Source organism: Glaciecola sp. 33A (assembly GCF_002836745.1).
Lineage (GTDB): Bacteria > Pseudomonadota > Gammaproteobacteria > Enterobacterales > Alteromonadaceae > Glaciecola.
The window spans coordinates 1-115343 of the sequence record NZ_PJAR01000024.1 but is presented as its reverse complement, the minus strand read 5'-3'; the positions used below and the strand labels follow the sequence as shown (position 1 = coordinate 115343).

Below are 115343 nucleotides of genomic sequence, written 5' to 3'. Positions count from 1 at the left end.
AACTAAATACAAGGCCTTCGGCAATTAGTGCCTTTGCTCATCAACCACGACATTGTCAGCATGAATATTTTCAACGTCAATGCTATCAAAACGATATTCTTGATGACAAAATTGGCAATTCATCACCACAGCACCTTCCTCAGCTACAATCTCAAGCAGATCAGCTTTAGACACATTTTGTAATGCAATAGCACTGCGCTCTTTTGAGCAATCACAACTAAAAGTAACCGGCTGAGACTCAAACAGACGTATTTGTTCTTCGTGATATAAGCGATGCAAAATCTCTTCCGTTGGCAAGCTAAATAACTCTTCAATTTTTAGCGTGTTCATCATGTGCCCTAAATGTTCGAAATCAGGATTTTCGCGAGCTTGAGATGTTTCGCTACTTTCAGGGACCACCTGCAACAACATACCACCAGCGACAGCACGGTTGTCATCACGTTGCGTGAACAAAGTCACCTTTGTTAGTAACTGTTCAGATTGCAAAAAATAGTCTTCTAAACATTCGGCCAATGTCGGCTTGTCCAGCGCCACAATGCCTTGATAGCGTTCACCATCTTTAGGCGCTAATGTGATAGCCAAATAGCCTTTTTTAAACAAATCGGCAAAACAAGAAGGCAACTTAAATTGTTCGTTCCAGCGCGCAACACCGCGTAATTTTTGGTCATGTGTGCCGTTGATAACCGCATATTTAACCAAGCCTTCGCTTTGAATTTGCAAGGATACTTCGCCTTCAAATTTCAGTGTTGCTGTCAATAAACAGGCCGCAGCCATTAGCTCACCCAAAAGATCTTGGATAATGGGGGGATAATGGTAAGAGTCTAAAATACCCTGATAACTATCGCACAATTTGACTAATTCGCCGCGCACATTGCGATCTTCAAATAAGAATCTATCTAACTGGTCTTGCTTCACTGTCATAAATCTCTACTTAGCTCATAAACTATCTATTGATGTTTAAATTGAATAATTTGTCGACGCTGCTTTTTATCCGGTCGACCGTCCGGTCTTGGGCTATGAAAAATGCTCAATTTTCTGGCCACTGCATTCTTTTCACGAAGTGCAATACTCTCCGCTGTCTCTTCATACAGTAATTGCGCCAATTGGGCGCTTCTACGTTGCCCGATAACCTCTTTGACTATTACTGTTTTTTGATCAAAACCGGTTGGAATTTGAATTATTGCGCCCAATTCAACCAACTTGCTGGATTTAGAACGCTGTTTATTGTACTGAACCTTGCCCGATTGCACTAATTCTCTGGCAATCGCACGCGTTTTGCAGAAGCGTGCGGCCCATAACCATTTATCAATTCGCACATTTTTTGCATCTTGATCAGCCTTAGCTGTATTACTTTGGCTGGCGTTTTGTTTGTTTGTATTTGCACTATTTTGCTTTTTCATTGTGTTTGAGCTATCACCCGTTATTTTTAATTATAAAAAATTGTATCTCTTATGAGCTTAGCTATTTTTCAGATCCTCATGACTAGAGATGGTAACTGCAATTCGCTCCAGTCTCAGGATCTGCCAAAGCCCGAACCTCTGGCATTTTTCCTGACTTACATCATTGACTATTGGAGGAGACTTTGCGAACTTGGACCACTTTATGGACCAGCGATCGGGTCTTGTAGTGCCGCGCAGTCGCGAACCCTTTATCAATTCTCAAAATAACAAACGAGTTATTCTTTTTTCTATTATTCATGCCTCATATGGTAGCAGACTATTTTTAAAACTACCGCAAATCTAACTGTAATAGGCTTACTATTCCAATGGATACCGCCTATTGCATCCAAAATAGTAATTCGCCAGCAATGATAACGCCCTGAGTATAAAAGCTAAATGATTAACGACACTAGTAAGCACATTTTTTTAAGCACATTCTTTTAAGCACATTCTTTTACTTGGCTATATTCTGGTTCATAACCAACACTTGACTACGAACATTTTTTGATCTGGGCTTACATAAATTCGGAAAAAGCAGAATAATTAGTGATAGAGGATGAGCCCGACATCATTATGTTGTACAAAATGACAATTGAAGGTTGAAATTTACCTATTTTTTTAACAACAGCAACAGATGGTTTTGAGGGGTTAATACAAATAGGCGCTTAGAAACCCGATATCGTGTTTACTGATATTCAAATGCCGAACATAGATGGTATTCATCTATTAAAAAAGCTTTCTCAACTTGACTCATATAACGACAGGCTCTTAATGGTCGTCTCTGGATTATCCAAAATAGATATTGATCACAGAGGTGGTTTGCCAATGTTATTTGAAATAGCCGCGTTTCGACAGTTAACTGTCATGAGAGTAACAACCTAAATATAGGATTCTGTGATTAGGTAATTCTTATTTTACTCCTAACAAGGTAAAAATCCGAGGTTTGCATTTTTTTGTTTGTATTTGCACTATTTTGTTTTTTCATTGTCTTTTAGCTATTACCAGTTATTTTTAATTATAAAAAATTGTATCTCTTATGAGCTTAGCTATTGTTCAGGCCCTTATGACTAGATATGATGGGTACAAATTAAGTTTATAATATTAATATTACAGAGAAAATGACAGCAACCAATTTATCATTGCAACCTGCTTTAAGAATGTATGGTCAGCACCAAAACAAAATCATACTTTTGATTGTTGTGTTGCTCTCGCTATATCTTATTGCGTTCGCAGCCGAACTCACTTGGCGACTTATCCCGCAGCCTGAATCGTCACAATCGGCGTTGCTTAATAATGTTGACGCTTCACCGGCCCTATCTGCATCTCGTTTAGATATATTACCACTGACTAAATTGAATTTATTTGGCAACCCTGAAGCAAAACCGATTGCTACTATCTTAGCTGAGATAACCGATGCACCCGAAACTAAATTAAACCTCACATTGACTGGTGTAGTTTCAAGTACTGACCCAAAAGTGGGAGCGGCCGTTGTAGAAAACAATGGAAAACAAAACACTTATGGCGTTGGTGATAAGATTGATGGCACCAATGCCACGTTAGACCAACTGTATATTGACCGCGTAATTATCAAAAACGGCTTGACTCGCGAAACGCTGATGCTAGACGGTATTGATTTTAATGAAGCAAATCAAATTAGGGAACAAGGGTATCGTCAACAGGCGCAAGAATTTGAGACCCCACAAGGCCCTGTTGAATTCCAAATGCCTGACAGTGATTCAGAACAGCCCTCTGATAGCATTAGGGAAATGCGCGAACAAATGAGTCAGTCGCCAACCAGCTTCACTGACTTTATTGCCATCAAACCTCATACACCGAATGGTGTGTTAATTGGCTATCAAGTGTCACCCGGCAAACAAGCTGAATTTTTCAGTAGTGTCGGTTTACGCTCAGGCGATGTTATTACCCAAATCAATGGATTGGATTTATCTGATCCAGCACAATCATTAGAAGCAATTAACGTTCTTAGAGAAGCACAATTTCTGCAGTTAGAAGTCCTAAGGGGCGATGAGGCTTGGTCACTTGATATCGACATTCCGTCGTCTGAAGAATAATTAAAAAGGTCGTAATATGAGGCAGGACAGCCAAAAAACCACCAGCATTCGTCAATTATTGAAGATGACAACAATTGCTGCAAGCATAGCAGCAACCTTGTTCGCTGCCGGTAATGCTTATGCAACGAAATATAGTCCGAATTTTAAAAATACCGAAATTACCGAGTTTATTAATATTGTCGGTAAAAACCTGCAACGGACGATTATCGTCGACCCTAATGTGCGCGGTAAAATCACCGTTCGTAGCTACGACTTATTGACAGAAGAACAATACTATCAATTTTTCATGAACGTGCTGCAAGTGTACGACTTTGCCGTTGTTGAGATGCCAAGTGGTATACTCAAAATTGTTCGTTCCAAAGACGCCAAAACATCAAATATCCCCGTCGTCGATGGCGATCTTCTAAAGGGTGATGAAATGATCACCCGAGTGCTTCCTGTATACAATGTGCCAGTACGCGAACTTGCACCTATTCTTCGTCAATTGAATGACCAAGCCGGCGGCGGTAACGTCGTCAGCCATGACCCATCAAATGTAATGATGCTAACTGGACGCGCGGCGGTGGTGAACCGCTTAGTAAAAATTATCGAAAGCGTTGACCGCGCAGGTGATGAAGAAGTAGAGGTCATCAAACTTAAATATGCGTCTGCGACCGAAATGGTGCGCATTATTGAAAGTATTAATAAATCGCAAGGTAAGTCAGCCGGTGGAGTGGGTAAATCAGACCCTCGTGTGGTTGCTGATGACCGTACAAACAGCATCATTGTTAGCGGCGATATAAAAGCCCGTCAGCGCTTAATTAACCTTGTTAGCCGCATGGATCAGGAGTTAGAAACCAACGGCAATACGCGTGTAATTAGCCTAAATTATGCCAAAGCTGAAGACTTAGTCAACGTATTACAAGGCGTCAGCGCTGGTATTCAGGCTGATAACCAAGGTGGCACAGCAACCCAGCGTCGCGGTGGCAATAGCAATCGTGATATCAGTATCGATTCGCATGAAGACTCTAACTCATTGGTGATCACTGCTGAGCCCGACATGATGCGCTCACTTGAAGACGTTATACGCAGACTTGATGTACGCCGTGCACAAGTGCAAGTTGAAGCTATTATCGTTGAAGTATTCGAAGGCGACGGCACCACATTAGGTGTACAGTGGGTATCAGAAGAAGGCGGCGGTACACAATTTACGAATGGTGTTATCGGGGTAGGTTCATTAGGTGTGGCGTTGCGTGAAGCGGAAAGTACCGAAGTGAAAGGCTTTACGACTAATTCAAATGCTGACACAGTGGCAACAACCACCACTGTGGAGGGCAACTATGCACCACTTGCTGCCTTACTAGGCGGTGCTAATGGTTTGCTTGCTGGCGTTGTCAACAATGGGTGGGGCGCCGTTGTGCAAGCGGTCAGTACTGACACTAATTCTAATATCCTAGCAACACCGCATTTAACTACAATGGATAACGAGGAAGCCTTCTTTATTGTCGGCCAAGAAGTGCCAATCATTACTGGCTCTGCTACCGGCTCGAATAACGCCAACCCATTCCAACAAGTTACGCGCCAAGATGTTGGTATTAAACTCAAAGTGACGCCGCAAATTAACGAGGGGGACGCCATTCAATTGCAAATAGAGCAAGAGGTATCCAGTGTATCTGGTGCAACCTCGGTTGATATTTCAATTAATAAGCGTGAAATCAAAACCACGGTAATTGTGGATGATGGCGGCACAATTGTGCTGGGCGGCCTAATTGATGAGGACGTTCAAGAAAGTATTTCTAAAGTGCCTTTACTAGGCGATATACCCCTTCTTGGTCACTTATTTAAGTCAACAACAGTAAGCAAGCGCAAACGTAATCTAATGGTATTCATTCGTCCTACTATTATACGTGACGGTATTACTTCAAATAAAATCAGCTTACAAAAATATAATTATATTCGTGCAGAGCAGTTAAAACGTCAATCTGAAGGTGTACCATTAATGCCATTCACGGAGGGACCTTCGCTACCTGCATGGGATGACTCGATGACTTTACCGCCTTCTTTTGATACTTACTTGCGAGACGAAGAAAAGAAAGCCAAACAAGGTAACGATTAGCGATGTCGGACGTTATTAATGATCTTAGTTTAGTAGAAACCGAGGCACTCGTTACCGACGAGGTCACACAGGGCGCAATTGAAGAGGCTGAGCCCTTAGCTGCGCTGCAACTGCCTTTTAGCTTTGCCAAACGCTTTAAAGTGTTAGTCGAGTCGGCGCACGAACCGGTTAAGGTCTACCATACGCCGAGCACCGAATTGTCTGTATTTGCTGAAGTTCGACGCTTTCTAAAGCAAACCTTTGTGCTTGAAGAAATTGCTGAAACTCGTTTTGAAGAATTGCTAACCAGCAGCTTTCAGCGCGATTCAAGTGCCGCCAAACAGTTAATGGAAGACCTAGGTAACGAAAGCGATTTGCTATCATTAGCCGAAGACTTACCCGACACAGAAGACTTGCTCGAAAGTGAAGGCGACGCACCGATTATTCGCCTTATTAACGCCATGCTTGGGGAGGCAATTAAAGAAGGTGCTTCTGATATTCATATCGAGACCTTTGAAAATCAGCTAGTCGTGCGCTTCCGTGTTGACGGCGTATTGCGCGAAATATTACGTCCTCACCGCAAAATGTCTTCTATGTTGGTGTCGCGTATTAAAGTCATGTCAAAAATGGATATCGCTGAAAAACGTATACCTCAAGATGGGCGTATAAGTTTGCGGATCGCAGGACGTGCAGTTGATGTACGTGTATCCACTATGCCCTCGAGTCACGGCGAGCGGGTTGTATTGCGCTTACTTGATAAAAATAACGCGCGTCTTGATTTACAAGACTTGGGCATGACCCTGGATAATCGCACCCACTTTTCAAGTCTTATTCGCAAACCACATGGCATCATGCTGGTCACCGGCCCAACAGGTTCAGGTAAAAGCACCACTTTGTATGCCGGTTTAAGCGAGATAAATTCTAAAGACCGCAACATTCTTACGGTTGAAGACCCAATTGAATTCGACTTGGAAGGTATTGGTCAAACACAGGTTAACCCGCGTGTTGACATGACATTTGCAAGAGGCTTGAGAGCCATATTGCGGCAAGACCCTGATGTGGTTATGGTCGGTGAAATACGTGATTTTGAAACAGCACAAATTGCAGTACAAGCAAGTTTAACCGGCCACTTGGTATTGTCAACGTTGCATACAAATACCGCGGCTGGCGCCATTACTCGCTTAGAAGACATGGGCATTGAGCCGTTTTTGTTATCGAGTAGTTTATTGTCAGTGTTGTCACAACGCCTAGTTCGCAAATTGTGCAAGGAGTGTAAGAAGCCTCACGAACCAACCGTTACTGAGCGCGAAACATTGAATATTGCGAATGCCGAACAAGTGGTTATATATCGCCCCGTTGGTTGCACTGCATGCAACCACACTGGTTACCGAGGCCGAACCGGTATTCATGAACAGTTGATCGTTGATGAACGTATCCGCGAAATGATGCACGAAGGCAAGGGTGAGCAAGCGATTGAAAAGCACATACGCAAAACCACTCCTTCTATTCGTCAAGATGGCTGCGACAAAGTATTACTCGGAGTCACTTCTTTAGAGGAAGTATTACGAGTTACCAGAGAGGAATAATATGGCAGCCTTTGCATATAAGGCCATGGATGCCAATGGAAAATCCAAAAACGGTGTATTGGAAGGCGATAACGCCCGCCAAATCCGCCAACAAATTCGTGAGCAGGGTTTTATTCCACTTGAAGTTGAGCAGGTTGCTGAGCAAGAGAAGAAGAATCAGGCCTCCTTCTCATTATTTAAAGCTAAGATTTCGGCCAGTGAACTGGCCCTATTAACACGTCAAATGGCGACGTTGATTGAGTCAGCTTTGCCCATTGAAGAAGCCTTACTCGCCGTTGCTGAGCAGTGCGAAAAACCACGTCATAAAAACATGATGATGGCGGTGCGCAGCAAAGTGGTCGAAGGCCACGGATTTGCCGAAGCATTATCTGAATTTCCTTATGTTTTTGATAACCTATTTCGCGCCATGGTCGCCGCGGGTGAAAAGTCTGGACACTTGGACACGGTACTAAACCGACTCGCTGAATACACTGAAAACAGAGAAAAAACGCGTAATCAGATTATTCAAGCCTTGGTCTACCCCTTAATAATGATGACTGTTGCTGTTGCCGTTGTGATTATGTTGTTAGTGCAAGTCGTCCCTACTATTGTTGGCCAGTTTGACCAAATGGGACAAGAGTTACCCACCATCACCAACATTCTTATTACCATCAGTAACGGGGTGCAAAACTACGGAATTTATGCGGCTATTTTGCTTGTCCTAATTATATTTTTAGTAGCAAAACTGTTAACGATTCCTCGCATACGATTAAAATATGATAAGAAATTATTGCGTATGCCCTTCGTTGGTCGTTTGACAAGGAGCACCAACACAGCAAGGTTTGCTCGCACATTGAGCATTTTAACCGCCAGTGCTGTGCCTTTATTAGAATCAATGCGCATTGCAGGCAATGTGTTAGAAAACCTCCACCTCAAAGGCGCAGTCAAAGAAGCAGCCTCAAAGGTAAAAGAAGGATCGAGCTTAAGAAACGCGTTAGACCACGCCAAAATTTTTCCACCGATGATGATGCATATGATTGCATCCGGTGAGCGTTCTGGCGAGTTACAACAAATGTTAGCGAGAGCCGCCGACAACCAAGATAGAGAGTTTGAGTCGACCGTGAGCATCTCTCTGAAAATATTCGAGCCCGTGCTGATTGTCGTTATGGCCGGTGTTGTACTATTTATAGTAATGGCAATTCTAATGCCTATATTGGCATTAAACAGTTTAGTCTAAGAGGTAATTTTATGAGTAATCAGACACATGTAATGGCGTTAAATGGACGCAAACAGGCAACTCGCAACGGCACAAAGCATGAGTTGGGTTTTACCTTAATCGAAATTATGGTGGTACTTTTTATTATCGGTATGATGGCTGCATTTGTGGCACCACAGATTTTCGAAAACCAAGGCACAGCTCAGATCAAAAAGGCGGCTGTTGATATTCAAACGCTCGAAGGTCAACTGGAAATGTTTAAGCTACGCACCAATCGTTTTCCGACCACAGAACAAGGATTAGAAGCGTTGGTAACCATGCCTACCATTGAACCTATTCCAAGAAATTACCCAAACGAAGGCTTTATCAAACGTCTACCGCTTGACCCTTGGGGGAATCCGTATCAACTACTTAGCCCCGGCGAAATCGATATCGTTGACATCTATTCTTTTGGACCCGATATGGAAGAAGGTACCGACGATGATATTGGTACTTGGAATATCAACGATTATCTTCAGTAAAAAAATCGACTTAATAAAAGCGAGGGATAACGTGCGCAAGCAGCAAACAGGTTTTACACTCATCGAAATAATGCTCGTACTCGCACTGATGGGTCTAATGATCTCTGTTGTTTCCTACACCGCTCTTGGCACCAACAACTACGACAAGGTCAACCAACAAGCAAAACGCTTTCAAGTCGTATTTGATATGGCCAGTGACTACGCCATATTGAATCAGGTTCAACTGGGCATTCGTATCGATGAAGAAGAAAGCACCTATACCTATGTTGCCCTCGACGATGATGACGATTGGGTAGAGTTAGCCGGGCAAAAACTGTTTGAAAGCTATCAATTGCCCGAGGACATGACACTTCAGCTCTTCCTCGACGACTTACCATGGCAGCAAGAAGAGCAACTATTTGACCGTAGCCTATTTGACGAAGAATTAAGCGTCAGTGACGACGGTGTTGAAATAGGCAATGAGGAGGACATTGTGCCGCCGCCACCGCAACTATTTTTGCTTTCAAGTGGTGACCTTACTCCATTTGAATTAACAATTACGTTTGAAGACACATTCAGCAATGAGGACCCTATTACCTTTACATTACGAGCCAAAGAAGTGACCCCAATAGAACGTATCGTGCCAGAGGACATGCAGCAATGAGTAAAGCATTGACCTGTGCAAAAGGTGTTTATTTTGAGCCTCAGCAAGCTGGTTTTACGCTACTCGAAGTCATGGTCGCTATGTTTATTTTTGCCGTTGCTGGCGCCGCTATTATTAAAACCACGACTGAGCACATCAATTCTGTCGGCAAGCTCGAGGAAATGACCTTTGCTACTTGGGTAGCGAACAATCAACTGACACGCGCGACATTACAGTCTGAAAACACATGGCCACCAAAAAATAATGAACGTGGCAGCGTCGACATGCTGGACCGAACTTGGTATTGGAAACAAGAAGTGCAAGCTACTACCGACGAAAACCTCAAGGCGATTATTATCTCTGTGGGCAACGACCCTGAATATAAAGGCACTATTCTTTCAGTCACGACCTATGTAGCGAAGTCTAATGGGTAGACTCAATAAACACCCAATAAATACTAAGCAATCGGGTTTTACGCTGATTGAAATTCTTGTTGCGATGGCTATTTTTGCGTTGATTGCGGTAGGTTCCGTTGCTATGTTGACCGCAGTTTCGGCTAAAAACGACTTATCAGACCAACGCATGCAATCGCTGCAGACAATGCAACGAGCCATGCTGATTATTGAGCGCGATTTTTTACAAATGGTGCCGCGTAAAACCAGGCTAGAAGGCGAAGTATCAGACACCTTAGTATTTGCCGGTAAGTTCGCTTTTGAAAGTGAAAGCGACGGTTTAGGATTTGTACGTTCAGGTTGGCATAATCCACAATTAACGTTACGTCGGAGCACATTGCAATCTGTCGCCTACAGAACTCAGAATAAAGAGCTACAGCGTTTATATTCGACTTATGTTGATAATGCGATTGGTTTTGAACCCAAAGTACGGGTTTTGCTCGAAGGCATTGAGTCAGTAAGCTTCGAATTTTTAGAAAAATTTGATAAAAAATCATTTGAATGGGAAGAAGCGAAGTCAGTTGATGAACTCCCTATTGCAGTGGCCATTGTTATTAAATCGGAAGTGTATGGCGAAATTCGGCGCGAATTTAAGGTGCGTCGATGAAACTAAATCGAGTCAACGTTCAGCGCAAGTATGTATCAAACCTGCAAGCTAGCTCACAACGCGGTATTGCCCTTCTGGTTATTTTGCTTATTGTCGCTATTGTGAGCGTCCTAGCCACCGAAATGATGGCGCGATTGCAGCTCAACATAGCCAGAACAGTAAACATCAAGGACAACAATCAAGCCTATTGGTATGCCGTTGGCGCCGAGCAATTTGCTGAAAAATCGTTAAACCAACTCATGACCTTGTCGCCTGATAGTATGAATTTAGGTCAGCCTTGGGCGCAAGTATTTGAGTACCCAATTGACGGTGGTGGCATTCAAGCTGAATTAGTTGACCTGCAGTCTTGTTTTAATTTAAACACATTGAGCCTCCCTCAACCTCAGGAACCGCAAGACCCAAACAAAGCAGCTAACGGCTCTGCTCAAGTCTTTTTTAACCTTATGCTTTTAAGCATTGAAGATGTTGACTCATTTACCGCTGACACGGTGCGTGATTCGCTCATTGATTGGCTTGACGCCGACAGCGATATTACCGGTTATGGCGCTGAGGACGCTGAGTATGAGTCATTGCGCTTCCCCTATGTTGCAGCAAATGCATTGATGACGAATAAATCGGAATTACGTTTAATTAATGGCATAGAAATGAGTGATCTGCGTAATTTACTGCCACATGTCTGTGTTATCCCTGATTTAGAATTTAATATCATGGAAATTAATATCAATACCGTAACAGAAGAAAATGCGCATGTGCTTGGCGCCATCTTGAATATTACGGTGGATGCTGCAAAACGCATTGTAGCATCACGTCCACTGGATGGATTTGCAGATACCAACGACTTTTTTTCTGAACCAGAAATTATGGCCAAACAATTAACTGATGAGCAGAAAAAGTGGTTCGTTTTAAAAACAAATTATTTCATGCTATTGACTAAAACCCGTTACAATAATGCGACGTTCAAAATGACCAGTATTTTTAAACTTGATAGTGAAAGTGCAAGTGTTAGCGTGATAAGTAGAGAATTTGGAGGTATTAATTAATGGAAAAACTAGCGATCCGCTTGGGTTCAACACCCCACGATCCTGTTCACTGGCTGGTATGGTCTGACACTGAAAAAGAAATCATTGCATCAGGTGAACTGCCTGATATTGACGGTTTAGCACAATTAAGGGAACGCGCACCTAATGCTGAAGTGGTATGTATTGTGCCTGGTTGTGATGTGGTATTAAAAACAGTGCAATTACCCGCTAGAGCTAATCGAAAAGTGCTAAACGCGATCCCTTTCATGTTGGAAGACGAAGTTGCGTCAGACATCGCAAAGTCATTTTTTGCATTCGGCAAACGCATCGGTGATTCGCAGCAGGTAGCTGTGGTTTTGCGTGAACAACTTGAGTTTTGGCAAGACGCATTAAAGCAAGCTGACTTATATTGCGATTTACTTGTTCCAGATACACTCGCTCTGCCTTATTCGGAAAACACCATTAGCGTGTTAAGTTTAGGTCGCCATGAGCAATCTGCATTCATCGTTAGAGCCGGCGAATGGGCAGGATATCAAGGCGAAAAAAGTTGGACCTTGATGCTTTTAGAAAAACAATTAAAAACCAAGCCACAATCAGTGCTAACTTATTCAGAGCAACAACAGATTGAGTATTTAGAAGGACTTTTTGTACAAACCGATGCCGCTGATGAGGCTAAAACCGACGCTCCAACACTAACAGCAAACTACGATAAGCTGCCGATGCAGCTACTGCTGGACGGTGCTTTAGACGCTAATTTTAATTTACTACAAGGTGACTTCGCGCTTAAACGAAAAACCACAGCCCAGTGGGACAAATGGCGCCTTGCTGCCGTGCTTGCTGGCGTCGCATTGTGTGTCAACTTAGTCAGTAAAACGGTTGAATTAAACTCAATTAAAAGCCAGCGCCAAAGTATTGAAACGAGGTTACAAACCAGTATTAACCAAGGCTTTCCTGACTTACCCAAATCAAGAAATAAAGAAGTTGCGATTAGAAATCAAATGGCGAGTCTTGAACAAGGTGGTGGCGGCATCTCAATGTTAGTGATGCTCACTCAAATGAGCCCATCTTTTGCCAGTACCGGTGTTACACCACAGTCGATTCGTTACGATGCTACGCGCACAGAGTTGCGCATGCAATCGGTTGCCAGTAACTTTGAATCTCTCGAAAAATTTCGCCGTGAAGTTCAAGCCTTAGGATTTGAGGTTGACCAAGGCGCAATTAATAATAAAGGCGACCAAGTGGTCGGAACAATTATCATCAAAGGCTAAAGCTGCTGTCAATGACAACCGTAAAGCCAAACTCTTGAGAAAAGCCCTTGAAAAAAGCGCTTGAAAAAAGCTCTTGAGGAAATCGATTAAGGAATGCCACTAAGGTAAAAATATGAAAACGTATTTTGGATGGTTTTATGCGCTCTCGGAGCGTGAACAAAAAATGGTTAGCTTGGCTGTCATAGTTTCCGCCGTCGTGATTTTCTATTTCGCATTATGGACGCCACTGAACAACACGTTGGCTCAGCAAAAAAGCTTGCTTGAAAGTCAAACTGCGTTTGCTTCTTGGGTAGATGAACAGGCTGTTAGAGCTGCCAAATTAAGACAGTCAGCTTCTGGTGCAAGCTTTACAGGTTCACTTACACAACTAGTTAATCAAACCACTCGCACGAGCAACATACAGGTCGCTCGCATGCAACCGGTCGGTGACAACCTGCAAATTAGTATTGATGACGTGTTATTTTCCGACCTCGTTACCTGGCTCGATTTGATTGAGCGCCGTGGCGTTGTTGTGATTCAATCCGACATAATCGAAACAAACAATGCAGGCTACGTGCAAGTTCGTCGCCTGCAATTAGGAAGTCGTTAAATGATCGAAATGAAGTCTTGGAAGTGGATCTTATTAGCTATTTTGTCATATGTAATTTTACTCATCGCTTATATCCCAGCCATTCACATAGTTAACTACGTGCAAGCTAATAATCCCACATTACCTGTCGCATTAGGTAAGGTTGAAGGGACATTGTGGGCCGGTAAAGTAGACCAGATTATTACTCAAGGCATTGTTATGAATAACGTAACCTGGGAGTTATCGCCTTGGTTTTTATTCCTTGGTCAAGCAAACATTGACCTTAAAGGCGGCAAAATTAGAGAGAGCGATCAGGCGTATGTGAGGGGCAACATTAGTGCGTCGCTGTTTAATCCAAAAAATATAAGCGCACACGACTTAAAAGTATTTTTACCTGCACGTAGCGTAATGGCGCAGGTACAACTACCCGTTCCCGTGACAGCCGACGGCCGTTTTAGAGTTGATATAAAAGAATTTGAATTTGACAATGCATGCGTCAACTTAACTGGCAAAGGAAGTTGGTTAAAAGGCACGGTTAGTGGTCCTACGGGCGTGATTGATTTCGGGAACTTCGATGCAAATCTTGCCTGTGAAGGCGACCAATTTGCAATACAAGTGGTGCCACAGAACAAATTAAACCTTGATGCCACGGTATTATTGTCTGTTTCTGGAAAATACAAAATTAACGGGCGTTTTAAGCCCTCAGATGATATGCCAAGAGAAGTCCATCAAGCAGCTAACTTTTTCGGAGCAGCAGATAATCAAGGGTTTCGTAAAATCGACTTATAAGCGGCCTCATGACACTCAATATTAGCGCGCAGTAGTCAACGGTCCTGCTTTTTTAATGGCCCGTTTGGCATCATTAAACAAACAGTTTAGGGTAAAAGAACGCACTTAGGGTCAATAATGTCGCGCTCACATAGATACTTTCTCGCGTCTCTAGTCCATTGGTTAGTTGGCCAATGGCACCACCTTTTTGCTTAATATTGACGGTATTGAACATATTGTCCATTGCTGGGCCAAGCTCTTCGCCCATTTTAAGCTTTTGATATATTTGATTAGGCAACGGCAGTGATGCCGTTCTGCCAGTCTGCAGCTTTTTTGAATTAGCAATACAGACCACAGCAAAGGTACTAGGGATATCATCTAAAATATCCACACCACCTTCATAACTCACGTAATAATCTGCCTCATGGCTTTGTTGGCAATACTTCACTCGATTGACAGCGCCATCCCGAGTTTCTTGAGTACTCATTGGTTGATCACTGACTAAGGAAGGCGCATCGACCGCAATGACTTCAATTTCATCATTAGCATACGCCATACAAAAACTCTTTCGGGCCGCTTCAATTTTAACCGGATTTTTAGACGCAATGATAATTTTCACAATACTTTATTACTTCCTAAATTTGCAATACTCGATAAATGACTGTTGCTGTGGCTTAAATAATATCGTCCAACAAACGCAAATAGTCGTTCGTCGTAACATGCCCATGTAACTTGTTTTCTGGCATTTTGCTATCAGGATTGGTGATCCCAAGAGTGTAGGCAATACCGTACTCTTTTGCTGCATCTAGTATCACTTGGCTGTCGTCTACAAATAAGGTTTTTGCTGGATCAAAATTTAGGTGGACTTGGAGTTGCTGCCATAACAATTGGGACTCTTTAGTCACACCAAACTGATGCGTCGAAATAAGCTCATCGATATGCTCATCCAATTGTGTCTTTTCTACTTTTAACGACAAACTTCCGGGGTGCGCATTCGTGACCAACACCACTTTCTTCTTGTTTGCTCTTAATGCATCTAAAAACGGCAGTGTATCGGGACGAAGACGAATTAAATGGGCTATTTCATGCTTCGCCTCAACGATATCTAAGTCCAATTGCTCGGCCCAATAGTCGAGGCAGTACCACTGTATTTGACCTTGTACTTTGGCACAGGAATCGCGCATTTCTTGCCTGCATTGTTGTAAACTTTTACCGTGTTTAAGAGCTAACTTTTGCGGAATATGTTCAAGCCAAAACTGGTTATCAAAATGCAAATCGAGCAATGTGCCGTCCATATCTAATAAAACAGTTTGTATGTTATGCCAAGGTAAGAGTGCCAAGCGAATTTCCTTGTGATAATGTAGCATTATAGGGTATTAATGTGAGCATAGTTTATCGTGAATTCGGAGTGAGTAAAATAGACAATAAAAAAGAGTTACCTACAATTCATAAGACCGAAATAGTTGCTAAATCTAAGTTTTTCAAAGTAGAAAAGCTCGACCTTGAATTTAGTAACGGCGCAACACGCGAGTTTGAGAGAATGGTCGGCGGTGGGCGCGGGGCAGTTATGATTGTGCCATTAAAAGATGCTGATACCATGCTGCTCATTCGAGAGTATGCCTGCGGTACGCATTCCTATCAACTTGGTTTTCCTAAGGGCCTAATTGACCCAGGCGAAACCCCAGAACAAGCAGCTAATCGAGAGTTACAAGAAGAAGTCGGATACAAGGCCAGCAAATTACATGCCTTGCACACAGTGCACATGGCGCCGACATTTTTTGATGCGAAGATGCATATTCTGGTTGCTGAAAACCTAACACCGCAATCATTAGAAGGCGATGAACCTGAGCCTCTAGAGGTTATCGAATGGCCGGTATCAAAAGCTGATGAATTGCTCGCAAGAGACGACTTTGTCGAAGCCAGATGCATAGCCGCATTGCTGTTATTACAAAAGTGGATGAAGGAAAATAGTTAAGTGCACCATTCCATTGCAGAATTACTAGAAATTGCTAAAGAGGCGGCCTATATTGCGGGCCAAGAAGTGCTGAATATTTATGACAAAGGCATCTTTGAAGAATATGAAAAAGAAGACCAGTCGCCTGTAACGAGTGCCGATTACCGCGCTAACGACATCATTATGACAATGCTGAAAGAACAAACGCCAGATATTCCGGTGATGTCCGAGGAAACGCCTCAACTGCCTTTAGCCGAACGCGTAAAATGGACTCGGTATTGGCTTATTGACCCCATTGACGGTACGCAAGAGTTTATCGCTCGTTCAGGTGATTTTGCAGTAAATATTGCGCTTATCGAACATAACAAGCCGGTGATTGGGGTAATCTATTGGCCTGCCGGTGAAACTTTGTATTTTGCAAGCAGAGACCACGGTGCTTATAAACGCTGCAATATCGAAACTAAAAAGATTAACGTTAGGGAGTTTAAGGTGCCCAGCGAAGACGTGATCATGATCGCTATTAGTCGCCGACAATCGCGCGAAAAAGTGTTTGAAAGAATGTCGCAAAAACGCGTCTATCAGACTCTACCTGCTGGTAGTTGTTCTTTAAAAGCCTGCTTTATTGCCGAGGGTAAAGCAGATGTTTTCATGCGCCTAGGTGTGACTGGTGAGTGGGATACAGGCGCATCTCAATGCATTATCAACGAGGCGGGCGGAAGAATTGTCGCCGCTACATTTGATGAACTCAGTTACAACCTGCGTGACTCAGTCGAAAATCCAGACTTTGTCGTCCTTGGCGACCAGCGCGTTAACTGGAAAGGCATTATTTGTTATAAATAAATGGCTTAACAGTAATTAGCCAAGTAAGCGGGTCAACAAACAACATTAGCCATCGGTGGTAGCAACGGATCGTCGCTACCATTTAGAATTCACTAAACTGCTTCCTCAATTGCACTCGTTTATACAATAAATAGATTACGGGCAAAATTAGCAAGGTTAGCAACAATACACTGACCATTCCGCCGACCATTGGTGCTGCAATTCTACTCATCACCTCTGAGCCGGTTCCAACACCATAAAGTATCGGCATTAAGCCTATTATAATCGTTGCTGACGTCATCATCACCGGTCGCACTCGCATTGCGGCGCCATGCAATATGGCGCTAAACAAGCTGTCTTTGCTGGGTTGTATACCTCGATCACTGCACTCTTCAAGCATGCTATTGAAAGACTGATTTAAATAGACCAACATAATAACGCCTATTTCAACGGCCACGCCCGCCAAAGCAATAAAGCCGACACCAACAGCGACCGAGAAATTAAAGCCTTCCAAATATATCAACCAAATACTGCCAATCATTGCTAAAGGCAGCGTGCCCATGATCATGGCAACTTCAGCGATGTTTTTGAAATTTAAATACAATAAAATAATGATGATCATTAAGGTCAGTGGCAACACATATGATAATTTTTCTTGCGCTCTAAGCATGTACTCATATTGTCCTGACCACGCTATTGAATATCCCGCAGGTAAATCAAGTTGCTCGTTCACAGCGATTTGGGCTGCGGCTACGTAACTGCCTAAATCAATATCATCAATGTCGATAAAAACCCAACCGTTGGGTCGTGCATTTTCACTTTTAATACCCGGCGGACCGTCTTCAATAAATACATTGGCAACATCAGCAAGCGCAATGCGTTTTCCTTGCGGCGTAACAATCGGCAGCAGGCCCAGCGCTTCAGGAGAAGCACGATAAGATTGTGGATAACGGATATTTACGGGGTATCTTTCTAATCCCTCTACACTTTGAGTCACATTCATGCCGCCTACAGCGCTGGCTACGACTGATTGTACGTCGGCAATATTTAAACCATAGCGTGCGGCTTTTTCACGTTGAATGTCAACCTTGATATAACGCCCACCGGCAACGCGCTCTGAATAGACTGATGCCGTGCCTTCAACCTCACTTAGTATTTTTTCAAGTTGTTGGCCAATTTTTTGAATTTCATTCAGATCTCGTCCACCTATTTTAATACCAACAGGAGTCTTAATACCTGTCGCCAACATATCGATACGAGTTTTAATCGGCATTACCCAAGCGTTAGTTAGGCCAGGAATAGTTAGTAAATTATTAAATTCATCGATCAGCGACTCAGTGGTTAATCCTTCACGCCACTGATCTTTAGGCTTTAATTGAATAAAACTCTCAATCATCGTTAATGGTGCTGGATCGGTTGCTGTTTCTGCGCGTCCTACCTTGCCAAAGACTGTCTCCACCTCTGGAACAGTGTAAATAAGCTTATTCGTTTGTTGTAGAATTTGTCTCGCTTTACCAACAGATATGCCTGCATAAGTGGTCGGCATATACATTAAGTCGCCTTCATCGAGAGGCGGAATGAACTCGCTACCAATTTTACTAATAGGCCAAAAACCCACAAGCAGCAAAAGTAGGGCTGCGAACAACGTAGCTTTAGGGTTACTCATCACTGTTTTGAGTGCGGGTAAATAGATCCATGATAAAAACCGATTAATTGGATTTTTATGCTCAGGAAGTATCTTGCCACGAATAAAATAGCCCATTAATACCGGCACTAGAGTAATGGCGAGTACCGCAGCCGCAGCCATGGCATAAGTTTTAGTATAAGCGAGGGGAGCAAACATCCGTCCTTCCTGAGCTTCGAGCGTAAACACAGGCAAAAAGCTAACCGTGATGATTAACAAACTAGAAAACAATGCAGGCCCGACTTCAGTGGCTGAATTAATGACTATTTGCCATCTATTTTCATTTGTAAGGGGCGTCTTTTCAATGTGCTTGTGCATATTTTCTATCATTACAATAGCACCATCAATCATCGCACCTATTGCTATAGCAATACCACCTAAGGACATAATGTTGGCATTAATACCTTGAAAATACATAATGATAAAGGCAATAAAAATACCGACTGGCAAACTAATGATGGCAACCATCGATGAGCGAACATGAAATAAAAACGCCATACATACCAGCGCTACAACAATGAATTCCTCAATCAGCTTGCTACTTAAGTTATCCACCGCGCGTTCAATTAATGCGGAGCGATCATACACCGGAATTATTTCAACCCCTGCAGGTAAGCCCTTCTTCAATTCGTCGAGTTTTATCTTCACAGCATTAATGGTTTGCTGTGCGTTTTCGCCAAAGCGCATCACTACAATGCCACCAACGGCTTCACCTTCACCATTCAGTTCAGTAACGCCACGACGCATTTGTGGACCAACACCCACGTTGGCAACATCCTTAATTAACAAAGTAGCACCTTTGCCGTTGGTGCTAGCACCTAGTGGAATATTTTCAATGTCCTGTTGGTTTTGAATATAACCGGTTACTCGCACCATGTATTCCGCTTCGGCCAATTCAATTACTGAAGCGCCTATCTCTTGGTTACCGCGTTGAATTGCCACCTGCACATGCGACAGCGGAATGCCATACGCACGCAATTTTTCAGGATCAACTGTCACCTGATATTGTTTAACCATGCCACCAGCAGAGGCGACTTCAGAGACACCAGGCACGGTTTGTAACTCGTATTTTAGAAACCAGTCCTGCAAGCTTCGCAGCTCACTGATGTCGAGCTGTCCAGTGGTATCGGTCAACGCGTAAATATACACCCAACCCACGCCTGTTGCGTCTGGCCCTAATTGAGGTTTGGCGTTGTCCGGCAAACTCGGCGTGACCTGTGACAGGTATTCGAGAACACGGCTTCTTGCCCAATATAAATCGGTATCATCATCAAAAATGACATACACAAATGAATCACCAAAGAACGAAAAACCTCTCACCGTTTTCGCACCCGGCACCGACAGCATGGCCGTAGTTAGTGGGTAAGTGACTTGATCCTCTACAACTTGTGGCGCCTGACCCGGATAGCTAGTTTTAATAATGACTTGCACGTCAGACAAATCGGGAATGGCGTCAACCGGTGTGTTTTTAAGCGTAACTAAACCGCCACCGACGATAATAAAAGTGCACAATAGTACGAAGAATCGGTTATCTACCGACCATCTAATAATAGCCGCAATCATGGTTTAACACCGACTACTTGGAACATGCCAGATACCGGCTTTTTGAGTGCCACGTGCATCGTCTTACCCACTTCTAACTTAGTCATGTCGACCTGCTCAGCGACTACAAAAATCATGCTCATACCAGGCATTCCCCACGCATCGATGTCTCCATGCGTTAGTCGTACCATCCTGTCCTCTAGCATGGCATCATCAACGGTAGCCTGAACCCATACAGCGTTGCTCTTGTCGTCCACAACTTGGCTGTGCATATCACCTATATCGTGCCCATGGTCATGCGCTGCCTCACTGTCCATTTGATCAGACAGATCCGCTTCGCCACCAATACGGATAAAATCAGAGCTAATACTGCTTTCAGAATCCAATAAAAATTGAGCTGACGTTACGACTAAATCATCGTCCATTAAGCCGGACAAAATTTCAGTGTAACTGCCTGTTGGTAAAGTTTCGTGCATGATTGTGTTAGGCTCTAATGCAGGTAACCTTGCATTAACCTCAACAGTATTTCCTATTAACACCTCAACCGACTTGAATTTACCATCGCCTAAAGCTAGTACAACTCTATTTTGCGAACCGGTGCGAATGACTGCTTCTGAAGGTACGATGATGTTGGGTTGCCCAGCAGCATCGCCATTCATAGGAGGCAAACCGGTGAAAATACTTACTTGAGCGAACATATTTGGCTTTAAGAAATAGTCCTCATTGCTAAATCGCAACCTAACTCGCAGAGTGCGGGTACTCGCATCCAAAGTAGGATAGATGTAATCCACTTTTCCATGCCATGCTTTGCCGGGTAGATATTCCATTGTCATCAGCACTGGCAACCCTAGCTTCACTAAGTTCGACTGACGCTCAAAAATTTCTGCATCAACCCAAACTTCATCCAAGGCACCAATGGACATGAGCGTCATACCAGGCTTGACGTAAAAACCTTCCCGAATATTGAGGTTGTCGATAAAGCCAGTTTGTGGGGCGGTAAATACAACCGTTTGCTGTACTGTTTCAGACGCAATTAGTTTTTCAATCGCGGTCTCAGGCATTTGTAATGCTTTTAGACGGGATTTTGCAGCTGCTATTAAGTTGTTGTTAGCGCGTTTTACTGCCAGCAAAAACTCATCCTGTGCATTCACTAATTCAGGTGAATATAGCGCATATAATGGCTCACCTTTTTTTACGTATTCACCAGCAGCTTTGACATTCAGTACTTCTATCCAACCCTCAACCCGAGGGTGAACGTGCACCAGTGTGTCCTCGTTATACTGCACGTAACCCAATGTTTGTATAGTCAAATTGAGAAATTTGCGTTGTACTTTAGCGGTTCTTACGCCCAAATTATTCACCACATTTGGGTTGATTTGAATGGTCCCCGGACTGTCTTGCTCATCGCTACTAGTGTTATTCGCATATACCGGCACCAAATCCATGCCCATGGGCGATAGGCCGGGCTTGTCTCGTTGGAAATTTGGATCCATCGGCGCCACCCAATACATGGGTTCGTTGGCTGTGTTTTGAAGGCTGTCTGAAGACATGCTGTTAGGCTCCAGCACAAACGTAGAAATAGCCACGGTTAAAGCGACACCAACCGCCAAACCTATTCCAAGTAATGTAAAGGTAGATAGTGACTGACCTTGAGTGTCATGTGTTTTGTGCATGCTTATTCTCCTACCTTAACGGCTGTTGCAAAAAAATAATTCAGTTCAACTTGTGCCTTTAGTAGATCAACTTGAATATTAAGGACATCAATTCGCACGTTTAAATCATCAATGTGAGCTCTGACGACATCAGAGAAATCGCCGTCGTCATTGGTATATGCCGTCAGGGAGGCTTCTGCTTGCTCTCTTATTTGCACTAAAATACTATCGTCAAATATCAGTTGGCGTTTACGCAGTCGTTGGTACCGAGACCAGGTTGATTGTAATTGTGAAAGTAGTCCTCTGAGTGCAAGTAGTTTGTCAGTTTTAATAGCTTCAGCTTCTCTCACTGCCGCTGACACTTTTTTATCTTGTGAACTTTGTGTCAACAAAGGCAAATCAAATGACACCCCAATCGAAAATAAATCAGCCCGACTTCGACCAAAGTGGTCGTCAGCCCTATAGGCATAGCTTGCATTTACACCCCATTGCGACTTATAAGATTGTTTGGCCAATTCGACAGCGGTTTCACCGGCATCAATACGTTGTTCAATGGCGAGAACAGCTGGGTGAGCGCTTAGCAATTGCGCAAGGCTTCGCTTGTCGTTGGCCGCTAATAGAGTTTGCGCAGACGGCGCTAATCCAGCAATCATGGGCAATCGAGTGGACACGCGTTGATATTGCGTGAAGTCAGCCGAAGATAACTGCCAATCATGACCATTGCTCAACCATTCAAGCAGCTGCCCGCCCGCTTGTTCTTTTTGCGACATCAATGTATTTAACCTGTCATCAAGGCGCGTAAGTTCTAGCTGTACACGCACAATATCTTGTTGACGCACTTTACCCACTGCAGATGAGTAGCTGACCTGTATTATTTCGGCTAATTGCTGAAATAACGCTCTGTCGTTTTCTATTAAAGCCACTATTTGCTGGGCTCTATAAACCTCTAGCCAAAGTGACGACACCATCACCTTGGTTTTAGCTATTCGGTCTTGTCGTAATAACGGATGTTGTAGGGCAAGTTCTTGCAGTTGCTTGCGCTGAATCTCAAGACTGTTACCGCGCGGAAATTGCTGCATCACACCCGCTTTCAATTGCGTCATGGGTTCTTGGTCAAATACGAAACCGTCGGTAGGCAAGTTAGCTAAACCGATAGAAACGATAGGATTAGGTAATGCATCAACAGCTTCACTGGTATCCATCATGGCCTTTTGACGTAACTTACTGCGGGTCAGCCAAGGGTCATTTGCAATCGCTACGGATACCGCTTGTGTCAAACTCAGTGGAAGCTGATTGTCGTGATGTTTATTGCCGCTTTGGTTCGCGCTGACACTCAAGCTCAGCATAGCGCTATTTAATAATATTACGCTACACGAGCCTGCTAGCAGCGCACGTAAATGACCTACTTTAAAAAATTTCATGTTTGACTCTTTTTGGCCTATGGCTAACTTTTGGCTTATACCTGATGATGGTTAATGCATAGATACTGTTGATTTAGTTATATCAATGGCATACCTGACGCGTCTTTCGGCAACAACTTAGCGCATGACTTCGAGGAATTGAAAATCGACACTAAAACCTATCAAGAGTGAAATGGAACCAACGTATCCATGATTTAATACCGTATTGGATCAATACTGTATTAATGTCTAAACAGGTAGTTTCAACACCTCAATAAAAGGCGAGATAAGGTCTTTAAAATCGCCGGACAGATCTAGGCTGCGAAAGATATAGGCGATTTTGGAGGGCGTTTCTGACTTGGGATAAAGGCATGGACTAAACGACGTTCAGTATCAATTTTTTGCTCGTCGGTTAAATGCGAAATGACTTGAATATTAAGCTCAATAAGCACGGCAAGTGAAAGCATGCCCGCGGGACAATCGCAATCTTGCTGGCAACATTCATGCCCGTTCATTTCTTTTTTTGCTGATGTCTGACCGAACATGTCATCATTCATGGCCATTACGTGGTTCTTTTCAGCGTTAATGACGCCGACAACAGCATGCTCACCGCTATGCACCATATTTTCACTCATCATTTTACGATCGTGACTGAAACAAGCCATCGAAGAGACAGCAAAAGCCTCCCCTGCCTGAGCGACGAGCAAGAAAATGATCATTGTGAAACTGATGAAGCGATTAAACACGTTGTTCAAACTACCCTAATATTAGTATGAACGCATTTTACTATTTAGTGTTGGTGCGCTCATTTATGTAACTGCTATGGCAATAGACCACAAAACGTAGACACGAGTATAGTATTAATTTTAGCAATAGTAAAAACAACGGATTTCACCGAGGCAAAAATCTACAACAAATATGTATTTGCTAATGAGTGAGTATAGTTCAGCGACGTTTACCGCTCAGGTTGATCCCACTCTGAGCAAATTGCAAGCCGGAGAGTTAAAGCAAACGATCATCAGCACAACTGCATTTAATCTTGATGAAGGCGTCGCTGCCTTGCAACAAGTAGCAATGTTGAAAAGCATTTCTAAATCAGTGCCCTTGAGTTTTAACGCCACTTTTAGTCAATAAATGAGTCAGTCAGTTCTCCTAAGTAGGGCTCAAAGTGAGTCCACTGCTCAAGCCCTGATTTAAAGATGGGCTGGCGAACTTGCTGAGCACTTGGCGTTTTTACTGCCCGTTTATTTTTGTGGAAGTCGAGACAAGCTTGTTCAAATGGGAGGCCACAAAAATCGAGCAGGCGTCTTATTTGTGTTTCAGTATCGTTCACTACATCTTCATGTTGAACTTGTAAAATTTGATTAGGAAAGACGTGTTGCCAGTGGTCCATTAGTTTGACGTAATTTTTGTAATATTGCGCAAGGTCACTTAACGAATAGCTAAATTCTTGGCCTTCGCCAAACAATTGCTTAAACCCACTAAAACAGCACGCCATGGGCTCACGCCGCGCATCAATGATTTTTGCGTTCGGTAAAATAAGTTTGATTAAACCTATGTGCATATAATTATTTGGCATTTTGTCAATAAAGTACGCACCACCTTGTCTATATACTTGGGTGTCCTGAATGAATTTTTGGCCTAGTTGAGCGAAATAAGATTCAGGGATGCTGTTTATATTGTGTGGATAAACCGGTTTATTGCCTTGCTTTTTACTTAAGTTACTGGCTAAGCCCAAAATTTCGTGCAACTCCATCGTCCCATCTATTTCAGAGTGGGATGCCAGTATTTGTTCAAGGAGTGTAGAACCTGCCCTCGGCATTCCTACAATAAATAGGGGGGCCGGATCCGGATGGCCTATTTTCGCAAATTTTGTAACTAGTTCAGGCGTGAATGCACTAATTTGTGATTTTACAAATTGCGCATGATTATCACTTGAGTAAGTTAATGTTGTACTCTGTAATTTATTACCCAAGTCATAGTGTGAAAAAGAGTGCTTATATTGCTTCTCATCTTCATAAGCTTTACCTAAAGCAAAATGTAAATGCACTTTGTCTTTTAAGCTAACATCCTCACTTGTGGTTCCAGCCAGCATATGTTGTATTTCTTCAGCCTTAAACTGGTACGTTTTTGTGTTGGCTAAACTCCAATATGCGTCACCGCAGTGACGCTCGAGCTTATAAGCTTGCTGATAAGCTATTACCGACTGCTCAATGTTGCCCTGGGTTTTATATGCATGACCAAGTAACAGATACACATTCGATTCTGCTTTGTTGTCTTCAACTATCTGTAGATATATATCAATGGCTTTTTGAATATCCCCCACGCCCACTAATGCCGTCGCTTTCGCTACCTGATAGAATATATTATTGGGGTCTTGTTGAACTAGAATGTCTCCCAAAGAGAGTGCTTTAGCAAATTTGCCTAATTTGCTAAAAATTTTAAATAATTGATAGTTAGCCTCTAAATTATTTGGGGCTAACTGTGTGCAAGTTTCCAATATAAATTCGGCCTCAGATATCGCTTTTGAAGACACTGCGATTTCTGCCAACAACATCAAGCCATCGAGAGAATGTTTATTTTCTTGCAGATAGCGACGGCATAACGCATCAGCCTCGACTATGTTACCTTCATACAATAGGTCTGTTGCGGCTAGCAAGGACTTGGGTAATCCACTCAAATGGGTAATTTGGTTTGTACATAACACCAGCGCTTCTTTTTGATCCGCTTGTTGATAAATCGGCAACAGGGCCTGCCATGCAGATAATAATGCTGGGTTTAGCTTAGTCGCCTTATAAAAATGAATACTAGCTAACTTGCCTTTTTGCAAAGTACGGTAGTTATAACCTAATTCTTGGTGCGCCCTAGCGTGTTCAGTGTTGATTTGGAGTAACTGCTGAGCCGCTTCGATAGCCGACTCATGTTGACCTTGAAGTCGTCTACATACAGCCAATAAATACCAGCACTGTGTTTGTGCTTCAACATCAATCTTGCGCTTCAATAATGCAATAGCGCTTTGTTCAGCATCGGCGAATTTACTTTGTTGAAGCGATTGCTGAATGCGTTTGAGTTCATTCTTAGGAGATAGTGTTTGTGCTGACATAGTGACCTAAATAGTTGCCTAAAATTATTTCATTTGTATGCGTAATTTAACACAAAAAAGCCCCTTTAAAAGGGGCTTCAACATACTGCTTTAGAAAGTTATATCATGCTACTTAGAAAAAGTCGTATGATAATCTAAAGCCAATAGTACGTGGTCTGTTACTCACAACCTTGGGTGTAAACTGCTGGTTGTCTATATGCAGAATAGCGCGTTCATCAAACAAGTTATCAATGTATATCTCCGCTTTCCATTCGTCATTAGTGATACCAAAGGCAACGTTAGCGAGTACGTAACTATCTTGAATGTAACGTCCACCCGCGAAGAGCTCACCGTTAGTGTCGGTGTAGCCGACACCTTCAAATACGCTGGCTTCATTTTCGATGCTTAGTCCACTACCTGTGCCGTACACAAGTCTTGTTGTATCTTCAAGTACGTAAGCATCCATTGTCATACTGGCTAAACGGTCACCCGTGTAAACAAGTGAACCATTCACAAAACCGGTTAAACCGTTGTCCATTTCATAGAAATAACGTGCTCTAATATTACCAGAGAAAGAAGCTGAGTAGGGTAATTCACTGCCCACTGGCGGCGCAATACCATCTAATTCAGAATTAACGCGAGTAAGTTCCGTGTTTAGCAGACTGAAAGACGCATCTAAAATTAAGTTATCAGTAGCAAGCCACGTAATATCACCGTCAATACCTTGGATTTCAGCATCGCCGACGTTATCGGTAAATACTAAGAAGCTAATATTGGTCGGGTCAAATCGAGAGGTTTGTAAGTCAGTGATCTCAGAAAAGAAGGCCGTTGCGTTAACACGGAAAATACCGTCAAAGAAATCGGCTTTCATACCGAGTTCGTAGTTTTTAAGCGTATCTGTGGTCGAATAAACGGGAATTCTGAAACCATCAAACGCGCCTTGTTGATTGGTCGCTAAGCCACCACCAACACGGTTAGTTACCGGTGGTCTAAAACCTTCGCTATAAGTGGCAAAAAACAGCATGTCACTGCTTGCTTTCCAATCGACAGATGCCTTATAAATAACATCATCAACGGTAAGTACACCGTCGTCATCCAACAACGACACATCTAACTGTCCGCTGGCTATAGCTGCGTCAATCGCCGCTGGGTCTTCACCCACTTCAATCAGTTCAGCAGGATCTAATGTGCCAAACGCTCTGAGTCTGCGCGTAACATCTACCGTAGTCGTGGAGCCTTTATAACTGTCCTCGATTTCATACCAACGAGCACCTAAGCTTACCGTTAGCGTATCGGATAAGTCATATTCTGCTTGACCGAAAACCGCAATTTGGTCGATACCGTGGGTTACATCATTAACGAAACCAACTTCTGATTCAAACGGGCCGCCATCGCTGTTAATGCCTTCTTGGCCAACAGTCGTTCTGGCTAGATCAGGAAAAAGTTCGGTATTGGGTATTTTAAATTTACCCACTGTACTCAATTCCTGTGAATCGTAGAAAATACCTGCGGTAATGCGCCAATCTCTGCTAGCATCGGTGTTGAGCCTAAGCTCATGCGTTGTGCGTGAGGTATCTGTTTCTTCTTTATAGAACTTGCTTGGATCTAGGCATTTTACATCAGCAGGTGTGGCCGCTGTGTAATGGTTGCACACATAATATGCTGCAAATAAGCCACCATTCGTATAGCCAGTATAATCTACAGTAGACGCGATATCGCGATTCAATAAACCACCTGTGTAAACTATATCAAGTTCGTCTAAGCGTCCGCTAAGCGTCCATGTAGTTAAACCAAATACATCTGAGTTTTTGTCTGCTTGAAACCGATTAACCGACTGGGTGCCTTCAAGGTTAGGATCGTATGCAAACACGCCTTCAGTATCTAACTGCTGCTGAGTATGCTGAACTAACAAATCCCAGTCATCGTTCACTTCGTAAGCAACACCGAGTCTAAAACCGGCGTAACTTGCGTCGTTAGCATCCTCTTCAACTAGTTCATCATTATTAGGTGCAATGACTTCGATATTGTCTGGATCAGTCAGTACACCACCTGAAATTCTATTAATAACGACGGCACTTCCACCAAAACCACCTTGCTCCGGATCGTTACGAATATTATCTATCCAACCACCTTGGTTATCGTTATATACGGTAACACGAACGGCTAAATCGTCAGCTGGAGTGAAGTTTAAAAAGGCTTCAACAGAGTTGCTCATTTCACCGTCTTTTGTGAAACTTGAGCCTAAATCGACGCCACCAGCGAAGCCACTAAAATTAGGCTTGTTGGTTATCATGCGGACCGTACCAGACTGCGAACTTGCACCAAATAAAGTCCCTTGAGGACCTGGTAAAACTTCGACTCGTGCAACATCAGCAGCATAAATATCCAGGTTTCGGCCTTGCATAGACACTGGTTGCTCGTCCAAGTAGAAGGCAACCGATGGCTGCAGGGCTTGCACCGTAGATACCGCTATATTGGTTTGCGATGTCGCAGCACCACGAATATATATTTCGTTTTGACCAGGGCCTGTGCCTTGGAATACAACGTTAGGTAAAAACTCAACGTAATCTTGAAAATTATCGACCCCTAAATTTTCTAACGCTTCGCCGCTTAAGGCACTGACTGTTACTGGAATTGCCTGAATTGATTCAGTACGTTTGGTAGCAGTCACTTGAATTGTTTCAATAACACGGCCGGTTTCAGTTTCGTCAGTGGCTTGCTGCGCCATAGCGAACGATGAAGTGCCTAGGGCTGTTACAATGGCATAACTAAGCTTGTTAATTTTCAATGGTTTCACCTGTTTAAATAACGTTTAACTAGTAATATTTTATATAATAATTAGTATACTAAATATTAGGAGTGTATCTATTAGCGTTCAATATAACACACTAGTTTCAAGATTTTTAGTGCTACAAGTAATTTATTGTTGACTTTATTACTTCTATGGTGAAACTAATCTCACATTTACAATAGAATAATCGTGTTTAATTCAATGCAATGTAATATGATTGGAGTTCTAAATAATTAAGGGGTAGTAAGTGAATAAAGATGAACCAGGCAAACTAAATAGTGCGGTGTTTTACCCTGCTTCCCTTTTAGTCATCAGCTTACTTTTGTTTACACTCGTCTTTCCGCAAGTATCAGCCAGTTTTTTTGCTTCACTACAAAGTTCTATTGTTGAAAATTTTAGTTGGTTTTATGTATTTACAGTTGCCGTCATTCTCGTTTTTACTCTGTATTTAGGCTTTTCCAGATTCAGCGATGTTAAACTTGGGCCGGATCATGCAACGCCAGATTATTCATACGTAAGTTGGTTATCCATGTTATTTGCAGCGGGCATGGGTATCGGTTTAATGTTTTATGGCGTAGCAGAGCCGTTAATGCACTTCTTAGTGCCACCCACAGCAGATCCTGGCACAGTTGCAGCAGCGAAAGAAGCAATGAAAACGACGTTTTTCCATTGGGGTTTGCATGCTTGGGCAATTTACGCGATTGTTGCTTTAACGTTGGCCTATTTTAGTTTCCGGCATGACCTACCACTGACATTGCGCTCAGCTTTGTATCCGTTAATTGGTGATAAAATTTATGGTTGGCGGGGCGACTTAGTCGATATCTTTGCGGTAACTGGCACATTATTCGGCGTAGCGACATCCTTAGGCCTTGGGGTTTTGCAAATAAGCGCGGGACTGAACTATTTATTTGAGTTTCCTACTACCACCATTGCACAAGTCGGTTTAATTATCGGTATCACTTGTATTGCGATTATCTCAGTCGCGAGTGGTTTAGACAGAGGTATAAAGATACTGTCTGAATTCAACATGATACTCGCAGTTGGCTTATTAGCACTTATCTTAATCTTAGGGCCAACCGTATTTTTGTTTAAAGCACTAATGCAAAATACGGGGGCTTATTTGTCGGATCTAGTGCTTAATACTTTTAACTTATTCGCTTATCAAAAAACCGAATGGATCGGTGGTTGGACCATATTTTACTGGGGTTGGTGGTTGGCTTGGGCTCCGTTTGTGGGTATTTTTATTGCTCGTATTTCGCGTGGACGTACTATTCGAGAATTCATTCTCGGTGTGTTGATTGTTCCCACCGTATTTACCCTTATTTGGATGAATATATTTGGTAATAGTGCGATAGACCTAGTACTTAACCAGGGCAATGAGATGCTAGGAACCTTAGCAACTGATAACACGCCGGTTGCGTTATTCTTGTTCTTGGAACAATTTCCATGGTCGAGTTTATTATCGGTGATCGCAGTATTAATGATAGTGGTATTTTTCGTCACATCATGTGACTCAGGTGCAATGGTAATTGATATGCTATGCAGTCATGGTAACAATAATACGCCCTTATGGCAGCGTGTATATTGGACCGCTGGTGTGGGTATTATCGCCGCCGTATTGCTGCTGGCTGATGGCATTAGCGCATTGCAAACCATGACTATTGCCAGTGCTTTACCCTTTGCGGTGGTGCTGTTAATTGCGATGTTTGGCTTAATAAAAGCGTTAAGGGTCGAGGCTTTTAAACAAGATAGTCAGCAATACACCCCGATTATTTTGCAGGGCAACAGCAATGAAGAGAACTGGCGTGAACGTCTCAAAAGTATCGTTGATTTTCCCAGCAAGAAACGCGTAACGCAATTTATTAATGAAACCGGGTCGAGTTCTTTTTTAGCCGTGAAAAAAGAATTAAAAGAATTAGATATAGAAGCGGAAGTAGAACAAACCGAAGCTGGGATCACTATTTCCGTAAAACAAGGTGAAGACCAAGGCTTTAGTTATGCAATCCTCCCTAAATTGCATGTGCAGCCTGACTTTGCCAATGATAACGACACTTCTCAAAATGAAGTTTATTACCGTGCAGAAGTCCACCTTGGCGAGGGAGGGCAAGATTATTGTGTCATGGGATGGTCAAAAACAGCTTTAATCAATGATGTTGTTGACCAATATCACAAACACTTGTATTTTCTGCATCTGATGCGATAAGGAGAATTCAGTTCAATGTTAAAAAAAGACGAAGAATTGCTAGTAGCGTTAAGGAAAATCATTCGCGCTATTGGTATGCGGTCACGCCAATTAAGTAAAGAAGTGGGGTTAACAGGCCCACAATTAATGATATTACAAAAGGTAGGTAAACAAGCAGGTGTTATGGTGCGAGAAATCGCAGAAGACATTAACCTTAGTTCGGCTACTGTCACCAATATTCTGGATCGCATGGAAGCGAGAAATCTAGTTGAAAGGATCAGGAGCACAGAAGACAAACGAAAGGTCGGTGTATTTTTAACAAAAGACGGGGCACAATCTTTGTCAACGGCTCCATTGCCGTTACAAGAACATTTTACCAACCGCTTTAAAGCGATGGAAGAATGGGAGCAAAGTCAAATGGTAGCGACCTTGCAACGCATTGCGTTAATGATGGATGCGCAACATGTCGACGCTTCACCCATTCTCGAAGTTGGAAACATTATCGAAAAATAAAATGAAGCTCGTTAACTTCACTAAGTGGGTCGCAATGACTCATTTTAGGGCTGTCGGTTTGTGCTTACGACTATTACATAAATTTTAATCGCACCGGCCTTGGGCCGGTTTTATATGGTTTATCCTAAGTCCCTATAGATACCCGATAGTACCGTTATTTAAAGCGCTGCTGCACATACTTAATAATCTCAGAAGACTCATACAACCATGTCACCTCGTCTGCCGTTTCAATGCGTAAACAAGGGGTTTTGATTTTGCCGCCACCTTGCAGCAATTCGTCACGATATGGCGACCCTTTAGATGCATTACGTTTAACGATAGGTAGGTTCATTTTGTACATTGCTCGTCGAGTTTTAATACAAAAAGGACAAGCGAAAAATTGATAAAGTGTTAGTCCTGCTGCGTCTTTTTCAACTTGCTGCTGTGCCTCCCTTGTGCGCTTTAATTTTGCGCCGCGCGTGATAACATCTAAAAAAGCAATGATGCCACCGAGTAAGTTACGAATTAAGGAAATTATGAAGCTCATTTGCACTACTTATGGTGATAAAAAACAGAATGGTCGAGTATACCTAAAACTGTTTTAAAACTATATGCAGGAGCAATACTGAATCAATACTATTTTGCTTTTCTGTGTAAAGTATTTTGGCTTTTGTTAAGTTGTCTTGGTCACTAGGTTGACTGATAGTTGTCTATAAATAGCACCTAATTTGACCCCGTGGTCTCTGATAAGAAGGGTTCTATTGCTTTCCCCTTACGGCAGAAATAACAGTGGCTAGGATCACAAAAGAAAGCGACATCAATAAAGCTAAAGAAATCGTACTCATCAGTGCTGGGTTGCTCTCGGGGCCAAAATTAGCGTCCCCAATATAATAGTGCATCATCAAATTCACCAAACTCATACCAACTAAGTTCCCTATAGTGCGCGATAAATTCATGGATGCCGAAGCAACACCGACTTCCTGTTCTTTCACCGCGCCCATTATTGCGCTGTTATTGGGTGTTGAAAACAGGCCAAAACCTAAGCCAACTAAGCCGAGTGAACCACCGATATAAAACGCGGTTGTTTGTGTATCAATTTGAATAAGAAACATAAAACCGACGGCAACGATAGCGCAGCCTAAAGTGGCAATTATTCTGGGTTGGAAACGGTCTGCTAACTTACCCGCAATAGGAGCCATAATTGCCATACAGAGCGCCTGCATCAACAAAATTTGGCCAGCATACGCGGGACCAAAACCTTTAATATATTGTAAATATAAACTAAGTAAAAAGATAATCGCAAAGTTACTGCCATACATTAAGAACGAGGTAGATAAGGATAAACTAAATACCCGACTTTCCCGAAACATCTGTACCCGGATCAAAGGTTGCTTGTCACGACTTTGATGCACGATAAAAGCCGCTAAGCTCAGTAAAGATGAGGCAAGTAAACCAATACCTAACAGACTGGGTAATTTACTTAAGCCATAAACTAAGGTGCAGGCAAAAGTAATAAATATAGCCGACCCTATCCAGTCGAATCGTGAGTGATGTTGGTTTTTCCATTCGCCGTGCAGCTTATATTTCATAAATATTAGTAGCGCGATAACCAGTGGAATTTGAAAATAGAACACCGCACGCCAGCCTAATAATTCAGTTAGCCAACCACCCACTGCAGGCGCTAGAGTAAGACCAATATATACACAAGCAGCCAAAAATCCGAGCGCAGCACCTCTTTTCTTAGAGGGAGTCACTGAGGTAATAATCGCCACACCGGTACTAAAAATCATAGCACCGGCGGCGCCTTGAATAAAACGCCAAAACAAAATCCAGTCAATATTGGTGCCTATTGCGCACATAAACGCGCTTAAAGCATTGAGTGAAAGCCCCAGAGCATAGATACGTTTCCTGCCAAAATTGTCGGCTAATTTGCCAAAAGGCAACATAAAGGCAACGTTAGCTAAAATGTACAAGGTTGGTAGCCAAGATACTTTTGTCGCACTTGCTTGCAAATCTTCAGCTAAAACAGGAATAGCCACATTCACAGCGGCTAAGCCCATTGGTGCAATCAGATAGCCAGCGCAAACTGCAATTAGTGCGATGGTAGTAACGGGAAGTCGTGACAAAACAGGTTCCAAAAGTTATAAGGTGAAAATAAGGTGCGCTTACAGTATCTAATGCGGTTTGTAACTGATAACTATGGCGTTATGGTTTTTTAATAATATTTACACTTTCATGTTCTTCCGAATATTCGATAACAATGTCACCCAGCCTGAGTTGCTCAATAATCTGATCTACTTTTTCCTGCATAGTAATTTCTACTTCACCATAGTCTGTGCCTTCGCGCAAAACGAAGCTTTCCACCAGACTTTGCAGTGTTTCATTGTCAATGGAGTCAGCGGGAATGATCATGCGTTTATCTCAGTTTTCTTAATTGTTTCAGCGGCTAAAATTCGTTGATGCTGTTCTTCCAAAAACTCTGATATGCGTTCTTGCAGCCAAAGCTTTGGCCTAAAAGGTGTGCCATGCAAAAAACCAACATGACCTCCTTTTTCACTTAACTCATAAGCAACTGAATTGGATAACTGATTCTCACTTGGCACTACCGCTTCGGTCATAAATGGGTCATCTCTGGAATGCAATACCAAGGTGTTGGTGGTTATATTTTTAAGCATCGGCATGGCGCTACAATGATCATAATAATCGTCCGCATCCTCAAAGCCATGTAATTTTGCGGTGACATCCTGATCAAATTCTCTAAAGGTAGATAAGGCTTTTACTTTGCCCGCGTCGATGCTCAACGCACGGCGTATATCTAAACACTGCATTTTTTCCAGTAATTTATTTTTCATGCTGTTAAGTAAATAATGCTGATACAAACGTGAAAATCCACGTTGCATACGAAGTGCGCATTCAGCTAATAACAATGGCGCTGAGACTGCCACTGCAGCGCAAAGGACTTTTTGCCCAGCGGTTTCACTCAATAGCTTTAACAACATATTGCCGCCCAGTGAATAGCCAACGGCAAATACGGGCAAGTTGGGGTAACGCTGTTTAACATGGCTTATCGTTTGTATCGGGTCAACTGTTTCTCCAGAATGATAGGCCCGTGGCGTCATATTTGACTCGTGGCTGCAGCCTCTAAAGTGCATTAAGGCGACAATAAAACCGTCTTCTTTTATACGATTTATAAGGTGTCTTGCATAATGCGAGTTAACCGAGCCTTCAAGACCATGGAATACCACCACAACGCCTTTTGCACTTTGTGCAAGGACATTGTCAGGCAGACACCAAGCAATATCCAAAAAATCACCATCGGGTGTGCTGATGCGTTCATTCTGTATATTTAACTCTGGCTTTTTAATCAGGTACCGCGGCCAAATAGTTTGAACATGCGCATTGCGAGCCCAACCAGGTGCCTGAAATGTAGACGACACTACCTTACCGAATTTGCTCCTAAACATGCTTCCCCACCATATTAATCAACTGCTGTTGCCTTGCTTGGTTTTATTAACCACCATTTGCGGAAAATACTGCCAGCATATTGCACCATTCATCAGCCTACAAACTCTTCTCAAATTCTGCCGAAGCTGCTTCTAATTGTTCTTGTGCATCAAGCCATGACAGCTCAATCGCGTCTAACTCGACTTTACAGCCTGCTTGCTTACTTAGTACTTCATTGAGCCTTTTTTTGTTTTCTGCATCATACAAACTTGCATCACTTAATTGGGTTTCTAGCTTGCTTAATTGTTGATTACACGTTTCCATTCGCTTTTCTTCCTTGCTGATCACGTCGCGAAATTGCTTTGTCGTTTGGCGAAAATGGGCTTCCATTCGCTTGCGCGTTTTCTTATCGACATCACTATTCGCTTTTTGCACTGAAGTTTCTGAATGTTGAACAATGGCAGAGGTAACATTATTTGTTGATGCGGTCGTTAGTTTATCAGCGGTTTTATTGCTAGCCGCAGCACTAAACAACCATTTTTTGTAGTCATCGAGATCGCCATCAAACACGTTCACACCACCTGCATCGACAAGATAAAATTCATCACACACTGTTGATAGCAAAAATCTATCATGCGATACCAATACCATCGCGCCTTCAAAAGCTTGTAGCGCGAAGGTTAATGCATGTCGCATTTCCATATCCAAATGGTTAGTTGGTTCATCAAGTAACAACAAATTTGGCTTTTGAAACACAACAAGTGCTAATACCAGTCTGGCTTTTTCACCACCCGACATCGGTGCAACTGCTTTTAAAGCATCATTACCATGAAAACCAAAGCCACCTAGATAGTCCCTGATTTGCTGTTCAGTTTGGGTTTTGTCTAATCTGAAAACGTGCTCGTAAGCTGAACTTTCTAAGTGCAATAACTCAACCTGATGCTGAGCGAAATAGCCGATAGTTAAGCCCGCTGAGGTGGCATATTCGCCACGCAACGGTTGCAGTTCACCCGCTAATAATTTGATAAAAGTAGACTTACCCGCGCCATTTTTACCCAATAAGCCAATGCGACTGCCAGGCACTAAGTTCATTTTCACTTGCTTGAGAATAATGTTATCAGCATAACCCACCTGCACTTCTTCCATTCGCACTAGCGGATTGGGCAATTTTTCAGGTGGCTTAAATGAAAACTGAAACCCCGATGTTTGGTGTACGGGTAAAATATCCTGCATCTTCTCGAGTTGCTTCACTCTGCTTTGTGCTTGTTTGGCTTTACTTGCTTTAGCCTTGAAACGAGTAATAAAAGAGTTTAGATGCGCTTTTTTACGTTCTTGCTTTTCATACTCACTCGCTTGCAAACGCATGCGCTCCGAGCGCTGATGCTCATAACTTGAATAGTTACCAGAGTAGCTAATGAGGTTTTGTTGTTCAAAACTAACAATGTTGCTCACACAAGCATCTATAAATGATTTGTCGTGCGAAATAAGCAGTAGTGTGCCTTTATAACGCTGGATCCAGGTTTCTAGCCAAATCACCGCATCTAAGTCAAGGTGATTAGTTGGCTCATCCAATAACAGCAAGTCAGAATCACATAACAAAGCCTGAGCCAAATTTAGACGCATTCTCCAACCACCTGAAAAATGACTAACCGGCAATTGAAGCTGTTCGTTTTTAAAGCCTAGTCCAGACAGAATAGTAGATGCTCGAGCCTCAACATCATAAGCACCCGTTTGTGCAAGTAAATCATGCAGATGACCGATCTTGTCACCATTATGTGACATTTCTGCTTTCACCAAATCGGCTTGTAATTGACGTAATCTAGCATCACCATCAATCGCATAATCAATTGCGGAACGGTCGGTACCGGGTGTTTCCTGTGCAACTGACACAATATGCCAGCCTTTGGGCACTAGGCAGTCTCCCAGATCCGGTTGTATTTCGCCTCGAAGCAAACCAAACAGAGTTGATTTTCCGCAGCCATTCGGACCAATAACGGCGGCCTTGTGACCCGGATATATTTCAACATTGGCTTGTTTAATTAGTTCTTTTACACCGCGTTGTAGCGACAAATTTTGTATTTGGATCATGTCTTAGTTATAGCTTCTTAACGAATTATGCAGGGCAGCCTGTGTACATAGGATAACATTCAACAGTCTGCGTCAAAAGAACAAAAAAGAAGCAGACATTGTTTACTTCTGGCTTTGTTCTCGTTTGCGCCTAATTTGTATAACTATTGCTTGTCAGAAAGTTAAATTAGGATCTTTTTGCACTGTTACACAGACAAGGGCGTATACTACCCAAAATAGGTTATTAGTATAGAGGGTTATGAGTAATAAAAACCGTAAGCGATTCATTGCAGGTGCAACGTGCCCGTCATGCAAAAGTCAGGATTCACTGATGTTATATTTCGAGCACAATGTTGAAAAGCTGGCGTGTGTTAAGTGCGACTTCAAAGAAACTCAAACTGATCCCAAAGTTGCTGCCGCTACACGACCATCCGAGAGCGTTATCGGGATTTTCAAACCTTAGCAAATAAATTCACTCGGTTAAGTAAAAACATAATGGCAATACACTACTTGTAGGTCATTAAGAATGGGTGCATTAGTTGGTATTTATTCTGCGCCGGAAGTCAATTCACATAACCCACAAAGCTATTAAGGCGTAATATGAACCCATGGGTTCGACTAGGCAAAGCACACATTCCTAATAATGGCGGCGAGTTAACCTTTTCTCAACGAGCTGAAGAATTTTCTATTCGTCTGTCAGGTATCCGCGGTGAGTTGATGAACAGCCGGGTTTATAACTCAGAGAAAGAACTCTCACAAATGGGCTGCGCACATATAAAGTTGACAGAAACTAGCAAGGTATTGGTCGGCGGTTTAGGTATGGGATATACCCTGTCGGAAGCCCTTAGGATGGTTTCTACAAGCTCTCAGGTCACAGTGGCAGAATTAATTCCTGAGGTTGTTGAATGGAATCGAGGGCCACTGGGAAATTGCGCTAACAATCCGCTGGACGACCCGCGCACAAATCTCCATATGGGCGATGTAAGAGAGCTCCTTACAACTCATCAACCCACATTTGATGCTATTTTGTTGGATATTGACAATGGCCCAGAAGGGTTAACGCATTCTGACAACAATTGGATATATTCTTTACCAGGCCTGCAAGATATTTATACCGTGTTGCGACCTAAAGGTATGTTGGCAATATGGTCAGCAGGACCGGACTATCTGTTTACTACACGGCTTAAAAAGGCAGGATATGAAGTGAGCACTCGAATTGCCAGATCGCGCAAGGGAAAGGGCAGTAAGCACACCATATTTCTTGCAAAAAAGCGCTAGTGGCGAGATTTATGCTATGAAAATATATAGCACAAATTGTGCGCCTTGCTATTTTAACATCTGCCCTCAAATATACTGAATGAGTAAACCGTCCCTTAAAAACAGTATGCTAACAACCGCTTTTGCAGTGGGTATTGTCTGGTGTATTAAGTCCTCTGAATTTATCTTTTTTTTTGACCTCTCTTGGCTCGGTGTTTACCCACAAACCTGGCATGGTCTAGTCGGAATATTAACCGCTCCGCTAATTCATGGCTCCCTTGAACATATATTTAATAACACGCTTCCTATGCTGATATTAGGTACACTATTATTGTATGGCTATCCCAAGAGTCGTTGGCGAGTTTTAGCTACTGTATGGCTACTTTCCGGTGTTGGGGTTTGGATATTTGGCCGAGAAAGTTATCATATTGGAGCCAGCGGATTAACACACGGTGTGTTCTTTTATCTACTGGTGGTTAGTATTTTCCGGCGTGACAAACGGTCGGTCGCAATCATGATGACCGCATTCTTCTTGTATGGTGGTATGACAATGACTATTTTCCCAAGAGAAGCCAGTATATCATTCGAATATCACCTCTTTGGCGCACTTGCTGGTGCATTTTGCGCGCTACTTTGGCATTCACTCGATCCTAAGCCAATAACGAAAAAGTACGAGTGGGAAAAACAGCCTGAAGCTGACGATCCAATCATTGGCGATGCATGGCAAATAAAAGAACAATTGTTAAGCGCCGACACTAAACATAACAATCAAACCATTAAAGACGAAAAATAAAAACATAGACGTAAAAACCCTGTGTGCTCTCGAGTTGCTAGGCGGGTTGGTCACTCTGAAGATGAGACCCAAGCTATTGCAGTCAATAATGCGGTGGTAAGTCATCCCCTTGTTCGGTGTCAGAATCAGCAACTTGCATGGTTTTAATTTTATCAACGACCCCTTTTAGAAGGTGCGCTTGGCGATCAATTGTAAATTGTTGGTTTGTGATTATTTCATTCATTTGTTCAAAATTATCTTCTTGGTAAGCTATCTTAAATTCAAGCTGCTCGATGGCTACCTTCATTTGCTCAATGGTTTCGTTTGTTATGTTCGTCGCTTTTTTATCAGTCGCTTTTTTATTAGTCACTTTACGCTCTCGTTCAGTCTATTTGTTATTTATAAGCCCAGTGCTCAAGATTGCCACTACTCGAAATTGATACAACGTCATTACCAATAAAGCCAATGCCGTAAACAACCGCAGATTGGGGGGCGGGTCCACTCGACGGCGCAACACGCCATTCTTTAACCACATTCCCTGTATTAACATTCCACAATGCCAGTCTTCTTGCAGGTGAGCCTGTTAGTAAGTACTTCCCATCATCAGAAAATTTTGCGCTTGTAAAAACCCATTGCCGTTCAATAAAGTGCAATTGACTGATCGCTTTACCTGTCTGTGCATCCCAAATCTGACTGTCACTTTGGCTATCAGAAGTAAACAAGAATCGCGCTTGGTCATCAATAACCACCTTTGTGACTCGATTAGCATGATTGAAAACGTGAATAATCTGGCCACTTTCGGTACTCCACAAATACGCTTTGTAATCATTGCTGCCGCTCAGTGCATACTTTCCGTTGGGCGATATATCTACGCTATTTACCTTTTCTTCATGCCCTAGGAACTCAAGACTACGTCCGGTATCTGGCTCAAAAAACATCACGTTGCCGTTCGCTTTACCCACCAAAATGCCTCGGCCTTGATTGCTTACAGCAATATCGCGAATTGAGGACTCATCTATTCGCCAAAAACCAACGGGGTCGCCACTGGCCTTGTTCCACAATGCAAAATTTTCATTGTCTGCGGTTACAACATGGCTTTCGTCAGCTGAAATATGAATATTAGCGACAATATTGCGACCTTTTTCCTGATGTCGCCAACTAAATAAGGTCTTATTTTGTGTCAGTGACCATACCGAAATATCCGCATTAACTCTCGAAATAACAGCAAAGTCGCCTGAATTACTAACATCAGCCGAATACACCCCGCTTTCTGAAACAGATGATATCGCATCAGGTTGAGTTTCAGGAATGGAGCAACCTGTACAAAAAAGTACAAAAAGGCAACAAAAAAGTAAAAAGACTGTCTTATTCATCTAAAAATGGGTTTCGCTTTTAGTTTCACACGTTTACTATTAGCGCAGTATATCGTGAATAGCAACTAACAGCATACCGCTGATTATGGAGAAAATAGAATGAAAAAGGCTACATTGGCCCTAGCAGTATTGGCAGCACTGGCTTTGACTGCCTGTCAAAAACAAGAAGCAACTGACAAAACAGCTACTGAGGCTGCTTCAACAGAAGTTAACGAAGCAGTCACGGGCGAAAAGGAAGACGTTTATAGCACTGAAAAAGAAAAATATTCATATGCGTTAGGCGCAAGCATGGGTTTATTCGCTCAAAATAGATTAGAGCAACAAACCGATCTTGGTATTGAACATGACGAAGCCGCATTAATGGCTGGCTTTAAAGACGGTTTAGCTAACGCAACCAAGTATACTGTGGCTGAATTGCAAGCTTTTACACGTGCTTCTGATGAGTTACTGCAAACTAAGCAAGATGAAAAAGAGACCAACGCATCGGCTATTAATATCTCTGAAGGTGTCGCTTATTTAGCTGAAAACGCGAAAAAAGAGGGTGTTATAACGACAGAGTCTGGTCTTCAGTATGAAGTACTGACCCAGGGTGATGGCACAAGTCCAGCGTCTCCAACATCAACCGTAAAAGTACATTATAAGGGTGCTTTATTAGACGGCACTGAATTTGACTCATCTTACGCTCGCGGAGAACCTGCTACCTTCCCACTAAATCGGGTAATTGTAGGTTGGACTGAGGGTGTTCAGTTAATGCAAGTAGGCTCGAAGTATCGTTTTACTATCCCATCAGATATGGCATATGGAGAACGCGCAACAGGTAAAATTACACCAAACTCGACACTGATTTTTGAAGTGGAACTACTCGACGTTCTTGAGCCTGAAGCAGCAGAAGCGACTGAGCAATAAGAATATCTTGTCCAATGCAGAGATAGTCATTGTAGCGGGCAACAAAATTGTAGGTAAGTGACACTGAATAGGTGTCATTTTGTGCACAGTAACCCTTTAATTCAGCAGTAGAATTATGTGTTAGAGGGTTATTTCTTGTCTGCCTCGTCTCAATGCTTTCCTACCTAAATAAGCAGCTATTAAACCAATACAGGCAATGAGTAAAATACGGCTAGAAAAAGGCAATAGAAACCACGCTAGAAACGCATAACCAAAGCAAATCAAACCTGTAATAAAGGTTACAAATCCAAGAAACAAAATCAATTGTTGCCCCACTGGTATTTGCTGTAGATGCTCTCTGTTTTGATGCTGTATATGCATTCCTACTCTACCTCATTAATGCTGCTACTTTTCAGTAAGCACCATGTGCTAGTTATTTTAGGCTCCTTCCCGGCAATGACACTTTACGGACTTTTTAAATCATCATTACATTGTAATAATGGTCATTTGTACAAACCGTAAATAGCCCTGACCGTATCTAGTTCGCATTCGCCAATACGTAACGATATATATACGAATAATTATACACTTTAGTTTACAGTTTTTACTTTTAGTTCAATTTACTTGTTTAAACTTTGAGCAGTTATGTTGTCAATATGCGCTTTTTTTTAAAGAACTGAGTGGTTAAATAGGTAGAAAATGTCAACAAGTACCTGTTGTATTTTATTTATTCTACGATTTTAAAATACGGCATAAAGAGCCCGATTAGGTGAATTACAAATCAACTATTACTTACAACTCAATATTCTTCTCAAATAAAACGCATTGTAACGATAAAGGATAACTTTTTGATCAGTATTGATTTTAGGCACAGTGTCATTTAACTCGGCAACAAAGACCGAGACATAAAGTAATAGTCAGTTTCCTTAACAACAAACCAAAGCAAAAAGTAATTCGTCCAAGTATTCAGCTAGAAGTGCAACCGCTAATGGATTAGAAAATTTTGTTCAAGTCACTCAACAAGAAGCAAAAGAAGAGCGTTATATCGTTACTTTCGAAGACACTAAAAGCAATAAAAAAAAGGCATTCTTGACTCTAGCGCAAAAATGACGAAAATGGTCAGTCATTTACCGCACAAATAAGCTTTCTTCCATGCTCAATGAAATTCGCTACCAGTTCTCCTCGGCATCTGTCGCCAATCGTTTTTTAAATGAACTCAAGCACTGGTCGAAAGCAGAAGTGAAAGCCAAACTATTTAAAGCATCTAATTCAGTCTCCGTGTCATATGAATATGAAGTAGGCAAATTTGATTATACCTGTTCTGATCTTGATGACTTAGCTAGTCAACACGATGGTACTGAAATTTAGCAACGTCAGTTTTATGCGGCTTCGCTACACACAAAGCAATTTCAATTATTGATACCTAAACACAAAAAAGCAGACCCGATACAATCGAATCTGCTTTTTTGAAACAGTACTGTTTTTGCTATCGTGTATTAAGGTTTGCTAAAGCTCAAATATATCGTCAATGCGCTGCTTCATTGCAGGCGTAAAACTGCCTTTTTGAAGTAACAATGTCACTTCCCTATGCTGCTCAGTCTGCGCCTTGCGGATCATAAAGCTCGCTACTACTGCGTCAACAATCACTTGCGGCGCCAATGTATTTTTACTATCCCTCAATAACTCAGTTACCAAAGATTGATTAGCACAACGTATCTGAATAGGGGGTTGGTTGGCAATATAATAGTCATCACCATTCAAGTCGGTAAACGTAGTATCATTATTCATTCTGCATATGGTTTGTTGACCTTTTACAGTAGTGAATGTTTGTAAATCACCACGCAAAAAAGACTGTAAATTTCTATACGCTTGAATTTTACTTTCGCCATCAATTTGCACGGCATTGAAGTCGACCACGATAGCGTCATTGGTTTCAACTAAAATGTCCTGAACACCTGCATTATCATTAGCGCCGCGTGTACCTTTGCGATCAAACAAAATTTCGGTGTGTAGAGTCATTGAAGATTGCTTTAAAACAATAGAATCTGGTGCACATTTATGTCCGCACAGCGCCACAAACTGACTAGGATTAGCCAACCCTGATTGACTACCATCTTTTAAAAATGCAAGTAAATGGTGATAGTAAACAACGTAATTTTTGACGTCTGAATGTGAACCTGACTCAAGTGCAAAGTGTTTATCCAAGTATGCTTTTGCATTGACTTTTGCAGCATCGGCTTCGAATAAGCTGGTCCATTGACTATTAGCAGCTTGAATAAGTTGCTGACGGTCAATAACCGGTGCAACTTTTGCGTTCGCAGCGATTGGATTATTTTGTTCAGTATTGATATAAACTTCTGGCTGATTTGAATAATCACAAATTAGTTTCTCGATTGCTTGCCAGAATACGTTGGCCTCAACGCCGCACATTGGCAATACATCTTCGTTAATGAAAGTGTAAAAGCCCTGATGAATTTGACTGTATTTCAACGCTGGCATGTTCATATTCAATTCCTCTAATTCTCAGCATTTAATTCTTAGCATTTAATTCTTAGCAAATAACCCAGACCTATTGACCTATGGTAAAAGCCAGTAATACTACAAATGTATATTTACTTTACTTGCTGAGTAGAATAGAGTAATTTTTCAAAGAATTTCACAATTAAAATTACACACTGTAAATTTTACAAAATGTGTAAAGTGTATAAAAAATGAAAAATACAAAATCATTAAGTCGAAAGTCCCATTTAATGGGCACAAAAATTCGTAACTTGCGAAAGCGTAATAATCTAACTATGGAAGATTTGTCTGCTCGTTGCATTAGAGTGAACGCCGAAATTGCACCATCAGTGTCCTATTTATCTATGATAGAGCGCGGAAAACGTGTACCAAGTGAAGAGATGTTAACGGTTATTGCGTCTGTTTTTCAAAAGCAGATGGATTGGTTTTTAGATGATGTGCCGGAAGAAAAAGCGATTACGCCGATGAAAGGGAGCCGTGGCGGTATCAGTGGTATTGCACTGGAACCTAGCTTTTTGTTTTCAAATGAAATACTGCAAATTGCGATCCCAGAAATGCTGTCTCAAACCGGCACCAGCGGAAGACAATTTGCGCATTTACTGATCCGCGCGCATCAGGAACATCATCAAAATCATTTTCCTGACCTAGAACGAGCGGCTGAAGAAGTCGGTTTAAAGCGCATGCCATTGAGCGTTGACGATTTACTGGAGATCGCGAAACAACAGGGCTTAATGATAAAGTGGTTCAAAAAATTACCTGCCGCAATAGCCAAAGAGATGGGGATTATGTCATCCACTAATGGCACTAATTTAGTCACTAGCTTTTTTGACTCACCTGGCACTATTTACATCAATCATATATTGAAGTCATTCACTAATCGCTTAAAATACGATATTGCAGTGCACATCGGACACAGTGTTTTACACAACAGAGATGGACTGAAGAGCGTTTTATTAACTGGGCTTAACCCCAACAATACATTTTCAGAGGATGGTAGCCAACTAAAACAATCTTCAACTCTGGATGCACAAGATATCTTGCACGCATGGCGTGACTTTGAATCCAGCTTTTTTGCAGGTGCGTTGCTTTGTCCGAAAGTTCCTTTTAGGCAATTGCTTGACCGCCAAGGCTACGAAATCAAAACGCATGAACAAGTTGGCGTTTCTGCCTCCGTGGCTATGCGCCGCATGACAGCGGTATCTTCCTATCGCCATTGGCACTATTTTGATGCCTATGCACCCGGTAAGCTCAAAGCAGTATATCGGGGAAATGGTATCCCGTTGCCTTGGGGGAATATGCGAGAAGTAGAAGACCCTTGTCAACATTGGGCGGTATTTCGCATGATAAACACACCGGTCAAAGGCAGTAGTGCGCAAATATCTATCTTGAACGTGGGTGATGAGCCGAGAATTTATTGTTGCGAATCAACCAACGTCAAAGACATGTCAAACAACGATCATGTGTTGTGCACGGGCATAGACTTAAATCCAGCAATTGATGCCCAAGGCGGTGATTCAGCGTCTATTGCTGAGGATCTTAAACAGGCTTGTGTGCAAGGAGGTGGCTCATCGGCAATCCCTGCCAGTATAAAATCACAGCTAACGAGTGTAGCCCGGATTTTAAATATCAACTGGGTTGAACGAGGTATCGAAAGCGACGCTCGCTTAATATGCGCTCGTGGCGCGGTTTGCCCAAGAAAACCCAGCTGTTACAGCAACTGTAGTGAATAGCTAGCCTGAGCATAACGTCGACTATTCCTCGCTTGCTGACTTAACTGGCTTAGCTGGCTTAGCTGACTTAATCGAATTGCCACCTGTAACGGCTATTCGCATAGCGGTTTCTACATCAATTGACAGTTCGGTTATTTTATCTGCATCTAAATACAGTGTGTAACCGCCAATTTGGTAACTAAAAGGAACATACACTGCGGTTTTATTTTGTCCTGGATACAGCACTTCGGCAATTGAATCGCCGGTAATAAAACCAATTAAATTAACGCCTTCAGATACCTGCACAGAAACCGCTTTTTTGGTATTTTGCTCTTGTTTAACTTGAAATAAATCGACAGCATCCTTTATTGCACCGAACACCGTTTTTATTAAAGGGACGCGATCAAATAGGCTGTTGGCTTTTTCGATAATCAGTTTTATAACATACAAATTAACGATAACACCAATAGACGCTAGTACCAGAAGCGCTAAGCCAATGCCTAGCCCAGGAAAGTAATAGGCATCCGGTATCAAAGGGGAAAGTAAGGTTTCAGTCGTATTGATAAGCCACGTCAATAAATAGATCGTGATCACGAAAGGGAGAATAGTGAGTAGACCTTTAATCACGTATATAAACAATTTGTTGAACATCGGGTTATGCTGGCCTAATTATTAAATTCTGGTTTATGCTAGCGCGATTGCGCCTAAAAGCCGAGATAAAGCGTTAACTCTTCTGATACTCAATCGAATTGATGTACCATTCATTGGTGCCTTTGGGTGTTTTCACTGTAAAAACATCGTCCACTTCTTTTTTCAGTAACGCTCTAGCCATAGGAGAATCTATTGAAATATAGTCTTTGACGTCGCCATAAATCTCTTCCGGTCCAACAATTCTAAAGCGCTTGGTGTTGCCCTCGCCGTTTTCTATCTCTACCCAAGCCCCAAAAAATACTTTTCCTGCTTGTTCTGGGCGGTAGTCGATAATCGATAATTCAGGCAGTAGTTTGCGCAAAAACCGTACCCGACGGTCAATTTGTCGAAGTACTCGCTTGTTGAAGGTGTAGTCGGCATTTTCTGAGCGGTCGCCCAAACCGGCGGCCCATGTCACTATTTTAGTGATTTCTGGTCGTTTGGTGTACCACAAATGGTCGTGCTCATCTTTTAGCTTTGTGTAACCTTCGCGTGTGATCAGTCTAGTTTTCAAGCAGTTATCCAAAGTAAACGGGGGTGAGTATCAATTACTATATATTAATGCATAAAGTACTTTAACCGCTATCACTGAATGCTATAATCAACGGCATAAACAGTAAGCCTCTATGCTATTTATTGCAAAGGTAGTTTTCACCGAGTTATTAATATCAGTTATTGCTAAACGCAGTATTAGTTATTGCAAAACATTTATATAAGCACAAGTGACCAAAACTATGCAGAGCGCCTTATTCAATCCAATCCTCTATTTCAATTATTGAGTTGTTCATGATCATCGAGAAAATCGCTTCCGAGCTAAACGCGTCGCCAAAACAAATTCAAGCCGCCGTGGCTTTATTAGATGAAGGCGCTACCGTGCCCTTTATCGCTCGTTACCGTAAAGAGGTCACCCAAGGACTGGATGACACTCAACTGCGCAACTTAGAACAGCGCTTAGGCTACTTACGCGACTTAGAAGCGCGTCGTAAAGTCATTTTAAAATCGATTAATGAGCAAGGTAAATTGGAAGAAGGCTTAAAAGCAAAATTACTTGCAGCTGACAACAAAACCACCCTTGAAGACTTATATTTACCTTACAAACCTCGCCGACGCACTAAAGGCCAAATCGCTATTGAAGCAGGTTTGGAACCACTCGCCGACGAACTTTATAGCAAACCAGACGCACAGCCTGAAACGCTCGCACAGCAATATATTAACGCCGAACATAGTATCCCAGACACTAAATCTGCTTTAGATGGTGCCAAGTTTATTTTAATGGAACGCTTTGCTGAAAATGCCGACTTACTGCAAAGCGTTCGTCAGTATCTCACTCGTAATGCGCACGTAAAAAGCGCTGTTGCTCCGGGGAAAGAGACTGAGGGGCAAAAGTATAAGGACTATTTTGAGTATACTGAAAAGTATGCAAAAATTCCGTCGCACCGAGCCCTCGCGATGTTTAGAGGTCGTAATGAAGGCATATTACAAATTAATATTGATGCCGATCCGCAACAAGAAGAAGGTGCTCGTCGCTCGCATGGTGAAGAGCTAATAGAGCAATCTTTGAATATGCGTTTAACCGATTCTGCGCGTGATAAATGGCTAACCTCAGTTGTTCAATGGACATGGAAAATTAAAATTCTTTTGCATATGCAAACTGAACTTTTCGGCACGTTACGCGAACAAGCTGAAGCCGAAGCGATAAAGGTATTCGCGAAAAATCTTAACGATTTATTAATGGCCGCGCCAGCAGGGCCAAAAGTGACAATGGGCTTGGATCCAGGTATTCGTACCGGTGTGAAATTAGCCATCGTTGATGCGACAGGCAAGGTCATTCATACCACTACTTTTTTCCCCCACGCACCGCAAAATCAATGGGATAAATCAAAGCGCACGCTTTCTACTTTATGCAAACAGCATAAAGTAGATTTGATCAGCATCGGTAATGGCACTGGTTCGCGTGAAACTGACAAGCTAGTTGGTGAAATGATGAAAGCCGAACCCGAATTAAAAGTACAGCGCATTGTGATCAGTGAAGCGGGCGCGTCGGTTTACTCCGCCTCGGAACTTGCCTCAAATGAATTACCGGGTATGGATGTGTCGTTGCGTGGCGCGGTGTCAATTGCACGCCGACTGCAGGACCCATTGGCCGAACTTGTGAAAATTGAACCAAAAGCAATCGGTGTTGGCCAATATCAACATGACGTTAGTCAAAGTCAGTTGGGTAAATCATTGGACACCGTCATTGAAGATTGCGTAAACGCCGTTGGCGTTGACTTAAATACAGCGAGTCCAGCGTTGTTGTCACATGTGTCGGGATTAAACAAAACCTTAGCCAATAACATTGTCATGTTCCGTGATGCTAATGGTGCTTTTGCAGACCGTAAAGCGCTCAAGAAAGTCGAAAGATTAGGGCCTAAAGCATATGAGCAAGCGGCTGGTTTTCTAAGAGTAATGAATGGTAAGAATGCACTTGACGCTTCCGCCGTTCACCCAGAGGCTTACGCTTTAATCGATATCATTGCAGCAAAGTCCAACATTACGGTTAATGATATGGTCGGCAACACTGAGTTATTGAAGCAGCTCAGTCCTGAAGAATTTGTTACTGAAGAGTTCGGTTTACCTACGCTAAAAGACATCCTGAGAGAATTAGAGAAACCGGGACGTGACCCACGACCTGAATTTAAAACAGCTAGCTTTAAGGAAGGGGTCGAAACCATAAAAGACCTCAAGGAAGGAATGATCTTAGAAGGCGTTGTCAGTAATGTGGCAAATTTTGGTGCATTCGTTGATATCGGCGTGCATCAAGATGGTTTGGTTCACATATCGTCAATGACGAATACCTACATTAGCGACCCTCGTGAAGTAGTGAAAACCGGAGATGTGGTCAAAGTAAAAGTCATGGAAGTGGATGTAGCGCGTAAACGAATATCATTATCCATGCGCATGGATGACACGCCAACAGCGTCTGATAATGCACCTAAAGGCAGACCTGAACGCTCTACTAAAGCAAAATCGCAAAACCACACGCCTGCACGTGCGCAGAAACCGCCAGCCAAGCAAAGCGCAGGAAATGCGGCAATGGGCAATGCCTTTGCCGACGCATTTAACAAAGCGAAAAAATAGCTATGGCCGCAGTGATGTCTTCGCTAGGCAATGGCTTAGCTAAGTTTTTAACTAAGCCCACTGCGTATTACAAAACGTTTTCAGTGTTGAGTACTGAGCAACTCCAAGCCAACCTCCGTCTTGGCGACCTTATTTTGGTTGAGGGTAACAATCGCATTAGCTCAGCCATAAAGTATCTCACTCAATCTACATGGTCACACGTGTGTATTTTTATTGGCGAGCAACCCGGCTTATACCCAATTTTAGAGGCAGACCTAGTTAAAGGTGTCATTACGGTACCGCTGGACAAATATGATGGCTTCAACTTACGCATTTGCCGCCCTGTTAATTTGACTGCTGAAGATACAACAATTTTATTGAGCTATGTCATAGAGAGGATCGGGCATCAATACGACACTAAAAACATTTTTGATTTGATGCGTTATTTGTTGCCAACACCACCCGTACCTCCACGCTTTCGGCGCAGTATGTTGGCCTTCGGCAGTGGCGACCCAACCAAAGCGATTTGTTCAACATTGATAGCGCAGGCATTTCAGTCAATTGCTTATCCTATTTTGCCTATGCAGATCGACGTGTATGAAAATTTAATGCAAACCGACTTGAGTGCACAAAACCAGTTGCATGAAAACAAGTTGGACAGCGTTATTAAAAAGGACAATGATGGCAAAGAAACAACACGGATAAGTCTTAAAAAGGTCATTCGGCTCAAAGATGAACAGCGTTTAGCTAAACGCCATTTTAGTCATTTTACGCCAAGGGATTTTGATTTATCGCCATACTTTGAAGTGGTAAAACCCACATTAACGGCCGGATTTGATTATAAAGATATTAAATGGTCTCAGAGCGAATAAACGTCCATGTTTTGCTAATGATAAGCAATACCAAAAAACATTACACCGTAAAGCTTAAGCTACTTTTTGATTGTGCAGAAACATTGGCGTAAAAACCACTCACTACGGCTGCCGTTTGCTGTGTTTGCTGACTTATTTCCAACCCTGCTTTCAATGCTTGTTTTCCTGCCTTGCTTTTGCCGTCTTCGATTTGCTGCTGTTCCTGCTTCGACTCCGCGTTTTCTTTACCCGCACTTTCTTCATTCGCATTATCTTTGTTAGCTTGACCATTTAGGTTGTTTGCAAAAGCCGGACTAACTGATGGGCGATCGTATGTGGGATTTTGGAATAAGTTAGCTTGATTATTACGCTCGCCCTCGTTACCAATGCCTTTTTCTGCAGCACCTCTTTCGCCTTGTGAAATTGAAGGGATCGCTTCACGCGCAACATTATCTCGACGCACAGCATCCGTTCCTACACTATTGGTAGGATAGCCAAAGCTATTCGGGATGACCGTTACAATATTCATTTGTTGCTTTACACTCTCACCTTAATAAAACGCAGTAACTGCAAGTTAAGCAAAGGTATCAATGATAGTACCAAGCATGCCATCAGCCGTTTTTATGACTTTAGCTGACGCTTCTGCTAGCAAGTTTCCAGAGATTAATTCAACTGCACTCTGATTAATATTTATTGGCTTTTCACGACTCGAATTATTCGCTGAAGATAAATCAACGGTGGCCTGTCTAACTTGCTCAGCACCCTGATTATAGCCTTGAACGCCAGCGTAGAAAGCACTTGATGAATTGCCAGTATCGATACCATTTATCATTTGTTAAACCTTCGTTGCTAAGGATGGCAGGTGTCTATATCTTGCTTTTCTACCTTTATGAATGTATCGCGGTAAATCGCTAAGCTTTACTATACACCTACCCGTAACCTAGTTATCGGCACAGCCTTAACTATCTTGAGCGATTATTTTGGATTTTTTTGAATTTACTTATTTTTTATTAATAATCAGTTACTTGTAATACATACATAATTAATAAAATCGACGATGTGCTTTGAAAATTCATTCGCATCAGTTAGAAACGGCGCATGGGATGCATGCTTAAATATCAAATGACGGCTGGTTGGTTGAAGCTGCTGAATTTGATTGATAACCTGACAAGGTACTAGACTGTCTAGTTTTCCATAAGTACGTAAAGTGGGTACCTTGATTTCTTTAATGCGCTGCCTAATATCTGCATCTTGCAGAATTTTTAAACCACCGGCTAGCGCAGAGATATTGGCAGTAGGGTAAACATCAATCGCAGTAGTGATTTCTCTAATCAATACTTTTGCATTTTCAACACCCATCATTTGAATTGCCAAAAAGCGTGACATTGTTTTGTGATGGTTTTGCTTTAGTTGGCCCATAAATATGTTCAATACCTCAGGCTTAATACCGGGCCAGTTATCTGCCATCTGAAACTTTGGCGTTGTCGCAATAGTCATCAACCCAATCAAATTTGGATGTTGTTTGATGGCTAGATATTGTGCAACCAAGCCGCCTAAGGACCACCCAATCAATACCGTATTTTGTTTGATTTCTGGACTAATTGAATTGGTAATCCCAACTAAATCAAACGGATTAGGAACGACACTATGCTTTTCACCGTGCCCTGGTAATGTGATGGTATACAAATTAAAGCGTAAGTTACTACTTATTTGACCTTGGTTTAATTGCGTTTGCAGGATCTTAATAAGTTGCGTAAAGGCGCCAGAATTCATACCCCAACCATGCATAAATCCGATATTAATGTCTGTATTTTTGGTCAGGCTACTTGGGGGGAGGGACATGTTAGTCTTTATCCATTAGGACGTAATTTTCATAACGTGAATGCTAAATAATCAGGTATATAAAATAGTTATCAAAAGGCTAACACAACTGAGCGGCTTTCAGCAGAAATTTTTAGCACCCTCTGTATGGCAATTTATGAAGCAAATTAACGCTGCATTTGGACATCAACATTGTTACTTGTGTCATCAACATAGTAATCAAATCGTCTGCCGTTATTGCCTCGAAACATTGCTTGAAGATGGCTTTGGGCAACATCTTTCAGCTAGCCCAGATTTATTGCGAAATCCCAACGCTTTAAAAAATCTAGACACCCCAAACTATGACCATTTATTCGCGATCGACAATTACGTTTGGCCTATAGACAAACTGGTCCTAGATATGAAGTTTGGTAACAAGCCAGTTGCAGCCAAAGCATTGGCAATGATGTTTATGCGCTTTGTATTTTGGCCTTGCATAGAGCGGACCAGCATAGCACCATATTCTCCAGCACCAGAGCGCGCTTGTGACTCAATTAATGCGGCCAATGCAACAAACGGTATTCCACAATTATTAATCCCCGTACCACTGTCTAATAAACGTTATTGGCAACGACACTACAATCAGGCTCAGCTGTTATGTGATTGCTTGAGTATCGCGACACACATTCCTAACCAAGCGATTGTTCGACGGGTTAAACATACCTTGGCGCAAACAGAGTTAAATAAACAGCAACGCATAGATAACGTCTACAATGCGTTTAAATGTGACTTAATTATAAACGCCAAACATATTGCGGTTATAGACGATGTCATTACCACCGGGGTGACTATTAATGCTGTTTGCCAGGCTATAAAAACACGTAATCCCACGATAAAAATTTCAGTATGGACCATGGCTATCACCTTACTAAAATAGAAAAGCACCCTGATGACAAAACATAACCAGAGTGCTTATTGTTGCTTGCGGCTGAAAAATTTACTCAATCAGCGGCGACATATACAAGCTATTTGCCATCAATTTACTGGTGCCATCCCAGTAGCCACGGAAATGAATGTTGTCAACAAAACCAATGACAACACCATTACCAAGGGGCTTAGCGACGATTGCGGTCGTTTTTCCTATCAACTTTTGCAGTTCATCAGCAGTATAGCCAGCGACAAGTGACTTTTCCTGATAAGTGGCAACCTCATTGAAAGGGTTATTTGAGGCTTTCATTACCATATTTGAGGTTTTAAATAAGGGTAAATCATCGTCTTCAAAACCGAACATAAGCGGATGACTGAGATCAACGTCAGCACGATAAACCGCACCCGCGATTAATTTCTTAGCGGCAAACGCATCTTTATCACCAAAACCAAGACCCTTGGTAGTGAACGCTTCGTCCACTGTACTGGTTGCTATAACGTCATTATCAATCCATTTTTGCTTACTAAACCAACTTACAGCTGATTTCTGACCAATCAGCACGCCGCCTTTTTTCACCCATTTTTGTATAGCTGCGCTGGTGTCATCATTAACAGAAGTATAAGAACCTGAAGCAAAAACAAGATGCGTATACTCAGAAATGTCGATGTCATTCAAGTCAGACAAATCCAAAAGCGTGGCTGGTAAACCTATGCGAGTATCCAAATAATGCCAAATTTCGCCCACTTCATATTGTGATGTTCCTTTGCCGCCAATTAATAATACTTTTGGTAAAGTTACCGCGGCAAATTTGTTACTACCCAAGTCAATCCCTTTTGTGGTTAGTCCTGAAGCAACGTTATATAAATTAATGTTGAGCTTTTTCGCTTGCGCCGACAATATATCAAGCAGATTAGTAGGTTGTTGTAATGCCATCGGGATCACGATCGCTCCTTTGGAGAAGTCTCTTGAAACTATTGAACTCGCAACAGCGACTTCAGCGGTAAAATCGGCACCCGCCACTCGTACTTGAACTTTATTAGTTAATAAATGCTGTAATAACGCAGGTGCCTTATAATCGTGCCATTCAAATGCAAACGCGTAAGCATTAGCATCAAGTGTTGTTTGCGCAATTTTGCGCTCAACAGAGTTTACGGTCGACAGTTTACGCATTTCTGATTTGCTAAGCGGCGAATAATTTAGGTTAAAGGCCAAGGGTAAATTCCAATTCGAAACGTCATAAAAAGTGTTGTCGGTAAAACGCTGCCGCTCAGAAAACAACGAGCGAATAAGGCGATATTGTGCTTGGTCAAGGGGAACCACTAGTGCATTGTTCTCTTGTAACTGTAAACCCTTTACCTGCTTATCTTCTGACACAATAGAGAAATCGACTTGATGAGAAGCCAAAATTTCTTGCACACGTTCAAATCTGCTCTGGTCTAGACTACCTTGAATGACAAAAGCATCGATCTCGTCGTCTTTAATCAGTTTTTGCGTGTCAGTATAAAACTGTTTCTGGTAGGCCAAAATTGCGCTTTTGTTGGCCAATGAGCCTGCAAAGGTAGACAATGATGTGGTGACTTGATTTTGAATAGTGTCAGGGAAACTCAATAGACCGTTAACAGAGTCTTGTAGATGCCCGCGGCTGCTTGCTTGCTCAAATAGAATCCCGATACTGCCATGCGCATCTGGATATGTAGAGCCTTTACCGTAGTAGAAATCATCATAGCTTTCTTGAGTGAAATAAAGCTGCTTTTGGTCATCTAACGCTTTCGCATGAAAGTCAGCTAAGGCTGCAGTTAGTGTCACATTCGTATCTGGCGTCCAAGGATTTTTACGAGACGTAATACCTGGCTGAAAGAAATACGTACTGTCAGTTCCCATTTCATGGAAGTCGGTTAAGACATGGGGACGCCATTGATGAAATTGGGCAATACGAGCACGACTCTCTGGGTGAGTGAGTAATAACCAATCGCGATTTAAGTCAAACCAATAATGGTTGGTTCTGCCTGAAGGCCAATGCTCTCTGTGCTCTCTGTGCAACTGGTCACTCACTAAGGTTTTACCTTTATGCGAGTTTGCCCATTGTGCAAAGCGCGACAACCCATCAGGGTTTAACGCAGGGTCGAGCAAAATAATATTTTCATTTAATAGCGTCTGTACCTCGGCACCGTTGGAGGCAGCAAGGTGATAAGCCACTAACATTGATGCATTTGCGCCAGATGGCTCGTTACCATGTACGCTGTATCCCATGTTAATAATTAACGGCGCATCTGCAGGGGCTGATTTGCCACTATCGATTCTGGCCACGTGATCTGTGCGTAGCTGATCAATATTTGATTGATTAGAGGGGCTTGTAATGGTTAGTAACAGCAGAGGGCGCTGCTCGTGAGTACGACCAATCTCCTTAATCGTGACTCTGTCAGATGCTTCAGCTAATGCATACATGTAGTTGACGAGTTGATCGTGGCGCACATGCCATGTTCCGACTGGATACCCTAGTATATCCGCAGGCAAGGGTATGGCACTGTTGTAATTTTGGTCCTTGGGAAGGTAATCAAGGTCGCTACTTTTTGCGAAACTTTGTACTGTATACAATGTGCAAAACAGTAGAACAATAGCCACCAATGATTGGCGACTTATAAAATGCTGCGGATTAACCATATAGATTCCTTTAAGTGCTGTCTTATTTATTCTTATCGCAAGCGAACGTTGAACTTCTAAATCCGACGCATATTACCCTATATCCTAGCGCGTAAAAACACAGTATTATAAGTTGATGACACAATTTATTATAAAATAGTTGTAAAAAGTCGAATACCCGACTGTTTTACTCAAGTAATTTTGCTATCATAGTCATCACATAATAATTTAACTTGGGTAGGTCACTATGATCAATATATCAGAATCAGCACAAACTCACTTTGGTAAGCTTTTATCGCAACAAAGCGAAGCCACCAACATTAGAGTATTTGTGGTAAACCCGGGTACCTCAACAGCTGAATGTGGCGTGTCATACTGTCCGGCAGATGCCGTAGAAGTAACAGATATTACCCTTCCTTTCAACGGCTTTAATGCCGTCGTAGACCAAGAAAGTGCGCCGTATTTAGTAGAAGCAGAAATCGATTTTGTGACAGACCAGATGGGCTCGCAACTTACCCTTAAAGCGCCAAACGCAAAAGCGAAGAAGCTCAGTGATAATGCGAGCTTGGTTGAACGCATTAACTACATGATTGAGACCGATGTTAACCCGGGTCTTGCAAGTCACGGTGGTAAGGTGTCATTAGTTGAAGTAACCGAAGACAAGACTGCCATCCTGCAGTTCGGTGGCGGTTGCAATGGTTGCTCTATGGTAGACGTAACCTTGAAAAACGGCATTGAAAAACAAATGTTAGTCGAGTTTGAAGGCGAGATAATGGCTATTAAAGACGCTACTGAGCATGAAGCTGGTGAGCATTCTTACTACTAAACATAATAGATATTGTTAGCCATACGCAATAAACATGATTAAGCCGTTGCCGTCAATTATGTTTTTGCTTAACGTGTAGTTGAGGCGCAGGCCAAATGAAAAGCTGGATAGATAAAATAACCCACGAACCACTTCGCCACTGGCAGCGCTTTATAAAAGGCTTTGTGATTTTTATGGTTGGTGTTGCTTTATGGTATTCAGAATTAGCGTTAATATACCTTGGACTTTCCGATGGTGCAGTCTATAACTACAGTGATCCATCGAAAATTGTGGCTCTCATTTTTCTATTGTGCGGCACGACCATGTCGGTTGTTGGCTATCTACAAATACTTATTTGCAGGCTGTTACCGAGCAAATCAGGACTTCAACGTAATCAATAAAACGTTTTTGTGATGTTCAATATCAAGGTATACGCGAAAAGCTAATTGATATTGTTAACCCACCTTATTATCAAAAATACGCTGTTGCGGTTTGCTTATTAAAAATACATACCAACTACCTAAAATAGCCCCCCTGAAGGCTAAAAAGCTAAGCAGAGCGACCCACAAACCAACATTTCCCAAATCGGTCACAAACCACCAAATCAAGAAAAAACCAAATATAGCACTGAGTATCATGGAGTCGCGCATTGCTTTACCTTTGCTTAAACCCACAAACACACCGTCAAATAGGAAGCACCAATGCGCAACTAGGGGCAGAAGGATCATGAGGCCGAGGTAGCTTGAAGCTTCTTTTTGCAGCGCGGTCTGGTCCGTCAGTAACTGAATGATTTGTTGGCCAAATTGCCAAAAAATCAAGGCATAAACCACTGCAAATAAGCTAGACCACAATAGGCCAACTTTGACATGATAAGCTAAAGCCGTTTCGTTTCTTCTACCTTTTTCCTCCCCCACTAGCGCTTCAACTGCATTCGCAACGCCGTCTAATCCGAGAGCGATAAGTGCAAAAAACTGCATCAAGATTGCGTTAGTTGCTGCTACTTGTGCCCCCATACCGGCGCCTTTAAAGATAATAAATGCAAGGGTAAGTTGCAGTGCCAAATTACGAAATAAGATATCAGAATTAAGCGTCAATAACGGCTTAAGTGACAACCATTTTAACCACGTCGATTGAAACAACGTCATGTTGACAAGGCTCTTGGTTGCCAACAGTGAAAACCCCAGAAGTGAAAATTCCGCAACCACTGTTGCGGCAGCAACACCCTTAACACCCCACTCAAATACGAAGACGAACAACAGACTAAAAATAATATTGATGACATTAACCGCAAGTTGAAGCACGAGCACGGTTTTGGTTTTTTGCTGACCTATTAGCCAACCCACTAAGGCCATATTCGCAAGCGCGGCTGGAGCGCCCCATATCCTTACATTAAAATAGGCTTGGGTGCTTTGCGAAAGCAATTCTGAGGATTGCGAAAAATACAATCCTGCATTCAAGATGGGGGTTTGCAGTAGTATAAATAATATGCCCAGCAGCATTCCAAAAGAGACACCTTGCACCAGTACTTTTGTGCGCCCTTTTTGTTCCTGAACCTCAACATTACTGCGACCTGCCTGAGCACTCAAGCCTGTGGTCGACATTTTTAGAAAGCCACAAATCCAATACAGTTGAGTTAAAATTAGGGTGCCAATAGATGCGCCTGCCAAATAGTGCGTCGCATCCATATGGCCTAAAATGGCCGTGTCCACCAATCCTAATAAAGGCGTGGTAATATTAGCCAAAATTAAAGGAATAGCTAAAAAAAAGAGATGCCAAACATGCGGTTTGCGCCCGCTATACTGTGTTTGTTGCACCATGCTCTTAATTACCTTTTACGATATACTTGACGACTGATAGCATGAGAGACTAACGCCATTACGTGGAGCGAGCAATGATTAACGCCTTTTTAAGCAAATACAAAACGTCACAACTAGTAGCAGTATCCGCCCTCCTTGTGAGCCTTTCGTTTTCAACTCATGCCTATCAAGCAGATATGTCTGAGCCGCTTGTTCAAGCCCCTAGTACATCAGCTGCATCGGCAGTAACAACGCCAAATATTGTCAGTGCAAAAAAAGTGGCCTTGGACGGGCTGAGCAATCCTCGTAGCTTCGTTATTCTGCAATACCACCATGTCAGTACTGAAACACCAAGAAGCACTTCTGTTTCGCCACAAGAGCTTGAGCAGCATATGGCTTATTTAGCTGAATATCATACTGTTATTTCATTAGAAGCCGCAATTAATGGACTCACCAGCAAGATCCCATTTCCCGAGCGCGCCGTGGTGATAACATTTGATGATGGCTATAAAAACATATTAGAAAACGGTCACCCTATTTTAACCAAGTACGGGTTTGAATATACGATTTTTATTAACCCTGCTCAAATCGGTATATTGGGTTCTCAGCTGTCTTGGAATGAGGTGAAACAAATGAGCAAGGAAGGGGTTACCTTCGCAAATCATACGCTAGACCATTTGCATTTACTCGACCGATATCCGCAAGAGAGTAAAGCTAATTGGTTAGCTCGTATTAAGCAAAATATAAACCTAGCTGAGGGATCCTTAAGCCAACAACTTGGTTATTCAAAAAAATGGCTGGCATACCCATACGGTGAATTTGACGTTGACATTAAAGCCATGTTGAAAGACATGGGCTACATAGGATTCGGTCAACATTCCGGTGGCGTTGGCGAATTGAGTAATATGCAATCCCTTCCTCGCTATCCAGCAGCAGGGCGCTTCGCAAGCCTCGATACATTACTAACCAAAATCAACAGCTTGGCTATGCCTGTAACGCAAGTAATACCGCATCGTTATGTGATGGCAATAGGAGACGTAATCGGTGAAATAAGAGTTGATGTTTTACTCGATGATATTAGTTTTAATCGCATTGCTTGTTACTTCGGCGGAGATTCTCTGCCTATAACAAAAACTGAAAAAGGCTTTAGTATCGATATCGACAGTCCATTCTATGCTGGCAGAACAAGAGTCAATTGCACCGCTCCTAGCGTACGACAGAGCGGCAGATTCTACTGGTATTCAATTCCATTTTTTACGCCGCAAGAAAACGGCAGGTATCTTAATTAACCATTGGTGTCTGTCGCTTCTTCTAATGGACATTGATTCAATAAATATTGTTCGCCATTTGCATCTTCAGAAATTAATTTAACCGGAAAGCCCCATAATTTATGCAGATGCTTCATGACCTCTGACGTAGTCTCGTCCAAATTAATATTACTGGCTGTTATATGGCGAAGAGTGAGGGATCTATCACCACCAATATCAACATCATAAACTTCGATATTCGGTTCCTTCATACTGATATTGTATTGCATTGAAAGGTTGTCACGAATTTCTTGATATCCAACATCATTGTGAATAGCTGTAATATTAAGTTCATTTAATCCAGCGTCGTCATTAAGGGCAAAAAGTTTAAAGTCCCGGATAACTTTAGGTGATAGATATTGTGCAATAAAACTCTCGTCCTTAAAATTTCGCATTGCAAAAGTTAATGATTCATTCCATGGTGTTCCTGCAAGTTCGGGAAACCATTTCTTATCTTCCTCAGTTGGTTTCTCGCAAATACGTCTGATATCAATCATCATATTAAAGCCTAAGGCGTAGGGATTTATGCCATTAAAATAAGGGCTATCAAAATCAGGTTGAGCAACGACATTGGTATGACTTTGCAGAAATTCAATCATAAAACCTTCGGTAACATGGCCTCTGTCGTATAACTCATTTAAAATCGTGTAATGCCAAAAACAAGCCCACCCTTCATTCATCACTTGTGTCTGACGTTGTGGATAAAAGTACTGACCAATTTTTCTGACAATTCGCACAATCTCTCTTTGCCATGACTTCATCAAGGGTGCGTTTTTCTCGATAAAATACAAAATATTTTCTTGAGGTTCACGGGGAAATCGAGTTTTTCCATCCTTACTTTGTGACTTCTCTGGGAGTGTATTCCAGAGCTCATTAACCTGTGATTGTAAATACTGCTCCCGATCCTTTTGACGCTGTTTTTCTTCGCGCATTGATATTGGCGAGGGACGTTTATAACGATCAACACCGCAGTTCATTAATGCATGACAAGAATCCAAAATGCTTTCGACCTCATCAACACCGTATTTTTGCTCACAATCGCTGATATAAGTTTTTGCAAACACTAAATAATCGATTATTGCTTCAGCATCTGTCCACGTTTTGAATAAATAGTTCCCTTTAAAAAATGAGTTATGTCCAAAGCAAGCATGCGCAATAACTAATGCTTGCATCATCATACTGTTCTCTTCCATTAGATAGGCAATACAAGGATCTGAGTTAATCACTATCTCATAGGCTAGACCCATTTGACCGCGCCGATAGGATTGTTCATTACTAATAAAATGTTTGCCAAAAGACCAGTGATTATATCCTATCGGCATACCAGCACTTGCATACGCGTCTATCATCTGCTCTGCAGAGATGATTTCCAATTGATTTGGATAAGTATCCAAGCCAAAATCGTTGGCGATGTCCTCAATGGCAGCATAGTATTGATTAATAAGATCGTAGGTCCAGTCTGCACCCCGTGAAATCGGCTTAGAAGCGGATACTTTTTCAGATTTTAAGCGTTTCTTTGACATCAAAAACCTCCACTTTTAAGACGACTATTGAATTTAGAATTAATGCCTTGTTTTTCAAAAAACGCTCTAAAAATAGGGTAGATATCACTTTGTTGTGTAATTTTTTTGATCGCAATATTATCAAAATTTTCAAGCAAACTTTGATACTCATACCAAAGTGTTTGTGGTTCGCGTTCAGTTATTTCGACATACGCAAAGTATCGTATACGCGGTAAAATTGAAGTGCCCATTAAATTACGACACTTAAGTGAGTCAGTATCCCAATTGTCACCATCTGACGCTTGCGCAGCATAAACATTCCAATCTTCAGGATGATAGCGATCAGCTAAGATTTCCTCCATGAGTATCAACGCACTGGAAACGATAGTTCCACCAGTTTCTTGAGAATAGAAAAACTCATGTTCATCGACCTCTTTAGCATGGGTATGATGACGAATGTAGACAACGTCAACATCCTTATAAGAGCGCTTTAAGAACATGTATAATAAAATATAAAATCGTTTAGCGATTTCCTTGGTTTCCTGATCCATTGAACCTGACACATCCATTAAACAGAACATAACGGCGTTGGTCGTTGGTTGAGGTAATTTGGTGAAATGTTTATAACGTAGATCAAATGAATCGATATACGGTATCCTTTTAATTCTGCGTTTCAGAACGCTAATTTCGTCATCTAGTCGTTTGCTCTGCACCCGCTCTTCGCTGGGGAGTTGTTGCAACGCTTGCTCTAGTTTTTGTAGTTGTTTTTTTAAGGGGCTTTTGATTGCTATTCTTCTTGCCAAAGAACCTTTAAGAGAGCGCACGATATCAATATTAGAAGGTGTACCGTCGGTGTTAAATCCGGATCGAATATTTTTATAATTAATCAGTTTCTTAAGCTGATTTTTTTGCAGATTTGGTAACTCCAAATCTTCAAACAATATATTCATATATTCATCACCAGATAGTTCAAACATGAATTCATCATCGCCTTCACCACTATCACTAGCGCGTTTTCCCGCCTGCTCTTCTCCTTGCTTTGGACGAGGTATTTTGTCCCCTACCGAAAACGCTTTATTACCCGGGAAAACTCGGTTTCGTTTGCCTCCTTGACCATGACGGAATGAAGGTTCTCTTATATCCTTTGATGGGATAGAAATACTTTCATTTTTATCAACATCAGTAATGCCGCGATTGATGATCTGATCAGCAATCGATTTTTTTATCTGCGAACGATAACGCCTAATAAAACGCTGCCGGTTAACAGTACTTTTGTTCTTTTGATTGAGCCTTCGGTCTATTATCTGCACAGAGCACCTCCAGAATTAAGATGATTTTCTTACCCTGAGATACCATTCACAAAGCAGACGAACTTGTTTTTTTGTATAGCCTTTAGATACCATTCGACTGACAAAGTCTTCATGTTTCTGGCTATCATCCGCTGAGGACTTGGCATTAAAAGAAATCACTGGAAGCAAATCCTCGGTATTTGAAAACATTTTCTTTTCAATCACGGTGCGTAATTTTTCGTAACTGTTCCATTTTGGATTAATGCCATCATTGCTAGCACGCGCTCTTAAAACAAAGTTAACAACTTCATTTCTAAAGTCTTTAGGATTTGATATTCCGGCTGGTTTTTCTATCTTTTCTAGTTCGTCATTGAGTAGTTGTCGATCAAAATTTTCACCCGTCTCTGGATCTCGATATTCCTGGTCTTGGATCCAAAAATCAGCATAAATGACATAACGATCAAATATGTTCTGACCATACTCTGAATAGGATTCTAAATACGATGTTTGGATCTCCTTGCCTATAAAGTTTATATAGTTGGGTACTAAAAATGCCTTAATGTTTTCAAGATATTGTTCGTGAATAGCCTGAGGAAATTGTTCCTGTTCAATTTGTTTTTCAAGTATGTAAAGCAGATGTACCGGATTTGCCGCAATCTCAGTTGAATCGTAATTAAAGACACGTGATAAAATTTTGAATGCAAAGCGTGTTGATAGACCATCCATTCCCTCATCCACACCTGCATAGTCCCTATATTCTTGATAGGACTTAGCTTTTGGGTCAGTGTCTTTAAGCGATTCACCGTCATAGACCTTCATTTTAGAGTAAACACTGGAATTTTCGGGTTTAATCAAGCGTGATAATACTGAAAACTGAGCCAACATTTCCAATGTGTTTGGGGCGCAGGGTGCGTCACATAAAGAAGAATTATTAATTAACTTTTTATAAATATTAATTTCTTGTTTAACACGTAAACAATAAGGTACTTTAACAATATAAACTCTATCCAGAAAAGCTTCATTGTTTTTATTGTTTCTAAAGCTGGTCCACTCAGACTCGTTTGAATGAGCGAGCACAATGCCACGGAAAGGTAATGCCGACATGCCTTCAGTGCCATTGTAATTGCCTTCCTGAGTTGCTGTTAATAATGGATGGAGGACTTTAATAGGGGCTTTAAACATCTCAACAAATTCCATCATTCCCTGATTAGAACGACACAATGAGCCATCGTAGCTATAGGCATCAGGATCGCTTTGTGCAAATTCTTCTAATTTTCGAATATCAACCTTACCGACTAGGGCAGATATGTCTTGATTGTTTTCATCTCCAGGTTCGGTTTTTGCAATGGCTATTCTATTTAAAATTGACGGTCTTAATTTAACAACTCTAAACTTTGAGATATCCCCTGCATAATCATTCAAGCGTTTTACGGCCCACGGTGACATAATGTTATTTAGACAACGTAGCGGAATACCATATTCTTCATTGAGTATTTTACCGTCCTCCTCAGGGTTAAAAAGTCCGAGTGGGCTTTCAAATACGGGTGAGTCTTTTATGGCATAAATGGATTGTATTTCCATCAACGATTTTAATTTTTCCGCAATAGAGGACTTACCTCCGCCCACAGGACCCAATAAATATAATATTTGCTTGGTTTCTTCTAGGCCCTGTGCAGCGTGCTTAAAATAGGCAACAATTTGCTGAATTGAGTCTTCCATACCATGGAATCCCTTAAAAGCGGGATACTGATGCATGATTTTATTAAAAAATATACGACTTAACAAAGGATCTTTAGCGGTATCAATGAGCTCGGGATCGCCTATTGCCATTAACATTCGCTCAGCGGCATTGGCATAAACTTCAGGATTAGATTTACATAATTTTAAATAATCAGACAGCGAATATTCTTCTTGCTGATGGCTTTCATATCGTTGTTGGTATTGCTCGAAAATGCTCATTGCCAGCCTCCAATAGGTATTTTAAACGAAGATTTCCTTATATCCCTTTAGGGAGTTGTTCTTATTATCAGCTTATCGTTTCTTAAGTTTATAATAGCGTTCTTTATAATAGCGTTCTTTATAATAGCGTTGTGTGTGATGGCGCTGTATGTACTAGCGTCGTGTCTAATGGCGTCTTGTGTAGTACCGTCGTGTCTAATCGTTGTGTCTAATCGTGTCCTTTCTGATCACGTTACTCCTAATAAAAGTGCTAAGAATATGTATGAATAAAAATTAATGCTCTTAATAATAAGTTTAGACTAAGTTTAAAAATATGCTCAATGAATCAACAAAATAGACCACAAAAGCGGGTTAACGATATGACCGTTGAAATCCGCAACGAGTTTATCAACGCTAATTTCTTAGTTATTCGACTGCGTTGAATTCCTTGCATGAGGCAGTACCAAAAATACACCTATTGCTCGCGCATAATCGCGGCGGCAAGCTCTTTAAAAGGTGATTGGCCATTTGGTGTTAGACTGCTTTGAGTAAGGCGTAGCGCCTATGTATTAACTATGCGCAGGCTGTATGCATGGCTTAAATAAGCAACCGCATTCTAGAGAATGTTTGCTGCGTTGCTTCGAATCTATTTCGTTTAGTTTCAACAAAACCCGCTTTCAAATAACATTCAAAGGCACCCGTATTTGCTGTATCAACATCAAGAATAAGTTCACGCTTGGTGTTTTCTTTGGCATCATGTAGTACCTGAGCAATAAAGGCTGTAGCAATACCTTTACGCTGGCTACTTGGCTCAATCGACACATGGCCAATACAAATTTGATGAGGTGCAGGCGGAGCAAAGCATAGATCAAGTGATTCTTTGTAGGCAACAAGGTGAATAATTTGTTGTGGTGTTAACAAGCCTCTTAAAGACGAAATTGTTCCTTGCTGAAATGCAGTTGGCATTACGCAAAACCACGCAGCGCATATTCCTTTTATTGACTTATTCTTTGCACACGCAACCCAATGATAGTTCGCACTAAACTGTCCATGGGCTTGATTGCATGCCTGTTGCAAATAGGCTTTGCATTGAATTTCACCACCGAATAAAAAGCTAAGTAATCTAGGTTCAGAGGCAAATATTAGCTCGGCTATAACATCGGATTGCGCCACATCACCGCGCTGGATATTCAATTATAAAACCGCTTTAACCCTGTTTAAGCAGGATGGGAACATCATCCTTTAACTCTTCCATATCGCTGATTGAGAGTTGACCAAGTTCCTGCTTTGGCTTAAATCGGCCAACAACATTTCCCTCAGGGTTGATCACAACAATGGAAGCGCTATGGTCAACTAGATAATTCGGATTGCTCATATCATCACTCATGGCGTACATCATGCCCATACTGCGAACGAGCGGGAATAACTGATCATGCGGCCCGGTACTAGCAACAAAATCTTGGTTGAAGTAATTAATGTACTCGTTTAGGCGCTCGGTAGTGTCTCTCTTTGGATCAACAGACAAAAACCAAATTTGCAGCGGTGTGGATGAAGCCTGTAGTGCTAATTCAGGATAGACTTTATTTATTTCGGCGAGTGTTACAGGGCAGATATCGGGACAGAATGTATAGCCAACAAATGCCAGTGTCCACTTCCCATTAAGGTCAGCATTAGTCATTGTTTCATTATGATGATTTGTAAGGGTAAAATCGTGTAGGGCACGAGCTTGAGGATACCAACTCATGTGTTTAGTCTGTTCGCTGAGTGGTTTTTTCATACTGTCGGGCGGCGCAATAGTGATGGCTAGATAAGTACCCAGAATTAAAGTAACTACAGCAACAACACCTATCCACTTATTTTGATTCATATCGACAACTTCTCACTCAAGGAATACACAAAGGCCTACGTACATAGACCTTATATTAGCAGAAAAGTTTACAAAGGAATGTAGTGATCAGCCAGCAACACCACGAATAAAATCATAAGATGGTAAATTGAGTATTTAAACGTATCCATCGCTGTTGTTGCCGTTGGATTATATTTTAGCTTTATAGCGTAATACATAAAACCAGCATTCAAAATAGTAGAACCTATGAGGTAAATTAAGCCACTCATATCAACCAAATAAGGTAATACACATACCAAGCACAATAGAACCGTATATAACAAAACGCAGGTTTTAGTGAAATCAATACCGTGCGTTACAGGTAACATTGGGATTTTAGCTTTGGCATAATCTTTTTCACGGTGGATAGCTAAAGCCCAAAAATGCGGAGGTGTCCAGGTAAATACAATTAGGACTAACAGAAGCGCGTAGGCATGAATATCGCCGGTTACTGCGGTCCACCCTAATAGCGGCGGCGCTGCACCGGCTAAACCACCAATCACAATGTTTTGCGGTGTTGCGCGTTTAAGGTACGACGTATAAATAAAGGCGTAACCAACAAGGCTGGCTAATGTTAACCATGCGGTTATCATATTGACAAAAAGTGCCAACGACATAAAACCAATCGCACCAATAACAAAAGCAAAAATAATCGCTTGTTTTGGTGAAATTCTACCGGTTGCAACCGGGCGATTAAAGGTTCGAGCCATTAAACTGTCTATGTTGTGATCAACAACATGGTTAATCACGGCAGCTGAAGATGACAATAAACCAATACCCAACATACCAAAGACCAATATTTGCGGATCAATCCATGTTTCTGTAGCGAGGCACATACCCACCAGCGCCGTGAGTAACAATAACATCACCACACGAGGCTTGGTCATTTCATAATAGTCACGCCATTTGGCTTGACGGTGAATGGATTTGGAAGCAATAGCTTGTTGGCTCATGCACTTCTCCTTAGAAAATTGAATACAGTAAACTCAGTCATGTTAGTACTTCCGATACATTGTGTAGGTTAGGAGGACCATGACGAGTAATAAACAAGCGGCAACCGCATTGTGCAAAACAGCAACGGTTAATGGCAGGCTATAAACAACATTGCTTACGCCCAACAATACTTGGGCACCTAATACCAAAGTCATCATTGTTGCTAGTCGTTTAACTAAACCTGAAGAAGAACGTGTGTACAGAGTAATAGCTAACCAACATAAGTAAATAAAGGTAATAATTGCGCCAATTCGATGCATAACATGCATGGTTACGCGCTCTTGATAGTCATGCACTCCAAATTCGTAATTTTCAGCAACCGGCACGCTGAATGCGCCAGCGATATCTAAACTTCCAAACCAATCACCTTCGCAAATAGGTAATTCAGTGCAAGCAAGCGAAGCATAGTTTGCACTAGTCCAGCCGCCCAGCGCAATTTGCCAGACGACTATTGCGATACCCAATGCACCAAACTTCGCATAAGGTCTAATTTGCGCGTCACCACCAGGAATTCGATAGGACGTTAATCTTAGGTAGAGTAAAAACAAACAAGACAGTACGGCAAATCCACCGAGTAAATGTCCCATCACAACCACAGGTAATAAATTAAGGGTCACTGTCCACATACCCAAAGCGCCTTGGAAACACACCAAAACGAATATCAGCAAAGGAAGTTTCACAGGACCACGTGAACCACGCATCTTTTTGACTACTGATGTAAAAAATAGAACGACGATGAAAAAGCCTAAACCAGCAGCGAAATAGCGATGGATCATTTCGTTCCATGCTTTTTCAGCTTTCAATGGTCGTTCAGGAAACGCTTGATTTGCACTCTCTACCAATTCTGCAGACTGAGGAACCAGCAAAGTCCCATAGCAACCAGGCCAATCTGGACAACCCAACCCCGCATCCGTTAAGCGCGTATAGGCACCAAGGACAATGACTAATAGTGCTAAAAAAGTACTAGCGAGCACCAGTTTCTTCATTATTCTTTTATCCTGTTCTAACCGATTCGAGACAATTTTAATAACTTGCGCAGATCCGCTAAAATGTCCCGACTATCCATAATTGCTTGTTCACGTTCGAGCGTAGTATTAAATTTAAGTACAACGTTACCTAAAGTGTCTACTAAGAAAATACCATTATTCCCGGTTTGTTGAAACAAATTATTAACATTATTTATGTCCGCTTTTAACAACTTACCAAAATCATTTACTTCTAGATTTGCAACCGCCTTGGGGTCGCTGCTGTCTGTCACAATAAACACAGCATCTACTCGGTCCATTGCACGACCCACGGCAGTGCGAACTTGACTGATACTAAATATAGCGTTCTCGCATGCCGCGTCGCACAAATCAGGAACGATATAAGCTAAGCGCCAATGCGGCTCTTCGCCTGTAATGATAAACAAGTCGCCAGCTTCAATAATGGGGTTTAATAATTGCCCTTTGTTGGTAGCGCCTTCGTTGAACCACCCGTTATTCAATGCCAATTTAGCCAGTATGACGGGTAGGATAAAAACAAGGATGAGCGCTAACGCAGTGAGTTTTTTTGATTTTTGTTGCATGTTAATTCTCTTTATTATTTTTAGTGTTAAATAGCTTCATCAGGCTAAGAAGATAAATTGTCAGTGCCGCAATGCCTAAGCCAAACCATTGGACAGCATACCCTAAGTGTTTGTCGGGGCTCATCACAACGGGTTGCCAATTGCGCACAAATTCCGAATTAGGCTGCGGCGATAAATTAACAACGAAGGGAAAGAGTTTTCCTGATGTCAAAATCCCTGTAGCACTTAAATGCTGTTTGATTTGCGTTACGTCTATCTGTTGCAGTAATGCGGGAAACTTTCCAAAGGCAATATTAGTTTCCGATACCATGGTATTGATTGATGGATAACTCACGACCCCAGTAAACTGTTGTGACTGATTGCTAAATAAAGCCGTAACCGGTGAAGTTAAGGACGGTAATTGACCCCGTATGGCGTTACCCCGAAGCCAACCAAAATTGGTCAGAACGATATCACCTGCAATCGTCATTACTGGCACCACTAGCTGATAGCCGGTCATACCTGAGACTATTTTATTATCAATAAAAAACAAACTATCCATTTGCGCGGTTCCACTAAAGCTCACGGGGAAGTCTTGAATATCAGCATCTTTATCACTGATAGTCTGTTGAAGTAATAATTCGGAGAGCTTGTAAGGCCTATTCGATTTGCGCTCATTAATTTGCGCTAAGCGGACATCTTTCTCGGCTTTTCGTTCTAACTGCCAAATACCCAGAGCAAACATAATGACAACACACAATAAAGTGATTATGGTAGGTAGTATAGGAAGTTTTCGAATCCACATATTCTTATAATGACCTTTCAACGTCCTTTGGAACTCTTTAACAGAGTGAACTAATATTTAGGGAGAGTGCAAATGTTATATGTAAAATTGACAATTGGCGGACTACTCATTTTCATGGTGTTTAGTCTCTTTCAAGCAATGATGAGCATGCTGAAAAACGATCAAAACCAAAACATGAGTAAATACATTGGTAGACGTGTACTTGCATCCGCACTCATTGTTGGACTTATCCTCATTGCGGTAGCAACAGGTATCATCCAACCCAACCCAACACCGTATTAGTTAACGTTAATAAATAAACTGACCCTGCTCGCAAATATAAAGGCTATTTCTGATGAAATAGCCTTTTTGTTTTTACAAAATATAAACGAAGAAAAATAGCATTACCCAAACGACGTCGACAAAATGCCAATACCAACTACCTGCTTGGAATGCAAAGTGTTCTTTGGGTGTAAAGTGCCCCTTCCAACATCGACCGAATAAGACCATAAGTATGATTGTTCCTAACGTAACATGCATCCCATGGAAACCGGTTAACAGAAAAAACGTGTTACCGTAAACACCAGAATCAAGCTTCAAGCCCAAATCGACATAAGCGTGAACATATTCTTGAACTTGTAAAAAAACAAAAATACAACCTAATACAATAGTCGCACCAAGTAGTACCATCAGTTGCGTTCTTTTGACTTTTTCTAAGCCAACGTGTGCGTAGTGCAATGTTACGGAAGAAGCTAATAGTAAAGCGGTGTTAATAAGCGGAAGTCCGGTCCAAGGCATCGCTTTGGTTGACGCCTCACCTGTCGTTATTGCATCCGCTGGGGTCACTAGTAAAGGCCATGTGGCTTCAAAGCCATTCCATAAGACTTCGTTTGTGCTCGCATTATTAGATGCTCCGCCTAACCATGGGATACTGATTGTTCTGGCATAAAATAAAGCACCAAAGAACGCGGCAAAGAACATTACTTCAGAAAATATAAACCATGCCATACCTTGCCGATAGGAACGCCCTAACTGAGCGCTGTAAAGGCCGCTCATTGACTCGTCAATTTGGTTTTTGAACCAGCCCGTGAGCATAATAAGCAATAAGACAAAGCCTGCCATGAGAGTATAGAAACCATAGCCACTTTTATCACGGGTAGTTTCGATAACAAAATTGCCAGCACCAACGGCGATTAAAAACAAAGCCACAGCCCCAATGATGGGCCAGATGCTTTGATCGGGTACATAATATTTTTCGTATTTCTCTTCAACCATTTTCTTCTCCATTAGCCATTGTCCATAGCAACAACAGCAGGTTGTACTGTTGCAGATATGTCATATAACGTGTACTGCAATGTAAAAAACGTAAACTCTTTTGGCAGTTGGGGGTCAACATAAAACTTCATGGGCATTATTGCTTCTTCACCGGCTTTTAATGGTTGATGTTTAAAGCAAAAACATTCTGTTTTATTAACATACAAAGCAGCAATCCCAGGTGATATTGAAGGTATCGCTTGTGCGATAATGTCGTGCTCAGTTGGATTACGGACATAAAACTCAACTTCACCCATTTCCCCTGGGTGTAATCTAATTTCGGCAGTCTGCGCACTGAATTCCCAAGCCATACCAGAATGCGTGCGCGTAATAAATTCAACTTTTATTGTCCTAGACTCGTCTATGACCACCGATTCATAAACAGCCGCCTCGTTTGATGGTTTACCATTAATGCCGGTAAGATCACAAAACACATCATACAAGGGCACTAAGGCAAAACTAAAACCCAACATACCAATCACAACAAACACCAGTTTTTTGACTGTTTTGGCGTTTTCAGACGCTAGCTGAGCACGTGTTTTTGGTATCTGAGCATCCTCTGTGCGCTCATTCTCGAGCGACAAATTGGGTTTTTCAGCTGTACTTTTAGATCCAGGCTGTTCAGACATACCTTAGCTATCCTCGTTTACTTTATAAGCGGTGGTGTTGAAAAAGTATGGTAGGGCGCAGGAGATGGAACTTCCCATTCTAAGCCTTCAGCACCTTCCCAAACTTGATCAGATACAGGTTCACCAATTTTTCGACACGCTTTAATAATTAGCGCAAGGAAAATCAATTGAGATAAACCAAACGCGAATCCGCCGATGCTAATCCACTTGTTGAAGTCAGCAAACTGCAATGCATAATCGGGAATACGACGAGGCATCCCTGCTAGTCCTACAAAATGCATAGGAAAGAACAACACGTTAACCGAAATCAGTGAGCACCAGAAATGCCATTTTCCTAAGGTAATATCGAACATTTTACCGGTCCACTTTGGCAACCAATAGTAAACCGCCGCCATAATGGAGAACAAAGCACCTGTTACAAGCACGTAGTGGAAGTGAGCAACCACAAAATAAGTGTCATGATATTGGAAATCAGCAGGTGTAATCGCAAGCATCAAGCCCGACAAACCACCAATAGTGAATAAAACGATAAAGGCAATCGCAAACATCATTGGCACTTCAAAGGTCAACGAGCCACGCCACATTGTTGCTACCCAGTTAAACACCTTCACACCGGTTGGCACTGAAATCAGCATGGTCGCAAACATAAAGAACATCTCGGCGGCCACCGGCATGCCAGTGGTAAACATGTGATGCGCCCAAACAATGAATGACAATAACGCGATAGACGCCGTTGCATAAACCATCGAGGCATAACCAAATAGCCGTTTGCGTGAGAATGTGGGCACAATCGCCGAGATAATACCGAAAGCAGGTAAAATCATGATGTAAACTTCAGGGTGGCCGAAGAACCAAAAAATATGCTGGAACATTACTGGGTCACCACCACCAGCGGCATTAAAGAAGCTAGTGCCAAAAAACTTATCGGTGAGAACCATTGTTACCGCGCCAGCAAGCACTGGCATAACGGCAATAAGTAAGAATGCGGTAATCAACCAAGTCCAGACGAACAGTGGCATTTTCATGTAGGTCATACCAGGGGCACGCATGTTGAGAATAGTCACCACGACATTGATCGCACCCATAATCGATGAAATACCCATGATGTGAACTGAAAACACAAATAAAGCGGTACTGTCGCCGCTGTATTGAGTTGATAGAGGCGCGTAGAAAGTCCAACCAAATGCAGGACCGCCGCCATCCATAAATAATGAAGAAAGCAGAATTATGAAGGCAAATGGAAGGATGTAGAAGCTCCAGTTATTCATGCGTGGCAATGCCATATCTGGCGCGCCAATCATCATAGGAATCATCCAGTTAGCTAAACCTGTGAAGGCCGGCATAACGGCACCAAAAACCATAATCAAACCATGTACGGTGGTCATCTGGTTAAAAAAGTGAGGATCAACTATTTGTAGACCCGGTTGAAATAATTCGGCGCGAATAACCATTGCCATTGCACCACCAATCAAAAACATGATGAAAGCAAACCAAAGATAAAGTGTTCCTATATCTTTATGGTTAGTGGTGAAGAGCCATCTTAAGATGCCTTTAGGAATATGATGATCGTGATGGGCGTCATGGCCATCGGGCGAATCATGTGCGTCGTTTAAAGTTTCTGTACTCATTTTGATGACCTCCTATTTACCGTTAATCACTAAATTAACATCTTTAGCTTGCACCATATCGCCGGTATTATTACCCCAAGCATTTCGCTCGTAAGTCACCACGGCGGCTATTTCAGACATGGATAACTGCTTGCCAAAGGCTGGCATATTATTTTTACCGTTAATGATATAGTCTATGTGAACCGGAATATTTTGTTTTTCTATGGCAATTTTACTGCCTTTTAACGCGGGGAACATGGGTGGTAAACCGCCACCGTTTGCTTGGTGGCAAGCGATGCAAGCAGTATCATATACTTTTTTACCTTGCGTCATTAGCGCTTCCATACTCATGTTCATCGCTAGTAAACGTTGCTCTTCTTCGTTTGCTCTTCTCGCCGCGCTTTCTTGCTCTTGTAACCATGCACTGTATTCAGCAGGCCCTTTAGCAATAACTACAATCGGCATAAAGCCATGATCTTTACCGCACAGTTCAGCGCACTGACCACGATAGATACCGGGTTCATTTACGTTAGTCCATGATTCATTAATAAAACCGGGGATTGCATCTTTTTTAATCGCAAAATCAGGTACCCACCAAGAATGAATAACGTCATCAGAGGTGATCAAAAAGCGGACTTTTTTGCCGGTTGGAATGACCAACGGACGATCTACTTCTAGTAGATAATTTTCACCTTTAGTAAATTTGTTTTGAATCTGTTCTTGCTGAGTTGCCAGTAAAGAAAAGAATTCAACCTCTGGATTATCTTGATACTTATAATGCCATTTCCACTGCGAGCCAGTCACTAATATCGTAACCTCAGCCTCACTGGTATCTTCCATCGCGATCAGCGTTTTTGCGGCTGGCCAAGCCATCGCGATGAGAATAACAAATGGAATAACAGTCCACAAAACCTCGACTTTCACGTTTTCATGAAAATTAGCTGCTTTTGCGCCGGCAGATTTACGATGCATTACCATCGAATAAAACATAACCCCGAACACAATGACTCCGATGACAACACAGATCCAGAACATCAACATGTGCAACTCATAAACTTCCAAACTGATATCGCTAGCTCCCGGACGTAAGTTCAGGTTGGAACGCTCTGCGGCAGTTGTCGCTATTGCTGAATTACTGAACGCTAACATAACGCCAATTAGCAATGTAGATATTCGATTCACTCTGGTACTCCTCTCTAATCTTCTTCGCCCAGTTGTTAATTTTTAACATTCAATGTGAAGATTTTGTTTGTTTTGTTGTTTTGATGTAAATCAAAGTACAATGATTAAACAAAGTCCCTGCATAGTCTAGTGTTTTCTTGAAAATAGATTGAATATGCTTATAGCGATTAATTTTTAAACACTGTGTTTATAAAGTAGGCGAATTTAGCTGGACTGACGTGTTTAATGAATAAGCAGTAATGCGGATCAGACGATTTATTGTATTTACTCGTGCTTTTGTTAGCCCCAGTGCTGTACTTTTCAATTAACGCTGCACAAAACAGATTCTAGGATACCCAAGGCGGGAATGATGGCCATCAGCAACAGACTGAAAAAACGGATATTTATAGGTTTGATTTTGCGATGGGCCGAAGGAGATAAAAAAACCGCTTAACTAAAGTGTCCAACTTAATGGGGTCACTTCAAATAGCGGTCTTTTAAATTATGATATTTTTATTTGTGAGTAAGCATACATAGCTTACCCAACACTACATCCATTCTGAATTTCGGATAACGCCAACAGCAATTCCCTCAATATTGAACGGCTGAGAAGCTAAATCAACTTTAATAGGAGCGAATGCGTCGTTCTCTGCATGCAGTAATACTTGGCTGCCGCGTTTCTCAAAACGTTTTACCGTGACGTCTTCATCAACCCGAGCCACCACAACTTGACCATTGTGGACGTCAGTTGTGCGATGCACTGCCAATATATCGCCATCCATAATGCCGATATCTTTCATACTCATACCACTGACTCTTAGCAAAAAGTCAGCATTTGGCTTGAACAGATTAGGGTCAATTTTGTAGTGACATTCAACATGCTCAGTTGCCAAAATGGGTTCACCTGCTGCAACCCGACCAATCAGTGGTAATCCTTCTTGGGCCTCATCGTCCAAGGCGCAGTTCAACCTAATCCCGCGTGACGTTCCAGGAATAATATCGATCACCCCTTTTTTCGCGAGGGCTTTTAAATGTTCTTCCGCGGCATTGGCTGATTTAAAACCTAAATGACGCGCTATTTCAGCACGAGTGGGCGGCATGCCCGAATCTATCATCGTGCTCTTAATAAGGTCGAGTACTTCTTGTTGCCTGGGAGTTAGTGGACGCATAAACAGCCTGTTTTTCTATACAGTTAAGTTTAAGTATATACGGGAAAAGGCAAATGGCAACGATCAAATCATTATTTGTTTGAAAACGATCCTATAAACAACAAATGCGTGGCAACGCAATTTGTATATAAACGAACGAAAGCAATGCTAAACTGTCTGGACATTATTATGGCATATTGATTTTTACCTGGAAAACTTCATGACTGGCGCACGCGCATTTTTTCTTAAAATATTCACTTTACCAATTCGTTGGCTTATTTCTGTTAACAGCATTCCTGCGAATATTGAAGTTGAATTAGGTATAGATAAAAAGAAACCTCTCTTGTACTTGATTCAAACCGAATCAATCACTGACCTTGTTGCTTTGCAAAAGTCGGCAGCTGGTTTAGGCTTGCCGGATCCCACTTCACCTATTGAATTCTTAGGAGAAGAGCATAAACGTTGTTACTTCTTAACTCGACCGCAAAGCTTACTATCAAGAAAAGTGAAGAAGACCAGCATTGAGGATGTCTTCACAAACATGTTCCATTTGCATCGTGAAAATCCAGATCTTGATTTACAAGTGGTCCCCGTGTTTATCTCTTGGGGTAGAGCAGCGAGTAAAAAGTCCTCTGGGTTTGCGCAACTGTTAGCAGACAGAGCCTCTCCTAGTTGGTTGAGAAAACTCCTCATCGTTATATTTTTGGGGCGTGACAATGTAGTCAGTTACAGTAAAGCCGTGTCCACAAAGCAGATGGGACAGCTGCATGGTTCAAACCAAAAGATATCTCAAAAATTAGTCCGCGTAGCAAGAACTCACTTTCAACGCAAGCGTCAAGTATTGAATGGTCCAACACTTTTAGAACGTTCAACCTTGCACAACTCATTGCTCGGTTCCGATTCAGTTAAACAAGCCATGTTAGACACTATGCGGCAAAAAAACATCAGCACCCAAGAAGCTAAAAAGCTAGCCATCGGCTATATTGATGAAATTGCAGCGGACTACCGCGTTGGGCTAATTCGCATTAGCGAGCGCATATTGGGCCGCATTTGGAATAAAATCTATAACGGTATACATGTAGGCCACGCCTATCGAGTGCGTGAACTAGCGCAAAATGGTCATGAAATTATTTATGTACCTTGTCATCGCTCGCACATGGATTATCTCTTGTTAACCTATGTTATTCACCACGAGGGCTTGGTCACGCCGCATATTGCAGCCGGTATAAATCTCAATTTTTGGCCGGTCGGTAAAATATTTAGACGTTGCGGGGCATTTTTTCTACGCCGAAGTTTTGCTGGCAATAAACTCTACACAGCGACCTTTAGAGAATACTTAGAGCTGCTATTTAACCGTGGGTATTCGGTTAAATATTATCCCGAAGGTGGACGCTCACGAACCGGACGTTTGCTGCCGCCTAAAACGGGTATGTTGGCAATGACCTTGCAAGCAGCGATTAAAGGCATCAATCGACCGGTTTCAATTGTGCCTGTTTACTTAGGTTACGAACATGTGATGGAAGTAAAGAGCTACCAAAAGGAACTTCAAGGGAAGGGTAAGAAAAAAGAATCGCCGACTCAGGTATTTTCAGCTATTCGCAAGCTCAAAAACTATGGCCATGGTTTCGTCAACTTTGGTGAGCCCTTACAAATTAACCAATTCCTGGACAAACACGTAGAAAATTGGAGCGCAACAACGCCGGATGACCCTGATAAGAAGCCGGCATGGTTAACACCGGCAGTGAATGTCCTCGCTGACACCATCATGACCCGAATTAACCGAGCGGCCGCGCTAAACGGTACTGCGCTGGTTGCGCTTTGCTTGCTCTCATCTAAAACTCACATTATGAGTGAGTCAGAACTGACTAGAGCAATTAAAGATTATTTGTCACTCTTATCAGAAGTTCCTTTTAGTGTTGATTTTACACTGCCAAAAGAAGAGGCACTGGAATTAGTGCAAACCACGCTGGCACTCAATCGATTCCATCAATCAAGCGACCAATACGGAAAATTAGTCGCCGCCAAAGAAGATACCGCGACCTTACTGACCTATTATCGCAACAATATTTTGCACGTCTTCGCTTTACCAAGTTTGATCATGGCGGTAATTTTCAATCAAAAGAAAACGCATAACTCAGCAATCATTGAGATGGTTGCCAAACTTTACCCTCTATTAAAACGTGAATTCTTTATGCATTTCTCATTAGAGCAAGCGCTTGAGCATGCCAAGGCGCTCATTGGGCAAATGAAACAACAAGGGTTGTTAAAGCAAGACGGTGAGTTTTTATCACCGCCCTCGTCAAGTGATGACGGTTTTCATTCGGCTTGGTTGTTGAGTCGTGCTATGCAAGAAACTTGGCAACGTTATGCTGTTGTTTTAAGAGTATTGGAAAAAGAAAAAACCATTGCGCGCTCTCATTTAGAGAAGCAAAGCTGCGTTATTGCCGAACGTCTTTCGACACTTTATGGTATGAGTTCGCCTGAATTTTATGATAAAAATGTATTGGGGTCGTTCGTAAACGCATTGCGTGAAAACAAATTACTCAACACGCTTGACAGTGGGACCCTAGAATTTTCAGAAGACAGCTTAGCGTTAAAAAAGGCCATTATGGAGTTAGTTTGGCCTGAAATCGCCCAGCATTTAGAGAAAATATAAGCAAAAAGGCAGATTAATTCTGCCCTGATAAAAACAATCTATACGCAGGATTATCTTTGTGTTCATGCATTTCAAAGCCAAGCTCACTGACGTGTAAATCAAATAGCGAACGCTTATCCTCATCAATATCAAAGCCGGCTAAAACTAAACCTTCAGCGGCACCATGATTGCGATAATGAAACAGCGTGATATTCCATTGTTCACCTAATTTTGTTAAGAAGTGCATTAACGCACCCGGATATTCAGGAAAGGAAAAAGAGAATAAGTGCTCGTTAATATACTCTTGCGGCTTGCCACCGACCATATGTCTAACGTGCAGCTTGGCTAACTCGTTATCCGACATATCAAAACACTCGTAACCATTTTTATTCAGTCGCTTTAACAACGCCTGCAACTCTACGATCCCGCGCTTTAACTTAACCCCAACAAAAATGTGCGCTTCGTCACTTTTTGCATAGCGATAGTTAAATTCAGTTATGGTGATACCACCTAACATGGCACAGAAAGCCTTAAATGACCCTTTTGCCTCGGGTATTTTGACCGCAAAAACAGCTTCTTTTTGCTCGCCTAGTTCACAGCGTTCGGATACGTATCGCAGTGTGTGGAAATTAATATTTGCACCGCATAAAACACCCCCAATCACGGCACCTTGAAGCTTGTATTGCTTGGTGTATTTGCGAATACCAGCCACTGATAATGCCCCAGCAGGTTCGGCGATAACTCGCGTATCGTCAAAAATATCTTTAATTGCAGTACAAATTTCATCATTAGAAACGGTAATTACATCATCCAAGTATTCTTGGCATAATCTAAAGGTTTCGCTACCAATGGTTTTTACTGCAACGCCATCTGCGAAAATACCCACGCTAGGCAACGTAACCGGTGCACCTTTCTCAATTGCCGCGGTTAAACACGCAGACTCAACTGACTCTACCCCAATAATTTTAATTTCAGGACGCAGTTGCTTTACGTAAATGGCGATCCCAGCGGCCAAACCACCGCCACCCACCGCCACAAACAAGTATTCTAAGTTGGGATTTTGCTCCAGCATCTCCTTCGCTATCGTACCCTGTCCTGCAATGACATCAGGATGATCAAAGGGCGGTATCATTGAGTAACCATTTTCAGCACACAATTTTTTGGCTAAATCACTGGCCTGATCAAAACTTGTGCCCGCTTGAACTACGGTGACATTGTTACCGCCGAAGCGCTTTACCGCCTCAACCTTAATCTCAGGCGTGGTTTCGGGCATTATAATCGTCGCTTTAATGTTTAACTTTTTAGCAGCGTAAGCAACACCTTGTGCGTGATTACCAGCTGAAGCCGCAACAATCCCTGCCGCTTTCTGTTCATCAGTGAGGTGGCGAATACAATTATACGCCCCTCTAATTTTGAATGACTTAACTGGCTGTTGATCCTCGCGTTTCAAATAAACTTTGTTTTTAAGCTCAGTCGACAAGCTAGCTAAATAATCCATATCCGAATTAACCGCCACCTCATACACAGGTGCGCATAATATTTTAGTTAAATATTGATATGGCGACAGCAGCGTTGTGGCTGCTGAACTCTTTGAAGCCGCGTTGTTCATATATACGTTATTTGACTGCATTAATAATCCAATGTTGGTGGCTCACGCACATTGCCTTTAGCGGCGCTCTTTACTTGATATTTATTATCAAAGCGCAGCTCGGCATATGTGCATTGAACAGTGCATCTTATTTACTCACTTTTGCAATCACTGCTTTTACAGCGTGTTTGCAAATCTAAAGCGTAGATACCCGTTAAAAGAGTAAGGGTGTTAAAAACCAAAAAACCCTCTTTTATGGAGGGTTTTGTGGATTCTAAGAATGCACTGCGCCCTCGCTCAACTATCGTCATTGCACATTTTGTGTGTATAGCGATGTTGCGAAGATGCTTGAAAATATTGATTCATGTTGTCGTCACAAGTTCAATGTGCCCTAATTCTAGGACCTTCGCAAGCATTTGTTGAAAATTCTCTCACAAAGGTCAGCTGTTTTTAGTGCCTCCATCCAATAGGCTATGGCAATTAAAATCAATAGGATTTACTGCATGTCTTTATCCATCGTTTACACTCGGGCTAATTTGGGAGTGGCTGCGCCGCTAGTAACAATTGAGGTGCATTTGTCGAATGGACTGCCCGCGTTTAACTTAGTGGGCTTGCCAGAAACGACCGTAAAAGAGTCAAGAGACCGTGTACGCAGCGCCATCATCAACTCTGACTTTGAGTTTCCTGCAAAAAGAATCACGGTAAATATGGCGCCTGCGGATTTGCCAAAAGGTGGAAGTCGCTTCGACTTAGCCATTGCAATTGGCATCATCGCGGCCAGTGAACAACTTAAAAAAGTCGATTTGAGCCAATATGAATTTGTCGGTGAGTTGGCATTATCAGGTAATTTACGCCCAATACAGGGTGCATTACCTATGGCATTTGCAGCCTCAAGGTCAAACCGTCAACTAGTGCTACCGAAGAGCAACGGTGATGAAGCAAGCCTGGTAAGTGCAGCGCAAATCATCGCCGCTAATTCGCTCACAGAGGTCTATCTGCACCTGTGTAACAAACGCAAAATAAGTGACCACATCACCAAGAAAGTCAAAGCAACGGTATCTACATACGGTGACATGTCTGACATTATTGAACAACAACACGCCAAACGAGCATTAGAAATTGCAGCAGCTGGCGCCCACAATATATTATTTTTTGGACCCGCCGGAACCGGCAAAAGCATGCTGGCAAACAGACTGCTGTCGATTATGCCAGAGCTGGATGAGGAATCAGCATTAACATCGGCCTCCATTCGATCTATTTCGGGTGATAAAATTTGTCCATCAACTTGGCGCAATCGTGCCTTTAGGCAACCTCACCATACCAGTTCAGCGATTGCATTAGTCGGTGGGGGCAGCTACCCGAAGCCAGGCGAAATATCACTCGCCCACAAAGGGGTTTTATTTCTGGATGAATTGCCAGAATTTGGCAGACATATACTCGATGTCTTACGCGAACCCATGGAAACCGGTGAAATTAATATTTCGCGGGCGGCACAAAAAGTCGTCTATCCGGCTGATTTTCAGCTGGTCTGCGCCATGAATCCTAGCCCTACAGGCGACATAGATGACCAGCGTGCAAACCCCGATCAAGTACTCCGTTATCTGAATCGAATTTCGGGACCCTTTCTCGACCGAATCGACCTACAAGTCAATGTACCTCGAATTGATTTGAGCAAAGCATTAAAAATAAAACACCAAACCAAATCGCCAACCCATCACAGTGAAACGAATACAGACAGTAATGTTCATCCGTTGAAAGTAAGGTCCGATTCAGGATCGCCCATTAGTATTCAGAGTTCACAGATAGAGAGCGCTAACATAGACAGCTCTGAGATAGACAGCTCTGAGATAGACAGCTCTGAGATAGACAGCTCTGAGATAGACAGCTCTGAGATAGAAAGCTCTCAGATAGATAGCTCTGAGATAGAGAGCAGTGCAATTGTAAAACGCCGGGTAATATCAGCCCAAGAACGCCAATTCAAACGCCAAGGCAAGTTAAACAAAAGCTTAAGTGGTAAAGAAATTGAGCAGTATTGTCCATTAAGTGAAACCGAGAGTTTATTTTTGAGTAGGGCAATGCAGAGTATGAATTTGTCGATGCGTGCCTACCATCGAACAATGCGAGTTGCGCGAACAATTGCAGATTTACAGTGCGTTGAGCGCGTAAATCAACAGCACTTGGCCGAGGCACTCAGTTTTAGAAGCTTTGACCGAATGTTAAATGAACTCACTGAGTGAACTAGCTGTCCTCATGCACTTGAAAAATGACTTCGTTTTAATGTCCAATAGGCACACAGTTTTACGCGTAAAAGCCAAACTAAGGTCACGCTTGCCTTTATTTCAAACTACACCCATTAACTTTCGAAAAGGTCAATCATGACACGCATCAACGCTTCGTTTTCACGTTCGCGCAAAAAGCACAGACCTAAGGAATAAGGTTCAATATCTTTTACCTCAATACTGGTGACTTTTGTTTTAGCTACCGAGTTGTCTAAAACAATTTGTGGCACAAAACCGATGCCTAAGCCTAAAGCGACCATGCTCACAATAGCTTCGTTTCCTGACACACTGGCGTACACTCTTGGTTTAACGTCATGTTCAGCGAACCAATTGTTTACGGTTCTTTTGGACGGACCACCGGCCGGCATTACGACGCTATGTTCGTGCCATTTCACCTCATCAATATTGGCTATCTGCAGTGTTTTAGGAACAATCAACACCAAGGGCACTCTATCAATTTGAATAAACGATAAATGATCAGGAAACTCTGGGGTGTGAATAGCAATAGCAATGTCGGCCTTATGCTGCTCAATAGTGTCTATGGCAAGAGAATGGTCTCCTGTATCTAGTTGCAGTTCAATTTGAGGATATTGCGCCTGTAACTTATCCAATAACTTGGGCAAGTGACTCTGACTTGCCGTTACCGAGCAATATAACGATAGCGCCCCTCTCAATTGAGTTTGCTGTTGACCAATATCAGCGCGCACCTGCAACCAAGCATTTATGGTTAATTCAGCGAATTCCAAAAATCGTTGTCCTGCTGCGGTCGTTTTAACACTGCGATTATTACGCACGAACAAAGCAGCGCCGCATTCTTCCTCTAAGCGACTAATGACGCGCGACAAGGTTGGTGGAGAAACAAACATAGCGCGCGCCGTTTTGCCAAAATGCAAGCTTTTGGCCAAATGGCGGAACATTTGTAGCGTCTTTAATTCCATTTTTTATCGCCTGTTATAAACACACACTAAGAACACAATTTAAATTTACGTTTCATATTATGAAACATTAAGTTCCAAATATATCACTTTATAAAACAAAATGTTTTACCTATTATAAAGAGATGTCGTCACAGACAAAGAAATTAACACTCAATCAGCTTTTAATTATTTAGCAGTTTGAGTGAGATGCTTGAAAAGCAGATTCAAAAAATTACCGGACAGAAAATGACAAATTACTTCAATACTTTACCGTTACGCAAGCAACTGGACCAGCTCGGTCAATGTCGCTTTATGCACAAAAACGAATTTGCAGACGGATGTGATTATCTCAAGGGTCAATCAATTGTCATCGTGGGCTGCGGCGCACAGGGCTTAAACCAAGGTTTGAACATGCGTGACTCTGGCTTAAACATCAGTTATGCATTACGCCAAGCCGCTATTGATGAAAAGCGCGATTCATTTGTACGAGCATCCTCAAACGGTTTTACTGTTGGGACTTATCAAGAATTAATCCCAGGCGCGGACTTAGTGTATAACTTAACGCCCGACAAACAACATTCAAGCGTCGTTGAAGCAGTGATGCCACTCATGAGAAAGGGCGCAACACTTAGCTATTCGCATGGCTTCAATGTGGTGGAAGAAGGACAACAGATCCGTGCTGACATTACCGTCGTTATGTGTGCACCCAAGTGTCCAGGAACAGAAGTTAGGGAAGAATATAAGCGCGGATTTGGTGTACCAACACTGATTGCTGTGCACCCAGAAAATGATCCTGAAAACAAAGGCTGGACGACGGCTAAAGCATTAGCAAGCGCAACTGGTGGCGACAGAGCCGGTGTACTCGAAAGTTCGTTTGTTGCTGAAGTAAAGTCAGATTTAATGGGCGAACAAACCATTTTGTGCGGTATGCAACAGACTGGCGCAATACTCGCTTTTGACAAGATGGTAGCAGATGGTGTCGATCCCGCTTATGCAGGTGCATTGGTTCAATATGGATTAGAAGCCATTACTGAAGCACTTAAAATCGGCGGCGTAACCAACATGATGGACAGGTTGTCTAATCCTGCAAAAATTATTGCTCACGAATTATCAGTTGAACTAACAACAATAATGCGACCGTTATTTGAAAAGCATCAGGACGATATTATTAGTGGTTATTTCTCAACGAACATGATGGAAGACTGGGATAACGGCGACGTTAATTTATTGAAGTGGCGGGAAGAAACGGGTCAATCCGGTTTTGAAAACGCACCTACGTATAGCGGTAAAATCTCCGATCAAGAGTTTTTTGATAAAGGCATTTTACTAGTTGCAATGATTAAAGCGGGTGTTGAACTGGCCTTTGATGTGATGGTTGAAGCCGGTATTCTGCCTGAATCAGCGTATTATGAGTCACTACATGAAACACCACTTATCTCAAATACAATCGCGAGAAAGCGCCTGTATGAAATGAACGTGGTTATCTCAGATACTGCTGAATACGGAAACTACTTATTTACAAACGCAGCGTTGCCCTTGCTGCGGAAACAGTTAATGCAAAAAATCACCGCCGAACATATTGGTGGTGGATTATCGGATCAATCCACGGGCGTGGATAACAAGAAACTAGTGCTAGTTAACAAAGCAATTCGTGCTCACGGTGTGGAGAGTGTTGGCGAAAAACTTCGTGGATACATGATCGACATGAAAGCAATTGTAGCGTCTGAGTAAGCGCGAGTTGTGTGCTCAGCTGATTAATTGATAGCTGACTGCATGACTTTTTTACTGACACAGCAACGACCACTAGTTTCAACCTTTTCTGTCGTTAGGCGCTTTAAGTAGCTCCTTTTGCCCGGCCTTTGGTCGGGCTTTTTCTTTCTAGATGAAAGGATCTCCGGTTCACTTACCACCACTTAGTGTTCTTTATGAAAAATCTGATTCTCTAAGGTGTTGCCATTAACCAGTTGTTGATACTGCCAACCTTGTTGATGGCAGTATTTTAGTAATTGAATGTCGAAAGCCTCTGCTGATTTTTCATATTCAATTACATACTCTTTAGCCTGACTATTATGCACGTTGCGAACTCCTGCTAAAGCAAAAAGCTTTTTTTCTACATCCTCGTATTTTTGGGCCAATCGTAATGTGAAGAAGTGCTGCTGACTTGTACTTTGGCTTAATGCGTTATGTTCGGTCAACTTACCTTGATCAAGATGCAATATTTGACCACATAAACGTTCTAGTTCACTTAGGTCATGAGAACTCAAGATAAAAGTAGCTTCATTACTTAAGGTACTAATCAACTCTCTTACTTCGCGCGCATGCACTGGGTCAAGCCCCGCAGTAGCCTCATCAAGCAACACAATTTGAGGACAACCAATCAGTGCTTGAGCGATAATGGCACGCTTGCGCATGCCATGGGATAGATCATTAGGCCGTTGATATGCCGCGTCACTCAAACCGACAAGTTCAAGCACCCTGTCACTCTCTTGTTTGGCTTGTGATTTACCGAATCCTTGTAACTGAGCATAAAACCTGAGCTGATGAATAATACTAAAACCAGGATCTAGTTGAGCATCTTGCGGTAGTGCACTTAATTTGCCAAATAAATGAGCGTTTCCTGGCTGCTGATGCATAATCTTCAATTCACCAGAACTCGGAAAAGTATACCCACACAGCAGACTAAACAAGGTTGTTTTGCCTGCACCGTTTGGTCCTACAAGCGCGACTGGCGGGCCTGTATTTATTTCAAAACTCACATTACTCAGGGCAAGTTTAGAGCCAAAATACTTAGTTACGCTCTGCGCCTTGACTAAAGTGCTCACAGTGAACTCCTTGCAAAAATCCGCTCAGCAAAAATCAGTAATATCATGGTTTGTATTAGAGGCAAGCCCACAGCTAACATTAACCCCGCATTTTGTGCTGCCATATCTGCCAATTGATAGCCTGGAAATATATAATTCAACACCTCAAGTGCTGGAAGCTGCCAGGCCAGTAATCCAACAATTATTTTTCCGCCAACAAAAAATAAAATAGCCACGATAAAAGCCAAACGTGCAGACCGTGAAAATGTATTTATAAGGCTCATCAGAGCAATAAATGGCATCACCGCAACAACCAGATACCCAAGCAATATTAAACTGTGCGATAAACCCGCAAAAAACAACGATGGTTCGCGATAAGTAAACATTGCAAGGGTAGCCGCTAAAGTGATTGATAACAGCACAATTAAGATTAATAACTGCCCTATAAATCGTCCTAAAATTATTTCAGCTCGGGTGGCCCGCAATGATAGAAATCTAAGCGTCCCGCGCTGTCTATCACCAACAGTCTGGTCCGCACACAGAAACAAACAAAAGCTAGGAAAACTATACACAGCAATTAGCCAATACACCGCCAGTTCAGCCTGTGGCCAAGTCAATAATTTACTTAGGCCTATAGCACCAAATACCTGATCAATGAATCCGGCAATATTAGGTGAATTTAATAAGTTTACCGCTTCACCGATGGCATAGCGCAACACTATCAACCAGCAAATTGAAAACGCAGCAACCGCAAATAAGCCTCTTTTGGTTAAAAATAGTCTGACTAACTCAAATAACGCGATATCTAACGATCGCTTGGCGTGCAATTGCATCAAGCTGTAACCCCAATTGAAAATCATAAAATTGATATAGAAACGAAATAGATTAACTAAATAACGGATGAAAGTCTCACAGTTTACTCACAATGCAGTTTTAATTTGCACCATTTAAACGACAGCTTGCAACAGTTTCTTAGCGCGAACAAAAGTAATTACATAAATCATCCAGACTACTAAATAAAATAGCCAAGTCTATCTATGTTGGTCGCAATGACCGCGATGTCCTATGAAGCTCGGGCCGACGTAGAACTTGATCCGCAATGCGCTCGATGGCTAGCAACAAGCCAAATGCCATTGTAAAACGCAATCTTGTTGTCACACTGCGTCAAGTTTACAGATCTGGCGCTGGTGTCTTCTTAGCATACTGCACTGCAAAAAATGCCAGTACTGAAAATATTAAAAAGCCGAAGGCTATTGGGGTTAGCTCGTCGCGTAAAAACAGATTGATGGCAGTAGCAACGGGCACCGCAATGACACTAGTAAGAGAGCCGATAAACGCAGCACCCAAACCGGCCATATGGCCAACCGGCAACATCGCTAACGCATTCAAATTACCAAACAGCATGCCAATGAAAAAGAAGCCAAAAAACATGGTGCTAATAAATAACCACAGCGGCGGAATACCATCGTAGTACAACGTGATCGCCGTTAATGCGACACCGAAAACTAACGAGCAAAACACAGCTCGATCACAAATCGTGTGCATGCCCCATTTCATTACCATAAGACCATTAAATAAAGAAGCTAGGCCAATAGAAAAAGCTAAGGTTGCGAATACCAATGGAAACCAATCACCGGTATCATAAATTTCTTGAAAAATTGTTTGTGAACCACTGAGGTAAGCTAAAAAAGCACCAAATATACAGCCCATTGCAATAGAGTATCCCATCACTTGTGGTTGTTTTAATAGCCATAAACAAGAGCGAAAAAAATGATGCCAAGCGAATTTTTTGCGATTAGCTCTTATTAACGTTTCAGGTTGGCGTAAGAAAAACCACCCGCCCGCAATAACCGCTACAATCCAAAAAACAGTGAATATCTCACGCCAATGAAAATACTGCATGACAGCTTGGCCAACAAGAGGCGCAACCATAGGTACAAGAATGAATATAACGGTAATAAACGACATTACCCTCGCCATGGCATCACCCGCATACTGATCACGAATAACCGCCATCGAGGCGACTCTAGGTCCTGAAACACCGAATGCTTGTATCAGGCGACCAAACAGTAGAACTTCTATCGATTTTGCAAAATAGCAAACGAAGGTACCCATAATAAATATAATCAGACCCACTAATATAGTCAGTCGTCGGCCCCTCGCATCAGAAAATGGACCAAAGAATATTTGGCCCAAAGCCATGCCACCAAAAAAGAGCGAAATAACCAGATAGGTTTGCTGCGTACTTTGGCTGTTTAAGTCAGAACCAATTTGGTTTAAGGCCGGCAGCATTGCATCGATACTGAGCGCGACTAACGAGGTTAAAAGCGCCATTAATGCTATAAATTCCAATAACGGCAATGGACGTTTATTAGCGATGTTTGCCGTTGTTGTCATGGGGAAATCTAACCTAAACCGAGATGGACAGAAAATAGGCGCAGATTGTTCCATATTTCTTGCAAATGCGCAATTGCAAGCACGCGCGAAAACGACTAAGTCGGTGACAAATAGTGCAGTCTGTTTTTACTTCTTAGCAATAAACTCGACTGATTATTGCGGCGAGGCGACAAATACTCATAACACTTTAATTTTGCCATTTCTCAAACTATAAATCCAACTGTGAATTTTAACGTCTTGTTTGCGTTTCATTGCATCTCGATATACAGACGTACGACGGACATTTTCAGCTTGCTGCAGCACATTGAGTTCGCACAATTTGGCGGCTCTTTGTTCTGGTAAAAGCAGGTCTAATACCGCTTTATGCTCGTTTGCCGTATCTTTAATATGGGCTAGCCAGTTATCAATTAATCCTAAGCTATCGTCGCTCATTGCGGCTTCAACACCACCACAACCGTAATGGCCGCAAACAATAACATGCTTCACTTGCAACACATCAATAGCGTATTGCAATACCGACAAACAATTGAAATCAGTATGAATAACCATGTTGGCTACATTGCGATGTACAAATATATCGCCGGGTAACAAGTCAACAATTTGATTAGCTGGCACGCGACTATCTGAACAACCAATCCACAAATATATCGGCTTTTGTTGTTCAGACAGTTTATTAAAAAATTCAGGATCGACTTTTTTGGTCTCTTCCGCCCAACGTAAATTGTTATCCAACAGTTTCTTAATTTCTGGCATGTTAACTCGTTTCTGTGAGCATGGACTATTCTCTTAAAAAGTCGATAGTAAGGTTGACGTCGGCTACTACTGCAAATGCACCATGTATAAATTTTGGTACGAAATACCATTGCCTTAAACATTTAAGGGCGAACTTGTCGAAATCAGCGTCCGTGCTGCCGGTGATCCTGATGTTAATAGGCTGGCCTTGCATACTAATATCACATGTTAGTATCACCGAGGCTTTATTGGCACGGCTAATATTGGCTGGCGGAAATGTCGCAGGAACGGTGTACAACGGTGTTTGCTTAGGGTCCCAAGGTTTGATTTTGGCTATCGTTTGACTATGAAAAATAGCGTTCTTTGTTTCCTTTTTACGCGCGTACAGTGATACAAGATGGGCATGAGCAATTATCTCAATTGGATTAATTTCATTGTTTTGAGCTTGCGGTAAGGCTAAAATCTGTTCAAAAAAACACCGCGCATCTTTGTATTTTTGCATCCCGAAATACACTTTGCCAACATAAGCCAAGGACTCAATATAAATCGATGAGTCCTGACCTAAATTTTTCTTGGCATCCAAATTGTACTTTTTAGCCATGTTGAGGAGGCGATTGTCCTTTTCAGTCCACTGATTAATGACGGCAGTTTTCACTGTGTGCCCGCGAAACATTAAGCTATTCTCAGGCATTTTAACGACCAACTCGTCGGTCACTTTAAACAGTTTTACAATCGCTTTTTTGCGACTAAATTGAGAAATACCCAATTCACGGGCAGATAATTTCTTGGCTTTATTGGCACTGTAAATGAGACTAATAATGTCAAGCAAAGCAAAGTAATACGCTTGGCTTTCATCACCTTGCGTTTCTTCATGGTAATCAATAACCGATTCATAATTAGCCGCAGACAATTTATATTCACCCGCTTCTAAATAAGCGTTAGCTAAATTTTGCTGTAACATAAATGTATTCTGGTGACGTGGACCGAACTTTGCTCGGCCTAATTGGTAAGTTAGTTTTGCAACCTGCGCTAAGTCATTTGGTGAGTATTTGCCGGATTTTATGCTGGAGGTATATGCTTTGTATGCTTGACTGAATGTCGTTATAGGCACGCTTTCGTCAACCTCGACCTCTGCTTTTGTATTAGCCTGTTTTGCATTGGCGTGTTTTGCATTGGCGTGCCCAGAGCCGATAAACACCGTCGCTAACGCCGCAGCCAGTACTTTATGGCGCTGACTGAAGCTTGTCATCAGCTCCTCATCTTCCATGGTATGAATATTTATCATAGTTAGGTTTACATCGTCGAACTTCAAGGTCCGTTATTGTTATTATTTTACATTCAAAGGTGGATCAATGCCTTATTGAACCATCTCCGATGACTATAAATTTTTGCGTTGTTAGCGATTCAGCACCCATCGGTCCATAGGCGTGTAGTTTACTGGTCGAAATGCCAATTTCAGCACCTAAACCAAGCTCACCGCCATCCGAAAACCGAGATGAAGCATTGACCATGACGACCGACGAATCGACTTCTCGCATAAATCGCTGAGCGAGAGAGAAGTCCTCGGTAACAATGACTTCCGTATGCCCTGAAGCATATTCACGAATATGCTCAAATGCGTGCTCTGCATCATCAACTATTCTCACTGCGATTTCTAAGGCAAGGTATTCAGCTGCCCAATCGGCTTGATTGGCAAGTGTCGCGTGCTTAAAATAGGCAAGTGATTTAGCACAAGCATGCACCACAACTGACTTAGACTCAAACATTTTTGCCACCAAAGGTAAAAATTCAGCGGCAACACTCTCATGCACCAACAATGTTTCAAGCGCATTGCATACCCCGGTACGCTGTGTTTTTCCATTTTCCAAAATTGCTAGGGCATTATCAAGTTTTGCCGCTTTATCGACGTACAAATGACATACACCTTTGAAATGCTGGATCACCGGAATACGGCTATTTGCGGTAACATAGTTAATTAAGCCTTCGCCACCGCGAGGAATAACGAGATCGATACTCTCACTCAAGGTCAACATTTTGGCCATTACGTCGCGGTCGGCAATGGGAATAACCGTCACAATATCTTCACTTAACTGCAGCGTTTTTAATGACGCCTTCAATACTTGCGCTAATGCTTGATTGCTATGCTGAGCTTCTTTACCGCCACGCAAAATAACCGCGTTTCCCGACTTTAAACAAAGCACTGCAGCGTCAATCGTCACGTTTGGTCGTGACTCATAAATCATCGCAATAACACCCAAGGGGATGCGCATTTTACCCACTTGAATACCAGAAGCCTGCGGTTGCATATGACTGATCGCGCCTAAGAAGTCTGGTTGACCGGCAATTAAAAAAACCGCATCGGCGATACTTTTAATGGCGTTTTCATCAAGCGTTAAACGATCTAGCATTGCTGCGCTTAGACCCATTGTCGTCGCTTGCTCTAAATCAAGCTTATTGGCATCTATAATGGCCGGCACTGCCGCAATTAAGTTATTTGCAATTTCGGTGAGCAAGGCTTTACGCTTGGCGTTACTTAAAGAAGCTATTTGATGCTTTGCCTCAGATGCTCTTCTTGCGGTAACTTGAATATCAAATGTCATGCGTTTTAGTCTCCATTGTGTATCGTCAACACCCCTTTAGCGTTGGTATGGTGTTAGGGCGCTAGGGTATTAATGTATTAAGTTATTAAGGTATTCGCGCCTTGATTAGCACTAAATCGTCGCGATGGACCGCCTCTTCTCCATGACTGAAGCCAAGTACATCCTCTATGCGACTGCTGTTTAAACCCTTAATTGATTGCAGTTCCGTGTGGGAGTATAGACTAATTCCTTTAGCAACGATGCATCCTTGATATGCAATATCCACCGCATCATTACTCTTGAAATTGCCACTTATCGCGCTAATACCCACCGCTAAAAGCGACGCGCCTTTTTCAGTAACGGCCATATACGCGCCTAAATCAAGTGTCAGCGTGCCTTTTGATTTAACCGTATGCGACAACCATTGATGCCTTGCTGAACGTTTAGTAGGTGCAGCATCAAACAATGTACCCGGGCATAAACCCTGCGCCAATAAATCAAAAACGCTCGATTGTTTGCCATTCACTAGCAATGTTTGTACACCACTCTCTGCGCATTTTTGAGCCGCTTGCAGTTTTGTGATCATGCCGCCCGTCCCATCCGCCGTGCCGGCGCCGCCAGCCAGTGCCCTTATTTGCGATGTAATGGTTTTTACGTTCAAGAGTAATTTTGCATTCGGTTTTTTTCTAGGGTCTGCATCAAATAAACCATCAACGTCAGTGCAGATTATGAGGGTGTCCGCTTGCGCAACGAGTGCCGTATGCGCGGCCAAATTATCATTATCACCGACTTTAATTTCATCTACCGCCACTGTGTCATTTTCATTCACGATGGGTAATGCATTGTTGGCTAATAGTTCTCGTAAAGTATTCTTTACATTTACATAACGACGACGGTCGTGAAGATCGTCCAGTGTTAGCAAGATTTGGGCACAGGGAAAATCAAAAAATCGCGCCCAATTAGCCATCATTTGTGTCTGCCCAATAGCCGCCATCGCTTGTTTTTCAGATATTGATGCTTGCAGACCGGTTTTTATTGAACTGCGCCCTGCCGCAACGCTGCCAGACGATACAACGATGATGTCTTTGCCTTGTTGACGACTCGCGGTTATAAATTTTGCGATAGATAAAAGATATTCGGCACTACACCCATCGCCATTTGGCGAGATTAAGGCGCTACCGATTTTTATAACGGCTCTTTGCCATGAAAAAGGAGTCATAATTTGTATTTTGTTACAAAATGTTTATATGCTCTAGAATACTTAAATTGGTCTAATAAACAAGCAAAAACGCAATTTTTGCTGATAAAAGCACACACTATTTTAAGGAATTAAGGGCAACGGGTTTTATTTATATTTGAAGCCTTTATAATAAACTAGCAGTAGTTATAAACATCAGTGGGTTTTTGGCATGCGCACAGAGTGCAGAGAGTGCATGTGAGTGTGCAAGAGGGCGTGAAGGATCTCATTAACGTTCGCGACAAAGAAACAACCTAAGAAGCAACCTGAGCATCGGCACAAAAAATCAAGCCATCGGTAAAAAGGAAAAATACATGTCATTATCGCGAGTCTCGCTTGTTGCACTTATATGTGTAACCGGCTTTTTTTCTCTAAGTAGCATTGCAAGTTCTGCCATTCAACAAACCAAAGGTGATTTTGAAGACAAATTCCGTCAGCTTGACGAAGTTCTGCCCACGCCGAATGTCTACCGCAATGCGGCGGGTGAGCCCGGCCATATGTACTGGCAGCAAAAAGTTGATTACGTTATTGAGGTGAAGCTTGATGAAGCAAAACGAAGAATAACTGCGTCACAGAGCATCACTTACGAAAATAACTCACCTGACACCCTTAAGTATTTGTGGATCCAATTGGACCAAAACAAATTTCGTGACGACTCCATGTCCGCACTAACGACCACCTTTGGCGGTATCGGCAATCGCGGGCCAGTATCCAAAAGCGCAAGCGGAGATTCACCCGCGCGTTTAAGCTTAGATGCTTTACGTCGCCAACAGTTTGTTGATGATACTGAGTTGGGTTACGATCTACAAAAAGTCGCTGACGGTGATGGCAACGCCCTAAAACATGTGATTGTTGGCACGCTCATGAGAGTTGACCTTGCGTCACCACTTAAGCCAAACAGCCGTACTATACTCAACCTTGATTTTGCGTTTAATATTGTTGAAGAAGACGCCGTATCAGCTCGTGCTGGATATGAACACTTTGCAGACGATGAGCGTGAAGGCGGTAATGATATATTCTTGCTTGCGCAATGGTTTCCTCGCTTAGCGGCCTACACTGACTATGAAGCTTGGACCAACAAAGAATTTATTGGTCGTGGCGAATTCACCTTAGAATTTGGTAACTATGACGTTAGCATCACAGTTCCTGCTGATCATATCGTGTCATCAACAGGCGAATTGGCAAACGCCAAAGATGTGTTAACAAACGCACAGCGTAAACGCTTAGAAAAAGCCGAAACAGCCAAGCGTCCTGTATTTATTGTGACGGCTGAAGAAGCCTTAGAAAACGAGAAAGAAGGCACGTCAAAATCAAAAACCTGGCGTTTTAAAGCACAAAACGTAAGGGATTTTGCGTGGGCCAGCTCACGTAAGTTTATATGGGATGCCAAAGGTTACAATCAGGGCGGAGAAGAACGTCCATTCGTAATGGCAATGTCTTTCTATCCTAAAGAGGGTGGTGATTTATGGGAAAAGTACAGCACTGAATCAGTTATTCACACGATGGAAGTGTATAGCCGCTTTTCGTTTGACTACCCGTATCCTGTTGCGCAATCGGTGAATGGTCCAGTCGGCGGCATGGAATACCCTATGATCTCGTTCAATGGTCCACGTACTGAATTACAAGACGATGGCGAACGCACTTATTCTTTGGCGGAAAAGCGCTTCTTAATTGGCGTGGTTATTCATGAAGTTGGTCACAACTACTTTCCAATGATTGTTAACTCTGATGAACGTCAATGGACGTGGATGGATGAAGGCTTAAATAGTTTCTTAGACGGTGTTGCTGGTCGTGAGTGGGATCCGACAATCCCTTGGGGTGTTGAGCCACGCGACGTAACAGGCTACATGAAGTCGAGCACTCAGGTACCGATCATGACGCAATCAGATTCTGTCTTACGTTTGGGTCCTAATGCTTATACTAAACCAGCCGCCGCATTAAATATTTTGCGCGAAACCATTCTGGGCCGTGACTTGTTTGACTTCGCATTCAAAGAGTATGCGCAGCGGTGGATGTTCAAACGCCCCACGCCGGCTGACTTTTTCCGGAGCATGGAAGAGGCCTCCGGTGTTGACCTCGATTGGTTCTGGCGAGGTTGGTTTTACTCGACTGACCATGTTGATATCTCATTGGATCATGTTTATAAGTTACGTTTAGATACTGAGGATCCTGACATCGATTTTGCTCGCCAACGCGACACTGAAATGGACAAACCAGTGTCTCTGACAGACCAACGGAACAAAGCAAAAGGCATAGATTTATGGGTTGATCGTAACGCCGATGTGAAGGATTTTTATGACCAAAACGATCGCTTCACTGTGACTAATAAAGAACGTAACAAATATCGTTCATTCGTCAACAAGCTAGACCCTTGGGAAAAACGTGTCTTTGAACGCGCCGTCAAAGAAGACAAAAACTATTATGTTTTGGACTTCTCTAACATAGGTGGTTTGGTCATGCCGATTATTCTCGAATTGAAATTTGAAGATGGCAGCAAAGATAACATGTATATTCCAGCTGAAATTTGGCGTCGCAGTCCGAAGGCAGTTTCTAAGCTTGTGGTGACTGAAAAAGGTAAAGTATTAACGTCAGTGACTGTTGACCCTCTTTGGGAAACAGCGGACGTTGATATTGAAAACAATCACTATCCTCGTCGCATCATTCCTTCACGCATAGAAGCTTACAAGGCTGATAGCAACACATCAGGCGTGCGCCGTGATTTGATGCAAGACAGTAAAACAAAACTTAAATCTGCTGAAGAATTGAAAAAAGAGCAAGACGAAGAAGATAAGAGTTAGTCGCTAATATGAGTCTAACAATTACGTCAACAACTAAAGCACAAGTGACAATTTTGTCACTTGTGCTTTCATTACTAGCGCGTTTTACGCCAGTCACCGCAGTCGCAATTAGCTCGTTTGTTATCACTGGCTTTTTCACTGCGGCCTTGGGTGTTAGCGTATTAAACGTTAATAACGTCATTGCTCATCAGCAAAAAATGGCAATCACGACAGTACTTTTCAATCCACGAACGAAAAACCTCGAAGTCACGCATCGATTCGATTTACATGATGCAGAGCATGCGGTAAAAGAAATTTTTGATGGTAGCGCGGATATCATGAATAGTGAAAAAACCCAGTCTGATTTTGCTCAGTACGTGGTCAACCGGTTTGCCATCTACGACATGAACAAAACGCAATTACCGCTGTCCTTTGTTGGCACGGAGTTGGAGGGAAAACACGTTTGGGTTTACCAAGAAACACCGGCGCCAGCCAATTTAGCGGGGCTGTACATTCAGCACAATGCGCTACGAGACATCTGGTATAAACAGACTAATACTATTAACGTTGAAGGCATGGGTGATATTCAAACATTAACGTTTACTGACAGTACTGAAATATTAAGTGTAGAGTTTACGCATCATTAATGCTGTAATCGGACGTGGGGTGGTTAAAGCCGTCGCGTTCGATGCGTTTTCTTATTGGCCACGGCGTCGTTAATGGCCACAGCGTCGTTCGCAGCGACAGCGTTATAAACCAAGTCCGCCTAATATAAGTAAGAGTAACAGAAACCTATGTCCGATAAAAAATATAACCCCTTAGATGAGTTTAAGAACAAGAAGAACGTCGTTTGGGTGATCATGTCAGCCTCGATGTGTATTTTCATTTTGTTCGCATTGTTCAGTGGCGCAGGCGTTGGCGTAATTGACTCAGTTTATAGTGTCATGCTTTGGTGCGGATTATTTGCTGGTATAGTTGCTCGTTACATCGGCAAAAATGGCTGGATTGGTTTTGGTATAGGCAGCGTGTTTGGCCTCTTGTGTTTCGTACTCGCACCCGTAATTTCCTCTGTTTAAGTTTCGATAGTAATGGCACTCGCTGCAAATAGCCGAGAGGCTGTGGTAAACACAACAAAGGTAACAGAGTTAACATGCCCAACGGATCAGTTTTGCAATGACAGACAAACGCAACGAGCGAAAAGTACCCTCCGGAAGAATTGCTCGTTTAGTTAAGTTTGGTGGTTTGGCATCAGCTATCGCTGGCAATGTTGTTAAAGGCACCACAAAACAAATTCTCAGTGGTCAGCGCCCATCATTAAATCAGTCCTTACTCGATACCGACAACGCGATATCTATTACTAAGCGTTTAGCACATATGCGCGGCGCTGCCATGAAAATTGGTCAATTACTCTCCATGGACGCAGGTGAATTGCTGCCCGCTGAATGGGAGCCCATTCTCTCACGACTGCGCCAAGAAGCTGATCCAATGCCTAAAGCGCAGCTACTCAAGACCCTGGAAGCGTCTTGGTCACAAGACTGGCATAAGCACTTTAGTTATTTTTCATTTGCTCCCATTGCCTCAGCAAGCATTGGCCAAGTTCATAGAGCAACACTAAAAGATGGTCGCCAGCTTGCTATTAAAGTCCAATATCCTGGGGTAAGAGAAAGCATTGACAGTGACATTGATAACGTCATGAGTTTAGTAAAACTGAGCACGGTACTACCAAAACATATCGACCTAAGCAGTTTGCTTACTGAAGCAAAGGCACAACTTAAAAATGAAGCTAATTATTTGCAGGAGGCCAAATTTATTAACGCTTATCGCGAAAATTTGCACAACGACCCTCATTTTATTGTGCCCTATGTCGTTGACGAGCTAACTGACCAAAACATACTTGCGATGGAATATATCGAAGGTTCTCCCATCACCGATATTAGTGCCATGAGTTCTGATATTATCGATCTAGTATGTACCCGATTAATGCAATTAAGCTACCAAGAATTGTTCGTGCACAAGCTCATGCAAAGTGATCCAAACTTTGCCAATTATTTGTATCAGAGCGATACTAAAAAAATAGTGTTACTCGATTTTGGAGCCTGCCGGCAAATTTCTGAGCACACCTCGGTGCATTATCTGGCAATGGCCGATGCGATGCAGCGTCAAGATAATAACGACATGCGCTCAGCCTTATATTCGCTTGGTTTAATTGACAATAACATGGGTGCTGCAGCCATCGATACAGTCCTAAAGGCCTGTTTTGAAGCAAGCGATTGCTTGCAAAGTGACACTGGCTACAACTTAAAAAAACAAAAACTAATTAAGCGAATTCAGGTAGTTAGTATGCCACTGATCACCGATAAGACAGCCGCCGCATCGCCTATATTTGAGGTTGCCTTGGTAAATCGTAAAGTTACAGGCATGATACTGCTAGCCAATAAGTTAGGTGCAACACTGGATTTTAAAGGCGTACTTGCTCCTTACCTAATGCAAAGCGCAAAGCCACCGAGCGATAAAAAATGACACAATATTGGCTGTTCAAAACGGAACCCGATGCTTTTAGCATTCACGACTTGGCTAACCAGCCAAACAAGCGTGAAGGCTGGGATGGCATTCGTAATTATCAGGCACGCAATTTTATGCGAGATACAATGAAGGTCGGCGATATGGCATTTATTTATCACTCAAGTTGCCAACATATTGGTATCGCTGGATTAGCCCGAGTAAGTGACACCGGACTGACTGATCCAAGCCAATTCAATCCCGAAAGTCATTATTTCGATCCTAAGTCAGTATCCGATAATCCGCGTTGGTGCATGGTTGAGCTAGAGCATGTCGAGACCTTTGAACACATTTTACCCTTGGCAAGCATCAAACAAATGCCCAGTATCATCGACATTGGTTTAGTAAAGAAAGGAGGACGGTTGTCCATTATGCCGGTTAACGCTTTAGAATTTGATATTTTGTTAGCAGCGGCAAGAAGCGCAAGAAGCGTTTAGCCAAGCTAGTAAGGTTGATCCATTGAAAATGGCATCTCGGTCAAATCACTTTTTTTCATTGGGTTACCAATCATTTCATCATACGGCGAATCATGCGTCATGACGGCATTATCGATGTTGCAGTGTTCAAACATATCTCTTACCATTTGCGAGTTGTGAAATCGCATTGGGCTATCGTTTTTGTCGGTTACAAAACCCGCTTCACCTGCAATCGTCACTTTCACTAAATACACATTCATTTCAAAAGACTGTATTTCTAGGCGTTCAATATGATGTTTCTTTTTTGCCAACTTCGCCATTGCATATTTTATGTTCATATTTGGTCATTTTTTACCTTATAATATAATAATATACCAACCTCAGCGGTAAAAGTTCATTTCAAAATATATCCTGAACCTTACAAATAAGCACGTGTCATAACTGCTATGCTGTACGCATTAACGCTGGACTGGACTATACTGAGCAGTAATCACCTTTTACGAAACGCAAAGAGAGGCATAAATGTCAGATCAAGAAGCACAATCAACCAGTCAAATGGCGCAAATGAAGCCGTATCTTTTTGCTGCGGGCGTCTTAATTGCAATCTTATTAGTTGCGTTTTTTTGGCCAACATCTGACCAAGATCAGCCGCTTACAACAGTACCTGTTGCCGTTGAACCAGCACTGCCCGCAGTTGATGAGCTTGCAGACCCCGATGGATCTGAAAATATGCCACCTCAGACAGATGTTTTCGAAGGAACACGTGAGATCCAGTCACTTGAAATTGAGACCGGCCAAGATATTGAACCCCTGCCTGACATAGTTGAAGCTGAGCCACTAGATGAAAGTGACGGCGCCATAAAGAATGCATTTATGACTATGGCGACATCACCACTGGTTGGAAAATACCTAATTAACGAGGGCTTACTGCAGAAGTTTGTTATCAATGTCAACAGCATCGCTAATCAAGAGATGTCACCTAATTACAGCTTAGTTGTTGCACCCGAAGAGGAATTCCGCGTTTATCAGCAGGCGGATCGTGAGTGGATAGACACTTCAAGTTACAAACGCTATAACGCGTATATTGATGCACTTGAATCGATGAGCACCGACGATTTAGTCAAACTGATGGACACTTATCGTGGCACCCTAGAAGCTAAGTTTGCCGAGATTTCGCCGCCCAATACGTCGTTTGATAGCATGCTATTGAAAGCCATCAATGAATTACTAAATACACCCATTATACCTCTGCCTATTGAAGTTTATTCCGACAGCGTTATGTTTAAATTTAAAGATGAACAGATCGAAGCTTTATCTGGTCCACAAAAGCAATTAATAAGAACGGGCCCTGAAAACACGCGCAGAATAAAAGACATATTGCGAGATTTACAAGACGCGTTGCAAAAGTAATATGGATTTAGGCAAGCTAACTCAGCAACTCGGTAATACATCGGCCACAAGGCAAATACCACCGGTAGAGAAGTGGGATCCGCCATTTTGCGGCGACATGAACTTAGTCATAAAGAGTAATGGTGAATGGTGGCACGAGGGTACGCCTTTCACTCGCGCTAAACTGGTGAGCTTGTTATCGAGTGTGCTCAAAAAAGAAGATGATGCCTATTTTTTGGTCACGCCAGTCGAAAAAATTGGTATTAAAGTAGAAGACGTCCCTTTTATTGTGGTCAATTGGCGCTTTGAAAAAGGTGCATTACTAGTAAAAACTCAAATTGGAGATGAAGTCGACGTCGGCGACAACCACCCAATACAACTCAGGCCGTTTACACCAGATGGTAACAATGTAGGTATTGGTGCAACACTCGTTCCTTACTGCTTAATTAGACGTAACTTATGGGCGAGACTGCACCAAAACGTCATGTATCAATGGGCTGAAATAGCGACCGAAACAGGCACTGATAGAGGCAAAGAGTTAATCATGAAAAGTAACCAATACGAATTTAGTTTAGGTGTGTTTTAAGCGCCTGTGCGAATAAGATAATCTATATGCAAAAGGTAATCGCGGTGCGTATAATCGGTCTTTGCTGACGTAAACCTCAAACCGTAAATCATTAGGCGTGAACTCCTCAACACCTGAGTTTATGGCGATATGACATAATCTTTTGATTTGCTCACAATTTTATCCTAATGTGTAGCTATACAAAATCGCACGCCAACAAGGACGAAAATAAATAGAATGATTAAAAATCTATTCCATCGCTCACAGATAGCAAAAGTAGCATTGGTTGTTGCCGCTTTGCTAGTGACCGCTCAAGCACACGCAGCAATACATATTTTTGCCAGTCAGCTCATCACCTCCGAAGATTCAAAAATGCAGAGTGATAAGACTGTGATTGTCGAAAACAACAAAATTATTAACATCGTTGACGGCAAAGATGAAGGTGGCGAAGGTGATACTTTCATCGATTTGACTGGCAGCACGCTTATGCCGGGCCTAATGGACATGCATGTGCACTTATCGTCTCAAAATGAAGGCCCTAGCTCCTATTTAAAGCGTTTTACGTCCAACGAAGCTGATTATGCAATTGCCGCTGTCGATTATGCACGTAAAACCTTAATGGCTGGTTTTACAACGGTACGAAATCTTGGCGATGCTGACAACGAAACGGTGGCTTTGCGTAAATCGATTACCCAAGGGGTGAGTGTCGGACCGCGTATTTATACCGCGGCAAAATCGATTGCTACGACCGGCGGCCATGCCGACCCAACTAACGGCAGAAGTCACGATTTAATGGGCGATCCTGGGCCACGTGATGGCGTTATAAACGGTGTTGCAGAAGCCAGAAAAGCCGTTCGTCAACGTTATAAAGACGGCGCTGATTTAATTAAAATAACCGCAACAGGCGGTGTGTTAAGTGTTGCAAAAAGTGGACAAAATCCGCAATTCATGACCGATGAGTTAGAAGCGATTGTGCAAACAGCCAAGGACTATGGCATGACCGTTGCGGTGCATGCGCATGGAAAGGAAGGCATGAGGCGTGCTATTTTAGCTGGCATTGATTCCATTGAGCATGGCACCTACATGGACAATGAAATCATTAAACTCATGCGCAAGCATGACGTTTACTATGTACCCACTATATTAGCGGGTAACTTTGTTGCAGAGAAAGCTAAAATAGACGGTTATTTTCCTGATATCGTGCGCCCAAAAGCAGCTGCCATTGGTCCTTTGATCCAAAAAACGTTTGCCCGAGCCCATGAAAACGGAGTGTTGATTGCGTTTGGTACTGATTCAGGTGTTTCTCCGCATGGCGACAATGCGCAAGAGTTTGCCCTAATGGTGCAAGCGGGTATGTCAGAAATGGATGCTATTTTGAGTGCCACAATTAACGCCGCAAAGTTATTAAAAATCGACAAAGACCTTGGCACTATAACGCAAGGGAAATTGGCCGATTTAGTGGCAGTAAAGGGTAATCCACTGGATGATATTTCGTTGATGGAAAAGGTCCACTTCGTGATGAAAGACGGAACGGTATTTAAAAATTAGTCTGAGTAGTTATCAGCCCAGGGCTTTTTTGCTAGCCCAAGGGTTTTTTACCAGCCCAAGGCTTTTTTGCTAGCCCAAGGCTTTTTTACTAGCCCAAGGCTGTATTATTAGGTTACGTATTAACTCAGGTTTTAACAAGCAGCCGGCATAGGCTGCTTGTTTTATTTTGGGCTACCCCATTCAGTTTTGAGGCCACTCGTAAAGAAGCCTCCCTTTTAAAAAGCTAAGATGTCGTGTCCATAAAGAAAAAAATTCACGCAATGATTCACTCTAAACATATGTTGTCCAGTGTAACGTTGGCATCATTATTAGAGTCAACGATCATTCCTATTCCGCTCGAAGCCTTATTGGTTCCGCTTATGCAGAAACGGCGTGAAAAGCTTTGGTTAATTGCACTAATGGCAACCGTAGGTTGTCTAATTGGCGCATTATTGGGTTATTTGGTGGGCTATTTCCTGTTTGACCTAATGCGCGATGTCATCATGCAAAATATGACCACTGAAGCACAATTTGCTAGTTTTCAAAAACGCATGGAAACCGATGGATTTTGGTTTATATTTAGTACAGGTATTACACCAATACCACTGCAAATAGCGATGTTGGCCGCAGGTGTGACTGCTTATTCAATTCCACTGTTTTTATTGGCGACAGCAATGGGCAGAGTGATCCGCTACTTCGGGATAGCGGCGCTGGTTTATTGCTTTGGTGACAAAACCGAAAAGCTAATAAGAAGGTATAAGTGGCAAGCTGGGGTATTGGCTTTGTGTATCATTGGAATGGTCTGGTGGCTGATTCTTTTTAAATGAAAGTGAGAGGGATGAGTATCATGTTGAAAAGTCTGAATTGAGACAAGCGTAACAACCTTACAATTCAAAAAGTGGCACCAACAAACAGAAACAGTTAGCAGCGAAGCATTAATTATTAACAGCAATAATAACGTAAAACGATAAAGGAAAAATCATGAAAAAATTAGTTTCACTTAGTTTAGTTTGTGCGCTATTGAGCGCTTCAGCATTGTCGATTGCTGCGCCTATTGGCGATAAAATTAAAACAGCAATGGCCTCAGATATTAGGACCGAAGCAGAACTCGAACGCGATAGAAACCGTAAGCCGGTTCAAACCTTAGAATTTTTTGGCCTTGAAGATAACATGAGCGTTGTAGAGCTAATTCCTGGCGGCGGCTGGTATACAAAATTACTGGTTCCTGCATTAAGCGAAAATGGTGAATACTACGCGGCAATTGGTACTGGGAGAATTAAAGAGAATTTATCTGACGTCGCTGGTTTTGAAAAAATGAAAGTCATTGCTGAGGATGCCAATAGCTTTCGTGAAGAAGGCGCTCGTAATTATTCGTTAGAAGCGACAACCTTAGGCGTAAAGGATGTTGATATGGTTCTTACCTTTCGTAACTATCATAACTTTGGTGAACAAGGTCGTAAAAAAATGAACGAACTTGCGTTTGAAGCCTTAAAGCCAGGGGGTATTTATGGTGTTGTTGACCACACTGCCCGTCACATGGAACCGTCAAACGACAGTAACCGCCGTCGTATTGACCCGGTAATGGCGATCAAAGAGATCCAAGAAGCCGGTTTCGTCATGGTTGACTACAGCAACATGCATTATAAAGAAGATGACGAGTTAGAATATGAAGTAGGTGCTCGCGCTGTATCAGGTAACACTGATCGCTGGACAATTAAGTTCATGAAGCCTAAAAGCTAGACGACAGACAATAGCAGGAGTCAGGATACCGGATCGATATTAACCAATAAGTCGATTTGCTAACCCAGACTCCTTTTTTTCAAACCCCATTAAGCCTTCGTAATATCAAGCCTGTCATTTTTTGGTCATATTATTGCCACACCACTGTCATATAAATAACTAAATTTGTTCATTTTTCTGTAAAGTAATTGCCATTAAAGCTATCTACAGTAGTCGTGCATTTTAAACTAAATACACAAACTAGAACTGGGACGCTTTCATGAACACTAAATTCAGTTACATCACGCTGGCTTGTTTAGCCGCGCTTAATACACAGGTAAAAGCAGCAGAAACCGCAGATCTAGGTGATTCTGATGTTGAGAAAATTCAGGTTATTGGTAAAAGTGTTTCGTATGCAAATAACGAAACAACTGAGTCAATGTTAAAGCAGCAAAGCAATCTTACTAGTGTGCTTGCCTCTATCGATAACTTGCCTGGCGTGTTGATCAACGAAGGTGATACGTTTGGATCAGATGATTGGTCAACCACAATCTCTATTCGTGGCTTTCAAGTGAGTTTAGATGAACAGCAGATTGGTATTACCGTTGATGGGATAGCCAACGGCAACTCTAACTACGGCGGTGGTGCCAAAGCTAACCGCTATATTGATACCGAAAACCTGTATCTGGTTGAAGTATCTCAAGGTACCGCAGATATCGCTTCGCGCTCAAATGAAGCTTTAGGTGGTACGCTCAATTTCACCACAATCGATCCAACGCAAGAAGAAGGCTTCTTAACCAGCTTGTCATTTGGTGATTTTCAAGCGCAAAAATACTTTTTACGCTACAACACCGGTGAAATTGCAAGAGACACCTTTGCCTGGATCAGCGTATCGAGCAGCAGCAACACCGATTGGGTAAATCAGTCTGCTGAAAATAAGAAAGACCATCTAGCGGCCAAACTCATATCTGACTTAAATGATAATTGGGGATTAACAGCTTACGCTTCTTATGATGACTCACACGAAGATAACTATCAACGTGTTAGCAAAGCTCAATTTGAAACCAACCCTGACTCTGACCGACTAACCTCAGAATGGACTGGCGTACCTTATGTTGATCAACTGTATCGCAAAGGTTGGTCTACCTTGCGTGAAAATTTCTTCGCTTACGTAGCCTTAGATTATGCTGGGGATAACCTCAACTTTTCAAGTAACGTTTATTACCATGACAATGAAGGCCGTGGCGATTGGGTTCCTCCTTATCTGAATGATTTAACCGACGATACTGGCCGCGCAGAAACAGAGTTGTCCTCACAAACAACCGCAATGGGAGGCAGCTCAAGAGGGATTATTACTTTCGTTAATCGCGACGGTTTAGCGCTAACGCCAGCTGACGGCTGTGTGAGCTCAATTACTTTTCCATATGGTGGTGCTGGTTCCGCATTTGACGCCGACTGTTTTGGTCCAGAAGCGATCCCAGTAGGCTCGTATCGCCATACGCATTATGGCAAGCAACGCTTTGGCTTAAACGCAGACATTGCATACACTATCCAAACGGGATCACTGGAGAACTCAACTCGTGCCGGTCTTTGGTATGAAGACTATAGCCGAGATGAGTATCGTGATTGGCATAAAATCATTGATTCAGCATCCAGTTTTGAGTTCGATAACACACCTTACTGGATCCAGTACGACAACAGCTTTGCGGTTGACACGACGATGCTTTATATAGAAAACGAAACTAGTTTTGATTGGATTAAAGCACGAATTGGCGCTAAGAAATTCATTGTTGAGTTAAGTAAAGATGACAACTTCAATGCTGCTAATAATGTTGATAATGTTAACTCAGACTCAGACGTATTAATCTCCGCCGGACTCGTCGCTAATATGCCACTTGACGGTTTAGAAGTCTTCGCTGGATATGCTGAGAACTTCGCCGCAATTAAAGACACCGTGCTGGAGAGAGATTCATCAACGCTTACCGAAATTAAGCCTGAAACGGCAACAAACTTCGATATTGGTTTTCGTTACAACTCTGACGTTATCGACGCTAGCGTTACATTTTACAAAATAGATTTCGACAACCGAGTTACCTTTCTGCCGCCCGATTCACCTGTTTCAGGCATTGACTATAATATTGGCACAAACGGTTCTTACATAAACGTTGGCGGTATCGAATCTGAAGGGATTGAAGCATCGGTTAGCGTACAGCTATCTGACTACTTTAGTTTTTATGGATCATTTACCAGCAACGAATCAACTTACAAAGACGTACCTGACGAACTGGGTTTGAATATACAAGTAGGCAACACGGTATTCGGATCGGTGGAAGATATGTGGGTGACGTCATTGGATTACAACAAGGGTAATTACAGCGCCGGTTTATCTGTAAAATATGTGGGTGACCGCTTTATTGATGCTGCAAACACCGTTGTCGCTGAGGCGTACACTGTGACTGATTTATATGCGGGCGTGAACGTTGATTTAGAAGTTCAAGGTATACAAAATATGCAAGTTCGATTTACCCTGAATAACCTCACTGACGAGAGTTATCTAAGCGGTATTGCAGGGCAGTCTGCATGGATTGGCGCGCCAAGAACGGCAGCCGTCAATTTACAATTTAGCTTTTAATTAAGCATTTAACGGGTTGTTTCCCTGTCTCCTTACTGAGGCATTTTATATACCCTGACCACATTGGTCAGGGTTTTTTTGTTTATTTGAAGGAATGACAATGATCGAATATATAACGTTAGTGTCTATGAAAAATATCACCTCTGTTATTTTGATTTCGTTGTTGTCTAGTTTAGCACCCGTGATCAGTGCAACTGAATTAAGCAATACCGAAACACCAAAGTTGGTTATTGTCACTATCGATGGCTTACGCTGGCAGGAAGCGTTTGGCGGTGCCGATGAAAAGCTGCTTAACAATAAAGATTTTGTAAATAATGTCGAAGCGCTAAGCGATCGCTTTTGGCATCCAGATAAACAAGAACGTAAAAACCGCTTGATGCCTTTTTTGACCAACGAGATAGGCAAAAACGGCGTATTAATTGGCGACCGTAATAACCAGTCAACGATGTCATTAACTAATAATCAGCACTTTTCTTTCCCTGGCTATAACGAAATATTTACCGGCAAAGTTGACGACAATTTGACATCAAATGCCAAAGTTTTAAATCCAAATGTCACCTTTTTGGAATGGTTGAACAAGCAAGCCAGTTTCGAAAATCAAATTGCCATCTTCTCCGGTTGGGATGTATTTCCGTTTATCTACAATAGAGAGCGCAGCGGCCTGTTTATTAATGCTGGATTTGAGGACATGCCGTCCATACAAGCCAATCCAAAAACGTCACAAGACAAGCATACTGCAACTAAAATACAGGTGATGAACCAGTTACAAGCTGAGATACCCAGCCCCTGGGCGACGGTCAGACACGACGCGTTCACTTATGGCTTCGCCAAGCTGTATTTACAAGCAATGCAGCCTAAAGTGTTGGTCATCAATTTAGGCGAGACTGACGATTTTGCGCATAATGGAAAATATGATGCGTATTTAGATAGCGCCAAACAAACTGATGATTATCTGCGTGACCTATGGGCAACATTGCAAAACATGCCTGCCTATAAAAATAACACCAACATGATCATTATTACCGATCACGGTCGCGGCAACGACGCGAGTGACTGGCAACACCATGCTTCAAAACAAGCAGTACAAAACTACATGACCACCTTATCCCGCTTCAAAGATGGTATTGTTGGTTCAGAGCATATTTGGTTTGCCGCAATAGGACCTGATATTAAAAGCCAAGGACTGTTAACCACCGCCAATGAATTAACCCAAACTCAATTTGCAGCCACCGCATTGGCTTTACTCGGCATTGAAGTCAGCCAATACGATATTGGAGCAGCAGCGCCATTAAAAGGAGTTATGCATGAATAGTATTCGCCAAGTAGCAACAAAAGTCTTATTGATATCGAGCTTTTTTGTATTCTTATTTGTCAGTGGATTTATTGGTTCAATGGTCGCGGCGCAAACATTGCCGACAGCGCAGCCAGTTTCTATACAAGCAAGCAAGGTAACACACATTCTATTTGGTTCGTGTTCACATCAAGATAAAGCCATGCCTATTTTTGATGCTATTTTACAAGAACCGGCGGACGCGTTTATTTTCCTCGGGGACAACATTTATGGCGACACCGAGGATATGCAAGAGCTTGCGCAAAAATATAACAAGCTAGGGCAGGATCCAGGCGTCAAGGCCTTAAAAAGTAAGGTAGCGGTTTATGCCATTTGGGATGACCACGATTTTGGTGAAAACGATGCTGGAAAACAATACCCGTTTAAAGCAGAGTCTAAAAAAGTCATGCTCGACTTCTGGGATGTAGCCAAAGACAGTCCGCGCAGAAGCAGAGAAGATGGCATTTACGGTAGTTACCTTATTTCCCCAGACAATGCTGATATTCAAAATGCTGGTATTCGAGAAGCCGGTATTCGAGAAGCTGGTATCCAGGAAGCTGGTATTCAGGAAGCTGATAATACCGATTTAAACGCCATTCGATTGATTTTACCTGACTTGAGATATATGCGAGATGACCTAGAGTCGGTCAGTCTTAGTGGCTATGAAACGGATCGCAAACTGAAAGATATGGGGCCTTACAAGCACTCCAAAGGGTCAATGTTAAGCGAGCAACAATGGCAATGGTTAGAGATTGAGTTACAGCAACCTGAACGGATCAAAATAATTGGTTCAAGCTTGCAACTCATCGCCGACTTCACCGGATGGGAGTCATGGGCTAATTTCAATGATCGTCAGCGCCTTTTCGATCTGATAAAAAAACACAAAGTTAATGGCGTGTTCATTATTAGTGGCGACACCCATTGGGGCGAAATATCAAAATTTGATACCAACATGGATTATCCGCTTTGGGATATCACTAGCTCTGGTTTGACCGAAGAGTGGAAGCAAGTAAGTCCTAACCAACATCGGATTTTAGGCTACACGGATAAAGTGAACTATGGCTTTTTTACGGTTAACTGGGACTTAACGGACCCCAGTATTCATTTCGGCTTAAAGGACGTTAACGGCGCTGTCGTGATGCAACAAAACATCGCATTATCCAGCTTATCTCCTTATTAAACTTAAAAACAGATCCCTGCTACAAAACTAATCCAGGCTTAAGCCCTTAAGCCTTTTTTAATTAAATATCGATAGGGCGCTGCAGCAACTTCGCTGGTAATCAAGGTATGGTGCATAAAGCGACAAAAACTCGGTACATCACGGGTTGTTGAATGGTCATCAGCACAAATAGACAGTGTGTCACCGTCCTGCATGTTGCGAATTTGTAGGCGGATCATCATTACCGGCTCAGGGCATCGGAGGCCTATCGCATCGAGTTGGTGGTCTGCTTGTTCAAATATATCGGTCATAGCACCTTATTAACGGCATAGCACTGGGCTAAATGCCGTATTTCTCACGGTAATGATTAATACTTGCCACGGCGTCAGCGTTAGTTTCTTTGGCAGATAAATATGCCACCACATCCGCTAAGGTCACAATAGAAATCACGTGAGTATCGAAGTCACGTTCGACTTCTTGAATGGCGGACAATTGCCCTTGTCCGCGTTCCTGACGGTCAAGTGCAATGAGCACACCGGCCAAACTCGCATCGTGTTGTGCAATTAACTGCATAGACTCACGGATCGCGGTGCCGGCAGTAATAACATCATCCACCAGCATAATTTTGCCTAGCAGCGGACTTCCGACTAAATTGCCGCCTTCACCATGCAGTTTTGCTTCTTTGCGATTAAAACAATAAGCCACGTCAAGGTTATACTCATTTGCTAGCGCGACCGCTGTGGTGGTCGCAATAGGAATGCCTTTGTAAGCAGGACCAAACAAGACATCAAAATCAACATTAGCGGCTTGCAACGCCGCTGCGTAGTATCGACCCAGCTTGGCTAAGTCGCCGCCCGTGTTGAACAAGCCAGCATTGAAAAAGTAAGGACTTAAACGCCCAGACTTCAACGTAAACTCACCAAAACGCAAGACCTTGCGCTCAATTGCAAATTCGATAAATTCTTTTTTGTAATCTTGAAGTTGAGTTGTTTGCATTCTTTACGCCTTTGTTATCAACCCAGAAAAGGTGAGCCATAATAGTGGTATTTCAAATTCTGTATAAATGAAAGGCCTCATATGAGACCTTTCATTTTTCTGCACTTGTCTGTATTTACGACAAAGAAACTTACGCTAGCGCACTTTTCTGAGCATCAAATAATTCCATGATGCCGTCTTTGGCTAAACTCAACATTTCGTTCATTTCATCAAAACTAAACGGTTCAGCTTCAGCAGTGCCTTGCACTTCAATAAGCTTGCCGGTATCAGTCATTACCACATTCATGTCAGTTTCAGCAGCAGAGTCTTCAAGATACTCAAGATCAGCAATCGGGCTACCTTTGTAAATGCCAACCGACACAGCAGCAATCATATGCTTCATTGGGTTTGCTTTCAAAATGCCTTTAGATCGCATCCACGTTAGTGCATCAACCAATGCCACACAGGCACCCGTGATGGAGGCCGTACGCGTGCCGCCATCGGCTTGAATAACATCGCAATCAAGTGTAATTGTGTTTTCGCCGAGTAACTTTAAATCAACCGCAGCGCGCAATGAACGCGCAATTAAGCGTTGAATTTCGAGTGTACGACCACCTTGTTTACCACGCGCGGCTTCACGATCAGAACGCGTATGCGTCGCTCGTGGCAACATGCTGTATTCAGCAGTAATCCAACCTTTGCCTTGGCCTTTCATAAAACGAGGCACCCCTTCAACAACTGAGGCATTGCAAAGCACTTTGGTATTACCAAACTCGATCAGTACAGACCCTTCTGCATGACAAGTAAAATTACGGGTAATTGTGACGGGACGGATTTGACTAGCAGTTCTGCCGCTTGGACGCATGTTTATCTCCTTAAAATTCAGGCCAGAATTATAGCGTAGTTAAACGGTGATCGGGAGGTGTAAAGTAAAAGTTATCGTAAAAAACTTAAAAACTGCGCAAGATTCGCCAATTTAATAAAGCCTGTTACACTAACACTCGCTTGTTGCTGGTTATTGAACGTTGAAACACCACTATTCAACCAGTCGAGCATACCACTCAATTTACGCCACTTGTGATCGCCTCGTATTAATTAACGACGACGATGCTGCAAGTGCTTTAAGGAACACCTATGATTTACAGTATGACTGGATTTGCACGCCACGAAATTAAAGCCGAATGGGGCAGTGCCGTTTGGGAAATTCGCTCGGTTAACCAACGCTACCTCGAAACCTTCTTTAGACTACCTGAGCAGTTTCGCAGCCTTGAACCCATTTTACGTGAACGTTTTCGTAAAGGCCTGCAGCGCGGCAAAATAGAATGTGCATTGCGCTTTAATATGAATGATGAAAATGTGAGCGCCATAAACGTTAACCAAGACTTAGCCAAACAAGTTATCGCGGCAGCCGCATGGGTTCAGCAGCAAGGTGATGTTGCCCACGCTAATCCGATCGAGATTTTACGCTGGCCTGGCGTTATCGCCGCACAAGAAGCTGACATGGACACCATTCAAGCTGACATGTTAAAAGCTTTTGATCACACATTTACAGAGTTTGTGGCTTCACGGGCAAGCGAAGGCGACAACATGAAAGTACTCATTCAGCAGCGTTTAGAGGCCATCCAGAGCGAATCCAATAAAGTGACTGCGCATATGCCCACTGTTATTGAATGGCAGAAAGACCGCATTCGCAGCAAGTTCAACGACGCACAAATTGAATTAGACGCCACGCGTGTTGAGCAAGAAATGGTGCTGCTTGCACAAAAAATGGATGTTGCAGAAGAACTAGATCGTCTCAATTCGCATGTGACTGAAACCCTGTCTATATTGAAAAAAGGCGGCGCTGTCGGTCGTCGTTTGGACTTTATGATGCAGGAATTCAATCGTGAAGCGAACACGTTGGGGTCGAAATCGATTAACACTGAAGTGACGCAATCGGCGGTTGAGTTGAAGGTGTTGATTGAGCAGATGCGTGAGCAGATCCAGAATATAGAATAGGATTGAGAAAAGCCCGAAAAAAGCAGCTTTTGTATTTAAATTCAAGGAATTACCTACACACGCAGATCAATTAAGATTAAACTTACTTCAATTAGCTTGCCTAATAAAGGTGACAAAAAGGGTGACAGGTTTACAGTTTTGTATATAATTGTGGAACCTGTCACCCTTTTTGGAACGCTATGAGCTCGGAAGACAAACACAAGCACTTAATTGAACAAGTTAAGTCAGGTAAGGCTAACGATGCTGTGATCAAAGCGTTAGTTAAGAACGGTTGGAAAAGCTTTCCGAGCATCGAGCGTGGTTTGCATTTAAGAATAGAATCTGCCGGTGTAGCCACCTTTGTATTTCAATACTCTTACAATGGCAAAAAGAAAAGAATGACTTTAGGCACCTATGGCAAAAGACCTGATGGCATGCCTCTCGTTGATGCTAGAAGCGCAATAGCAGAAGAACGGGCTTTAGTTAAAAGCGGTAAAGACCCTCTTGCTGAAAAAAATAGAGCACAGCGCAGCGAATTTAAGACAGTAGATGATCTTGCGCAAGATTGGCTCAAGGACAATGCCAAACGGCTCAAGTATCCTGGTATTCCGCATAGAATTTACACACAAGAAATTAAACCCATAATTGGCGGACTTCTTATTGACGATATTGGCGGTTTAGATATAAGAAAAGTACTGATGTTTGTAAAAAGTCGCAAAAAAGAGGAAAGACCAACAATTGCTAATGATACGCTCGGATTCCTCAAGCAATTATTTGACCACGGGATCACCCTAAGTGTAACTGATAAAAATCCTGCCACTTCATTTAAGGTTAAACATGCGGGAGGAACGGAAAGATCGCGAGACCGAGCAGCAAGCATGGAAGAATGGAAAACCATATTTTCAGTTATGAGGCACAATCAGGCGCATTTTTGTAGAGAAAATTATTTGGCCATTGCGATGATACTTGTATTAGGCGTAAGAAAAGGTGAAATGATATCGTTACGATGGGACGAAATCGACTTGGATAAGAAAGTGTGGTTTTTGACAAAAGAAAAAGCAAAAAACAACCATGCCATAGACATACCGCTACCGCCTTTAGTAATTGAGTGGTTGAAAGAACTTAAGACAAGGGCATATTCCTCTGAATATGTTTTTCCCTCTAGGCGTGCTAGCAAACGCAGAGGCTACATTAGCGATGACACACTAAATCATGCGCTGACTAACCTTTTTGGGAAGAAAACAGGAAAGCTGAAAAGTAGCACCGGTGATGTATTAGGTGAAGCTGGCATTGAATATTTTGTAATCCACGATATCAGGCGCTCAACGCGGACTATTATGTCAAAGAATAAAGTACGTGGGGAAGTCGCTGAAAAAGCTATTAACCATGTGAAAAAAGGCGTTGAAGGTATTTATAATCGTGATGCTTTTTTTGAGGAGCGAGTTGAGGCGCATGAGGGTTTGGCTAAGTTGGTTGGGGGGATTGTTTAGGGTTGTTTGTTGTGGAAAGAGGGATTCCCCGCCAGAAAACTCTAGCCCACGTAACTCGTGGCTTACAGTTACTGTTCAGTTAGAGTGGCAGAGTTTAGTGGCAGAGTACAGTGGTTTATTTTTGTTCTATTTTGAAAACATTAGAGGTAGTTTGCTCCGATGTGATGACGAAAAAAATAGTTGTATTTATTACTAATCCTAACTAAAAAGACCTCGCCTCTCTGGAGAGTTTTGGACATAGCCTGAAATACACATAGGGCGAAAGTTCGAAATTTAATTATTGATCAAAGTAAATGATACATAATTGAACCAATAAGTATTTGTATAACAGCTGGATAGGCCGTCAGCCTGATAATAAGATGTAACAAGAGCAATCCACCAACATTAGCTTCAGAAGAACTTAATGAAATAAAAAACGGGCCATATTCTTATACGCACTCATACCTGTTTTTTAAATACATCCGCATAGCTGTATCTAAGGTATTGAGTGTCCGGACGTTACCAAAGGGTATCGACAACACCAAGCATTTTCAATCAATCTAGCTATTCGGAAAAGCGCGTATAGATTGAAAATTGCGTTGATGTATCATCAGTCGATTATCTCATAATTTGTGCGCATGAGTATTATTGTTGCCTAGTCTAGAACCGCTTAATTTTGTCGATCGGTCCTAATCATCGAAGACGTAGTTTTTCTCTTCGATTTTCCTTGTCATTCGCCAGAAGTCGTCGTTACGCCATGGTGTAATTGCAACGACACGGCCTCTTTTATTACGATACCAATTGGTTGTGCCCTCATGCGTCCAAATCATTTTAGCGTGTGCACTGTCTACCATCGTATTGTAATCTTCGAAAACTTACTTCAAGGTTAGAATACAAGTCGTCGTTATTAAACGGAAATAAAGACAAGAATTCACTGAAAAAACATTAAAAAGTGTGACAACCATAATATATAATAAAATCAATATTGTAGCCTATGTTACATGTAACGGAGTCTATTTAAGAAATGAATAATAAACAGCTAGTCATTACCTTTTCAGAGGAAGCAACTGAAAAGTATCTACAATTATGTCAAGCCTCAGCAGAAGCTCATTTTAATGCTGATGTTGAACCCGAACTGCCAAGTCTAAGAATAGAGCTAGGTATGATTGAAAGTATCGGGTATTTTATAGCCTCAGAGGAAATAGAACTTGGTAATGTTATTGCAGAGATAGCAACAAACAATACCTAAAATATCAGAGAAAATAAACGTTATAGGGCCAAAGATCAGAACATTCAACTTTATTGGGTGATCTAAAAGTTAATTGAGATGATGCTTGAAGTTTGCTTGAAAATTGTCGTAAAAAATTTGGCTTGTACTGGCAGGGTTTGATTTTAATAAACACTTTAGGTATGAGCCTTGTCTAAAGGGATTTATTTATCTTAATCTTAAAATAAAATAAAATATCGTGACGAGCATATAGCAGCTAGTAACATGACTATTACAGTTAAGTAGTTAATTACTGCATGTAAAAACGGTAAGTGGTAAATTCGTACAACAAGAACTTGAAGAGAGACAAAAAAATTGGCTGTTTTGTTCACTCCGTTTATCTACTTTAGCCAACTATATTATTGCCCCTTAACACGGAATTGAGGCTTTAGAAAAACCCTAAAATAGTTTAAAAAACACACAGTTTTCACTTCCCACCGATCACCGTTTGTGATCAAATAGGTATTATCAATTAGCCATAGGAGCCTTGGTGATGCCACGCTTTATCTCCCTAAATTATCGGCAAAGTACGATGGTTGTGATTAACTATCTCGACCAACTTCAGGCTGGCACGTTTGAACATGCAATCCATCATTTGATTGATTCGACGTTGGATTTATCAGTGTTCTATCCCAAGTATAAAAATGATAAGAATGGTCGGCCTGCGTATGATCCAGCGGCTCTACTCAAAATCATTCTGTTTGCCTATTCCAAAGGTATTACCTCGAGTCGAGAAATCCAGTGGTGCTGTGAAACGAATATTATATTTAAGGCGTTGAGCTGTGATTCAGTGCCACACTGGACAACGATTGCCGCTTTTGTCAGTGGCCGTAAACAAGAGATTGAATCGGTGTTTGAGCAGGTGTTGTTGATATGTCATGAGCAAGGC

General features: G+C 42.2%; 106 protein-coding genes and 1 pseudogene. 52 read left to right on the top strand and 55 right to left on the bottom strand.

The window, feature by feature from the left end:
- Nucleotides 1-24: 24 nt before the first annotated feature.
- Together hslO and hslR are read right to left on the bottom strand one after the other, a co-directional pair.
- The gene (gene hslO / locus CXF81_RS00930; RefSeq protein WP_198556280.1) at nucleotides 25-921 is read right to left on the bottom strand and encodes an Hsp33 family molecular chaperone HslO; all 897 of its coding nucleotides are present in this window, start codon (nucleotides 919-921) and stop codon (nucleotides 25-27) included.
- A 26-nt stretch (nucleotides 922-947) separates the two neighbouring features.
- Nucleotides 948-1400 carry a ribosome-associated heat shock protein Hsp15 gene (gene hslR, locus CXF81_RS00925; RefSeq protein ID WP_101179298.1) on the bottom strand — a complete coding sequence of 151 codons (453 nt, stop codon included), beginning with the start codon at nucleotides 1398-1400 and terminating at the stop codon, nucleotides 948-950.
- 738 nt (nucleotides 1401-2138) lie between these two features.
- Between hslR and CXF81_RS00920 the strand changes: the two genes are divergently transcribed.
- The 13 genes from CXF81_RS00920 to CXF81_RS00860 all read left to right on the top strand — a co-directional run bounded on the left by CXF81_RS00920 (nucleotide 2139) and on the right by CXF81_RS00860 (nucleotide 14212).
- On the top strand, nucleotides 2139-2321 hold the full coding sequence (locus CXF81_RS00920; RefSeq protein WP_157825459.1) for a hypothetical protein: 183 nt from the start codon (nucleotides 2139-2141) through the stop codon (nucleotides 2319-2321).
- Nucleotides 2322-2557: 236 nt separating this feature from the next.
- A complete protein-coding gene (gspC, locus tag CXF81_RS00915; protein WP_101179294.1) occupies nucleotides 2558-3511 on the top strand; it encodes a type II secretion system protein GspC in 954 nt (317 codons plus the stop codon).
- Nucleotides 3512-3527: 16 nt separating this feature from the next.
- Complete coding sequence (gene gspD / locus CXF81_RS00910; protein WP_101179292.1) at nucleotides 3528-5606, top strand: type II secretion system secretin GspD; 2079 nt, start codon at nucleotides 3528-3530, stop codon at nucleotides 5604-5606.
- A gap of 2 nt (nucleotides 5607-5608) precedes the next feature.
- Nucleotides 5609-7171: a type II secretion system ATPase GspE gene (gspE, locus tag CXF81_RS00905; protein ID WP_101179289.1), complete on the top strand. Its 1563-nt coding sequence runs from the start codon at nucleotides 5609-5611 to the stop codon at nucleotides 7169-7171.
- Nucleotide 7172: 1 nt separating this feature from the next.
- A complete protein-coding gene (gene gspF, locus CXF81_RS00900) occupies nucleotides 7173-8387 on the top strand; it encodes a type II secretion system inner membrane protein GspF (protein WP_101179288.1) in 1215 nt (404 codons plus the stop codon).
- Between the two features lie 32 nt (nucleotides 8388-8419).
- Nucleotides 8420-8887 (top strand): type II secretion system major pseudopilin GspG, encoded by a 468-nt coding sequence (gene gspG / locus CXF81_RS00895; RefSeq protein ID WP_101179851.1) that lies wholly within the window; start codon nucleotides 8420-8422, stop codon nucleotides 8885-8887.
- Nucleotides 8847-9530, top strand: coding sequence for a type II secretion system minor pseudopilin GspH (gene gspH / locus CXF81_RS00890; protein ID WP_101179286.1), 684 nt, complete (start codon nucleotides 8847-8849; stop codon nucleotides 9528-9530). The genes gspG and gspH overlap by 41 nt, the downstream gene beginning before the upstream one ends.
- Entirely contained in the window at nucleotides 9527-9943 is a 417-nt protein-coding gene (gene gspI, locus CXF81_RS00885) for a type II secretion system minor pseudopilin GspI (protein ID WP_101179283.1), read from the top strand. The genes gspH and gspI overlap by 4 nt, the downstream gene beginning before the upstream one ends.
- Nucleotides 9936-10568: a type II secretion system minor pseudopilin GspJ gene (gene gspJ, locus CXF81_RS00880; RefSeq protein ID WP_101179280.1), complete on the top strand. Its 633-nt coding sequence runs from the start codon at nucleotides 9936-9938 to the stop codon at nucleotides 10566-10568. Before gspI ends, gspJ begins: the two co-directional genes overlap by 8 nt.
- Complete coding sequence (gene gspK, locus CXF81_RS00875; protein ID WP_101179278.1) at nucleotides 10565-11608, top strand: type II secretion system minor pseudopilin GspK; 1044 nt, start codon at nucleotides 10565-10567, stop codon at nucleotides 11606-11608. Before gspJ ends, gspK begins: the two co-directional genes overlap by 4 nt.
- Nucleotides 11608-12855: a type II secretion system protein GspL gene (gene gspL / locus CXF81_RS00870; protein WP_101179276.1), complete on the top strand. Its 1248-nt coding sequence runs from the start codon at nucleotides 11608-11610 to the stop codon at nucleotides 12853-12855. The genes gspK and gspL overlap by 1 nt, the downstream gene beginning before the upstream one ends.
- A gap of 112 nt (nucleotides 12856-12967) precedes the next feature.
- The gene (gene gspM, locus CXF81_RS00865; protein WP_101179274.1) at nucleotides 12968-13444 is read left to right on the top strand and encodes a type II secretion system protein GspM; all 477 of its coding nucleotides are present in this window, start codon (nucleotides 12968-12970) and stop codon (nucleotides 13442-13444) included.
- On the top strand, nucleotides 13445-14212 hold the full coding sequence (locus CXF81_RS00860) for a type II secretion system protein N (protein WP_101179272.1): 768 nt from the start codon (nucleotides 13445-13447) through the stop codon (nucleotides 14210-14212).
- A gap of 73 nt (nucleotides 14213-14285) precedes the next feature.
- Here CXF81_RS00860 and yjjX read toward each other — a convergent pair whose 3' ends face one another.
- Both yjjX and yrfG read right to left on the bottom strand, forming a co-directional pair.
- A complete protein-coding gene (gene yjjX / locus CXF81_RS00855) occupies nucleotides 14286-14810 on the bottom strand; it encodes an inosine/xanthosine triphosphatase (RefSeq protein ID WP_101179270.1) in 525 nt (174 codons plus the stop codon).
- Between the two features lie 55 nt (nucleotides 14811-14865).
- Nucleotides 14866-15531 (bottom strand): GMP/IMP nucleotidase, encoded by a 666-nt coding sequence (gene yrfG, locus CXF81_RS00850; RefSeq protein WP_101179268.1) that lies wholly within the window; start codon nucleotides 15529-15531, stop codon nucleotides 14866-14868.
- Nucleotides 15532-15599: 68 nt separating this feature from the next.
- On the opposite strand from yrfG, the gene nudE reads away from it, so the two are divergent.
- On the top strand, nucleotides 15600-16166 hold the full coding sequence (nudE, locus tag CXF81_RS00845; protein ID WP_101179850.1) for an ADP compounds hydrolase NudE: 567 nt from the start codon (nucleotides 15600-15602) through the stop codon (nucleotides 16164-16166).
- Entirely contained in the window at nucleotides 16167-16985 is an 819-nt protein-coding gene (cysQ, locus tag CXF81_RS00840) for a 3'(2'),5'-bisphosphate nucleotidase CysQ (RefSeq protein WP_101179266.1), read from the top strand.
- Nucleotides 16986-17067: 82 nt separating this feature from the next.
- Here the strand turns inward: cysQ and CXF81_RS00835 are convergent, their stop codons facing one another.
- From CXF81_RS00835 to CXF81_RS00820, 4 genes are all read right to left on the bottom strand, one after another.
- Complete coding sequence (locus CXF81_RS00835) at nucleotides 17068-20211, bottom strand: efflux RND transporter permease subunit (protein ID WP_101179264.1); 3144 nt, start codon at nucleotides 20209-20211, stop codon at nucleotides 17068-17070.
- Nucleotides 20208-21863 carry an efflux RND transporter periplasmic adaptor subunit gene (locus CXF81_RS00830; protein WP_101179262.1) on the bottom strand — a complete coding sequence of 552 codons (1656 nt, stop codon included), beginning with the start codon at nucleotides 21861-21863 and terminating at the stop codon, nucleotides 20208-20210. The genes CXF81_RS00835 and CXF81_RS00830 overlap by 4 nt, the downstream gene beginning before the upstream one ends.
- Nucleotides 21864-21865: 2 nt before the next feature.
- Complete coding sequence (locus CXF81_RS00825) at nucleotides 21866-23263, bottom strand: TolC family protein (protein ID WP_101179260.1); 1398 nt, start codon at nucleotides 23261-23263, stop codon at nucleotides 21866-21868.
- A 293-nt stretch (nucleotides 23264-23556) separates the two neighbouring features.
- A complete protein-coding gene (locus tag CXF81_RS00820; RefSeq protein ID WP_232771722.1) occupies nucleotides 23557-23961 on the bottom strand; it encodes a hypothetical protein in 405 nt (134 codons plus the stop codon).
- A 211-nt stretch (nucleotides 23962-24172) separates the two neighbouring features.
- Here CXF81_RS00820 and CXF81_RS00815 point away from each other — a divergent pair, with 211 nt between their 5' ends.
- A complete protein-coding gene (locus CXF81_RS00815; protein WP_157825458.1) occupies nucleotides 24173-24376 on the top strand; it encodes a hypothetical protein in 204 nt (67 codons plus the stop codon).
- Here the strand turns inward: CXF81_RS00815 and CXF81_RS00810 are convergent.
- The gene (locus CXF81_RS00810) at nucleotides 24366-26345 is read right to left on the bottom strand and encodes a tetratricopeptide repeat-containing sulfotransferase family protein (RefSeq protein ID WP_101179254.1); all 1980 of its coding nucleotides are present in this window, start codon (nucleotides 26343-26345) and stop codon (nucleotides 24366-24368) included. The two genes, CXF81_RS00815 and CXF81_RS00810, sit on opposite strands and share 11 nt — an antisense overlap.
- A 112-nt stretch (nucleotides 26346-26457) precedes the next feature.
- Nucleotides 26458-29112: a TonB-dependent receptor gene (locus tag CXF81_RS00805; RefSeq protein ID WP_101179253.1), complete on the bottom strand. Its 2655-nt coding sequence runs from the start codon at nucleotides 29110-29112 to the stop codon at nucleotides 26458-26460.
- Nucleotides 29113-29362: 250 nt separating this feature from the next.
- Between CXF81_RS00805 and CXF81_RS00800 the strand changes: the two genes are divergently transcribed.
- Nucleotides 29363-31318 (top strand): choline BCCT transporter BetT, encoded by a 1956-nt coding sequence (locus CXF81_RS00800; RefSeq protein ID WP_101179251.1) that lies wholly within the window; start codon nucleotides 29363-29365, stop codon nucleotides 31316-31318.
- A gap of 15 nt (nucleotides 31319-31333) precedes the next feature.
- Nucleotides 31334-31810, top strand: coding sequence for a MarR family winged helix-turn-helix transcriptional regulator (locus tag CXF81_RS00795; RefSeq protein ID WP_101179250.1), 477 nt, complete (start codon nucleotides 31334-31336; stop codon nucleotides 31808-31810).
- 154 nt (nucleotides 31811-31964) lie between these two features.
- On the opposite strand, the gene CXF81_RS00790 is transcribed toward CXF81_RS00795, so the two are convergent.
- From CXF81_RS00790 to CXF81_RS00770, 5 genes are all read right to left on the bottom strand, one after another.
- Nucleotides 31965-32336 (bottom strand): glutathione S-transferase N-terminal domain-containing protein, encoded by a 372-nt coding sequence (locus CXF81_RS00790; RefSeq protein WP_101179248.1) that lies wholly within the window; start codon nucleotides 32334-32336, stop codon nucleotides 31965-31967.
- Nucleotides 32337-32547: 211 nt separating this feature from the next.
- Nucleotides 32548-33915, bottom strand: coding sequence for an MFS transporter (locus CXF81_RS00785; RefSeq protein WP_101179246.1), 1368 nt, complete (start codon nucleotides 33913-33915; stop codon nucleotides 32548-32550).
- Nucleotides 33916-33994: 79 nt separating this feature from the next.
- Nucleotides 33995-34201, bottom strand: a complete 207-nt coding sequence (locus CXF81_RS00780) for a YheU family protein (protein WP_101179245.1) — start codon at nucleotides 34199-34201, stop codon at nucleotides 33995-33997.
- The gene (locus CXF81_RS00775) at nucleotides 34198-35253 is read right to left on the bottom strand and encodes a hydrolase (protein ID WP_101179243.1); all 1056 of its coding nucleotides are present in this window, start codon (nucleotides 35251-35253) and stop codon (nucleotides 34198-34200) included. The genes CXF81_RS00780 and CXF81_RS00775 overlap by 4 nt, the downstream gene beginning before the upstream one ends.
- Before the next feature lie 97 nt (nucleotides 35254-35350).
- Nucleotides 35351-37321, bottom strand: coding sequence for an ATP-binding cassette domain-containing protein (locus CXF81_RS00770; protein ID WP_101179241.1), 1971 nt, complete (start codon nucleotides 37319-37321; stop codon nucleotides 35351-35353).
- 238 nt (nucleotides 37322-37559) lie between these two features.
- On the opposite strand from CXF81_RS00770, the gene CXF81_RS00765 reads away from it, so the two are divergent.
- From CXF81_RS00765 to CXF81_RS00755, 3 genes are all read left to right on the top strand, one after another.
- Nucleotides 37560-37763, top strand: coding sequence for a YheV family putative zinc ribbon protein (locus tag CXF81_RS00765; RefSeq protein ID WP_026843378.1), 204 nt, complete (start codon nucleotides 37560-37562; stop codon nucleotides 37761-37763).
- Between the two features lie 137 nt (nucleotides 37764-37900).
- A complete protein-coding gene (locus CXF81_RS00760; protein ID WP_101179239.1) occupies nucleotides 37901-38578 on the top strand; it encodes a spermidine synthase in 678 nt (225 codons plus the stop codon).
- Nucleotides 38579-38657: 79 nt separating this feature from the next.
- Nucleotides 38658-39350, top strand: coding sequence for a rhomboid family intramembrane serine protease (locus tag CXF81_RS00755; RefSeq protein ID WP_101179237.1), 693 nt, complete (start codon nucleotides 38658-38660; stop codon nucleotides 39348-39350).
- An 82-nt stretch (nucleotides 39351-39432) separates the two neighbouring features.
- Here CXF81_RS00755 and CXF81_RS00750 read toward each other — a convergent pair whose 3' ends face one another.
- Entirely contained in the window at nucleotides 39433-39699 is a 267-nt protein-coding gene (locus CXF81_RS00750) for a SlyX family protein (RefSeq protein WP_232771721.1), read from the bottom strand.
- 25 nt (nucleotides 39700-39724) lie between these two features.
- A complete protein-coding gene (locus CXF81_RS00745; RefSeq protein ID WP_101179235.1) occupies nucleotides 39725-40702 on the bottom strand; it encodes a WD40 repeat domain-containing protein in 978 nt (325 codons plus the stop codon).
- A gap of 99 nt (nucleotides 40703-40801) precedes the next feature.
- Here CXF81_RS00745 and CXF81_RS00740 point away from each other — a divergent pair, with 99 nt between their 5' ends.
- The gene (locus CXF81_RS00740) at nucleotides 40802-41608 is read left to right on the top strand and encodes an FKBP-type peptidyl-prolyl cis-trans isomerase (RefSeq protein WP_101179233.1); all 807 of its coding nucleotides are present in this window, start codon (nucleotides 40802-40804) and stop codon (nucleotides 41606-41608) included.
- Between the two features lie 120 nt (nucleotides 41609-41728).
- On the opposite strand, the gene CXF81_RS00735 is transcribed toward CXF81_RS00740, so the two are convergent.
- Nucleotides 41729-41968: an NfeD family protein gene (locus tag CXF81_RS00735; RefSeq protein ID WP_101179232.1), complete on the bottom strand. Its 240-nt coding sequence runs from the start codon at nucleotides 41966-41968 to the stop codon at nucleotides 41729-41731.
- 771 nt (nucleotides 41969-42739) lie between these two features.
- Between CXF81_RS00735 and CXF81_RS00730 the strand changes: the two genes are divergently transcribed.
- Nucleotides 42740-42955, top strand: coding sequence for a hypothetical protein (locus CXF81_RS00730; protein WP_101179230.1), 216 nt, complete (start codon nucleotides 42740-42742; stop codon nucleotides 42953-42955).
- A 138-nt stretch (nucleotides 42956-43093) separates the two neighbouring features.
- On the opposite strand, the gene CXF81_RS00725 is transcribed toward CXF81_RS00730, so the two are convergent.
- Nucleotides 43094-44092 (bottom strand): malate synthase, encoded by a 999-nt coding sequence (locus tag CXF81_RS00725; RefSeq protein WP_101179228.1) that lies wholly within the window; start codon nucleotides 44090-44092, stop codon nucleotides 43094-43096.
- A gap of 206 nt (nucleotides 44093-44298) precedes the next feature.
- On the opposite strand from CXF81_RS00725, the gene CXF81_RS00720 reads away from it, so the two are divergent.
- The gene (locus tag CXF81_RS00720; protein WP_101179226.1) at nucleotides 44299-45837 is read left to right on the top strand and encodes a DUF3612 domain-containing protein; all 1539 of its coding nucleotides are present in this window, start codon (nucleotides 44299-44301) and stop codon (nucleotides 45835-45837) included.
- A gap of 21 nt (nucleotides 45838-45858) precedes the next feature.
- Here CXF81_RS00720 and CXF81_RS00715 read toward each other — a convergent pair whose 3' ends face one another.
- The gene (locus tag CXF81_RS00715; RefSeq protein ID WP_101179224.1) at nucleotides 45859-46467 is read right to left on the bottom strand and encodes a DUF502 domain-containing protein; all 609 of its coding nucleotides are present in this window, start codon (nucleotides 46465-46467) and stop codon (nucleotides 45859-45861) included.
- A 73-nt stretch (nucleotides 46468-46540) separates the two neighbouring features.
- Nucleotides 46541-47020, bottom strand: coding sequence for a transcription elongation factor GreB (gene greB / locus CXF81_RS00710; RefSeq protein WP_101179222.1), 480 nt, complete (start codon nucleotides 47018-47020; stop codon nucleotides 46541-46543).
- 272 nt (nucleotides 47021-47292) lie between these two features.
- Between greB and CXF81_RS00705 the strand changes: the two genes are divergently transcribed.
- Both CXF81_RS00705 and CXF81_RS00700 read left to right on the top strand, forming a co-directional pair.
- Nucleotides 47293-49626, top strand: a complete 2334-nt coding sequence (locus tag CXF81_RS00705; RefSeq protein WP_101179220.1) for a Tex family protein — start codon at nucleotides 47293-47295, stop codon at nucleotides 49624-49626.
- Nucleotides 49627-49628: 2 nt separating this feature from the next.
- Entirely contained in the window at nucleotides 49629-50477 is an 849-nt protein-coding gene (locus CXF81_RS00700; RefSeq protein ID WP_101179219.1) for a YiiX/YebB-like N1pC/P60 family cysteine hydrolase, read from the top strand.
- A gap of 40 nt (nucleotides 50478-50517) precedes the next feature.
- On the opposite strand, the gene CXF81_RS00695 is transcribed toward CXF81_RS00700, so the two are convergent.
- From CXF81_RS00695 to bioH, 3 genes are all read right to left on the bottom strand, one after another.
- The gene (locus CXF81_RS00695; RefSeq protein WP_101179217.1) at nucleotides 50518-50985 is read right to left on the bottom strand and encodes a hypothetical protein; all 468 of its coding nucleotides are present in this window, start codon (nucleotides 50983-50985) and stop codon (nucleotides 50518-50520) included.
- A gap of 45 nt (nucleotides 50986-51030) precedes the next feature.
- Nucleotides 51031-51288 (bottom strand): hypothetical protein, encoded by a 258-nt coding sequence (locus CXF81_RS00690; protein ID WP_101179215.1) that lies wholly within the window; start codon nucleotides 51286-51288, stop codon nucleotides 51031-51033.
- Nucleotides 51289-51473: 185 nt separating this feature from the next.
- Nucleotides 51474-52298, bottom strand: coding sequence for a pimeloyl-ACP methyl ester esterase BioH (gene bioH / locus CXF81_RS00685; protein WP_101179214.1), 825 nt, complete (start codon nucleotides 52296-52298; stop codon nucleotides 51474-51476).
- A gap of 136 nt (nucleotides 52299-52434) precedes the next feature.
- Between bioH and CXF81_RS00680 the strand changes: the two genes are divergently transcribed.
- Nucleotides 52435-53193 carry a ComF family protein gene (locus CXF81_RS00680; RefSeq protein WP_232771720.1) on the top strand — a complete coding sequence of 253 codons (759 nt, stop codon included), beginning with the start codon at nucleotides 52435-52437 and terminating at the stop codon, nucleotides 53191-53193.
- 60 nt (nucleotides 53194-53253) lie between these two features.
- Here the strand turns inward: CXF81_RS00680 and CXF81_RS00675 are convergent, their stop codons facing one another.
- On the bottom strand, nucleotides 53254-55845 hold the full coding sequence (locus CXF81_RS00675; RefSeq protein ID WP_101179212.1) for a M14 metallopeptidase family protein: 2592 nt from the start codon (nucleotides 55843-55845) through the stop codon (nucleotides 53254-53256).
- A gap of 226 nt (nucleotides 55846-56071) precedes the next feature.
- On the opposite strand from CXF81_RS00675, the gene nfuA reads away from it, so the two are divergent.
- Together nfuA and CXF81_RS00665 are read left to right on the top strand one after the other, a co-directional pair.
- Complete coding sequence (gene nfuA, locus CXF81_RS00670) at nucleotides 56072-56650, top strand: Fe-S biogenesis protein NfuA (protein ID WP_101179210.1); 579 nt, start codon at nucleotides 56072-56074, stop codon at nucleotides 56648-56650.
- A gap of 95 nt (nucleotides 56651-56745) precedes the next feature.
- Nucleotides 56746-57030 carry a hypothetical protein gene (locus CXF81_RS00665; RefSeq protein ID WP_101179208.1) on the top strand — a complete coding sequence of 95 codons (285 nt, stop codon included), beginning with the start codon at nucleotides 56746-56748 and terminating at the stop codon, nucleotides 57028-57030.
- 54 nt (nucleotides 57031-57084) lie between these two features.
- On the opposite strand, the gene CXF81_RS00660 is transcribed toward CXF81_RS00665, so the two are convergent.
- Nucleotides 57085-58446, bottom strand: coding sequence for an MATE family efflux transporter (locus CXF81_RS00660; protein WP_101179206.1), 1362 nt, complete (start codon nucleotides 58444-58446; stop codon nucleotides 57085-57087).
- A gap of 74 nt (nucleotides 58447-58520) precedes the next feature.
- Here CXF81_RS00660 and CXF81_RS00655 point away from each other — a divergent pair, with 74 nt between their 5' ends.
- Nucleotides 58521-59714, top strand: a complete 1194-nt coding sequence (locus tag CXF81_RS00655; protein ID WP_101179204.1) for a polysaccharide deacetylase family protein — start codon at nucleotides 58521-58523, stop codon at nucleotides 59712-59714.
- On the opposite strand, the gene CXF81_RS00650 is transcribed toward CXF81_RS00655, so the two are convergent.
- The 9 genes from CXF81_RS00650 to CXF81_RS00610 form a co-directional block, all read right to left on the bottom strand.
- On the bottom strand, nucleotides 59711-61255 hold the full coding sequence (locus tag CXF81_RS00650) for a SpoVR family protein (RefSeq protein WP_101179202.1): 1545 nt from the start codon (nucleotides 61253-61255) through the stop codon (nucleotides 59711-59713). The genes CXF81_RS00655 and CXF81_RS00650 overlap by 4 nt on opposite strands.
- Nucleotides 61255-62544: a YeaH/YhbH family protein gene (locus CXF81_RS00645; RefSeq protein ID WP_101179200.1), complete on the bottom strand. Its 1290-nt coding sequence runs from the start codon at nucleotides 62542-62544 to the stop codon at nucleotides 61255-61257. Before CXF81_RS00645 ends, CXF81_RS00650 begins: the two co-directional genes overlap by 1 nt.
- Nucleotides 62545-62559: 15 nt before the next feature.
- Nucleotides 62560-64482: a PrkA family serine protein kinase gene (locus CXF81_RS00640; protein WP_101179198.1), complete on the bottom strand. Its 1923-nt coding sequence runs from the start codon at nucleotides 64480-64482 to the stop codon at nucleotides 62560-62562.
- 576 nt (nucleotides 64483-65058) lie between these two features.
- The gene (locus tag CXF81_RS00635) at nucleotides 65059-65655 is read right to left on the bottom strand and encodes an N-acetyltransferase (protein ID WP_101179196.1); all 597 of its coding nucleotides are present in this window, start codon (nucleotides 65653-65655) and stop codon (nucleotides 65059-65061) included.
- Nucleotides 65656-65668: 13 nt separating this feature from the next.
- Complete coding sequence (locus CXF81_RS00630; RefSeq protein WP_101179195.1) at nucleotides 65669-66328, bottom strand: SCO family protein; 660 nt, start codon at nucleotides 66326-66328, stop codon at nucleotides 65669-65671.
- A gap of 68 nt (nucleotides 66329-66396) precedes the next feature.
- On the bottom strand, nucleotides 66397-67299 hold the full coding sequence (gene cyoE, locus CXF81_RS00625) for a heme o synthase (RefSeq protein ID WP_101179193.1): 903 nt from the start codon (nucleotides 67297-67299) through the stop codon (nucleotides 66397-66399).
- Between the two features lie 42 nt (nucleotides 67300-67341).
- Entirely contained in the window at nucleotides 67342-68325 is a 984-nt protein-coding gene (locus CXF81_RS00620; RefSeq protein WP_101179191.1) for a heme A synthase, read from the bottom strand.
- Nucleotides 68326-68342: 17 nt separating this feature from the next.
- Nucleotides 68343-68906 carry a hypothetical protein gene (locus CXF81_RS00615; RefSeq protein WP_101179189.1) on the bottom strand — a complete coding sequence of 188 codons (564 nt, stop codon included), beginning with the start codon at nucleotides 68904-68906 and terminating at the stop codon, nucleotides 68343-68345.
- 1 nt (nucleotide 68907) lies between these two features.
- Complete coding sequence (locus tag CXF81_RS00610; protein ID WP_232771719.1) at nucleotides 68908-69690, bottom strand: SURF1 family protein; 783 nt, start codon at nucleotides 69688-69690, stop codon at nucleotides 68908-68910.
- Nucleotides 69691-69762: 72 nt separating this feature from the next.
- Here CXF81_RS00610 and CXF81_RS00605 point away from each other — a divergent pair, with 72 nt between their 5' ends.
- Nucleotides 69763-69972, top strand: a complete 210-nt coding sequence (locus CXF81_RS00605; protein WP_101179187.1) for a DUF2909 domain-containing protein — start codon at nucleotides 69763-69765, stop codon at nucleotides 69970-69972.
- Nucleotides 69973-70044: 72 nt separating this feature from the next.
- Here the strand turns inward: CXF81_RS00605 and CXF81_RS00600 are convergent, their stop codons facing one another.
- From CXF81_RS00600 to lexA, 5 genes are all read right to left on the bottom strand, one after another.
- Nucleotides 70045-70944, bottom strand: coding sequence for a cytochrome c oxidase subunit 3 (locus tag CXF81_RS00600; RefSeq protein WP_101179186.1), 900 nt, complete (start codon nucleotides 70942-70944; stop codon nucleotides 70045-70047).
- Nucleotides 70945-70955: 11 nt separating this feature from the next.
- Nucleotides 70956-71612, bottom strand: coding sequence for a cytochrome c oxidase assembly protein (locus CXF81_RS00595; RefSeq protein WP_232771718.1), 657 nt, complete (start codon nucleotides 71610-71612; stop codon nucleotides 70956-70958).
- A 17-nt stretch (nucleotides 71613-71629) separates the two neighbouring features.
- On the bottom strand, nucleotides 71630-73240 hold the full coding sequence (gene ctaD / locus CXF81_RS00590) for a cytochrome c oxidase subunit I (RefSeq protein WP_101179184.1): 1611 nt from the start codon (nucleotides 73238-73240) through the stop codon (nucleotides 71630-71632).
- 12 nt (nucleotides 73241-73252) lie between these two features.
- The gene (coxB, locus tag CXF81_RS00585; RefSeq protein WP_198556301.1) at nucleotides 73253-74368 is read right to left on the bottom strand and encodes a cytochrome c oxidase subunit II; all 1116 of its coding nucleotides are present in this window, start codon (nucleotides 74366-74368) and stop codon (nucleotides 73253-73255) included.
- A 560-nt stretch (nucleotides 74369-74928) separates the two neighbouring features.
- Complete coding sequence (lexA, locus tag CXF81_RS00580; RefSeq protein ID WP_101179180.1) at nucleotides 74929-75549, bottom strand: transcriptional repressor LexA; 621 nt, start codon at nucleotides 75547-75549, stop codon at nucleotides 74929-74931.
- Nucleotides 75550-75748: 199 nt separating this feature from the next.
- Between lexA and plsB the strand changes: the two genes are divergently transcribed.
- A complete protein-coding gene (plsB, locus tag CXF81_RS00575) occupies nucleotides 75749-78184 on the top strand; it encodes a glycerol-3-phosphate 1-O-acyltransferase PlsB (protein ID WP_101179171.1) in 2436 nt (811 codons plus the stop codon).
- Between the two features lie 13 nt (nucleotides 78185-78197).
- Here plsB and ilvA read toward each other — a convergent pair whose 3' ends face one another.
- The gene (gene ilvA / locus CXF81_RS00570) at nucleotides 78198-79772 is read right to left on the bottom strand and encodes a threonine ammonia-lyase, biosynthetic (protein ID WP_101179845.1); all 1575 of its coding nucleotides are present in this window, start codon (nucleotides 79770-79772) and stop codon (nucleotides 78198-78200) included.
- Between the two features lie 452 nt (nucleotides 79773-80224).
- Here ilvA and CXF81_RS00565 point away from each other — a divergent pair.
- Nucleotides 80225-81391, top strand: a pseudogene (locus tag CXF81_RS00565) (YifB family Mg chelatase-like AAA ATPase); the annotation flags it as partial.
- 172 nt (nucleotides 81392-81563) lie between these two features.
- On the opposite strand, the gene CXF81_RS20560 reads toward CXF81_RS00565, so the two are convergent.
- A complete protein-coding gene (locus CXF81_RS20560; RefSeq protein WP_369828617.1) occupies nucleotides 81564-81689 on the bottom strand; it encodes a pentapeptide repeat-containing protein in 126 nt (41 codons plus the stop codon).
- On the opposite strand from CXF81_RS20560, the gene CXF81_RS20555 reads away from it, so the two are divergent.
- Nucleotides 81644-81988, top strand: coding sequence for a hypothetical protein (locus tag CXF81_RS20555; RefSeq protein WP_369828616.1), 345 nt, complete (start codon nucleotides 81644-81646; stop codon nucleotides 81986-81988). The genes CXF81_RS20560 and CXF81_RS20555 overlap by 46 nt on opposite strands.
- Before the next feature lie 116 nt (nucleotides 81989-82104).
- Here CXF81_RS20555 and ilvY read toward each other — a convergent pair whose 3' ends face one another.
- Nucleotides 82105-82968: an HTH-type transcriptional activator IlvY gene (ilvY, locus tag CXF81_RS00560; protein ID WP_101179168.1), complete on the bottom strand. Its 864-nt coding sequence runs from the start codon at nucleotides 82966-82968 to the stop codon at nucleotides 82105-82107.
- 225 nt (nucleotides 82969-83193) lie between these two features.
- Between ilvY and ilvC the strand changes: the two genes are divergently transcribed.
- Nucleotides 83194-84678: a ketol-acid reductoisomerase gene (gene ilvC, locus CXF81_RS00555; RefSeq protein ID WP_101179844.1), complete on the top strand. Its 1485-nt coding sequence runs from the start codon at nucleotides 83194-83196 to the stop codon at nucleotides 84676-84678.
- Nucleotides 84679-84860: 182 nt separating this feature from the next.
- On the opposite strand, the gene CXF81_RS00550 is transcribed toward ilvC, so the two are convergent.
- The 7 genes from CXF81_RS00550 to proB form a co-directional block, all read right to left on the bottom strand.
- Nucleotides 84861-85769: an ABC transporter ATP-binding protein gene (locus CXF81_RS00550; protein ID WP_101179166.1), complete on the bottom strand. Its 909-nt coding sequence runs from the start codon at nucleotides 85767-85769 to the stop codon at nucleotides 84861-84863.
- Nucleotides 85766-86581, bottom strand: a complete 816-nt coding sequence (locus tag CXF81_RS00545; protein WP_232771717.1) for an ABC transporter permease subunit — start codon at nucleotides 86579-86581, stop codon at nucleotides 85766-85768. The genes CXF81_RS00550 and CXF81_RS00545 overlap by 4 nt, the downstream gene beginning before the upstream one ends.
- Before the next feature lie 337 nt (nucleotides 86582-86918).
- Nucleotides 86919-88145 (bottom strand): multidrug effflux MFS transporter, encoded by a 1227-nt coding sequence (locus CXF81_RS00540; RefSeq protein WP_101179162.1) that lies wholly within the window; start codon nucleotides 88143-88145, stop codon nucleotides 86919-86921.
- Between the two features lie 177 nt (nucleotides 88146-88322).
- On the bottom strand, nucleotides 88323-88898 hold the full coding sequence (gene can, locus CXF81_RS00535) for a carbonate dehydratase (protein ID WP_101179160.1): 576 nt from the start codon (nucleotides 88896-88898) through the stop codon (nucleotides 88323-88325).
- Between the two features lie 25 nt (nucleotides 88899-88923).
- Nucleotides 88924-90162 carry an energy transducer TonB gene (locus CXF81_RS00530; protein ID WP_232771716.1) on the bottom strand — a complete coding sequence of 413 codons (1239 nt, stop codon included), beginning with the start codon at nucleotides 90160-90162 and terminating at the stop codon, nucleotides 88924-88926.
- A 64-nt stretch (nucleotides 90163-90226) separates the two neighbouring features.
- Complete coding sequence (locus tag CXF81_RS00525) at nucleotides 90227-91477, bottom strand: glutamate-5-semialdehyde dehydrogenase (protein WP_101179157.1); 1251 nt, start codon at nucleotides 91475-91477, stop codon at nucleotides 90227-90229.
- A gap of 85 nt (nucleotides 91478-91562) precedes the next feature.
- Nucleotides 91563-92675: a glutamate 5-kinase gene (gene proB / locus CXF81_RS00520; protein ID WP_101179155.1), complete on the bottom strand. Its 1113-nt coding sequence runs from the start codon at nucleotides 92673-92675 to the stop codon at nucleotides 91563-91565.
- A gap of 332 nt (nucleotides 92676-93007) precedes the next feature.
- Here proB and CXF81_RS00515 point away from each other — a divergent pair, with 332 nt between their 5' ends.
- The 5 genes from CXF81_RS00515 to CXF81_RS00495 all read left to right on the top strand — a co-directional run bounded on the left by CXF81_RS00515 (nucleotide 93008) and on the right by CXF81_RS00495 (nucleotide 98466).
- On the top strand, nucleotides 93008-95491 hold the full coding sequence (locus CXF81_RS00515) for a M1 family metallopeptidase (protein WP_101179153.1): 2484 nt from the start codon (nucleotides 93008-93010) through the stop codon (nucleotides 95489-95491).
- Between the two features lie 8 nt (nucleotides 95492-95499).
- Nucleotides 95500-96117, top strand: a complete 618-nt coding sequence (locus tag CXF81_RS00510) for a DUF6702 family protein (RefSeq protein ID WP_198556279.1) — start codon at nucleotides 95500-95502, stop codon at nucleotides 96115-96117.
- A gap of 147 nt (nucleotides 96118-96264) precedes the next feature.
- The gene (locus CXF81_RS00505; protein ID WP_101179151.1) at nucleotides 96265-96546 is read left to right on the top strand and encodes a hypothetical protein; all 282 of its coding nucleotides are present in this window, start codon (nucleotides 96265-96267) and stop codon (nucleotides 96544-96546) included.
- Nucleotides 96547-96643: 97 nt separating this feature from the next.
- The gene (locus CXF81_RS00500; RefSeq protein WP_101179149.1) at nucleotides 96644-97990 is read left to right on the top strand and encodes an AarF/ABC1/UbiB kinase family protein; all 1347 of its coding nucleotides are present in this window, start codon (nucleotides 96644-96646) and stop codon (nucleotides 97988-97990) included.
- Complete coding sequence (locus tag CXF81_RS00495) at nucleotides 97987-98466, top strand: EVE domain-containing protein (RefSeq protein ID WP_101179147.1); 480 nt, start codon at nucleotides 97987-97989, stop codon at nucleotides 98464-98466. Before CXF81_RS00500 ends, CXF81_RS00495 begins: the two co-directional genes overlap by 4 nt.
- 5 nt (nucleotides 98467-98471) lie before the next feature.
- Here the strand turns inward: CXF81_RS00495 and CXF81_RS00490 are convergent, their stop codons facing one another.
- The gene (locus tag CXF81_RS00490) at nucleotides 98472-98783 is read right to left on the bottom strand and encodes a DUF6482 family protein (RefSeq protein ID WP_232771715.1); all 312 of its coding nucleotides are present in this window, start codon (nucleotides 98781-98783) and stop codon (nucleotides 98472-98474) included.
- 184 nt (nucleotides 98784-98967) lie between these two features.
- On the opposite strand from CXF81_RS00490, the gene CXF81_RS00485 reads away from it, so the two are divergent.
- The 8 genes from CXF81_RS00485 (at nucleotide 98968) to CXF81_RS00450 (ending at nucleotide 108787) form a co-directional block, all read left to right on the top strand.
- Nucleotides 98968-99855, top strand: coding sequence for a DUF3014 domain-containing protein (locus CXF81_RS00485; RefSeq protein WP_101179145.1), 888 nt, complete (start codon nucleotides 98968-98970; stop codon nucleotides 99853-99855).
- 1 nt (nucleotide 99856) lies between these two features.
- A complete protein-coding gene (locus CXF81_RS00480) occupies nucleotides 99857-100420 on the top strand; it encodes a DUF1285 domain-containing protein (RefSeq protein WP_101179143.1) in 564 nt (187 codons plus the stop codon).
- A 216-nt stretch (nucleotides 100421-100636) separates the two neighbouring features.
- On the top strand, nucleotides 100637-101947 hold the full coding sequence (locus tag CXF81_RS00475; protein ID WP_101179141.1) for an amidohydrolase family protein: 1311 nt from the start codon (nucleotides 100637-100639) through the stop codon (nucleotides 101945-101947).
- Between the two features lie 260 nt (nucleotides 101948-102207).
- Nucleotides 102208-102753: a YqaA family protein gene (locus CXF81_RS00470; RefSeq protein WP_198556278.1), complete on the top strand. Its 546-nt coding sequence runs from the start codon at nucleotides 102208-102210 to the stop codon at nucleotides 102751-102753.
- 154 nt (nucleotides 102754-102907) lie between these two features.
- On the top strand, nucleotides 102908-103666 hold the full coding sequence (locus CXF81_RS00465) for a class I SAM-dependent methyltransferase (RefSeq protein WP_101179139.1): 759 nt from the start codon (nucleotides 102908-102910) through the stop codon (nucleotides 103664-103666).
- A gap of 259 nt (nucleotides 103667-103925) precedes the next feature.
- Nucleotides 103926-106277: a TonB-dependent receptor gene (locus tag CXF81_RS00460; RefSeq protein ID WP_101179138.1), complete on the top strand. Its 2352-nt coding sequence runs from the start codon at nucleotides 103926-103928 to the stop codon at nucleotides 106275-106277.
- A 100-nt stretch (nucleotides 106278-106377) separates the two neighbouring features.
- Nucleotides 106378-107589 (top strand): alkaline phosphatase family protein, encoded by a 1212-nt coding sequence (locus CXF81_RS00455; RefSeq protein ID WP_101179136.1) that lies wholly within the window; start codon nucleotides 106378-106380, stop codon nucleotides 107587-107589.
- Entirely contained in the window at nucleotides 107582-108787 is a 1206-nt protein-coding gene (locus CXF81_RS00450; RefSeq protein ID WP_101179134.1) for an alkaline phosphatase D family protein, read from the top strand. Before CXF81_RS00455 ends, CXF81_RS00450 begins: the two co-directional genes overlap by 8 nt.
- 38 nt (nucleotides 108788-108825) lie before the next feature.
- Here CXF81_RS00450 and tusA read toward each other — a convergent pair whose 3' ends face one another.
- From tusA to rph, 3 genes are all read right to left on the bottom strand, one after another.
- The gene (gene tusA / locus CXF81_RS00445; RefSeq protein ID WP_101179132.1) at nucleotides 108826-109077 is read right to left on the bottom strand and encodes a sulfurtransferase TusA; all 252 of its coding nucleotides are present in this window, start codon (nucleotides 109075-109077) and stop codon (nucleotides 108826-108828) included.
- 28 nt (nucleotides 109078-109105) lie between these two features.
- Entirely contained in the window at nucleotides 109106-109762 is a 657-nt protein-coding gene (gene pyrE, locus CXF81_RS00440) for an orotate phosphoribosyltransferase (RefSeq protein WP_101179130.1), read from the bottom strand.
- A gap of 130 nt (nucleotides 109763-109892) precedes the next feature.
- Nucleotides 109893-110606, bottom strand: coding sequence for a ribonuclease PH (gene rph, locus CXF81_RS00435; protein ID WP_101179128.1), 714 nt, complete (start codon nucleotides 110604-110606; stop codon nucleotides 109893-109895).
- A gap of 269 nt (nucleotides 110607-110875) precedes the next feature.
- Here rph and CXF81_RS00430 point away from each other — a divergent pair, with 269 nt between their 5' ends.
- Together CXF81_RS00430 and CXF81_RS00425 are read left to right on the top strand one after the other, a co-directional pair.
- A complete protein-coding gene (locus tag CXF81_RS00430) occupies nucleotides 110876-111739 on the top strand; it encodes a YicC/YloC family endoribonuclease (RefSeq protein ID WP_101179127.1) in 864 nt (287 codons plus the stop codon).
- 179 nt (nucleotides 111740-111918) lie between these two features.
- Complete coding sequence (locus CXF81_RS00425) at nucleotides 111919-113208, top strand: site-specific integrase (RefSeq protein ID WP_101179125.1); 1290 nt, start codon at nucleotides 111919-111921, stop codon at nucleotides 113206-113208.
- Between the two features lie 668 nt (nucleotides 113209-113876).
- Here CXF81_RS00425 and CXF81_RS00420 read toward each other — a convergent pair.
- A complete protein-coding gene (locus CXF81_RS00420; protein ID WP_232771714.1) occupies nucleotides 113877-114041 on the bottom strand; it encodes a hypothetical protein in 165 nt (54 codons plus the stop codon).
- Between the two features lie 170 nt (nucleotides 114042-114211).
- Here CXF81_RS00420 and CXF81_RS00415 point away from each other — a divergent pair, with 170 nt between their 5' ends.
- Nucleotides 114212-114436 (top strand): hypothetical protein, encoded by a 225-nt coding sequence (locus CXF81_RS00415; RefSeq protein WP_101179123.1) that lies wholly within the window; start codon nucleotides 114212-114214, stop codon nucleotides 114434-114436.
- 511 nt (nucleotides 114437-114947) lie between these two features.
- A partial coding sequence (locus CXF81_RS00410) for a transposase (protein ID WP_198556277.1) occupies nucleotides 114948-115343 on the top strand: 396 nt, incomplete at its 3' end.

What these genes read in the sequence shown, in the direction of transcription:
- hslO (WP_198556280.1), bottom strand. Translation starts at nt 921, where the DNA reads ATGACAGTGAAGCAAGACCAGTTAGATAGATTCTTATTTGAAGATCGC.
- hslR (WP_101179298.1), bottom strand. Translation starts at nt 1,400, where the DNA reads ATGAAAAAGCAAAATAGTGCAAATACAAACAAACAAAACGCCAGCCAA.
- CXF81_RS00920 (WP_157825459.1), top strand. Translation starts at nt 2,139, where the DNA reads ATGCCGAACATAGATGGTATTCATCTATTAAAAAAGCTTTCTCAACTT.
- gspC (WP_101179294.1), top strand. Translation starts at nt 2,558, where the DNA reads ATGACAGCAACCAATTTATCATTGCAACCTGCTTTAAGAATGTATGGT.
- gspD (WP_101179292.1), top strand. Translation starts at nt 3,528, where the DNA reads ATGAGGCAGGACAGCCAAAAAACCACCAGCATTCGTCAATTATTGAAG.
- gspE (WP_101179289.1), top strand. Translation starts at nt 5,609, where the DNA reads ATGTCGGACGTTATTAATGATCTTAGTTTAGTAGAAACCGAGGCACTC.
- gspF (WP_101179288.1), top strand. Translation starts at nt 7,173, where the DNA reads ATGGCAGCCTTTGCATATAAGGCCATGGATGCCAATGGAAAATCCAAA.
- gspG (WP_101179851.1), top strand. Translation starts at nt 8,420, where the DNA reads ATGGCGTTAAATGGACGCAAACAGGCAACTCGCAACGGCACAAAGCAT.
- gspH (WP_101179286.1), top strand. Translation starts at nt 8,847, where the DNA reads ATGATATTGGTACTTGGAATATCAACGATTATCTTCAGTAAAAAAATC.
- gspI (WP_101179283.1), top strand. Translation starts at nt 9,527, where the DNA reads ATGAGTAAAGCATTGACCTGTGCAAAAGGTGTTTATTTTGAGCCTCAG.
- gspJ (WP_101179280.1), top strand. Translation starts at nt 9,936, where the DNA reads ATGGGTAGACTCAATAAACACCCAATAAATACTAAGCAATCGGGTTTT.
- gspK (WP_101179278.1), top strand. Translation starts at nt 10,565, where the DNA reads ATGAAACTAAATCGAGTCAACGTTCAGCGCAAGTATGTATCAAACCTG.
- gspL (WP_101179276.1), top strand. Translation starts at nt 11,608, where the DNA reads ATGGAAAAACTAGCGATCCGCTTGGGTTCAACACCCCACGATCCTGTT.
- gspM (WP_101179274.1), top strand. Translation starts at nt 12,968, where the DNA reads ATGAAAACGTATTTTGGATGGTTTTATGCGCTCTCGGAGCGTGAACAA.
- CXF81_RS00860 (WP_101179272.1), top strand. Translation starts at nt 13,445, where the DNA reads ATGATCGAAATGAAGTCTTGGAAGTGGATCTTATTAGCTATTTTGTCA.
- CXF81_RS00835 (WP_101179264.1), bottom strand. Translation starts at nt 20,211, where the DNA reads ATGATTGCGGCTATTATTAGATGGTCGGTAGATAACCGATTCTTCGTA.
- CXF81_RS00830 (WP_101179262.1), bottom strand. Translation starts at nt 21,863, where the DNA reads ATGCACAAAACACATGACACTCAAGGTCAGTCACTATCTACCTTTACA.
- CXF81_RS00825 (WP_101179260.1), bottom strand. Translation starts at nt 23,263, where the DNA reads ATGAAATTTTTTAAAGTAGGTCATTTACGTGCGCTGCTAGCAGGCTCG.
- CXF81_RS00820 (WP_232771722.1), bottom strand. Translation starts at nt 23,961, where the DNA reads ATGATCATTTTCTTGCTCGTCGCTCAGGCAGGGGAGGCTTTTGCTGTC.
- CXF81_RS00815 (WP_157825458.1), top strand. Translation starts at nt 24,173, where the DNA reads ATGAGTGAGTATAGTTCAGCGACGTTTACCGCTCAGGTTGATCCCACT.
- CXF81_RS00810 (WP_101179254.1), bottom strand. Translation starts at nt 26,345, where the DNA reads ATGTCAGCACAAACACTATCTCCTAAGAATGAACTCAAACGCATTCAG.
- CXF81_RS00795 (WP_101179250.1), top strand. Translation starts at nt 31,334, where the DNA reads ATGTTAAAAAAAGACGAAGAATTGCTAGTAGCGTTAAGGAAAATCATT.
- CXF81_RS00790 (WP_101179248.1), bottom strand. Translation starts at nt 32,336, where the DNA reads ATGAGCTTCATAATTTCCTTAATTCGTAACTTACTCGGTGGCATCATT.
- CXF81_RS00780 (WP_101179245.1), bottom strand. Translation starts at nt 34,201, where the DNA reads ATGATCATTCCCGCTGACTCCATTGACAATGAAACACTGCAAAGTCTG.
- CXF81_RS00775 (WP_101179243.1), bottom strand. Translation starts at nt 35,253, where the DNA reads ATGTTTAGGAGCAAATTCGGTAAGGTAGTGTCGTCTACATTTCAGGCA.
- CXF81_RS00770 (WP_101179241.1), bottom strand. Translation starts at nt 37,321, where the DNA reads ATGATCCAAATACAAAATTTGTCGCTACAACGCGGTGTAAAAGAACTA.
- CXF81_RS00765 (WP_026843378.1), top strand. Translation starts at nt 37,560, where the DNA reads ATGAGTAATAAAAACCGTAAGCGATTCATTGCAGGTGCAACGTGCCCG.
- CXF81_RS00760 (WP_101179239.1), top strand. Translation starts at nt 37,901, where the DNA reads ATGAACCCATGGGTTCGACTAGGCAAAGCACACATTCCTAATAATGGC.
- CXF81_RS00755 (WP_101179237.1), top strand. Translation starts at nt 38,658, where the DNA reads ATGAGTAAACCGTCCCTTAAAAACAGTATGCTAACAACCGCTTTTGCA.
- CXF81_RS00745 (WP_101179235.1), bottom strand. Translation starts at nt 40,702, where the DNA reads ATGAATAAGACAGTCTTTTTACTTTTTTGTTGCCTTTTTGTACTTTTT.
- CXF81_RS00740 (WP_101179233.1), top strand. Translation starts at nt 40,802, where the DNA reads ATGAAAAAGGCTACATTGGCCCTAGCAGTATTGGCAGCACTGGCTTTG.
- CXF81_RS00735 (WP_101179232.1), bottom strand. Translation starts at nt 41,968, where the DNA reads ATGCATATACAGCATCAAAACAGAGAGCATCTACAGCAAATACCAGTG.
- CXF81_RS00730 (WP_101179230.1), top strand. Translation starts at nt 42,740, where the DNA reads ATGCTCAATGAAATTCGCTACCAGTTCTCCTCGGCATCTGTCGCCAAT.
- CXF81_RS00725 (WP_101179228.1), bottom strand. Translation starts at nt 44,092, where the DNA reads ATGAACATGCCAGCGTTGAAATACAGTCAAATTCATCAGGGCTTTTAC.
- CXF81_RS00720 (WP_101179226.1), top strand. Translation starts at nt 44,299, where the DNA reads ATGAAAAATACAAAATCATTAAGTCGAAAGTCCCATTTAATGGGCACA.
- CXF81_RS00715 (WP_101179224.1), bottom strand. Translation starts at nt 46,467, where the DNA reads ATGTTCAACAAATTGTTTATATACGTGATTAAAGGTCTACTCACTATT.
- CXF81_RS00705 (WP_101179220.1), top strand. Translation starts at nt 47,293, where the DNA reads ATGATCATCGAGAAAATCGCTTCCGAGCTAAACGCGTCGCCAAAACAA.
- CXF81_RS00700 (WP_101179219.1), top strand. Translation starts at nt 49,629, where the DNA reads ATGGCCGCAGTGATGTCTTCGCTAGGCAATGGCTTAGCTAAGTTTTTA.
- CXF81_RS00695 (WP_101179217.1), bottom strand. Translation starts at nt 50,985, where the DNA reads ATGAATATTGTAACGGTCATCCCGAATAGCTTTGGCTATCCTACCAAT.
- CXF81_RS00690 (WP_101179215.1), bottom strand. Translation starts at nt 51,288, where the DNA reads ATGATAAATGGTATCGATACTGGCAATTCATCAAGTGCTTTCTACGCT.
- bioH (WP_101179214.1), bottom strand. Translation starts at nt 52,298, where the DNA reads ATGTCCCTCCCCCCAAGTAGCCTGACCAAAAATACAGACATTAATATC.
- CXF81_RS00680 (WP_232771720.1), top strand. Translation starts at nt 52,435, where the DNA reads ATGAAGCAAATTAACGCTGCATTTGGACATCAACATTGTTACTTGTGT.
- CXF81_RS00675 (WP_101179212.1), bottom strand. Translation starts at nt 55,845, where the DNA reads ATGGTTAATCCGCAGCATTTTATAAGTCGCCAATCATTGGTGGCTATT.
- nfuA (WP_101179210.1), top strand. Translation starts at nt 56,072, where the DNA reads ATGATCAATATATCAGAATCAGCACAAACTCACTTTGGTAAGCTTTTA.
- CXF81_RS00665 (WP_101179208.1), top strand. Translation starts at nt 56,746, where the DNA reads ATGAAAAGCTGGATAGATAAAATAACCCACGAACCACTTCGCCACTGG.
- CXF81_RS00660 (WP_101179206.1), bottom strand. Translation starts at nt 58,446, where the DNA reads ATGGTGCAACAAACACAGTATAGCGGGCGCAAACCGCATGTTTGGCAT.
- CXF81_RS00655 (WP_101179204.1), top strand. Translation starts at nt 58,521, where the DNA reads ATGATTAACGCCTTTTTAAGCAAATACAAAACGTCACAACTAGTAGCA.
- CXF81_RS00650 (WP_101179202.1), bottom strand. Translation starts at nt 61,255, where the DNA reads ATGTCAAAGAAACGCTTAAAATCTGAAAAAGTATCCGCTTCTAAGCCG.
- CXF81_RS00640 (WP_101179198.1), bottom strand. Translation starts at nt 64,482, where the DNA reads ATGAGCATTTTCGAGCAATACCAACAACGATATGAAAGCCATCAGCAA.
- CXF81_RS00630 (WP_101179195.1), bottom strand. Translation starts at nt 66,328, where the DNA reads ATGAATCAAAATAAGTGGATAGGTGTTGTTGCTGTAGTTACTTTAATT.
- cyoE (WP_101179193.1), bottom strand. Translation starts at nt 67,299, where the DNA reads ATGAGCCAACAAGCTATTGCTTCCAAATCCATTCACCGTCAAGCCAAA.
- CXF81_RS00620 (WP_101179191.1), bottom strand. Translation starts at nt 68,325, where the DNA reads ATGAAGAAACTGGTGCTCGCTAGTACTTTTTTAGCACTATTAGTCATT.
- CXF81_RS00615 (WP_101179189.1), bottom strand. Translation starts at nt 68,906, where the DNA reads ATGCAACAAAAATCAAAAAAACTCACTGCGTTAGCGCTCATCCTTGTT.
- CXF81_RS00610 (WP_232771719.1), bottom strand. Translation starts at nt 69,690, where the DNA reads ATGTGGATTCGAAAACTTCCTATACTACCTACCATAATCACTTTATTG.
- CXF81_RS00605 (WP_101179187.1), top strand. Translation starts at nt 69,763, where the DNA reads ATGTTATATGTAAAATTGACAATTGGCGGACTACTCATTTTCATGGTG.
- CXF81_RS00600 (WP_101179186.1), bottom strand. Translation starts at nt 70,944, where the DNA reads ATGGTTGAAGAGAAATACGAAAAATATTATGTACCCGATCAAAGCATC.
- CXF81_RS00595 (WP_232771718.1), bottom strand. Translation starts at nt 71,612, where the DNA reads ATGTCTGAACAGCCTGGATCTAAAAGTACAGCTGAAAAACCCAATTTG.
- ctaD (WP_101179184.1), bottom strand. Translation starts at nt 73,240, where the DNA reads ATGAGTACAGAAACTTTAAACGACGCACATGATTCGCCCGATGGCCAT.
- coxB (WP_198556301.1), bottom strand. Translation starts at nt 74,368, where the DNA reads ATGTTAGCGTTCAGTAATTCAGCAATAGCGACAACTGCCGCAGAGCGT.
- lexA (WP_101179180.1), bottom strand. Translation starts at nt 75,549, where the DNA reads ATGCGTCCACTAACTCCCAGGCAACAAGAAGTACTCGACCTTATTAAG.
- plsB (WP_101179171.1), top strand. Translation starts at nt 75,749, where the DNA reads ATGACTGGCGCACGCGCATTTTTTCTTAAAATATTCACTTTACCAATT.
- ilvA (WP_101179845.1), bottom strand. Translation starts at nt 79,772, where the DNA reads ATGAACAACGCGGCTTCAAAGAGTTCAGCAGCCACAACGCTGCTGTCG.
- ilvY (WP_101179168.1), bottom strand. Translation starts at nt 82,968, where the DNA reads ATGGAATTAAAGACGCTACAAATGTTCCGCCATTTGGCCAAAAGCTTG.
- ilvC (WP_101179844.1), top strand. Translation starts at nt 83,194, where the DNA reads ATGACAAATTACTTCAATACTTTACCGTTACGCAAGCAACTGGACCAG.
- CXF81_RS00545 (WP_232771717.1), bottom strand. Translation starts at nt 86,581, where the DNA reads ATGCAATTGCACGCCAAGCGATCGTTAGATATCGCGTTATTTGAGTTA.
- CXF81_RS00540 (WP_101179162.1), bottom strand. Translation starts at nt 88,145, where the DNA reads ATGACAACAACGGCAAACATCGCTAATAAACGTCCATTGCCGTTATTG.
- can (WP_101179160.1), bottom strand. Translation starts at nt 88,898, where the DNA reads ATGCCAGAAATTAAGAAACTGTTGGATAACAATTTACGTTGGGCGGAA.
- CXF81_RS00530 (WP_232771716.1), bottom strand. Translation starts at nt 90,162, where the DNA reads ATGATAAATATTCATACCATGGAAGATGAGGAGCTGATGACAAGCTTC.
- CXF81_RS00525 (WP_101179157.1), bottom strand. Translation starts at nt 91,477, where the DNA reads ATGACATTTGATATTCAAGTTACCGCAAGAAGAGCATCTGAGGCAAAG.
- proB (WP_101179155.1), bottom strand. Translation starts at nt 92,675, where the DNA reads ATGACTCCTTTTTCATGGCAAAGAGCCGTTATAAAAATCGGTAGCGCC.
- CXF81_RS00515 (WP_101179153.1), top strand. Translation starts at nt 93,008, where the DNA reads ATGTCATTATCGCGAGTCTCGCTTGTTGCACTTATATGTGTAACCGGC.
- CXF81_RS00510 (WP_198556279.1), top strand. Translation starts at nt 95,500, where the DNA reads ATGAGTCTAACAATTACGTCAACAACTAAAGCACAAGTGACAATTTTG.
- CXF81_RS00505 (WP_101179151.1), top strand. Translation starts at nt 96,265, where the DNA reads ATGTCCGATAAAAAATATAACCCCTTAGATGAGTTTAAGAACAAGAAG.
- CXF81_RS00500 (WP_101179149.1), top strand. Translation starts at nt 96,644, where the DNA reads ATGACAGACAAACGCAACGAGCGAAAAGTACCCTCCGGAAGAATTGCT.
- CXF81_RS00495 (WP_101179147.1), top strand. Translation starts at nt 97,987, where the DNA reads ATGACACAATATTGGCTGTTCAAAACGGAACCCGATGCTTTTAGCATT.
- CXF81_RS00490 (WP_232771715.1), bottom strand. Translation starts at nt 98,783, where the DNA reads ATGAACATAAAATATGCAATGGCGAAGTTGGCAAAAAAGAAACATCAT.
- CXF81_RS00485 (WP_101179145.1), top strand. Translation starts at nt 98,968, where the DNA reads ATGTCAGATCAAGAAGCACAATCAACCAGTCAAATGGCGCAAATGAAG.
- CXF81_RS00480 (WP_101179143.1), top strand. Translation starts at nt 99,857, where the DNA reads ATGGATTTAGGCAAGCTAACTCAGCAACTCGGTAATACATCGGCCACA.
- CXF81_RS00475 (WP_101179141.1), top strand. Translation starts at nt 100,637, where the DNA reads ATGATTAAAAATCTATTCCATCGCTCACAGATAGCAAAAGTAGCATTG.
- CXF81_RS00470 (WP_198556278.1), top strand. Translation starts at nt 102,208, where the DNA reads ATGATTCACTCTAAACATATGTTGTCCAGTGTAACGTTGGCATCATTA.
- CXF81_RS00465 (WP_101179139.1), top strand. Translation starts at nt 102,908, where the DNA reads ATGAAAAAATTAGTTTCACTTAGTTTAGTTTGTGCGCTATTGAGCGCT.
- CXF81_RS00460 (WP_101179138.1), top strand. Translation starts at nt 103,926, where the DNA reads ATGAACACTAAATTCAGTTACATCACGCTGGCTTGTTTAGCCGCGCTT.
- CXF81_RS00455 (WP_101179136.1), top strand. Translation starts at nt 106,378, where the DNA reads ATGATCGAATATATAACGTTAGTGTCTATGAAAAATATCACCTCTGTT.
- CXF81_RS00450 (WP_101179134.1), top strand. Translation starts at nt 107,582, where the DNA reads ATGAATAGTATTCGCCAAGTAGCAACAAAAGTCTTATTGATATCGAGC.
- tusA (WP_101179132.1), bottom strand. Translation starts at nt 109,077, where the DNA reads ATGACCGATATATTTGAACAAGCAGACCACCAACTCGATGCGATAGGC.
- pyrE (WP_101179130.1), bottom strand. Translation starts at nt 109,762, where the DNA reads ATGCAAACAACTCAACTTCAAGATTACAAAAAAGAATTTATCGAATTT.
- rph (WP_101179128.1), bottom strand. Translation starts at nt 110,606, where the DNA reads ATGCGTCCAAGCGGCAGAACTGCTAGTCAAATCCGTCCCGTCACAATT.
- CXF81_RS00430 (WP_101179127.1), top strand. Translation starts at nt 110,876, where the DNA reads ATGATTTACAGTATGACTGGATTTGCACGCCACGAAATTAAAGCCGAA.
- CXF81_RS00425 (WP_101179125.1), top strand. Translation starts at nt 111,919, where the DNA reads ATGAGCTCGGAAGACAAACACAAGCACTTAATTGAACAAGTTAAGTCA.
- CXF81_RS00420 (WP_232771714.1), bottom strand. Translation starts at nt 114,041, where the DNA reads ATGGTAGACAGTGCACACGCTAAAATGATTTGGACGCATGAGGGCACA.
- CXF81_RS00415 (WP_101179123.1), top strand. Translation starts at nt 114,212, where the DNA reads ATGAATAATAAACAGCTAGTCATTACCTTTTCAGAGGAAGCAACTGAA.